General features: G+C 59.5%; 105 protein-coding genes, 1 tRNA gene and 2 pseudogenes (1 of these 108 only partly in view). 60 read left to right on the top strand and 48 right to left on the bottom strand.

Annotated elements, in window-relative coordinates:
- Positions 1–410 (top strand): annotated as a pseudogene (locus tag AC5FXY_RS05905) (PLP-dependent cysteine synthase family protein); its annotated part reaches 568 nt to the left of the window's first position; the annotation flags it as partial.
- A gap of 73 nt (positions 411–483) precedes the next feature.
- Positions 484–891 carry a response regulator gene (locus AC5FXY_RS05900; protein WP_493555717.1) on the top strand — a complete coding sequence of 136 codons (408 nt, stop codon included), beginning with the start codon at positions 484–486 and terminating at the stop codon, positions 889–891.
- Positions 892–992: 101 nt separating this feature from the next.
- Here AC5FXY_RS05900 and ade read toward each other — a convergent pair whose 3' ends face one another.
- Positions 993–2,663: an adenine deaminase gene (gene ade / locus AC5FXY_RS05895; RefSeq protein WP_493555716.1), complete on the bottom strand. Its 1,671-nt coding sequence runs from the start codon at positions 2,661–2,663 to the stop codon at positions 993–995.
- Between the two features lie 83 nt (positions 2,664–2,746).
- Between ade and AC5FXY_RS05890 the strand changes: the two genes are divergently transcribed.
- The 9 genes from AC5FXY_RS05890 to AC5FXY_RS05850 all read left to right on the top strand — a co-directional run bounded on the left by AC5FXY_RS05890 (position 2,747) and on the right by AC5FXY_RS05850 (position 8,642).
- Entirely contained in the window at positions 2,747–2,908 is a 162-nt protein-coding gene (locus AC5FXY_RS05890) for a hypothetical protein (RefSeq protein WP_493555715.1), read from the top strand.
- A 55-nt stretch (positions 2,909–2,963) separates the two neighbouring features.
- Positions 2,964–3,644 carry a hypothetical protein gene (locus AC5FXY_RS05885; protein WP_493555714.1) on the top strand — a complete coding sequence of 227 codons (681 nt, stop codon included), beginning with the start codon at positions 2,964–2,966 and terminating at the stop codon, positions 3,642–3,644.
- Between the two features lie 89 nt (positions 3,645–3,733).
- On the top strand, positions 3,734–4,312 hold the full coding sequence (locus tag AC5FXY_RS05880) for a hypothetical protein (RefSeq protein WP_493555713.1): 579 nt from the start codon (positions 3,734–3,736) through the stop codon (positions 4,310–4,312).
- Positions 4,313–4,328: 16 nt separating this feature from the next.
- Complete coding sequence (locus AC5FXY_RS05875; protein WP_493555712.1) at positions 4,329–4,718, top strand: hypothetical protein; 390 nt, start codon at positions 4,329–4,331, stop codon at positions 4,716–4,718.
- Positions 4,719–4,891: 173 nt separating this feature from the next.
- A complete protein-coding gene (locus AC5FXY_RS05870) occupies positions 4,892–5,311 on the top strand; it encodes a hypothetical protein (RefSeq protein WP_493555711.1) in 420 nt (139 codons plus the stop codon).
- Positions 5,312–6,016: a (d)CMP kinase gene (cmk, locus tag AC5FXY_RS05865; protein ID WP_493555710.1), complete on the top strand. Its 705-nt coding sequence runs from the start codon at positions 5,312–5,314 to the stop codon at positions 6,014–6,016.
- A 111-nt stretch (positions 6,017–6,127) separates the two neighbouring features.
- Positions 6,128–7,012 (top strand): 4-hydroxy-3-methylbut-2-enyl diphosphate reductase, encoded by an 885-nt coding sequence (locus AC5FXY_RS05860; RefSeq protein WP_493555709.1) that lies wholly within the window; start codon positions 6,128–6,130, stop codon positions 7,010–7,012.
- Positions 7,013–7,096: 84 nt separating this feature from the next.
- The gene (locus AC5FXY_RS05855) at positions 7,097–7,633 is read left to right on the top strand and encodes a DUF502 domain-containing protein (RefSeq protein ID WP_493555708.1); all 537 of its coding nucleotides are present in this window, start codon (positions 7,097–7,099) and stop codon (positions 7,631–7,633) included.
- A 196-nt stretch (positions 7,634–7,829) separates the two neighbouring features.
- Positions 7,830–8,642, top strand: coding sequence for an alpha/beta fold hydrolase (locus tag AC5FXY_RS05850; RefSeq protein ID WP_493555707.1), 813 nt, complete (start codon positions 7,830–7,832; stop codon positions 8,640–8,642).
- A gap of 12 nt (positions 8,643–8,654) precedes the next feature.
- Here AC5FXY_RS05850 and AC5FXY_RS05845 read toward each other — a convergent pair whose 3' ends face one another.
- Positions 8,655–9,209 (bottom strand): O-acetyl-ADP-ribose deacetylase, encoded by a 555-nt coding sequence (locus tag AC5FXY_RS05845; RefSeq protein WP_493555706.1) that lies wholly within the window; start codon positions 9,207–9,209, stop codon positions 8,655–8,657.
- Between the two features lie 164 nt (positions 9,210–9,373).
- On the opposite strand from AC5FXY_RS05845, the gene AC5FXY_RS05840 reads away from it, so the two are divergent.
- The 9 genes from AC5FXY_RS05840 to AC5FXY_RS05800 all read left to right on the top strand — a co-directional run bounded on the left by AC5FXY_RS05840 (position 9,374) and on the right by AC5FXY_RS05800 (position 18,404).
- Positions 9,374–9,667 carry a 2TM domain-containing protein gene (locus AC5FXY_RS05840; protein ID WP_493555705.1) on the top strand — a complete coding sequence of 98 codons (294 nt, stop codon included), beginning with the start codon at positions 9,374–9,376 and terminating at the stop codon, positions 9,665–9,667.
- Positions 9,668–9,729: 62 nt separating this feature from the next.
- Positions 9,730–10,827 (top strand): PQQ-dependent sugar dehydrogenase, encoded by a 1,098-nt coding sequence (locus tag AC5FXY_RS05835; RefSeq protein WP_493555704.1) that lies wholly within the window; start codon positions 9,730–9,732, stop codon positions 10,825–10,827.
- Between the two features lie 192 nt (positions 10,828–11,019).
- Complete coding sequence (locus AC5FXY_RS05830; RefSeq protein WP_493555703.1) at positions 11,020–11,499, top strand: ATP-dependent zinc protease family protein; 480 nt, start codon at positions 11,020–11,022, stop codon at positions 11,497–11,499.
- A 51-nt stretch (positions 11,500–11,550) separates the two neighbouring features.
- Positions 11,551–12,513 (top strand): 30S ribosomal protein S6--L-glutamate ligase, encoded by a 963-nt coding sequence (gene rimK, locus AC5FXY_RS05825; RefSeq protein ID WP_493555702.1) that lies wholly within the window; start codon positions 11,551–11,553, stop codon positions 12,511–12,513.
- Between the two features lie 216 nt (positions 12,514–12,729).
- The gene (locus tag AC5FXY_RS05820; RefSeq protein WP_493555701.1) at positions 12,730–13,713 is read left to right on the top strand and encodes a succinylglutamate desuccinylase/aspartoacylase family protein; all 984 of its coding nucleotides are present in this window, start codon (positions 12,730–12,732) and stop codon (positions 13,711–13,713) included.
- Positions 13,714–13,856: 143 nt separating this feature from the next.
- A complete protein-coding gene (locus tag AC5FXY_RS05815) occupies positions 13,857–14,534 on the top strand; it encodes an OmpH/Skp family outer membrane protein (protein WP_493555700.1) in 678 nt (225 codons plus the stop codon).
- Between the two features lie 207 nt (positions 14,535–14,741).
- Positions 14,742–17,141 (top strand): TonB-dependent receptor, encoded by a 2,400-nt coding sequence (locus AC5FXY_RS05810; RefSeq protein ID WP_493555699.1) that lies wholly within the window; start codon positions 14,742–14,744, stop codon positions 17,139–17,141.
- A 12-nt stretch (positions 17,142–17,153) separates the two neighbouring features.
- On the top strand, positions 17,154–18,101 hold the full coding sequence (locus AC5FXY_RS05805; RefSeq protein WP_493555698.1) for a DUF4249 domain-containing protein: 948 nt from the start codon (positions 17,154–17,156) through the stop codon (positions 18,099–18,101).
- 81 nt (positions 18,102–18,182) lie between these two features.
- A complete protein-coding gene (locus AC5FXY_RS05800) occupies positions 18,183–18,404 on the top strand; it encodes a hypothetical protein (protein WP_493555697.1) in 222 nt (73 codons plus the stop codon).
- Positions 18,405–18,497: 93 nt separating this feature from the next.
- On the opposite strand, the gene AC5FXY_RS05795 is transcribed toward AC5FXY_RS05800, so the two are convergent.
- From AC5FXY_RS05795 to AC5FXY_RS05780, 4 genes are all read right to left on the bottom strand, one after another.
- Positions 18,498–19,109: a hypothetical protein gene (locus AC5FXY_RS05795; RefSeq protein ID WP_493555696.1), complete on the bottom strand. Its 612-nt coding sequence runs from the start codon at positions 19,107–19,109 to the stop codon at positions 18,498–18,500.
- Positions 19,110–19,185: 76 nt separating this feature from the next.
- Positions 19,186–19,875: an NAD-dependent epimerase/dehydratase family protein gene (locus AC5FXY_RS05790; RefSeq protein WP_493555695.1), complete on the bottom strand. Its 690-nt coding sequence runs from the start codon at positions 19,873–19,875 to the stop codon at positions 19,186–19,188.
- Between the two features lie 100 nt (positions 19,876–19,975).
- Positions 19,976–20,809: a CvfB family protein gene (locus AC5FXY_RS05785; RefSeq protein WP_493555694.1), complete on the bottom strand. Its 834-nt coding sequence runs from the start codon at positions 20,807–20,809 to the stop codon at positions 19,976–19,978.
- A gap of 209 nt (positions 20,810–21,018) precedes the next feature.
- The gene (locus AC5FXY_RS05780) at positions 21,019–22,908 is read right to left on the bottom strand and encodes a hypothetical protein (RefSeq protein ID WP_493555693.1); all 1,890 of its coding nucleotides are present in this window, start codon (positions 22,906–22,908) and stop codon (positions 21,019–21,021) included.
- Between the two features lie 194 nt (positions 22,909–23,102).
- Between AC5FXY_RS05780 and AC5FXY_RS05775 the strand changes: the two genes are divergently transcribed.
- From AC5FXY_RS05775 to rfbD, 5 genes are all read left to right on the top strand, one after another.
- The gene (locus AC5FXY_RS05775) at positions 23,103–24,428 is read left to right on the top strand and encodes a putative DNA modification/repair radical SAM protein (RefSeq protein ID WP_493555692.1); all 1,326 of its coding nucleotides are present in this window, start codon (positions 23,103–23,105) and stop codon (positions 24,426–24,428) included.
- Positions 24,429–24,458: 30 nt separating this feature from the next.
- Positions 24,459–24,626, top strand: coding sequence for a hypothetical protein (locus tag AC5FXY_RS05770; RefSeq protein ID WP_493555691.1), 168 nt, complete (start codon positions 24,459–24,461; stop codon positions 24,624–24,626).
- Positions 24,627–24,724: 98 nt separating this feature from the next.
- Positions 24,725–25,600 (top strand): alpha/beta fold hydrolase, encoded by an 876-nt coding sequence (locus tag AC5FXY_RS05765; RefSeq protein ID WP_493555690.1) that lies wholly within the window; start codon positions 24,725–24,727, stop codon positions 25,598–25,600.
- Between the two features lie 43 nt (positions 25,601–25,643).
- A complete protein-coding gene (locus AC5FXY_RS05760) occupies positions 25,644–26,552 on the top strand; it encodes a TIGR03915 family putative DNA repair protein (protein ID WP_493555689.1) in 909 nt (302 codons plus the stop codon).
- Between the two features lie 74 nt (positions 26,553–26,626).
- A complete protein-coding gene (gene rfbD / locus AC5FXY_RS05755; RefSeq protein ID WP_493555688.1) occupies positions 26,627–27,487 on the top strand; it encodes a dTDP-4-dehydrorhamnose reductase in 861 nt (286 codons plus the stop codon).
- Positions 27,488–27,615: 128 nt separating this feature from the next.
- Here rfbD and AC5FXY_RS05750 read toward each other — a convergent pair whose 3' ends face one another.
- Positions 27,616–28,047, bottom strand: a complete 432-nt coding sequence (locus AC5FXY_RS05750; protein WP_493555687.1) for a DUF1573 domain-containing protein — start codon at positions 28,045–28,047, stop codon at positions 27,616–27,618.
- A gap of 198 nt (positions 28,048–28,245) precedes the next feature.
- Between AC5FXY_RS05750 and AC5FXY_RS05745 the strand changes: the two genes are divergently transcribed.
- From AC5FXY_RS05745 to AC5FXY_RS05725, 5 genes are all read left to right on the top strand, one after another.
- Positions 28,246–29,532 carry a sensor histidine kinase gene (locus AC5FXY_RS05745; protein WP_493555686.1) on the top strand — a complete coding sequence of 429 codons (1,287 nt, stop codon included), beginning with the start codon at positions 28,246–28,248 and terminating at the stop codon, positions 29,530–29,532.
- Positions 29,508–30,224 (top strand): response regulator transcription factor, encoded by a 717-nt coding sequence (locus tag AC5FXY_RS05740; RefSeq protein ID WP_493555685.1) that lies wholly within the window; start codon positions 29,508–29,510, stop codon positions 30,222–30,224. Before AC5FXY_RS05745 ends, AC5FXY_RS05740 begins: the two co-directional genes overlap by 25 nt.
- Positions 30,225–30,337: 113 nt before the next feature.
- Positions 30,338–33,322: a glycosyltransferase family 117 protein gene (locus tag AC5FXY_RS05735; RefSeq protein ID WP_493555684.1), complete on the top strand. Its 2,985-nt coding sequence runs from the start codon at positions 30,338–30,340 to the stop codon at positions 33,320–33,322.
- 68 nt (positions 33,323–33,390) lie between these two features.
- The gene (locus AC5FXY_RS05730) at positions 33,391–33,915 is read left to right on the top strand and encodes a GreA/GreB family elongation factor (RefSeq protein ID WP_493555683.1); all 525 of its coding nucleotides are present in this window, start codon (positions 33,391–33,393) and stop codon (positions 33,913–33,915) included.
- Between the two features lie 93 nt (positions 33,916–34,008).
- Positions 34,009–34,935 (top strand): bestrophin family protein, encoded by a 927-nt coding sequence (locus AC5FXY_RS05725; RefSeq protein ID WP_493555682.1) that lies wholly within the window; start codon positions 34,009–34,011, stop codon positions 34,933–34,935.
- A 33-nt stretch (positions 34,936–34,968) separates the two neighbouring features.
- Here AC5FXY_RS05725 and AC5FXY_RS05720 read toward each other — a convergent pair whose 3' ends face one another.
- Positions 34,969–35,559 carry a DUF416 family protein gene (locus AC5FXY_RS05720; protein ID WP_493555681.1) on the bottom strand — a complete coding sequence of 197 codons (591 nt, stop codon included), beginning with the start codon at positions 35,557–35,559 and terminating at the stop codon, positions 34,969–34,971.
- A gap of 9 nt (positions 35,560–35,568) precedes the next feature.
- Positions 35,569–35,946 carry a helix-turn-helix domain-containing protein gene (locus tag AC5FXY_RS05715; protein WP_493555890.1) on the bottom strand — a complete coding sequence of 126 codons (378 nt, stop codon included), beginning with the start codon at positions 35,944–35,946 and terminating at the stop codon, positions 35,569–35,571.
- Positions 35,947–36,118: 172 nt separating this feature from the next.
- On the opposite strand from AC5FXY_RS05715, the pseudogene AC5FXY_RS05710 reads away from it, so the two are divergent.
- Both AC5FXY_RS05710 and AC5FXY_RS05705 read left to right on the top strand, forming a co-directional pair.
- Positions 36,119–36,256, top strand: a pseudogene (locus AC5FXY_RS05710) (aldehyde dehydrogenase family protein); the annotation flags it as partial.
- 173 nt (positions 36,257–36,429) lie between these two features.
- Positions 36,430–36,834: a DUF779 domain-containing protein gene (locus AC5FXY_RS05705; RefSeq protein WP_493555680.1), complete on the top strand. Its 405-nt coding sequence runs from the start codon at positions 36,430–36,432 to the stop codon at positions 36,832–36,834.
- An 18-nt stretch (positions 36,835–36,852) separates the two neighbouring features.
- On the opposite strand, the gene AC5FXY_RS05700 is transcribed toward AC5FXY_RS05705, so the two are convergent.
- The 3 genes from AC5FXY_RS05700 to AC5FXY_RS05690 all read right to left on the bottom strand — a co-directional run bounded on the left by AC5FXY_RS05700 (position 36,853) and on the right by AC5FXY_RS05690 (position 38,560).
- Positions 36,853–37,305 carry a hypothetical protein gene (locus tag AC5FXY_RS05700; RefSeq protein ID WP_493555679.1) on the bottom strand — a complete coding sequence of 151 codons (453 nt, stop codon included), beginning with the start codon at positions 37,303–37,305 and terminating at the stop codon, positions 36,853–36,855.
- A gap of 126 nt (positions 37,306–37,431) precedes the next feature.
- Positions 37,432–37,899: a YybH family protein gene (locus AC5FXY_RS05695; protein ID WP_493555678.1), complete on the bottom strand. Its 468-nt coding sequence runs from the start codon at positions 37,897–37,899 to the stop codon at positions 37,432–37,434.
- Positions 37,900–37,990: 91 nt separating this feature from the next.
- The gene (locus tag AC5FXY_RS05690) at positions 37,991–38,560 is read right to left on the bottom strand and encodes a glycine zipper domain-containing protein (protein ID WP_493555677.1); all 570 of its coding nucleotides are present in this window, start codon (positions 38,558–38,560) and stop codon (positions 37,991–37,993) included.
- Between the two features lie 800 nt (positions 38,561–39,360).
- On the opposite strand from AC5FXY_RS05690, the gene AC5FXY_RS05685 reads away from it, so the two are divergent.
- From AC5FXY_RS05685 to AC5FXY_RS05675, 3 genes are all read left to right on the top strand, one after another.
- Positions 39,361–40,260: a manganese catalase family protein gene (locus AC5FXY_RS05685; protein WP_493555676.1), complete on the top strand. Its 900-nt coding sequence runs from the start codon at positions 39,361–39,363 to the stop codon at positions 40,258–40,260.
- Positions 40,261–40,505: 245 nt separating this feature from the next.
- Positions 40,506–41,624 (top strand): AI-2E family transporter, encoded by a 1,119-nt coding sequence (locus tag AC5FXY_RS05680; RefSeq protein WP_493555675.1) that lies wholly within the window; start codon positions 40,506–40,508, stop codon positions 41,622–41,624.
- A 133-nt stretch (positions 41,625–41,757) separates the two neighbouring features.
- On the top strand, positions 41,758–42,201 hold the full coding sequence (locus AC5FXY_RS05675; protein ID WP_493555674.1) for a hypothetical protein: 444 nt from the start codon (positions 41,758–41,760) through the stop codon (positions 42,199–42,201).
- Between the two features lie 14 nt (positions 42,202–42,215).
- Here AC5FXY_RS05675 and pbpC read toward each other — a convergent pair whose 3' ends face one another.
- The 4 genes from pbpC to AC5FXY_RS05655 all read right to left on the bottom strand — a co-directional run bounded on the left by pbpC (position 42,216) and on the right by AC5FXY_RS05655 (position 52,155).
- Entirely contained in the window at positions 42,216–44,573 is a 2,358-nt protein-coding gene (pbpC, locus tag AC5FXY_RS05670; protein ID WP_493555673.1) for a penicillin-binding protein 1C, read from the bottom strand.
- A 51-nt stretch (positions 44,574–44,624) separates the two neighbouring features.
- Positions 44,625–45,503 (bottom strand): hypothetical protein, encoded by an 879-nt coding sequence (locus AC5FXY_RS05665; protein ID WP_493555672.1) that lies wholly within the window; start codon positions 45,501–45,503, stop codon positions 44,625–44,627.
- Between the two features lie 148 nt (positions 45,504–45,651).
- A complete protein-coding gene (locus AC5FXY_RS05660; protein WP_493555671.1) occupies positions 45,652–46,443 on the bottom strand; it encodes a protease inhibitor I42 family protein in 792 nt (263 codons plus the stop codon).
- 135 nt (positions 46,444–46,578) lie between these two features.
- Positions 46,579–52,155: an alpha-2-macroglobulin family protein gene (locus AC5FXY_RS05655; protein WP_493555670.1), complete on the bottom strand. Its 5,577-nt coding sequence runs from the start codon at positions 52,153–52,155 to the stop codon at positions 46,579–46,581.
- A 242-nt stretch (positions 52,156–52,397) separates the two neighbouring features.
- Here AC5FXY_RS05655 and AC5FXY_RS05650 point away from each other — a divergent pair, with 242 nt between their 5' ends.
- Positions 52,398–52,844: a hypothetical protein gene (locus tag AC5FXY_RS05650; RefSeq protein WP_493555669.1), complete on the top strand. Its 447-nt coding sequence runs from the start codon at positions 52,398–52,400 to the stop codon at positions 52,842–52,844.
- 504 nt (positions 52,845–53,348) lie between these two features.
- Here AC5FXY_RS05650 and AC5FXY_RS05645 read toward each other — a convergent pair.
- Positions 53,349–54,530 carry a T9SS type A sorting domain-containing protein gene (locus AC5FXY_RS05645; RefSeq protein ID WP_493555668.1) on the bottom strand — a complete coding sequence of 394 codons (1,182 nt, stop codon included), beginning with the start codon at positions 54,528–54,530 and terminating at the stop codon, positions 53,349–53,351.
- Positions 54,531–54,664: 134 nt separating this feature from the next.
- Between AC5FXY_RS05645 and AC5FXY_RS05640 the strand changes: the two genes are divergently transcribed.
- Entirely contained in the window at positions 54,665–55,279 is a 615-nt protein-coding gene (locus AC5FXY_RS05640) for a hypothetical protein (protein WP_493555667.1), read from the top strand.
- 81 nt (positions 55,280–55,360) lie between these two features.
- Here AC5FXY_RS05640 and AC5FXY_RS05635 read toward each other — a convergent pair whose 3' ends face one another.
- The 3 genes from AC5FXY_RS05635 to AC5FXY_RS05625 form a co-directional block, all read right to left on the bottom strand.
- Positions 55,361–56,380, bottom strand: a complete 1,020-nt coding sequence (locus AC5FXY_RS05635) for a cytochrome d ubiquinol oxidase subunit II (RefSeq protein WP_493555666.1) — start codon at positions 56,378–56,380, stop codon at positions 55,361–55,363.
- Between the two features lie 147 nt (positions 56,381–56,527).
- Positions 56,528–57,862 (bottom strand): cytochrome ubiquinol oxidase subunit I, encoded by a 1,335-nt coding sequence (locus AC5FXY_RS05630; RefSeq protein ID WP_493555665.1) that lies wholly within the window; start codon positions 57,860–57,862, stop codon positions 56,528–56,530.
- A gap of 498 nt (positions 57,863–58,360) precedes the next feature.
- Positions 58,361–60,796, bottom strand: coding sequence for an outer membrane beta-barrel protein (locus AC5FXY_RS05625; protein ID WP_493555664.1), 2,436 nt, complete (start codon positions 60,794–60,796; stop codon positions 58,361–58,363).
- A gap of 525 nt (positions 60,797–61,321) precedes the next feature.
- Between AC5FXY_RS05625 and AC5FXY_RS05620 the strand changes: the two genes are divergently transcribed.
- The 6 genes from AC5FXY_RS05620 (at position 61,322) to AC5FXY_RS05595 (ending at position 67,314) form a co-directional block, all read left to right on the top strand.
- A complete protein-coding gene (locus AC5FXY_RS05620; protein WP_493555663.1) occupies positions 61,322–61,846 on the top strand; it encodes a tetratricopeptide repeat protein in 525 nt (174 codons plus the stop codon).
- Positions 61,847–62,039: 193 nt separating this feature from the next.
- Entirely contained in the window at positions 62,040–62,804 is a 765-nt protein-coding gene (locus AC5FXY_RS05615) for a hypothetical protein (RefSeq protein ID WP_493555662.1), read from the top strand.
- Positions 62,805–62,882: 78 nt separating this feature from the next.
- The gene (locus AC5FXY_RS05610) at positions 62,883–63,791 is read left to right on the top strand and encodes a LysR substrate-binding domain-containing protein (RefSeq protein ID WP_493555661.1); all 909 of its coding nucleotides are present in this window, start codon (positions 62,883–62,885) and stop codon (positions 63,789–63,791) included.
- Positions 63,792–63,877: 86 nt separating this feature from the next.
- Positions 63,878–65,071, top strand: coding sequence for a threonine synthase (locus AC5FXY_RS05605; protein WP_493555660.1), 1,194 nt, complete (start codon positions 63,878–63,880; stop codon positions 65,069–65,071).
- Between the two features lie 149 nt (positions 65,072–65,220).
- Positions 65,221–66,099, top strand: coding sequence for a M20/M25/M40 family metallo-hydrolase (locus AC5FXY_RS05600; RefSeq protein ID WP_493555659.1), 879 nt, complete (start codon positions 65,221–65,223; stop codon positions 66,097–66,099).
- A gap of 354 nt (positions 66,100–66,453) precedes the next feature.
- A complete protein-coding gene (locus tag AC5FXY_RS05595; RefSeq protein ID WP_493555658.1) occupies positions 66,454–67,314 on the top strand; it encodes a M28 family peptidase in 861 nt (286 codons plus the stop codon).
- Positions 67,315–67,316: 2 nt separating this feature from the next.
- On the opposite strand, the gene AC5FXY_RS05590 is transcribed toward AC5FXY_RS05595, so the two are convergent.
- The 9 genes from AC5FXY_RS05590 to AC5FXY_RS05550 all read right to left on the bottom strand — a co-directional run bounded on the left by AC5FXY_RS05590 (position 67,317) and on the right by AC5FXY_RS05550 (position 77,002).
- Positions 67,317–68,708, bottom strand: coding sequence for a M64 family metallopeptidase (locus tag AC5FXY_RS05590; RefSeq protein ID WP_493555657.1), 1,392 nt, complete (start codon positions 68,706–68,708; stop codon positions 67,317–67,319).
- Positions 68,705–69,115, bottom strand: a complete 411-nt coding sequence (locus tag AC5FXY_RS05585; RefSeq protein WP_493555656.1) for a hypothetical protein — start codon at positions 69,113–69,115, stop codon at positions 68,705–68,707. The genes AC5FXY_RS05590 and AC5FXY_RS05585 overlap by 4 nt, the downstream gene beginning before the upstream one ends.
- 354 nt (positions 69,116–69,469) lie before the next feature.
- Positions 69,470–70,525 carry an alkane 1-monooxygenase gene (locus AC5FXY_RS05580; RefSeq protein ID WP_493555655.1) on the bottom strand — a complete coding sequence of 352 codons (1,056 nt, stop codon included), beginning with the start codon at positions 70,523–70,525 and terminating at the stop codon, positions 69,470–69,472.
- Positions 70,526–70,607: 82 nt separating this feature from the next.
- The gene (locus tag AC5FXY_RS05575; RefSeq protein ID WP_493555654.1) at positions 70,608–71,813 is read right to left on the bottom strand and encodes a tetratricopeptide repeat protein; all 1,206 of its coding nucleotides are present in this window, start codon (positions 71,811–71,813) and stop codon (positions 70,608–70,610) included.
- Between the two features lie 38 nt (positions 71,814–71,851).
- Entirely contained in the window at positions 71,852–72,184 is a 333-nt protein-coding gene (locus AC5FXY_RS05570) for a hypothetical protein (protein ID WP_493555653.1), read from the bottom strand.
- A complete protein-coding gene (locus AC5FXY_RS05565; protein WP_493555652.1) occupies positions 72,184–73,125 on the bottom strand; it encodes a tetratricopeptide repeat protein in 942 nt (313 codons plus the stop codon). The genes AC5FXY_RS05570 and AC5FXY_RS05565 overlap by 1 nt, the downstream gene beginning before the upstream one ends.
- A 56-nt stretch (positions 73,126–73,181) precedes the next feature.
- Entirely contained in the window at positions 73,182–74,252 is a 1,071-nt protein-coding gene (locus AC5FXY_RS05560; RefSeq protein ID WP_493555651.1) for a tetratricopeptide repeat protein, read from the bottom strand.
- A gap of 68 nt (positions 74,253–74,320) precedes the next feature.
- Positions 74,321–75,622: a tetratricopeptide repeat protein gene (locus AC5FXY_RS05555; RefSeq protein ID WP_493555650.1), complete on the bottom strand. Its 1,302-nt coding sequence runs from the start codon at positions 75,620–75,622 to the stop codon at positions 74,321–74,323.
- Positions 75,623–75,625: 3 nt separating this feature from the next.
- Complete coding sequence (locus AC5FXY_RS05550) at positions 75,626–77,002, bottom strand: ATP-binding protein (RefSeq protein WP_493555649.1); 1,377 nt, start codon at positions 77,000–77,002, stop codon at positions 75,626–75,628.
- Positions 77,003–77,261: 259 nt separating this feature from the next.
- On the opposite strand from AC5FXY_RS05550, the gene AC5FXY_RS05545 reads away from it, so the two are divergent.
- Positions 77,262–78,641 (top strand): ammonium transporter, encoded by a 1,380-nt coding sequence (locus tag AC5FXY_RS05545; RefSeq protein ID WP_493555648.1) that lies wholly within the window; start codon positions 77,262–77,264, stop codon positions 78,639–78,641.
- 140 nt (positions 78,642–78,781) lie between these two features.
- On the opposite strand, the gene AC5FXY_RS05540 is transcribed toward AC5FXY_RS05545, so the two are convergent.
- The 6 genes from AC5FXY_RS05540 to AC5FXY_RS05515 form a co-directional block, all read right to left on the bottom strand.
- Positions 78,782–79,051: a DUF167 domain-containing protein gene (locus AC5FXY_RS05540; protein WP_493555647.1), complete on the bottom strand. Its 270-nt coding sequence runs from the start codon at positions 79,049–79,051 to the stop codon at positions 78,782–78,784.
- A gap of 7 nt (positions 79,052–79,058) precedes the next feature.
- A complete protein-coding gene (locus AC5FXY_RS05535) occupies positions 79,059–79,259 on the bottom strand; it encodes a hypothetical protein (RefSeq protein WP_493555646.1) in 201 nt (66 codons plus the stop codon).
- 128 nt (positions 79,260–79,387) lie between these two features.
- On the bottom strand, positions 79,388–80,125 hold the full coding sequence (locus tag AC5FXY_RS05530; RefSeq protein ID WP_493555645.1) for an endonuclease III domain-containing protein: 738 nt from the start codon (positions 80,123–80,125) through the stop codon (positions 79,388–79,390).
- 100 nt (positions 80,126–80,225) lie between these two features.
- Positions 80,226–81,122 (bottom strand): hypothetical protein, encoded by an 897-nt coding sequence (locus AC5FXY_RS05525; protein WP_493555644.1) that lies wholly within the window; start codon positions 81,120–81,122, stop codon positions 80,226–80,228.
- Positions 81,123–81,468: 346 nt separating this feature from the next.
- Complete coding sequence (locus AC5FXY_RS05520; protein WP_493555643.1) at positions 81,469–81,879, bottom strand: response regulator; 411 nt, start codon at positions 81,877–81,879, stop codon at positions 81,469–81,471.
- Positions 81,880–81,956: 77 nt separating this feature from the next.
- Complete coding sequence (locus AC5FXY_RS05515) at positions 81,957–83,480, bottom strand: sensor histidine kinase (RefSeq protein ID WP_493555642.1); 1,524 nt, start codon at positions 83,478–83,480, stop codon at positions 81,957–81,959.
- Positions 83,481–83,593: 113 nt separating this feature from the next.
- Here AC5FXY_RS05515 and AC5FXY_RS05510 point away from each other — a divergent pair, with 113 nt between their 5' ends.
- Entirely contained in the window at positions 83,594–84,400 is an 807-nt protein-coding gene (locus tag AC5FXY_RS05510; protein WP_493555641.1) for a TrmH family RNA methyltransferase, read from the top strand.
- A 265-nt stretch (positions 84,401–84,665) separates the two neighbouring features.
- On the opposite strand, the gene nagA is transcribed toward AC5FXY_RS05510, so the two are convergent.
- Entirely contained in the window at positions 84,666–85,793 is a 1,128-nt protein-coding gene (gene nagA / locus AC5FXY_RS05505; protein ID WP_493555640.1) for an N-acetylglucosamine-6-phosphate deacetylase, read from the bottom strand.
- A gap of 83 nt (positions 85,794–85,876) precedes the next feature.
- Between nagA and AC5FXY_RS05500 the strand changes: the two genes are divergently transcribed.
- On the top strand, positions 85,877–86,149 hold the full coding sequence (locus tag AC5FXY_RS05500; RefSeq protein WP_493555639.1) for an acylphosphatase: 273 nt from the start codon (positions 85,877–85,879) through the stop codon (positions 86,147–86,149).
- Between the two features lie 275 nt (positions 86,150–86,424).
- On the top strand, positions 86,425–88,107 hold the full coding sequence (locus tag AC5FXY_RS05495; protein WP_493555638.1) for a T9SS type A sorting domain-containing protein: 1,683 nt from the start codon (positions 86,425–86,427) through the stop codon (positions 88,105–88,107).
- A gap of 207 nt (positions 88,108–88,314) precedes the next feature.
- On the opposite strand, the gene typA is transcribed toward AC5FXY_RS05495, so the two are convergent.
- Positions 88,315–90,123 carry a translational GTPase TypA gene (typA, locus tag AC5FXY_RS05490; RefSeq protein WP_493555637.1) on the bottom strand — a complete coding sequence of 603 codons (1,809 nt, stop codon included), beginning with the start codon at positions 90,121–90,123 and terminating at the stop codon, positions 88,315–88,317.
- A gap of 184 nt (positions 90,124–90,307) precedes the next feature.
- On the opposite strand from typA, the gene msrB reads away from it, so the two are divergent.
- The 3 genes from msrB to AC5FXY_RS05475 all read left to right on the top strand — a co-directional run bounded on the left by msrB (position 90,308) and on the right by AC5FXY_RS05475 (position 92,272).
- Entirely contained in the window at positions 90,308–90,847 is a 540-nt protein-coding gene (gene msrB / locus AC5FXY_RS05485; RefSeq protein ID WP_493555636.1) for a peptide-methionine (R)-S-oxide reductase MsrB, read from the top strand.
- A 209-nt stretch (positions 90,848–91,056) separates the two neighbouring features.
- A complete protein-coding gene (locus AC5FXY_RS05480; protein ID WP_493555635.1) occupies positions 91,057–91,839 on the top strand; it encodes a DUF3050 domain-containing protein in 783 nt (260 codons plus the stop codon).
- Between the two features lie 82 nt (positions 91,840–91,921).
- Positions 91,922–92,272 carry a hypothetical protein gene (locus AC5FXY_RS05475; protein ID WP_493555634.1) on the top strand — a complete coding sequence of 117 codons (351 nt, stop codon included), beginning with the start codon at positions 91,922–91,924 and terminating at the stop codon, positions 92,270–92,272.
- Between the two features lie 60 nt (positions 92,273–92,332).
- Here the strand turns inward: AC5FXY_RS05475 and AC5FXY_RS05470 are convergent, their stop codons facing one another.
- Positions 92,333–93,082 (bottom strand): hypothetical protein, encoded by a 750-nt coding sequence (locus tag AC5FXY_RS05470; protein ID WP_493555633.1) that lies wholly within the window; start codon positions 93,080–93,082, stop codon positions 92,333–92,335.
- Between the two features lie 148 nt (positions 93,083–93,230).
- Here AC5FXY_RS05470 and metG point away from each other — a divergent pair, with 148 nt between their 5' ends.
- Positions 93,231–95,273 (top strand): methionine--tRNA ligase, encoded by a 2,043-nt coding sequence (gene metG, locus AC5FXY_RS05465; RefSeq protein WP_493555632.1) that lies wholly within the window; start codon positions 93,231–93,233, stop codon positions 95,271–95,273.
- 398 nt (positions 95,274–95,671) lie between these two features.
- Here the strand turns inward: metG and pth are convergent, their stop codons facing one another.
- From pth to AC5FXY_RS05445, 4 genes are all read right to left on the bottom strand, one after another.
- Positions 95,672–96,235 carry an aminoacyl-tRNA hydrolase gene (gene pth / locus AC5FXY_RS05460; RefSeq protein WP_493555631.1) on the bottom strand — a complete coding sequence of 188 codons (564 nt, stop codon included), beginning with the start codon at positions 96,233–96,235 and terminating at the stop codon, positions 95,672–95,674.
- Between the two features lie 86 nt (positions 96,236–96,321).
- The gene (locus tag AC5FXY_RS05455) at positions 96,322–96,894 is read right to left on the bottom strand and encodes a 50S ribosomal protein L25/general stress protein Ctc (protein WP_493555630.1); all 573 of its coding nucleotides are present in this window, start codon (positions 96,892–96,894) and stop codon (positions 96,322–96,324) included.
- Between the two features lie 242 nt (positions 96,895–97,136).
- Positions 97,137–98,066: a ribose-phosphate pyrophosphokinase gene (locus AC5FXY_RS05450; RefSeq protein ID WP_493555629.1), complete on the bottom strand. Its 930-nt coding sequence runs from the start codon at positions 98,064–98,066 to the stop codon at positions 97,137–97,139.
- A gap of 179 nt (positions 98,067–98,245) precedes the next feature.
- A tRNA-Gln gene (locus AC5FXY_RS05445) sits at positions 98,246–98,318 on the bottom strand.
- Positions 98,319–98,572: 254 nt separating this feature from the next.
- On the opposite strand from AC5FXY_RS05445, the gene atpD reads away from it, so the two are divergent.
- The 4 genes from atpD (at position 98,573) to AC5FXY_RS05425 (ending at position 103,030) form a co-directional block, all read left to right on the top strand.
- The gene (atpD, locus tag AC5FXY_RS05440; RefSeq protein ID WP_493555628.1) at positions 98,573–100,078 is read left to right on the top strand and encodes a F0F1 ATP synthase subunit beta; all 1,506 of its coding nucleotides are present in this window, start codon (positions 98,573–98,575) and stop codon (positions 100,076–100,078) included.
- Positions 100,079–100,192: 114 nt separating this feature from the next.
- Complete coding sequence (gene atpC / locus AC5FXY_RS05435) at positions 100,193–100,438, top strand: ATP synthase F1 subunit epsilon (protein ID WP_493555627.1); 246 nt, start codon at positions 100,193–100,195, stop codon at positions 100,436–100,438.
- Positions 100,439–100,682: 244 nt separating this feature from the next.
- Positions 100,683–101,759 (top strand): AI-2E family transporter, encoded by a 1,077-nt coding sequence (locus tag AC5FXY_RS05430; protein ID WP_493555626.1) that lies wholly within the window; start codon positions 100,683–100,685, stop codon positions 101,757–101,759.
- Positions 101,760–101,896: 137 nt separating this feature from the next.
- Positions 101,897–103,030, top strand: a complete 1,134-nt coding sequence (locus AC5FXY_RS05425; protein WP_493555625.1) for a trans-sulfuration enzyme family protein — start codon at positions 101,897–101,899, stop codon at positions 103,028–103,030.
- Positions 103,031–103,127: 97 nt separating this feature from the next.
- Here the strand turns inward: AC5FXY_RS05425 and AC5FXY_RS05420 are convergent, their stop codons facing one another.
- The 3 genes from AC5FXY_RS05420 to AC5FXY_RS05410 form a co-directional block, all read right to left on the bottom strand.
- Positions 103,128–104,276: a DegT/DnrJ/EryC1/StrS family aminotransferase gene (locus tag AC5FXY_RS05420; RefSeq protein ID WP_493555624.1), complete on the bottom strand. Its 1,149-nt coding sequence runs from the start codon at positions 104,274–104,276 to the stop codon at positions 103,128–103,130.
- A gap of 86 nt (positions 104,277–104,362) precedes the next feature.
- Positions 104,363–105,055 carry an acetyltransferase gene (locus tag AC5FXY_RS05415; RefSeq protein ID WP_493555623.1) on the bottom strand — a complete coding sequence of 231 codons (693 nt, stop codon included), beginning with the start codon at positions 105,053–105,055 and terminating at the stop codon, positions 104,363–104,365.
- On the bottom strand, positions 105,052–105,711 hold the full coding sequence (locus AC5FXY_RS05410; protein ID WP_493555622.1) for a sugar transferase: 660 nt from the start codon (positions 105,709–105,711) through the stop codon (positions 105,052–105,054). The genes AC5FXY_RS05415 and AC5FXY_RS05410 overlap by 4 nt, the downstream gene beginning before the upstream one ends.
- Before the next feature lie 99 nt (positions 105,712–105,810).
- Here AC5FXY_RS05410 and ispE point away from each other — a divergent pair, with 99 nt between their 5' ends.
- Both ispE and AC5FXY_RS05400 read left to right on the top strand, forming a co-directional pair.
- Positions 105,811–106,629: a 4-(cytidine 5'-diphospho)-2-C-methyl-D-erythritol kinase gene (ispE, locus tag AC5FXY_RS05405; RefSeq protein WP_493555621.1), complete on the top strand. Its 819-nt coding sequence runs from the start codon at positions 105,811–105,813 to the stop codon at positions 106,627–106,629.
- A 59-nt stretch (positions 106,630–106,688) separates the two neighbouring features.
- Positions 106,689–107,084: a hypothetical protein gene (locus AC5FXY_RS05400; protein ID WP_493555620.1), complete on the top strand. Its 396-nt coding sequence runs from the start codon at positions 106,689–106,691 to the stop codon at positions 107,082–107,084.
- A 3-nt stretch (positions 107,085–107,087) separates the two neighbouring features.
- Here the strand turns inward: AC5FXY_RS05400 and AC5FXY_RS05395 are convergent, their stop codons facing one another.
- From AC5FXY_RS05395 to tgt, 3 genes are all read right to left on the bottom strand, one after another.
- The gene (locus tag AC5FXY_RS05395; protein WP_493555619.1) at positions 107,088–108,005 is read right to left on the bottom strand and encodes a DMT family transporter; all 918 of its coding nucleotides are present in this window, start codon (positions 108,003–108,005) and stop codon (positions 107,088–107,090) included.
- 65 nt (positions 108,006–108,070) lie between these two features.
- Complete coding sequence (locus AC5FXY_RS05390; protein ID WP_493555618.1) at positions 108,071–109,150, bottom strand: LptF/LptG family permease; 1,080 nt, start codon at positions 109,148–109,150, stop codon at positions 108,071–108,073.
- A gap of 229 nt (positions 109,151–109,379) precedes the next feature.
- Complete coding sequence (tgt, locus tag AC5FXY_RS05385) at positions 109,380–110,510, bottom strand: tRNA guanosine(34) transglycosylase Tgt (RefSeq protein ID WP_493555617.1); 1,131 nt, start codon at positions 110,508–110,510, stop codon at positions 109,380–109,382.
- Positions 110,511–110,703: 193 nt separating this feature from the next.
- Between tgt and AC5FXY_RS05380 the strand changes: the two genes are divergently transcribed.
- The 3 genes from AC5FXY_RS05380 to rsmG all read left to right on the top strand — a co-directional run.
- A complete protein-coding gene (locus tag AC5FXY_RS05380; protein WP_493555616.1) occupies positions 110,704–111,843 on the top strand; it encodes a glycosyltransferase in 1,140 nt (379 codons plus the stop codon).
- Positions 111,834–112,457 carry an RNA polymerase sigma factor gene (locus tag AC5FXY_RS05375; RefSeq protein WP_493555615.1) on the top strand — a complete coding sequence of 208 codons (624 nt, stop codon included), beginning with the start codon at positions 111,834–111,836 and terminating at the stop codon, positions 112,455–112,457. Before AC5FXY_RS05380 ends, AC5FXY_RS05375 begins: the two co-directional genes overlap by 10 nt.
- A gap of 128 nt (positions 112,458–112,585) precedes the next feature.
- Positions 112,586–113,223 (top strand): 16S rRNA (guanine(527)-N(7))-methyltransferase RsmG (gene rsmG, locus AC5FXY_RS05370; RefSeq protein WP_493555614.1); only part of this gene is annotated, 638 nt, incomplete at its 3' end.

Raw genomic sequence — 113,223 nt, 5'->3', positions numbered from 1 at the left:
AGTACCTAAAGGAGCAGAATCCGAGCCTCGTGACGGTGGGCCTGGATACCTACGGCTCGGTATTCAAGAAATACAAGGAGACAGGCATCTTCGACGAAAACGAAATCTACCCGTACAAGACGGAAGGTATCGGCGAAGACATTTTGCCCAAAAATGTCGACTTCGACCTGATCGACCTCTTCATCAAGGTTGGCGATAAAGAAGCCGCCGTGATGACGCGCCGTCTGGCCAAAGAAGAAGGCTTGTTCGTGGGGTGGTCGTGCGGCTCTGCCGTGCACGGCGCCCTAGAGTATGCCAAGGAAAATCTGAAGGCCGACGACGTGATGGTCATCGTTCTGCCCGACCATGGCACGCGCTACCTAGGCAAAGTCTACAACGACGACTGGATGCGCGAGCAGGGTTGGCTCGATTAATTTTCAGTATCTTAGTATTCCGACTGCAAGGCGTGGCCGGTTATGTTCAACGATAAACCAGGTCCACGATATGTCACGTAAGCTTCAACACGTCGTCCTGATCGACGACAACGAAACTACCAGTTTTCTGAACAACCGCTTGCTGCAGCGGCTGGAGTTGGCTGAGAACATTACCTTGTTTACCAACGCTGAGCAGGCGTTCAATCAGCTTTGGGGTAATGATTCCGCTGCTGCGCCGGACCTGGTGTTCGTCGACTTGAAAATGCCCGGAATGGATGGCTTCGAATTTCTGACGAAGTACAGCCGCTTGGCGCCGGAAGTGCGCGAGAAAACCGTCATGACGGTGCTCACTACTTCCATGCACTCGGCTGATACCACCCGCGTGGCTCAGTACGAAGGCGTGGAATACCTAGCCAAGCCGCTCACCGAAGAGAAAATGCGCATGCTGCTGGATAAGCGGTTTGCCTTTGCGAATTAAGCCTCGCACAGCCCATAAAAAACCGCTGCGGCACGCCTGCGCAGCGGTTTTTTTATGGACTGTGCGCAATGCTCGGCAGTCTGGTGAGGTTGTGCCTTGGGTTACATTAGTACGGGCACGAACTCGAACTTCTCGCCATCAAACAAGCCTTTGTCACTGAGCTTGAGGGCCGGAATCACCAATAAGGCCATAAACGACAACGTCATAAACGGTGCCCGCAAAGGACTGCCAAGTTGCTTGGCGAGTTGGTCGATGGCCGTGTACGCATCGGCCACGGCGTAGCCTTCGCCATCGGACATAAGGCCTGCTACGGGCAGCGGTAGCAGCAATTCCTCGCCATCGGCACCTACGGCTGCTAGGCCTCCCTTTGCTTCGATTACCAGATTCACGGCACGGGCTATGGCCTCGTCCGAACAGCCCACGGCGGTGATGTTGTGCGAATCGTGCCCGACGCTGCTGGCCAAAGCACCACGCTGCAGCCCGAAGCCGCGGATAAACGCAACGGCGGGAGCTGCACCGGCTTCGTAGCGGTTGACCACGGTGAGTTTCAGCACGTCATTGGCTACGTCGGGCTGAAGAAAGCCGTTTTGAACGGGTATGCTGGCCGGATCGGCGCTGGTGATAAGCTGGCCGTCGTAGCAACGAATAGCACGCACCGAGGCGGCGGTGGCCGTGGCATCGGCAGCGGCTAGGGCGAAGTCCTGAGGTTGCACCGGGCGGGCGTGAAAGTTGTTGGGGGCGCCGTTTTGGCCGGGCGGAAGCAGGGCGCGACCTTGTTCGGCCACCAACTCACCGCGCAGGTAGGTTTGCTGCACCCGAAAGTCCTGCAGGTTATCGACCACGATAAAATCGGCGGCGTCGCCTTCGCGCAGTTGGCCCACGGGCAGTCGGTAGTGCTGCACGGGGTTCAGACAGGCGGCACGTAGTACTTTCCATACCTCAATGCCCCGGGCCACGGCCCGCCGCACGAGGTCGTCGATGTGGTTCAGTACCAATGAATCGGGGTGCTTGTCGTCGGAGCAGAACATGATGTGCGCCGAATGCTCATGCAGCAAGTCCACCAGTGCATCGAAGTTGCGGGCCGCCGAGCCTTCCCGGATCAGTATATGCATGCCACAGGCCAGCTTATCCAGCGCCTCTTCGGCGGTGAAGCACTCGTGGTCGGTGCTCATGCCGGCTGCAGCGTAGCGGCGGGCATCGTCGCCGCGCAGGCCGGGCGCGTGCCCGTCAACGGGCCGGTTGTACTGCCGCGCCAGCTGGATTTTGCGCAGCACATCTGGGTCACCGTGCAGCACGCCGGGCCAGTTCATCATCTCGGCCAAGTACCCAATTTCGGGCTTCTGAAACAACTGCTCAATATCCTCGGCGGTGATGGTGGCACCGGCCGTCTCGAAGATGGTGGCCGGCACGCAGGACGGCGCCCCGAAGCAGAAATGAAACGGCGACTGCCGGGCATTGTCGAGCATAAACTCCACGCCGGCCACACCCAGCACGTTGCCGATTTCGTGTGGATCGGACACCGTTGCTATGGTGCCGTGCACTACCGCCAAGCGAGCAAACTCCGCCGGCACCAGCAGCGAGCTTTCTACGTGTACGTGGGCGTCCACGAAGCCCGGCAGGGCGTAGGGCAGAGCTGCATCGGCAGGGGAGGCGGCGTTGTCGTAGTAGGCGATGCGGGCTATCTGACCAGCCGCCACATGCAGCGTGGCTGGGCGGGCCGTTTGGGCAAGGATATCGACGACGTTGGCGCGCAGGGAAAAATCAGCAGACATATCTCAGAAGAACGAAAACAGTATTGGGCGGCGTTGAAGCCAGCGGACAAAGAAGGTTATCTTTGTTTGAAATTCGATTATCGGTGAGAAAGACGCTAACCATGCTGCTGGCGGTGATAACCCTGGCGGCCACCTTGCCTGTTACTTCCGGCTGCGCCCGTCGCACGGCCCAGCAAAAGAAGACTGCCTCCTTTAAGCGCAAAGCCAAAGGCGGCAATACGCCCTGCCCCTGCGACAGCCATTAACCGAGCTGCCAAGGTTAGCTTATACTATTTGCAGTCTTACCCTTTCCGTTTATTTATGCCCCAACCTTTACTCCGCCGTTTCTTTTGCGCCGCCACGCTGGTAGCTGCTTTAGGAATGAGCACCGCCAGCCACGCGCAGATCGGCCTGATAATGGCAGCCACCCGCCTCGGCACGAGTGCCGTGATGCTTGCCACCGCTGACAATCAGTTTCAAATCAAAGGCCCCGGTAGCTATCAGCTGGCTGAGTCCGACTGGCAGCCCGGAAAGGTGCTGCTCTCCAACACTCTGCTGACAGTGGGCAGCGGCAAGGAGACGCAGGAACTGAGCTTGGAAAAGGTGCAGCAAGTGGTGGTGCGGACTGATACGTTTGTGGTGGTGCGTAATGTAAAGTTCCCAAATGCCAATGCGCTGACCGCTGCGCCCACGCTCGGCCGCCGTACGTGGCGACATGAGAAAGTGGAACTGCTGGAGTATCATGCAGCCGCTGGTGTGCTGCCGATGCTACGGTTCCCCGATGGCAAAGTGCTGGTGCTGCCCAATAAACCCAAGGATTACCGGGCGGCCATGCTGTTGCTCGTCGGCGACCATCCGAAGCTGGCTGAGCAGCTTCGGACCAACGTACTGGAGCCTTTGCATACGCGTTCTATCTTGCTGGCTTATCTCAAGTGGAAACCCACTGGGTTTGACACTACGGCCGCCTTTGCGCCTTCACAGCCACAAGAGGCTACTAAGTAAGTCCTAGTTACTTTATGAGAGTAGCTGTAATAAGTGGCGCAATGTTGCTACTTGGTTGTTGCCTTGAGGCGGCTGCTCAAGGACCAGGTATGATGACGCTCCCCGTCGTCAAAATGAAAAAACACAAACCAGGTACTTACCAAACGGCGGACGGAAATTGGCATAGCGGCCGCTTGTATTCTGAAGGCGGAGAACTGCTTAGTGTGCGGGAGGTGGGTACAAAAGGTAAAAAGCAATACCTGCCTGGTGAAGTGATTCGCTTCACAATCAGGCAAGATACTTTTGGTATTCCGCAAGGCTACTACGTGCACAATCACGGTCAGGTCACCAATGCCTTTAGTAAACAGCTGTACCGGACCACGAAGCACGTCTTGTACTTCTACCAAGGGCCAGAAGGCAGCCACGGTTTATTGCCGGAATTCAACCAGCACTCCGGAGAAGGTGAACGTTTCGTGATGGTACAGGCTGTAAACGGCTCTGCAGTGCGTGTACCTCAGGGGCGCGGCACCTTCACTGCGGCTATGTTACCCTTGTTCGGCGCCTGCCCCGCAGCAGCGGAAGGCATTCGCAAGGGCAAGCTTGGTCCTCAGCACATGCGCAAGCTGATGAACATGTACGCCGAATGGGCACGCGCAACCAACACTACCGTACCTGCGTCAACTCCATAAACAAACTACTGCGGCCATGTCCCACCACGAACTAGCCCACCTTCAGCAAGCTGCTGAGGCCGTCCGCCAGCAATTAAAGGCCAATGAGTTCGACGAAGCCGCTGTGCAGCGCCTCACCGAATTCATCGAAGAGCAGCGGCCGCTGCTCACCCGCGACAACATCCAAGGTGTGGTAATCGCACTGGGCGCCTTCTTCGGGCAGTGCCTCGTGCAGGGATACGAGGGCGAGTGGGCCTCGGCCCCCGATGGCACCACCGGCGTGGGCTTCCGCGGCGAACGGTTCTTTAACCCTTTCTTCCGGGTGATGCTGCAGCTCGACAACGGCTTGAAGGAATCCGTAGCCGAATTCTATGCTTCCATTCCGGCTCGATTAGCTGAACCGTCCAAACGCAAGGGCTGGATCTAGCGGAATTTCGCTTTGGTACTTTCTTTAAATCATCTTATTCGATTCTAATAATCGCCCCATCTGGGGCGTTTTTTTTGCCCATACGTTCGGCTAAATCACAAAAAACTTGTAACTACGTAATTACCCCTTCGGGGGGTTGGCTTTCTTTCCTTCTTTCTATTTCTCCTATTGCCATGGAAGAGTTGCGTTCAGCCGCCGAATCTGTGCGGCAACAACTCAATGTACCCGCTTTCGACGAAGCCGCCGTGCGGGTCTTGACTGACTTTATCGAACAACAGCGCACCGAAATCGGTGAGGCTGAAAAGCCCAACGTAGTCAATGCGTTAGGTTGCTTTTTGGGCGAGTGCATCATTCGCGCTTTTGGGGGGCAGTGGCAACACAATGCGGCCGGAGTTGTGGGCATCCAACTTGGAGCGCATACCTTTGTGCGGCCGTTCGAGCACGTGGACCGGCAACTGACGCATGGACTCACCGAATCGGTGGTCGGGTTTTACCAATCGGTACCCGAGCGCCTGTCGGCGCAGCCCGCTCGCCGGTTGACGTGGATTCCGCTCCCGCTCCCGACGACGGCCCGCCGACCGCTCACCATCTAGATGAAAAACATCGTCATAGCCATCGACGGCTACTCTTCCTGCGGCAAAAGCACCACGGCCAAAGCCGTTGCCGCCGAACTTGGCTATGCTTATATCGACACCGGGGCTATGTACCGCGGGGTCACGCTTTACCTCCTCGAGCACAACATCTCGTTCGAGGACTTGCCACGGGTGGAGGAAGCCCTCCACCAAATGCAGATTACCTTCAAGCGAAACCGCCGAACGGGACGCAACGAGTTGTGTCTCGACGGCGCGATTCGCGAGGATGACATTCGCCAGATGCGTATCTCCAACTCCGTGAGCGAGGTGTCGGTCATTCCGGCCGTACGCCACGCCATGGTGCGCCAGCAGCAGCGCATGGCGCGCAAGCGCGGCGTGGTGATGGATGGCCGCGACATTGGAACCACCGTGTTTCCGGATGCCGAGGTGAAGGTGTTTATGACGGCCGACGTGCACATTCGGGCCATGCGCCGCCAAACGGAGCTGGCTGCCAAAGGCGAAATGGTCAGCCTCGACGACATCGTGGTGAACCTGCAGAAACGCGACTACCTGGATTCTACCCGCGCCGAAAGCCCACTGCGCCGCGCCTCCGATGCTGTGCTGCTCGACACCTCGCACATCACCATTGATGAGCAGGTTGATTTCGTGCTGGAGCGCGTGTCATCGATACTGGTAGACGGACTGCGCGCCGCCGAGAACAACTAATTCCTGACAACCAGTCTGCTACTGCATCGTTGGAATGATTCGTGCTTGGATGCACGTTAGTCGGCAAGCCTGAGGCAGGCAAGCCGGCCCGGCTTTAAGAACCCGTCTGACATGAACGTCACTATCGATAAAAACTCAGGCTACTGCTTCGGCGTGGAATATGCCATTCAGATGGCAGAAGACGAGCTGGCGCAGTCGGAGGCGCTGTATTGCTTGGGCGACATCGTGCACAACCGCATGGAGGTGGAGCGCCTGCACCAGCAGGGCCTGCGCATCATCGACCGGGAGCAACTGCGCGAGCTGCACGACTGCAAGGTGCTCATCCGGGCTCACGGCGAGCCGCCCGAAACTTACCAGTTGGCCTTGCAGAACAACATCGAGCTGATCGACGCATCGTGCCCGGTGGTGCTGAAGCTGCAGAACCGCGTGAAGCATGCCTTCGACGTAACGCAGCGCCAGGATGGCCAAATCGTGCTCTACGGGCAGCCCGGCCACGCCGAGGTAACGGGCCTGAACGGCCAAACCGGCAACCGCGCCATCGTGGTGATGACCGAGCAGGACCTCGACCAGATCGATTTCCGACGGCCCGTCACGCTGTTCAGCCAGACCACCAAGAGTACGGCCGGCTTTTACCATATGAAGCAGCTCATCGAGGAGCGTATCGCGGCCGCTGGCGGCGAACTGACTGCTTTCGATGCCAACGACTCCATCTGCCGGCAGGTGTCCAACCGCGAGCCGCAACTGCGCAAGTTTGCGGTGGAGCACGACGTAGTGGTCTTTGTGAGCGGCCGCAAGAGTTCCAATGGCAAAGCCTTGTTTCAGGTCGTGAATCAGACCAACCCGCGCAGCTACTTCGTGGAAAACGAGCAAGAATTGCAGGAAGAATGGTTTGAAGGCACTGCCTCAGTAGGCATTTGCGGGGCTACCAGCACGCCCATGTGGCTCATGCAGCGCGTGGCCGACCGCATTGCCGAAGTGGGAGAGGCCGTAGCTTAACGCGTGCCATTGGTACATCGCCGTACTAGGGCTTTTCGGTAGTTTGCGCCTGGCTTTGGCTGGGCGCTTTCTTTTTTCGCCGTGATGAAAAAAATAATTGGCTACTTCTTACGCGGGCTGCTCATTCTGGCGCCCGTTACGCTTACCATCTACATCCTGCTGGCCATCTTCCACTGGCTAGATGACGTGTTCAACGTGGGCTACCCGGGGCTAGGCCTCGGGATGGTGCTGGTGCTGCTGACCGTCGTCGGATATGTAGGGTCGCAGGTCCGTCCGTTTATTGTGCTGGGCGAGCGGATTCTGAATCGGCTGCCGGTCATCAGCATTCTGTATTCCAGTATCAAGGATGTATTTGACGCGCTGCTTGGCGAAGAAGCCAAATTCAACCACCCCGTGCTGGTGAAGGTGTTTAAAGGCAGCGAGGCCTACAAGCTGGGCTTCGTGACGCAGGAAACCATGGAAGCCATCAGCCGCGCCGACCTCACAGCCGTGTACTTCCCCGACTCTTACAACTTCTCGGGCGAGCTGCTGCTCGTGCCCCGCGAAAACGTAATTCACCTCGACCTGCCCAGTTCGCAGGTAATGAAGTTCGTGGTATCGGGCGGCGTAGCGAAGCTGTAGTTGACTAGGTGACAAGTAACAAGGGCAGGTTTAGCTGTCAGCAAGAGGAACGCAAGGAATGGGGTGTTGGGGTCTTATGGAACCTTACCAGATTCCTCGCGTCGCTCTTGATGACAACCCGTTGCAACTACAAGCTTACTAGATCAGTAACAACCTGTCACCTGTCACCTGTCACCTGTCACCTGTCACCTAAGTCATGTTTGTTGAATCGGGCCGTACCAAGCTGCATTACCAGGTATATGGCCGCGGGCCGTTGCCGGTGCTGGCCTTTCACGGCTACGGTCAGAGTGAAAACCACTGGCGTAACGTGGCTGCTTTGCTGGGTGAGCGAATCACGGTGTACTCCTTCGACCTTTTTTACCACGGCCGCAGCCGGTTGGGAAAGGCCGACGCGCCGCTACCCAAGCGGCGCTTGACGGAACTGTTGACGCAGTTTTTAAGTGAGCAGCAAATCGACCGATTCGGCCTGTTGGCCTTCAGCATGGGGGCAAAATTTGCCTTGACGCTGGCCGAAGCTTTGCCAGAACGCGTCTTACACCTCTGGCTGATTGCGCCGGACGGCATCAAGACGCAATTCTGGTACTCTTTGGCTACCTATCCGCCCTGGATGCGCGGCGTACTGGGCCGGGCCGTGCTGCGCCCCCAGCGCCTACTGAACCTGCTCGATACCCTGAAGCAGCGCCAACTGGTAAATGCTAACCTCGTCGGCTTTGCCAAATGGCAGCTCGAAAGCCGCGAAAAGCGCCTGCGTGTGTACCGCAGCTGGACGGGCTTTCGTCACTTGGTATTTGACACGCGCCGGCTGGCACAGCTGCTGAACCGGCGCCCGACGCCCATTACTTTTTTCCTGGGTAAGTACGACCGCGTGATTCCGCACGCCGGGCTGCGTGAATTCATCGGCTTGCTCACCAACGCGCACACCGTGCTGCTGGAAGCAGGCCATGCCGGGCTTATTTATGACGTGGCAGGCTACCTCAGGCGGCATCCGGAGGAGCTGCGTTGGGAGTAAAACGCGCCGCGGCTACTTGGCCTGCGCGTGTAGCTCCCGTTCGTACAGCTGCAGGTTCTCGGCGTCTAACACGACGAATACTACCGTTTCGGGCAAGTCGTGCGTGGCCAGGAATTCCCGCACCGTCTGTACCGCAATGCGGGCCGCTTCGGCCTTGGGGTAACCGTAAATGCCGGTGCTGATGCCTGGGAAGGCAACGCTGCGCAAGCCGTGCTGCGCCGCCAGTTGCAGCGAATTCTGATAGCAGCTGGCTAGTAACTGCGGCTCCTCCTGGCCACCACCCTGCCACACCGGCCCCACCGTGTGTATCACGTGGCGGGCTGGTAGCTTGCCGCCGCTGGTCATCACGGCCCGGCCGGTGGCCAGACTACCCTGCCGGGCCCGAATAGAGCGGCACTCGTCCAGAATTTGGGCACCGCCGGCGCGATGAATGGCGCCATCAACCCCTCCACCGCCCAGCAGCGAAGAATTCGCCGCGTTGACGATGGCCACGGTGTCGATGCGGGTGATGTCGCCCTGAGTGAGCTGGATGCGGCCGAAGGTCTGAGGTGAAGCGGGAGCGGTCATGGTAGTGGGGCAAATACAGGGGTAAGATCAGATGTGCTGCTAACGGTTCGTAAGTCTTATTAGACGGTTCAGCCCCAAAGGTTGCCACTTCAGTGTATTCGTTGATGCATATAGTAAGGCAAATCAATAGGTTCGAATCATTAATTCACTTAACCGTCATTGTAATGGAAACCTCAGCCCGCGACCCGCAACTCTGGCGCATGGCCAAAGCCCGTGTCCGTTTCAAGTCCCACGCAGTGACGTACCTATGCGTGAATGCGCTGCTGTGGGGCATCTGGTTTGTGACGGGTCAGTATGCTGACCGAAACTTTTTCCCGTGGCCCATTTGGCCAACGCTTTTTTGGGGCATCGGCTTGGCTTTTCAGGGGCTTAATACCTATGGAATCATAGGCCCCGCCAATTGGTCGGAGCGCGAATACGAACGGCTGCAGCGGCAGCGCGAGGCTGGCCGCATCTAGCCCACAAGGCGGCGCGCAACCTTTGCCCCCCCGACGGGGTTGGGGGAGGTATGATCCGCCGATTGCTTCCCCTGCTCTTGCTGGTGCCCCTGACGGGGGCCCGCCCCACCACGCCGGCTCCCGGCGACTTGTCTCAAATCAAGCTGCCTGCGGGCTTTCGTATCAGCTATTTCGCTCAGAATGTAGCCGGTGCCCGTTCCTTGGCTCTCGGCTCCGATGGAACCGTGTACGTGGGTACCCGCGGCACCAAAGTATATGCGCTGCCCGACCGCAACAAGGATGGCCGCGCCGATGAGCTGGTGACGGTGGCTTCGGACCTCAACGAGCCCAACGGCGTAGCCGTGCGCAATGGTGCGCTGTACGTGGCCGAAATCAGCCGCATTCTGCGCTACGACAACATCGCCGCCCGGCTCAAACAAAGCCCCAAGCCGGTGGTAGTATATGACCAGCTGCCAACGAAGGAACACCACGGCTGGAAGTACATCAACTTCGGGCCCGATGGCAAGCTGTACATCCCGGTGGGCGCGCCCTGCAACGTGTGCCTGCCTGAGTCACCTATCTTCGCCACTATCAACCGCATGAATCCTGATGGCACCGATCTGGAGACGGTGGCCTACGGCGTGCGCAACAGCGTCGGCTTCGACTGGAGCCCTGTGGACAAAGCCCTGTGGTTTACCGACAACGGACGCGACATGCTGGGCGACGACAAACCCGCCTGCGAGCTAAACCGCCTGCCCACGCCCGGCCTGCACTTTGGCTTCCCGTACGTGCACCAAGGCGACCTGCTGGACCCGCAGTTCGGTAAGGGCAAGTCGGCCAGCACCTACACGCCCCCGGCGCAAAAGCTGGGGCCGCACGTGGCGCCGCTGGGCATGAAGTTTTATACCGGCACCATGTTTCCGGCGCAGTACCGCAACCAAGTGTTCATTCCCGAGCACGGGTCGTGGAATCGTTCTTCCAAAATCGGTTACCGCATTACGCTGGTGAAGGTGGATGCCAGCGGCAAGAAGGCCACTGGCTACGAAACCTTCGCTTCGGGCTGGCTGCAGAATGGACGTTCGTGGGGGCGCCCCGTGGCCTTGCTCGTGTTGCCCGACGGTTCGTTGCTGGTGTCGGATGACCAGAACGATTGCGTGTACCGGATTACGTACGCCGGGTAACGGCTGCACTCTAGCTCATAGACGAGCACCCGCTTAAGGCCTGCGCAGTAGCGCGGGCCTTTTTGTTGTGGGAGCGATAAAAGCTTAATTGGGCAGCGCTTAAAAACGCAATAAGGAGCTCAGGAAGCCCCTTTTGAAAAAAAACCGCGCCGGCTGCCAGTCGACTGCGCGCGCCGCCCGTATTTTGCTGCTGTGAAACAAAGCCACCCCCGACGACCCCCGAAACGCATCGTAGGCCGCCGCGAGCTGGTCGACTTTCCGCAGTTTCAACTGCGGGGAGTAGAAGCCAAGGTGGATACCGGCGCGTATACCGGCGCCATCCATTGTTCCAACATCCGCGTGGAAACCCTGCCGGATGGGCGGCCCTTGTTGCGCGTGCTGCTGCTCGACGATGCGCACCCGGCCTTTCACGGTAAGCCGCTGCAGTTTGAAGAGTTTTCCTTGCGCGACATCCGTTCCTCGAACGGCGAAGTGCAGGAACGCTACGTCATCCGGGCCATCATCCGGTTGTTTGGGGAAGACTTCGAAACCGAATTTTCCCTTTCCGACCGTTCCGACATGAAGTACCCGGTACTGATTGGGCGGGTGCTGCTGCAGCAGGCGCGCCTGGTAGTGGATGTGGCCCGGCGCAACCTGTCGTACAAGGCTCAACACCGCACGATTCCGGACTAAATCCGGTGTCGGCATCCCTGTTTTTTCCTCCCCAGCTATATCCTCGCCCTTATGAAACTGGCGATTCTCTCGCGTGAGTCCAAACTATATTCCACGAAGCGACTGGTAGAAGCGGCCCAGCTTCGCGGCCACGAAGTGGAGGTAATAGACCATTTGCAATGCAACCTGGTACTGGAAAAAGGTGCTCCAAGCATCATTTACGAAGGTCGCCGCTTGGAAGGCTTCGACGCCATCATCCCGCGCATCGGGGCTTCGGTCACGTTCTACGGCACGGCTGTAGTGCGACAATTTGAGATGATGAAAGTGCGCACAGCCGTCGAAAGCCAGGCCATCGTTCGTTCGCGCGACAAGCTGCGTTCCATGCAGATCCTGGCCCGGGCTGGTGTGGGCATGCCCAAAACGGCCTTCACCAACTTCTCGGAGGAAGTGCTGGAAATGATTCAGCAGGTGGGCGGCGCGCCGGTTATTATCAAGCTGCTGGAAGGCACGCAAGGGCTGGGCGTGGTGCTGGCCGAAACCGAAAAAGCAGCACAGTCGGTTATCGAGGCCTTTCACAACCTCAAAGCCCGCATCATCGTGCAGGAGTTCATTGCCGAAAGCAAAGGCGCTGATCTGCGGGCTTTCATCGTCAATGGGGAAGTGGTAGGGGCCATGAAGCGGCAGGGCAAGGAGGGCGAATTTCGCTCCAACCTGCACCGCGGTGGTACCGGCAAGCTGGTGAAGCTCAGCCGCGCCGAAAAAGCCGCAGCGCTGCTGGCCGCCAAAGCCCTGGGCCTAGGTATTGCGGGCGTGGACATGCTGCAAAGCAAGCGCGGCCCGCTGGTGCTGGAGGTAAACTCCTCACCGGGCCTTGAGGGCATCGAAAAAGCCACCGGGCTGGACATTGCCGGTAAAATCATCGATTACACCGAGGAGCTGAGCAAGAAGAAGAAGGGCGTCAAGAAGAAGGAGAGCAGCCAAACCACGTCACGGGTATCGTTGCCCGACAGCCAGTCGGACGAACCCCGAGTGTAGTGCGCTCCAGCCTCGGAGCACCTTGTGGCTAGCTTAGAACCAAGCCTGCACTTTGCTCGGGAGCCCGGCTTTAGCCTGCTCGTAAGAAATGGGAATTTGTCGCTCCCACTCCGCTGAGCGTGGAGTCAGGAATTATTGGGAAATTAAGCTCGGCAACCGGCGTTGCTGCTGCTTGCAGCGTAACTACTGCCCAGTCTTCACCCTTGTTTTGCGCTATTGAACACCCCTGCTGCTTCCACCGCTAAGAATCCTGAGTTTCTCCTCAACGGCCAGCTCATCGCGCCTGGCGAAGAAGCCGTTACGCGCCTTGTCATTTCGCGGCTGCCCTCTGGCACCGTCATTGATATTCCGGTGCACGTGTTCCGCTCCACAGAGCCCGGCCCCACGGTGCTACTGATGGCCGGTATGCACGGCGACGAGGTAAACGGCATCGAAACCATCCGGCGCATGATTCGGCGGGGGCAACTGCAGCCTCTCAAGGGCAGCATCATTGCCATTCCCATTCTGAATATCTATGGCTTCCTGAACTTCTCGCGGGAAGTGCCCGATGGCAAGGATGTCAACCGCTCCTTTCCCGGTTCCCCACGCGGTTCGTTGGCCAGCCGCGTAGCGCACCGCTTCATGCGCGAGATCATGCCGCTGGTCGACTACGGCATCGATTACCACACCGGTGGGGCAGCCCGTTCCAACCACCCGCAAGTGCGCTGCGTGCTGGGCGAAGACGCCGAAACCGACGCGTTGGCGGCCGCTTTTGCCGCGCCCTTCAGCTTGCACGCCGATCTGCGGCCCGGCTCCTTACGTGAAGCGGCCATGCGCCAAGGGCGGCGCATCATCGTGTACGAAACCGGCGAATCGCTGCGCCTCGATGAAAACGGTATTGAGGTAGCCACGGCCGGCACCTTTCGCTTCCTGCAGCACCTTGGCATGCTGGCCGACGCCCCCGTGCCCACGCAGGCCACCGTGGTGTGCCGCCGCCACACGTGGTTTCGGGCCAAGTTTGCCGGGCTGTTTCGTACTAGCATGAGCACCGGGCAGTACATCGAGAAAGGCCAGGAATATGGCATCATCGCCGACCCCTACGGCGAAATGGCCGTGCGGCTGTTTACGCCGGTAAGCGGCTACATTATCGGCCTGAATCATATGCCCGTGGTAAACCAGGGCGACGCGCTGCTGCACATTGGCGTGCCGGAGGTGTCGTAGAGGTGTAATGCCTCGGGTGGCGCCGCTGGGAAACGGCCAAGCCAGCACCCATCAGCAGGTGCTTGGCACCAAAAGCCCCCGATTCTGCTTTTCTTTGTCGGGGCCCGGCGCTGCGCCGGGGCCGTTACTCGCTTTTCTGTCGCATGAAAAACACTTTGCAACTAGCGCTGAACGCTATCCTGCTGATAGCCGTCGGCGTGTTGTTTTACCTCCACTTCGCTTCCAAGCCTGCCGCCTCGGCAGCCCCTGCGGCCGCTACCTCGGCGCCGGTTAAGCAAACCGCCGTGGTAACGGTGGATTCGGGCGCGACAGCCCCCGCCACGGCTGCAGCCGTAGCCCCCGTCGTAGAGGACAACCTGCGCAAGGTGGCCTACGTGGAATCCAACAAGCTGATGGATGGGTACAAAGGCCTGCAGGATGCCCGCAAGGCTTTTGAGCGCAAAGTAGCCGGCTGGGAAAAGCAGCACGAGCAAAACGTGCGTGGCCTGCAAGCCGCCGCTCAGGCGTTTGAGAAAACGGCCGCTGGCCTGACTGATGAACAGCGCGCCGCCACCGTGCAGCGCCTGCAGCAGCAGGAGCAGCAGGTGGCCGCCAAGCAGCAGCAATTACAGCAGCAGGCTCAGCAAGAGGAAGCCAAGATGACGGAGCAGGTGCTCACCCGCGTCAACAAGCTGTTGGAGGCTTACGGCAAGGAACACGACTACGACCTGATACTGGTAGCCGGGGGCGGCAGCATCGCCTACGCCCGTCCAGGCCTCGATATCACGCAGGAGATTTTGGGCCGCCTGAACCGCGAATACGCGGCCAAGCAGAAGAAATAATTCGACTGCTGATGCGTTGTAACCCCGCCCGCCACCCGGTAGGCGGGGTTTATTTTTTCGTGCCGTTGCAACGATTGGCCTTTCCGCAGGCTCCCTTCGCGTGGGGGTGCCTGCGTACCCGTCTTGCACCACTCATATTCGTGCTATTGAAGTCCTTGACCGGACCCCAATAGCTTTGCGTGCCGATTCTCCTTCTTGGTTATTTATATGCAAACACTTCTACGTGTCGGTGCTGTTACGGCACTGCTCGGGGGACTTAGCGCAAGCGTCGCGCTGGCCCAACAAGCTACCGGCCGCGTAACCTTCAGCGGCTACGTGCGCGACGCCAGCACGGGCGAAAACCTCATCGGGGTGGCGGTAGTGCACCCGGCGTCTAGCCAGGGCACTGCCACCAACACCTATGGCTTCTTCTCGCTCACGCTGCCCGCCTCGGCCGATACCACGCGTCTGCTGGCCTCGTACCTGGGCTATCAGCGGCAGGTACTCACGGTGAAGATGGACAAAAGCCAGTCGTTGGACATTCGGCTGAAGCCGGCTACCAGCGAACTGGAGTCGGTGGAAATTGTGGGTACGCGGCAGGAGCAGATTGCGCAGAGCACGCGCATGGGCACCGTCAACATTCCGCTAAACCAGATCAAGGCCGTGCCGGCTTTGTTTGGGGAACGAGACGTGCTGAAGGTGCTGCAGCTGCTGCCCGGGGTGCAAAGCGGGGGCGAGGGCCAGAATGGCTTGTATGTGCGCGGCGGCTCGCCCGATCAGAACCTGATTCTGCTCGACGGCACGCCCGTGTACAACGCCTCGCACTTGTTCGGCTTCTTCTCCGTGTTCAATGCCGATGCGCTGAACAACGTGGAGCTGGTAAAAGGTGGCTTCCCGGCCCGCTACGGCGGCCGCCTTTCGTCGGTGCTTGATATTTCGATGAAAGAGGGCAATATGCAGGAGTTTCACGGCGAAGGCGGCATCGGGCTGATTGCCTCCCGCGTGACCCTAGAAGGCCCCATCAAGAAGGATACGGCATCGTTTATCGTCTCAGCGCGCCGCACTTACATTGATCTGCTGGCGCGACCTTTCATCATGGCGGCGGCCGATGGTGGCATAGCCGGTTATTTCTTCCACGACATCAATGCCAAGGTAAACTGGAAGCTCAGCCGCCGCGACCGGCTGTACCTGAGCGCCTACACCGGCCGCGACAAGTTTTACGCCCGCTACAAGGAAACCTTTGGGGGTGATGAGTATTCCAAGGTGAATACCGGCCTGGCTTGGGGCAACCTCACGGCCGCGCTGCGCTGGAACCACGTGATTAACGACCGGCTGTTTGCCAACACGCACTTTACCTTCAGCCGCTACCAGTTTGACATAGGCATCGAGGATGAGCAGCGACGCAACGACAACGGGCAGATGCGCACCGATAAGTACTCGCTGCAGTACCTGTCCAACATCCGCGACTGGAGCCTGAAATCGGATTTCGATTACGTGCCCGGGCCCAACCACTACATCCGTTTCGGCGGGCAGTACGTGTGGCACCAGTTCCGGCCCGGCGCCGCGCAGGCCAAGTCTTCGGACCCGAACTCCAACCCTACGTTCAAAATCGGTTCGCGCACGCATGCCCAGGAAGTGGGCCTGTATGTAGAGGACGACTATAAAGTGACCGAGCGGCTGAAGCTGAACGCGGGCTTGCGGCTCAATGGCTTCTTGGTGCGCGAAAAGCTGTTTCCATCTGTGGAGCCACGGGTGTCGGGCCGCTTCCTGCTCACCGATGAGTGGGCGCTGAAAGGTTCCTACGCCCGCACCACGCAGTACATTCACCTATTGGCCAATAGCGGCATCGGCCTGCCTACCGACCTGTGGGTGCCCGCTACGCCCAAGATTAAGCCCCAACGAGCCCAGCAGTTTAGTGCGGGTGTAGCCCGCAACCTGCGGTACCACGAGGAAGACTATGAGCTGAGTTTTGAAGCCTACTACAAGCCCATGCAGCGCCTCATTGAGTACCGCGAAGGCGCTAATTTCCTGGGTACTACCGACAACAACTGGGAAGACAAAGTGACCAGCGGCAACGGCTGGGCCTACGGTGCGGAAGTGTTTCTGCAGAAGAAGTCGGGCCGTACCACGGGCTGGCTGGGCTACACCCTGTCGTGGAGCAAGCGCCGTTTTGCCGAGCTGAACCAAGGCGAGATTTACCCCTTCAAGTACGACCGCCGGCACGACATGTCGCTGGTGCTCATCCACCAGTTTACGCCTACACTGCGCCTTTCGGGCACTTGGGTGTACGGCACCGGCAACGCCATTACCTTGTCGCGCGGCACGTACACGCTCGGCCCCGACTACGGCACTTTCGACGACTATGGCCCGCGCAACTCCTACCGCATGCGCGCCTACCACCGCATGGATGTGGACCTGAGCCATACCAAGAAAAAGCGTTGGGGCGAAATCGTGAACAGCTTCTCGATCTACAACGCTTACAACCGCCGCAATCCTTACTTCATGTACTTCGACCCCGGCTATACCTACACCAACGTCAACGGCACCACGGTAGTTGAGCAACCTACTTACAAGCAAATCAGCCTGTTTCCGTTGCTGCCTTCTTTCAGCAAAAGCTTCCGTTTCTAACCCGTTATCAGGATGAAAAAGCTCGCTCTAACCTGCCTGCCGCTGCTGCCCCTGCTACTGACGGGCTGCGAAACCATTGTTGAAGTACCCGAGCCGGAGCACACGCCCCGCGTGGCCGTGGTGCTGGCCCTCGACAACCTGGCTCCCGCCGATTCCATACGGCGGCTGGACTTTCCGGGCCGCCGCCCGTTTGTCAGCGTTAGCCAGCGCCTGTACACGCTCAACCGCCCCGAAGGCCGGGCCGATGCCACCGTGGAAGTGCGCGACGGCGCCGGTAACGTGGTGGAGCGCTACCGGCACGTCTCTTTTTACAACGGGGACCGGGGCCGCTACCGGCCGACGCTTGACTACCGCTTTCAGCCTGGCCAAGAATACGCCTTGCAAGTGTCGGTGCCGGGTGTGGAGCCCGCCGAAAGCCGCCTGACCCTGCCCACCGCCGTGCCCGTGGAAGCCACCATGACGCGACTAGCCAGCCAGAACGGCCAGGAGCGGGTACGCCTCACGGTGTCGTTTGACGAGCCGGGCGGCAGCACCGACTATTACGTAGCCTCGGCCCGGCTGCTCGATGCGCAGGGCGACCCAATTATGCCGCTTTATGTGGAGGACGAAGGCGACGGCACCGTGAACGTATCGCGCTACCGGCTGTCGAACCCCGGCTCCAGCTGGGACTCGTACCCCTTTCCCGATACCAACGCCAACGGGCAGCGCCTCAGCTTCTCCAACGTGGTAACGTACTACGGCGGCTCCTCAGGGCCGTGGGGCGGGGGCCAGCCGGCCTTCATCGAAGTCACGCTGTCGCACCTCACCCGCGACCTGTACCTCTTTATGAACAGCCAGCGGCAGTATTTCGATAACGACGGCAACCCCTTCTCCGAGCCCATACCGCTTTACTCCAATGTGAAGCCGGGCTTTGGCATCTTTGGTGGTTCAGCGGATGCTTCTTTCCGTATTCGCTTATAGATCAATGCGGTATCGGTTAAGCCTGGCGGGCGCACAGCCGTCTATGCAAGTAGACCAATTGCGCTGACAGGCGTTGCCGATATGAAATTCATTCCCAAACTCCTGCTCACTGGCTTGGTAGTGGTGATGCTGAGCGTGCTCAGCAGCTGCATGGCGCCAGCCCGTACCGTGGTGGTGGGCCCGGCGCCCCCGCCAGTCATTGTGCACTCGCGCCCGACGGTGATTCATGCCCGCCTGTATTACCGTCCGCGCTACTACCATACCTACAGCACTACCGCCAAGTACCGCGACGGGGTTGTGTAATCGTAGTGCGTTAAGCGCCGCCAACCCAAAAGAGAAAGCCCCGGCATCGTTACGATGCCGGGGCTTTCTCTTTTGGGTTGGTGCAGTACTAAGTTAGAACGCGAAGCGGATGCTCAGGGCTGCGTCGTTGTAGAAGCCGGTGCCGTTCCAGTTGTAGATGTCGAAGTAAGGCTTGTAATCGACACCCACCACCAGCGGCAGGTCTGGGATTTTATATTCGATGCCTACGATCAGGTCGCCGCCCACAGCGGGACGCAGCTCGTTGTCGTAGTAGTACTCGCGGACATAGTAGTCGCGACCTTTCTTGCGGTAGCGGTAAGCTACATCGTAGTAGTAACGGCCGCGGTAGGCGCCGGCGTGCAAGCCGCCGCCAAAGTACCACTGCAGGTTTTTGGCTTCAGGAATGATCTGCCAGTGCTTTTCAAACAACAGGGTGAAGCGGGCACCCCGGGCCAGGTACTCGGTGGTCACCAGACCTTCCACGGCCACGTTTTTGCCGCTGCTCATGAAGTGCTTGATGGTGAGGCCCGAAGCATAATTGCCGCCGCGTAGGCCGATGGCTGTTTGGTAGCCCGACCCGGCATTGCCACCCGTGCTGCTCTTGCCCGATGATTTGCTGCTGGTCGTCTTCTTCTGCTGAGCCGACAATTGGCTTATTGGAAGAAACAGTACTAGCAGAAGTAATGCTAGAAAAGATTTGCTCATGAAATGTTACAAAAATTGCGGATGAAACCTTGATTTGCGACTTTCTAAGGCACAAACATAAGGGTTGCGGTGCAATTTATGCCGTCGGTGAGACGCCTGCCGCAATTTCATCGGAAAGGTAAACCCGCACGCCGCCGCCCTCTTGGTAGGCCGCATTGAGCATGGCTTGGGCCACGGCTTGAGCGGGAATGCCGCGGTAGCGGCGCAAAGGACCAAGCAGCAGCGGATGCAGAAAGCGCAGCAGCGTGGCCCCGATTTGTTCGCCCAAGCGCTTCTCGGAACGGGCGCCGAGCAGCAAGGAAGGACGGAAAATGTGAATGGCCCGGAATGGCGTCTGACGCACGGCCGTTTCCATGTCTCCTTTCACGCGGTTATAGTAAAAAGCCGAAGCCGGATCGGCGCCCATAGCCGATACCACCATGTACTGCGCCGCAAAGTTGGAGGCTGTTACGGCCGCCAGCTTCACCGCGTAGAGGTAGTCAACCTTGTAAAAAGCCTCTTTGGAGCCGGCCTGCTGCATGGTGGTGCCCAGGCAGCAGAACACATCATCGGCAATAAGCGAGAGGCGGTAATCCTCCAGCCGATCAAATTCCACGACCCGCTGATCGAGGCGCGGGTGCACCAGCGGCAGCGGCCGGCGCGCCACGGCTATGACCTTGGAATAACGACCACTATTGAGAAGCAACGGCAGCAGGTAGCTGCCCACGAGGCCAGAAGCGCCCGCAATGAGGGCAACTTTTTGGGGGGCCGACGAAGTGGGGTCCATGTCGAACAGGAAGGAGGAGGGCTGGAGAAGGTTCGGCGCTTTACCAACGGGCCCCGGGGCTGAAGGTTGCTTGAGCCCCGGGGCCGTTCGCTAGCTGAGGTTACTCCTCGTCGTCGATGAGGCGGGTGTGGTCGGGCTGGAGCTGCACCCGGCCATTGCGGTAAAGGTTGCCGAGAGCCTTTTTAAACACCTTTTTGCTCATGCCCAGGCGCCGGTATATTTCCTCCGGGTCGCTGTGGTCGGTGAGGGGGAGGGTGCCGCCCGCCTTGCGCAGGGCCAGCACCAGCGTGTCGGCGGCGGCCAGGGCTTCGTCGTAGCCCTGCCGCTGCAGGCTCACGTCTACTTTGCCATCGGGCCGTACCTGGCGCACGTAGCCGGGCCGCACCTCGCCAATGCTCATGGGGCGGAATACTTCGTTGCGAAACAGCATGCCTTGGTAGCGGCCATCCACAAGGGCTGCGTAGCCCAGGTCGCTTTCGCCGGCTATCAGCAGCTGCACTTCCTGACCCGGCTCCAACTGCGGCTCTCGGTCGGTAAACTTTTCCCACTTGGCCGTGGCCACGAGGCGGTCGGAGGTTTCATCCAGGTAGATGTATACCAGCGCCTTGTCGCCAGTGCGCAGGCGTTTGGGCTGGTTGCGCAAGGGCACCAATAAGTCCTTGGGCAGACCCCAATCAAGGAATGCGCCTAGGCCCGTAACATCTTTCACGGTGAGGGCGGCAAACTCGCCCACTTTGGCCAGCGGCTGCTCGGTGGTGGCTACGAGGCGGTCTTCAGAGTCGCGGTACACGAACACGCGCAGCACGTCGCCCACGTGAGTGCCGGCGGGCACGTAGCGGTCAGGGAGCAGAATGTCGCCGTCGTCGGACATGAGGTACACGCCGAATTCGACAAAGCGGGCTACTTCGAGTTCGTTGTAATCACCGAGGTTCATATGGAGAGGGGCAAAGAGCAATGAAAAATGAGCCTGAATAAAGCTCATTGCAGGCTTACGCGGGAGTGCAAAGGTGGGGTTTTGCCAGCGGATGCTACTTGGGCAAAAAGTGGGGGTGTAGGGCACTGCTCAACCAACCCCGGCAACCGAACAGGTTATGAGTGATCTACAATCTGTTAGGACTTTGCTGCTACGCACCATGGCACCGGTTACTGAAAGTAGTCGTAGCGCACAATGCTTGGCTGGCCGAAGCTGAAGTCGCTGAAGGTGTAGTAATTGCGGGTGGTCTGGAAGATGCGGGAATCGGCTGAAGTGCCGATGCCGCGCGGGTAGAAGCCAAAAAGCAATTGGATGGTATTCACGGCCAGGTACTCATTGCGGAAGCGCAAGCCCATGCCAAAGCCCGTGTAAGGCTTATCCCGGAATGGCGACGCATGCCCGTCGGTGCTCAGCCAGGCCGCATCGACGAAAGCAATGCCTGCCAGGCGAAAGCCCAGAAAGGAAATGGGGGTAAACACGTTGGTTTCGTAATTAATCACAAAGCGGCTGCTGCCGCGCAGCGCCTCCTCACCCCGGAAGCCGCGCAGACCACGTTCCTCGTTGATACTCAGCGGCCGGTCGCCGGGAAGGCGGTTGATGCCGATAAGCGAGCGGTTCCAAAAGAAGTGTCGCCACTGCCAGTTGCCGGTGTGGTAGAGGCGCGTAAAGGCCAGCAGCTCACCGGTGAAGGCGCCTTGCTCCCAACGGCCGCGGCGCAGGAAACGGCCGTATTCACCGCTTACATACAGGTAGCCGCGGTTGACGTTGAAGCTTGCTAGGCCCACCCGCGCCGCGGTATAAGGGCGGTTGCCGAGCTCGTTAAAATCGTAGCCGGTGGTAAGCGTCAGGAGCGTGCCGGTGGGTACGTCCTCGGTGCGCCCGAAGCCGAACAGGTAACGGTCTTTGTAGTAGCGCCGCACGCTGTAGCCCACGCTGGCCAGCCCGATGATGCTGTTGCCGTATCGCTCGCTCGGCTTGCGGGTGTAAGTGGTGCGGATGGAGCGCGCCGCCACAATAATGCGGGCCGGATTCTCGTAGCCCAGGTCGTAGGATCGGGGCTGAAAGGCGCGGCCTAGCCACGCATCGGCGACGTGAAAGTGCAGCGGTGCAAACGAAGGCGCCTCGCCGGGCGGGGTGGGGTTGCGCTGAATGCCTTGCCGGTAGCGCGCCGCGCCCACGGCGTAGGCGTAGCGGGTGTTTACGGCCACAAAGCCGCGCGAAAGCGACGCCGCCATTTCCTCACTCTGGTACTGATTCAGGTAGCGCGCCTGACCCACGAGGTAGTTGCGAAGCGGAATGGCGTAGCTGCCTTGGTACGACCAGCCCTGCGGGTCGGGGCGGCCATACACGAAGCGGTTGCGGAAGTCATGGCCGCGGGCCAGAAAGTTTTTGTCGCGCAAGGATAGGACGCCTGCGCCCACGTCACGGATCTGCAGGCCGGCATTGATGCTGAACACGTCCTTCGTGATGACCTTGATATCGACGCTGTCGCGGGTAGAAGTACGCTCATTCACCACCACGCGGGCATCGAGAATGAAGGTGGTCTGGCGCAGCAGGCGTTCGGTTTCGGCCATGGCCTGGGGTTGCAGCTCCTCGCCCGGCCGAAACAAGAGCAGCTTGCGAATCTTGCGCCGCGCCGTGACGATGTGCAGGGCGTTGCCGCTTTTCTCCAGGATGTTGCGCGGCACGCGGGTGGTGTCGTTGATGCTGTAGCCGAACGCATCGAGGGCCTGCACCTCCACCCGGCGCACGATTTTGTAGTTGTGGCGGTCGTACTGGCGGTCGAGCAGCGTGGCGTCGAGGCCGGTTTGTTCTTCGCTACGGTCAGTGAATTTGAAAACCGCCGAAGCGGCCTTGCCCAAAATGGTTTTGCGCCGGGTATAGGCTTTCAGCCCCCCGATGAAACGCTGCTCGTCAAAGCGGCGGCGCAGCGAATCCACCGTTTGCTGGTGCTGGCGCCGAAGCGAATCGGCTAGCTGGCCCGCGCGCGGCTGCTGGGCTACGGCCGTGGTAGGCACGCAGCAGAGCAGGAGCAGCGCAAACAGCAGAACCCAAGGCAAACGAAGCAGGCAAGAAGGCACGGGGCGGCGGGCAGAGCCCATATAACAGAGCTAGCTGCCGAAGATACGAAACCCCAGGCTGGCTGTTGAAGCAGGGAACTATTCCTAAAAAAATTAGTCGGCCTAAAATGCGGAACAATGTTGCGTAATCGGCAGTTTTTCTATTTGTTTACACCTCGAAGCGCAGCCTTTAGATGAACGAGCGAATCATAGAAAAGCTAAGTATTTTGGCAGATGCCGCGAAGTATGATGCCTCGTGCTCCAGCAGTGGCGGCAAGCGCAAAAATGAGAACCGCGGCCTCGGCAATGCCGAGGGCATGGGCATTTGCCACAGCTACACTGAGGATGGCCGTTGCGTGTCGCTGCTCAAGATTCTGCTCACCAACCACTGCATTTTCGATTGCGCTTATTGCGTGTCGCGCAAAAGCAACGACGTGAAGCGCGCCGCCTTTACGGTGGAGGAAGTTGTGGACCTGACCATGAACTTCTACCGCCGCAACTACATCGAGGGCCTGTTCTTGAGTAGCGGTATCTTCTCGTCGCCCGATTACACGATGGAGCGGCTGGTGCGCATTTGCAAAAAGCTGCGCACCGAGCAGAAGTTCAACGGCTACATCCACCTCAAAACTATTCCGGGTGCCTCGGAAGAGCTGATTCAGGAAGCCGGTCTCTATGCCGACCGCCTCAGCGTGAACATTGAGTTGCCTTCGGAGCTGAGCCTCAAGAACCTCGCACCCGAGAAAAACTACGAGGAGATTCTGACGCCGATGAGTCAGATTCAGACCAAGGTGGCCGAGAACCGCGAAGAGCGGGAGCTGTTTCGTAAGGTGCCGCAGTTTGCGCCTGCCGGCCAGACTACCCAGCTCGTGGTGGGTGCCTCGCCCGAAACCGACCACCAGATCATCAAACTCGCCGACGGCCTTTACAAAGGCTACGGCCTGAAGCGCGTGTACTACTCCGGCTACGTGCCTGTGAGTGGCGACGACCGTCTGCCGCAGGTGGTGCAGCCCCCGCTGATGCGCGAGCACCGCCTGTACCAGTCCGATTGGCTGATGCGCTTCTACGGCTTCGATGCCGATGAAATCCTGGACCCGGCGCACCCGCACCTCGACCTCGAAATCGACCCGAAGCTGGCCTGGGCCCTGCGTCACCGCCACGTATTCCCAGTTGACGTGAACACTGCGGATTACGAGCTGATACTGCGCGTGCCCGGCGTGGGTATGAAATCGGCCAAGCGCATTGTGGCGGCCCGCCGCTTTGCGCCGCTTACTCTGGACCACCTGCACAAGTTTGGCGTGGTGCTACGCCGGGCGCGCTACTTCATCACCTGCCGCGGCATGGCTTTGGAAAAGCGCGACTACGATGAGCAGACGGTACGCCGCAAAATCCTGTACGGCGACGGCCAGACGCGTTCGGCGCTGGTGAAGCGCCAGCTCGACCTCTTCGCGCCCGAGCCCACCATTATCACAGCGCCCGATCTGGTGTCGCCCCAACTCGACCTTTTTCGCCAAGCCGGCTAATCCCATCCGTCCCTCTCTCTCGACACCATTATGACTATCTCGCACCGCGACCAGCCCCCGGCCGATGATTCCAAGAAAGTAGCGCGCATGGCGTGCTGCTGCAAGCTTTCCGACCTGCTGCCTTTGGTACGTCAGCGCCTGCAGGCAAGCCGTGAGCAGCTGGCCCAACAGGCGGCTGAGCAGCAGCGCGCCGCTTAAACGGGGCTGGCAACGGTTCGTTTATCGGTGCCGACCTGCTTCGTTGATGCCTTGTAGCCCGATAAATCCTCAGCGGCCGTCGCGCCCGTATACGGACGATGACGTACGACTTGGAACACCACTACGTGCCTACTAATGGCGTGCAGCTGCATGTGGTGCAAAGCGGCCCCGTTGATGGTCCGTTGGTGCTGCTACTGCACGGCTTCCCTGAATTCTGGTACGGTTGGCACCGGCAGATACCGGCGCTGGCCGCTGCTGGCTACCGCGTGTGGGTGCCCGATCAGCGCGGTTATAATCTGTCGGACAAGCCGCCCTACGTAGCGCATTACGCTTTGCCCAAGCTGGCTGCCGACATACTGGGGCTGATAGCGGCCACCGGGCGCGACAAGGCCATTATTGTGGGGCATGACTGGGGTGCAGTAGTGGCATGGCACCTGGCCATGCATCATGCCGAGCATGTGGAGCGTGTGGCCATCCTGAATGTGCCGCACCCAGCGGTGTTTGGCCGCACTTTGCGCCGAAGCCCGCGGCAGTTACGCAAAAGCTGGTACGTGTTCTTTTTCCAGCTGCCGTGGCTGCCCGAGAAGCTGACACGCCTCGGCAACTGGTGGGTAGGCCGCCAAACCCTGGTCAAGAGCAGCCGGCGCGGCACCTTCACGCCCGATGATTTGCGCGAGTACCAAGCCGCCTGGTCGAAGCCCGGTGCCATGCAAAGCATGATCAACTGGTACCGCGCGGCTGTGCGCTACGGCCAGAGCACCTTCGCCAGCAGTCGGGTATCGGTGCCGCTGCGCATTCTGTGGGGCAAGCGGGATGCGTTTTTGCAAGCCAGCATGGCGCAGGAAAGTCTGAATTATTGCGACAACGGCCAACTCACGTACTTCGATAAGGCTACGCACTGGCTGCAGCACGAGGAGCCCGAACGCGTAAATGAGCTGCTGCTGGCCTTTTTCGCCGAACCGGCCTTGAGATAGTGCCGAGCGGGCACCGAAGCCACCTTTCATTCTTCTACTTCACATGAAAAAGTCTGCCTCGCTTCAGCGCCAACCAGCTCTTGGGCTAAGCTGGGCCGGTACGCTGCCGCCCAGCTTCGATGGTACGGCTCGCTTCACCTACGACGCCTCGTTCGACGGGCTGCTGTGCGTGCTGCTGGCCTGCTGGGAAAGCCGCCGCTGGCCCGAGGCTATTCAACCGGAGGATGCGGCGCAGGGCGGGCTGTTCAGCGAAACGCGCTTTGTGGAGACAGACGAAGCCCGCGCCCGCCGCGTGTGGGAGGGGCTGCTGAAGTACATGCCTGCCGAGGCGCGTACCAGTCTGTACAAGACCTTCCTGTCGGAGCGAACCGACCGGGAGCTGACCATCTTTCGCTACGTGCAACTGGCCATCGAAGCCGGCGGGCAGGATATCAGCGAAAACTACGGCAACGACACGGTGCGCGCCGTGGCCGACGTGGTAAAGCAACTCTTTCGGGAAAAGCACCGCATGGAAGCATTTGTACGCTTTGAGAAAACGCACGACGGCCTGTTTCACGCTACGATCGAGCCTGATTACGACGTGCTACCGCTCATTGCCGAGCACTTCACCAAGCGCTACGCCGATCAGCGCTGGCTGATTTTCGACCGTCGCCGTCGTTACGGACTCTACTACGACCTGCAGCGCACCGACGTGGTAAGCTTCGACGCGGAGGCTAGTGCCGGTAGCAGCACTTCAGCCGTATCCGCCGCCGTGCTCGACGAGCGGGAGCCGCTGTTTCAAACGCTTTGGCAGGCGTATTTCGACCACGTAAACATTCCGGAGCGGAAAAACGTGAAGCTGCACCGGCGCCACATGCCCAAGCGATACTGGAAGTATCTGACGGAAAAGCAACCCCGCGAACGGCAGTTCCGGCCCATTGATAACAAGAACAATACGGGCGAGCAGGCGTAAGGCCGTGGGCCGGCAGCAGGCGGGCTAGCTTAACTTTTTGCATTTTCGCGGCCTAATCGTCGATTCTTCTTCGCATGAGCGTATTGATATTTGGGGCCGCTGGCCAGTTGGGACAATGTCTGGCGCACGTAGCCGCTGAGCGTAACTTTTCGGGGCTGGTGCTGCTGCCCGAGCACGAAGCCAACATTCTCGACGAAGCCAAGCTCCGGGCTACTTTCGAGCAGTACCGGCCGCAGTACTGCATCAACTGTGCCGCCTACACGGCCGTGGACAAAGCCGAGGATGAACTGGAGCTGGCCCGCCGCGTAAACCGCGACGGTGTGGAAAACCTGGCGCGGCTCTGCGGTGAGTTTGGCACCACGCTGCTGCACATCTCCACCGATTTTGTGTTTGCGGGCACCGGTAATCAGCCCTTGCAAGAAACGGATGAGGTGGCTCCCATTAACGCTTACGGCCTTACGAAGCTGGAAGGCGAGCAGGTGATTCCGCCGCACACCGACAAGTATTTCATCCTACGCACCAGTTGGCTGTATTCCGAATACGCCGGCAACTTCACCAAAACCATGCTGCGCCTGGGTCGCGAGCGGGACGAGTTGCGCGTCATTTGGGACCAGCTAGGTACGCCCACGTACGCCATCGACTTGGCCGGGGTGCTGCTGCACATCATCGAGACGGGCAACACGCAGTACGGGCTTTACCACTACAGCAACGAGGGCGTCACCTCCTGGTACGATTTTGCCGCCGCCATCTTCGAGCTGGGCAGCCTGCCCACGCGGGTAGTGCCCATTCGCACCGCCGAATACCCCACCAAGGCCACGCGTCCGGCTTATTCGGTAATGGACAAGAGCAAAGCCAAAACGCAGCTGGGCGTGGCCATTCCGCACTGGCGGGTGAGCCTGCAGGAGTGCCTGCGCCGGCTTGCCACGCAGGCATAAGGGGAGTTCGGCTTGCGGCCAAGGTGTTGCCTCTGATCAGCCGTAGGCTGACGTGCTCCCAATACCAAGCCGCCTCAGTGCCGGGTTTATTCCCGATGCTGAGGCGGCTTTTATGATGCGGCGTCGGCTTATTGCGCCGTCGCTACCACGACGTTGCCTTGCAGCTTTAGCACCTGCGGCTCGGATCCGGCTGAGGTCGTGACGGTAACGGTTTTGTGAAAGGCGCCGGGGTTAGCCGCATTATAAGTGGCGGTGATTTGGGCGGTTTTGCCGGGCATGATGGGCTCCTTGGTGTAGTCGGTGGCGGTGCAGCCGCACGAGCCCTGAACTTGCGTAATCACTAGCGGAGTACTGCCGGTGTTGCGGAATTCGAAGGTAGTCGTCACGGGTACAGCCTGCTTGATGTCGCCAAAGTTGTGCTCGGTTTTGGACCACTTCAGTGTAGCACGTTTGGTGACTGAGGAGGGCGCGGGAGTAGGCGAGGCGTGCAGGGCCAGATCTTGGGCAAAAGAAGTGCTGGCGAGCAGCAGCGCAGCGGCAAAGAACAGACGCGTTTTCATGGGTAGCGAAGTTTTGGAAGTCAGAAATCAGTGATTTAGGCGTTTTGCCGATACCTCCATGGCTGGCCCGGCGAACGAAACAAAAGTATCGGGGCCCTGCTGCCGACTTTGTTAACGAGACGTGAATACTTGTTAATGAAATGTTAACGGCCGATCGGGGCCATGCTGCGGCCAGGCCTGGCGTGCTAGCTTAGGGGCATGAAATCGTCGGCTATTCGCTGGGTAGTGGTGCTGGGCGTGGTGTCCATTGTAGGCATCATTGCCATGCAGATGTATTGGGTGCAGAAAGCCTTTGCGCTCGAAGAGCGGCGCTTCGACCAGAAGCTGCACCTGGCTCTGCGCAACGTAGCTGCGCACCTCGCCACGTACAACCGCGTTGCGCTGCCTGACCACAGCCCTGTGCGCCAACTGTCGTCGAACTACTACGTGGTAAACGTCAACGACGTCATCGACGCCAACGTGCTCGAGTTTTACCTGGCGAAGGAATTCGCGGCCTTGAATCTGCGGGCCGATTACGAGTACGCCATTTACGACTGCGCCAGCGACGAAATGGTGTACGGTAACTACGTGGCCGCCTCAGCCCGGCCCGTGGCGCAGCGCCCCCAAACCTCGCTGCCGAAGTGGAATCAGTACACGTACTACTTTGGCTTGTACCTGCCCGACCGGGCCGCGTACCTCGCGGGCAAGCTCGATGCGTGGATAGTCAGCTCGGTAGTGCTGCTGGTGGTGGTCGTGTTCTTTGCTTACGCCTTATTCGTGATTCTACGTCAGAAGCAGCTGTCGGAAATCCAGCGCGACTTCATCAACAACATGACGCACGAGTTCAAAACGCCCATCGCCACCATCGGCATTGCGGCAGAAGTGCTGGCTGCGCCCGACATCGTGCGGCAGCCGCAACGCCTGCTCAGCTACGCCGACATCATCCGCGACGAAAACCAGCGCCTAAGCAAGCAAGTGGACAAGGTGCTGCAAATGGCGCGCAGCGAGCGGGAGGAGTTTCGGCTGCACCGCGAAACGGTGGATTTGCACGCCTTGATCGAGCAGGTCGTGCGCAATTTTGACCTACCTGGTAAGAACCCGCAGGGCTGCATTCAGACAAACTTAGCCGCCACGGAGCCTCATGTGCAGGCTGACGCCACGCACCTGGCCAACATCCTGTTTAATCTGCTCGACAACGCTGTGAAGTACGCCGGTACCAACGCCCCGCAGGTAGTCCTGAGCACGCGCGACGCCGGCCGCAAGCTGCAGCTTACCGTCGCCGACAACGGCATGGGTATGGTGGCGGCCGACTGCAAGCGGGTGTTTCAGAAGTTTTACCGGGTGCCCCGGGCCGATGCCGACGCCGTACCTGGCTTCGGGCTGGGCCTGTATTACGTGCGCAACGTGGCCACTGCCCACGGCTGGCCGCTGCGCCTGCACAGCGTGCCGGGCCACGGCAGCACCTTCACCCTTGAGTTTCCGTGGTTGACCTCCGTGCCCGCATGAACCCGACTCCGCCCCGCATCCTTTACGCCGAGGACGACGTGAACCTGAGCTTTGTCACCCGCGACAACCTGGAGCTGCGCGGCTACCACATCACGCACTGCCCCGATGGCCCCACGGCCCTGGCCGCTTTCGGCGAGCAGCCCTTCGACCTGTGCATTCTCGATGTGATGCTGCCCCGCCTCGACGGCTTTGCGCTGGCGCGGCAGATCCGGGCCCGCAATGCTCAAGTGCCCATATTGTTTCTGAGCGCCAAGTCGCTCAAAGAGGACCGCATTCAAGGCCTGCAAACCGGCGCCGACGACTACATCACCAAACCTTTCAGCATGGAGGAGCTGGTGCTGCGCATCCAAGTGTTTCTGAAGCGGAGCAGCGTAGGAAGCAGCGCCCCGGCACGTGCCATTCTGGCCCTCGGGCGCTACACTTTCAGCCCCGAAAACCTTACGCTCAACTGCCCCGAGGAGTGCATCGGCCTTACCCAAAAGGAAGCACAGCTGCTGGCTCTTTTCGGGCGCAATGCCGGCCAAGTGCTGCGCCGCGAAGACATTCTGCAAACCCTGTGGGGCGACGATGATTACTTCATGGGCCGTAGCCTGGATGTATTCGTGTCGCGGCTGCGCAAGTACCTGCGCCACGATGCCAGCCTGCGCATCAAGGCCGTGCACCGCGTCGGGTTTGTGCTGCAGGTGGGGTAAAGCCGATTGGCACCGGAGCTCGGCCGTAGAATCATTTGTTGATGCGCAGACAACTGCTACCCCGTTTCCCGCATCTGAGCCGTTCAGACGCTTCATTCTCACCTGAACGGCTTATGCGCTTTACCTACCATCGGCTCAATAACCTCGTGGGCGGCCTCGTTTTTGCCGCGGCCTTCATCACGTATTGGCTCACGCTTGAGCCCACGGTCAGTTTTTGGGACGTAGGCGAATTCATTGCCAGCGCCCATAAGCTGCAGGTGCCACACCCGCCCGGTGCGCCGCTGTTCTTGCTGCTGGGGCGGCTGGCCTCGTTGTTGAGCTTTGGGTACGCACCGGCCGTGCCGCTGCTCGTCAATGGCTTGTCGGCGCTGAGCAGCGCGCTTACGGTGCTGCTGCTGTTCTGGAGCATTACCATGCTGGCCCGCAATCTGGTGCTGCCCGGCGCGGAAAGGGGAGAGGCTACCACGGCCGAGCAAACGGCGCTCATCCTGGGCAGCGGCGCGGTAGGAGCCTTGGCCTTCGCGTTTTCCGATTCGTTTTGGTTTAATGCCGTGGAGGCCGAAGTATACGCCATGTCGTCGCTGGGCACGGCGGTGGTGGTGTGGCTAATGCTGAAGTGGGAGGCCCGCGCCGATGAGGCTGATGCCGATAAGTGGCTGGTGTTGATTGCTTACATCATCGGGCTGAGCATCGGGGTGCACTTGCTCAACCTGCTGGCCATTCCGGCCCTGGGCCTGATTTACTACTTCCGCCGTACGGTCCAGCCCACTTGGCGCGGCGGCGTGCTTACCCTGGGCACAAGCTTCGCGCTGGTGCTGACGATTCTGGTGGGCGTGATTCCCGGCTTGCCGTCGTTGGCAAGCAGCGTAGAAGTGATGTTCGTCAATGCGTTTGGCCTGCCATTCAACTCCGGCGTCAGCTTCTTCCTGCTGATGCTGGTCGCGCTGATTGGTTTTGGCTTCCGCTACGCCGTACGCACCGGCAGCCGCGTGCTGCACACTTCGCTGATGAGTCTGGTATTCGTGCTGATCGGGTATTCCTGCTACCTCATCGTCCCGATTCGCTCCGGTTTCAACCCGCTCATCGACGAAAACAACCCCGAGGATGTACTTTCCTTTGTGAGCTACCTGAAGCGCGAGCAGTACGGCGACCGGCCCTTGCTCTACGGGCCGCAGTTCAACGCCCAGCCCATCGCGCAGCAGGAAGGCGCCCCGCGCTACGAGCGGAAAGATGGCCGCTACGTGGTGGCGGAGCGCCGGCTGCAGACCGAGTACGCCGCCGAAGACAAAACCCTGCTGCCGCGCCTCTACAGCACTTTGCCCGGCCACTTGCACGAGTATCAGAAGTGGGTGGAGGTGCAGCCCGATCAGCGCCCCACTATGGCTCAGAACCTCTCGTTCATGCTGCGCTACCAGCTAGGGCACATGTATTGGCGGTACTTCCTCTGGAACTTCGTGGGGCGCGAGTCCGATATGCAGCACGCCGGGGTGCTCTGGCCGACCAATGCCAGCAAAAACGGCTTGCCCGAGCACCTGGCCGACAACCGTGCCCGCAACAACTACTTCGCCTTGCCGCTGCTGCTGGGCCTGGCCGGCTTGCTGCTGCACGCGCGCCGCGACGGGCGGGGCGCCCTCGTGGTAGGAATGCTGTTTGTGTTGACGGGCGTGGGCGTGGTGCTGTACCTCAACCAGCCGCCCACCGAGCCGCGCGAGCGGGATTATGCCTTCGCCGGCTCGTTCTATGCCTTCGCCATCTGGATCGGGCTGGGCGTGCTGGCCTGTGCCGAAGCGCTGCGGAGCCTGCTGCGCCCGGCGCGGCTGCGCGTGGCGCTGGCTACGGGGCTTAGCCTCACGGTGCCTGCCCTTATGGCTGCCGAAGGCTGGAACGACCACAACCGCTCCGACCGCTACATGGCGCTGGACTGGGCCAAAAACATGCTCAATAGCGTCGCGCCGAACGCGCTGCTCATCACCTACGCCGACAACGACACCTTCCCGCTCTGGTACGCCCAGCAGGTAGAAGGCATCCGCCCCGACGTGCGCGTGGCCGTGCTCAGCTACCTGAACACCGACTGGTACATCGACCAGCTAAAGCAGCCCATGGGCGCCTCGGCTCCGCTGCCGATGACTTTGCAGCGTCAGGATTACACCCAAGGCACCAACGATTACCTGCCGCTGGTGCCCAACCCGGCCGTGGCGGCCGTGAACCTGAAGGAGTTTACGCAGCTGGTGCGCCAGAATTCGCCGCTGCTGCGGGTACAAACGCAAAGCGGTCGGCCGCTATTGGCGGTGCCCTCGCGCACGTTTTTCCTGGATGTGGATACGGCCATGGTACGGCAAGCTGACCTGGTGCAGAGGGCGCGGCGTGGGCAGGTAGTGCCACGCATGACGTGGCAGGCGGCCCAAGGCGGGGTGATGGAGAAGAAGGAGCTGGCTATTTTGGATGTGCTGGCCGCCAACAACTGGCAGCGGCCCGTCTACATGTCGACGAGTATGCCGCCGCAGGAGTATCTGGGCCTGGAAAACTACTTCCAGCTTGAAGGCCTGGCTTACCGCATTCTGCCTGCGGCCAATCCGGAAGCCAAAGTCACACCGCAGGAAATCGGCTACGTAAGCCGCGAACTGCTCTACGACTCGCTGATGCGCAAATTCGTCTACCGCAACCTCGACAACCAGCGCGTGTACTACGACGAGCAACAACGCCGCTTGGTAGGGCAGTACCGCGAACAGTTCGTGCGCTTGGCCCAGGCTTACCTCCGCGACGGCGACCAAGCAAAAGCCAAACAGGTAATCGACCGATGCCTGCGCGTGATGCCCGACGACTCATTGCCCTATGACTACTTCACCGCCGATCTGGTAGCGCCGCTGGTGCAGGTAGGCGACGCGCCGCGCGCCCACCGCATCATGGACCTGCTTACCAACCGTGCCCAGCAAAGCCTCGCCTACTACAGTACTCACAATCCCATTCTGTTCGACCGCGAAGTGCAGCTGCAACTCGTCACGCTCAGCCGCCTCTACCAAGCCGCCGCCGATACCAGCGACCAACCACGCGCCGCCCGCATTGCCGGGCTGCTGGAGCAGTACATGCCGCGTTCCTGATTGCAGGGCACGCCAGTACGGGGCTGCAATAATGAATCCCGCCTGCCGTGCCCTGCGTTTAGCAGCCCATGAGCCGAGGTTTTGTAAAAGAAGACGACTCCCAGCAGCCGCCCATCATTCCGCCGCGGGCTGCCTTGCCGCCCAATACGCCCAACTACGTGACGCCCCAAGGCCTGGAGCAGCTGCGCGAGGAGCTCACGGCCCTGGAGGCTGAGCGCAGCCAGGCCGAGGCCAACCGCGAGAACGACACCGACCGCACGCGCCAGCTCAGCCTGATTAACGGCAAAATGAGTGCTTTGAACACCCGCATTGCCAGCGCCAAAGTTGTTGATCCGCGCCAGCAGCCGGCCGGGGAAGTGCGCTTTGGGGCTACCGTCACGTTGCACACCCGCAGTGGCGGCAAGCCGGGCACGGAGCGGCGCTTTGCCATCGTGGGGGTGGATGAGGCTTCGGTGGCTGAGGGCAAGGTAGCTTTTGTGGCGCCCATTGCGCGGGCGGTGCAGGGCGCCCGACTGGGTCAGCTGGTCACGCTGCACCTCGGCGGCAAGGAAGAAGTGGTGGAAGTAACCAGCATCAGCTACGAAGGCCAGTAAACCAAGCGGCTGCCGGCCAGGGCTGCGGTACTTGGTCTGGACTTGTAGATTTGCGGAGCGTGCAATTGCACGCGCTATTGAATCCGCCAGCGCATGATTGTTTACAAAGCCTCCGATTGGTGGGAAGCGTTTCGCCACCTGCACACTTCGCCCATTATCAAGCGCCTGCTCAAACGGGTGCTGCTGCTGGGTGTGTATGGTGCCGTGGTAGCGGTGGTGGAGCTGGAGTTTATCAGGCTCGAATTCACCGTTGATCGGGAGTATTTTTCGCTGCTGGGCATTCTGCTGAGCTTGTTGCTGGCCTTCCGCACCAACACTGCCTACGACCGATTCTACGAAGGCCGCCGGCTATGGGGCCAGCTCGTGAACAACTGCCGCAACCTGGCCGTGCTGCTCCACGCCCGCCTGCCCGCCGACGACCACGAAAACCGCTTCCACCTCGCCAAGCTGCTGTCGAACTTTCCCATTGCCCTCGACGGCCACCTGCGTGGCGCTGTGCGCTTCGAAAATTTAGAGGACCTGGAACGCGGGCAGATGGAGCTGCTGCGGCAGTCGGGCCACGTGCCGTCGTTGCTTTCGGCCATGCTGCAGGAGCACTACGAACGGCTGCTGCGCCAGGAACTGATTCTGCCGGTACACCTGCTGGCTATTCAGCGCCACCACGAAACCTTGCTGGACGTAACCGGTGCCTGCGAGCGAATCCAGAAAACTCCGATTCCGTTTTCTTACAGCTTCTTTATCAAGGGCTTTATTTCGGTGTTTCTCTTCGCTATGCCCTTGGTACTACTCGATACCTACGGCTATTTCATGATACCCATTACCATGTTTGGCGCCTATGCGCTGCTAGGCGTGGAAATGATCGGCGACGAAATCGAGGACCCTTTCGGAATGGATAGCAACGACTTACCCTTGACGCAGCTCTCGAACCGGATCCGCGTGAACGTGCACGAAATCCTGGGCGTAGAGCTCCATCAGCAGAAGAAAGACTTGGCCGACGCGCTTTACAGCGTAGTCTATTAGGGGCGCGAAACGAATTCCCGCGCTGCAAGCCGTCTATTTTAAGCGCTCCACATCAATAATGCCCCCCGAGCCATTCAATCGGCGGAGTTGGTGGATGCTGGCGCTGTCAAACTCGTGAATACTGAGCAAGGCTTCCAATATGCGATGCTGCCGGGCCTTTTCGGCTTGCATCAAGGGGTGGGAGTCTATAACTGCGTTCAAGTCCCATCTATTCGGGTCGAGGTCTAATGATACCTGCACGAATAAATCTATACTGTCGGTAGCAGCCGTTATGCAGTGGATAATTTTTGCTTCGTCTTTGTCAATAAGAAACATTAAAGCTTGTTCAAGAGCTGAGCATGCATCGAGTGCGTAAGCCGCTAAGTCGCCTTCAAACTCATCCAAGTCAGGCATGATAGACTCTAATTCTTCGAGTGTGTCCGCTGACTCTTCGGCTAGAAAATCACCTAGTCCTGAACTGTAGAGTATCTCAAGACCACGTTCGTACACGGCTGGCTGGCCCCAATTTTTGGCTTCGTGAAAAGCTTTGTATTGAGGTAGTAGCCTTTCACATACTAGCCCGGTGAATACTGCCTTCTGCTTATCAGATAGGCTATAAATGAGGGTTGCGATGTCGTCTTGCATAACGCAAAGCTACCCCAACGCCCACTTCTTCTTGTACAGCCCCGGCGTGAGGCCTTCGTACTTGCGAAACAGCTTCTGGAAGTACGCCGGGTTGTTGAAGCCGGCGCGGTAGCACACCTCGGTCACGGTGCTGAGCGGATGGCGCAGCAGGCGCTTGGCTTCCTTGAGGCGTTCCTCAATGATGTATTCCACCGGCGTCAGGCCAAACTCGCGCTTGAAGAGGCGAAAGAACGTGGCCTTGCTCATGCAGGCCATTTCACTCAGCTTTTCCACCGACAGCGGCTCGGCCAGATTGCGCCGGATATACTGCACCACGTGTGCGAAGCGGTGCGTAGTAAGGTGTTGCTGATAATGGTCGAAGATGAGCTTGCGGGCCTGCGTCTGCATCAGGCGCACCAGTAGCTCTTGCAGCGTGAAGTCGGCCAGCACATCCTTGGCCGCTGTGGTTTCCTGCGACACTCGAATGATGCGCTCCAGCGTGCTCGTCAGCTCGGGCGTGTTGTGCAGGTGGGCGTGGTCGTGGGCATCGAGCTGCCAGGGCGTATGCGCCTCGGTGCGCGGCCGCGTGTGGGTCAACTGCTACCACCACTACCCGGCCCACGCACCATTCGGCGGCTACTACAAGTCGGGCTTCGGACGCGAGAATCACAAGATGATGCTCAACCACTACCGCCAGAACAAGAACATGCTTATGAGCAGCCTGACTCAGAATGTCAGCCGGGTAGAACGTCATGCTGTAGGCAGATGGAGCAACTCGCCGGGTAGTAATTGGCCGTTAGGAGCCGGTTCAGCCCCGACTCAGCACGCGAGTTGCTCCGAACTGCGCAGCATGACGTTTTGCTTTTGGTACCACTTTATTTTTTGCTTTCCATGTCTGCTCCTACTCCCCGTGTCCTGCTGACGCCCGCCGCTGAGGCCACCATCGATTTGCTGCGCGACCAGCACGGCCCGCTGATGTTTCACCAGAGCGGCGGCGGCTGCGACGGTTCCTCACCCACGTGCTTTACAGACGGCGAATTCCGCGTCGGGACCAACGACGTATGGTTGGGCCGCATCCACGGCTGCAATTTCTTTATGAGCGCCGCGCAGTTTGAATACTGGAAGCACACCCAGCTCACCGTGGACGTGACCAAAGGCCGCGGGGCCAGCTTCTCACTGGAAGTTCCGCTCGGCGTGCGGTTCCTGATCCGCTCGCGGCTATTTACCAAGGAAGAGGCGCAGAATATGGCCCCGATTCACGCAGGTGACGAAGTTCCAAACGAACCTTCTGCTTAGACACTGGCCATCAAAGCACTACCACTCCGTTTCCCTGATGGTGACGCTATCAGAGGGGAAGCTAGTGCCGATCGGCGTGTTAGCATCAATGGTTACACTTTTGCGGGGCTTTCCATCGACAAGGATTTCGGCCTTCAGTACAGCACTAGGCGGAATGGTTTGACCGGGTAGTACACGTCTCAGGCCGATTACGGCAGTGTAAGTGCGGCTGCGCGAAACGGTAACTGCTGGTGAAATCTGGTCCATGCTCGCAGATGGAATCGGACTAGCAAAAATGAGCGCGGCATCGGAGCGCCTGACGTTGGTAATGACTTCTACATAAGCACCCGTATTGCCTAGTCCCGTGCCGCTATAGCGCACGCTTACTTGGTGCGTGTCTGCCGGCGTTGGAGAATCAGTTTTGCATGCTGTAACCGCCAGCACACCAGATAGAAGCAAAACGCTAACTTTTTTCGCGAGGGAGAATACCATAGTAACAATAACAATAGGCGGACGGAAGCACGGCTTCCTCAACTTGGTGGTGCAAACAAACCTACAAGAAAAACGCCCCGTCAGCCAAAACTGACGGGGCGTTTCTGTGAAGCGTTTAGAGGGCCGCTATTTTGCCTTTACCGGCAGGCCTTCCAGCTGGGCGTAGCTCAGCTTCCACAGCCCTTTGGGGTTTTTCTTCCAGATCAGGACGAAGTTGCCTTCGCCTTCGCCCTCGGGCTGGCCGGGGCCAGCGGGCAGTACGTCTACTTCGAATGTGCCACCTTCGTAGGCAATGTTGTCGCTGGCGCCGGAGCTGACCACGCGCAGGCGCAAATCCTCGATGGTGCCGAGGGTTTCGCGCACCCAACGGTTCGATACTTCCGAGCGGCCCTGGAAGTGGGCTTCGCCCTGGATGTAGTGCACGTCATCGGCAAACATGGTGTCGAGCTGAATGGCGTTGCGGCTATTCCAAGCCGAGATAAACTGCTGATTAAGCGTCTGCACGTTGACGGCGGCGGTGTCTTTGTTTTCAGTCTTGGTGCAAGACGAAACGAACGCGGCCACAACGAGCAGCATCCACAGGGAGGGTTTCATAAAACCAGGGTTTTGGTGGGGTTGGGGTTAAAGTATTTCGCCGACTCCGGCACGGGGCTGGAGTCGGCGAAATAAAGGTAGGGGCGCAAACTTACCAGCTCTTGCGGCGGTATTCGGAATTCGGGTAAGCGGTGTTGCGCTGACCGTACGAATCGTTAGGCAAGTAAGCCGAAGCCATGCCACCGGTCATAGTAGTGCCAGTCATGTTATACATCATGGTAGGCTGGGCACCGAAGCCGTTGGCCACCACGGGTACTTGGGGCTGCTGCACCTGGGCCAAGGCAGCTTTCTGCTCGGCAGCCTCGGCGCGGCGGGCGAGGGCATTGCGCTCGGCACGGGCAGCGGAAGCTTTGCGTTCGGCGGCGTTGGCACGCCGTACGGCAGCTACGCGGTTGGCCTCAGCGGCCTCAGCCTTGCGCTTGTTCTGCACGTTGCGGCCGATCATATAACCGGTACCGGCACCCGCGGCAGCACCCACGGCGCCACCCACTACGCGGTTGCGCTTGTGAATGATAGCACCGGCGGCGGCGCCACCCAAGCCACCGATTACGGCGCCTTTGGCTTGTGGGCTGATGGGTTTTCTTTCCTGGGCCTGAACGTCGCTAGCGAAGAGCGAGCTTACCATCAGGGCTGGAATCATGATATAGCTGAGCGTTTTCATGGCTTTGTTGAAGTTAGTGGATTGGTAATCAGTGGTATGTAAGCTTTTGCAAGCACCGTGCCATAACGACAAAACTCTGTTTGAGGTTTGGGAGCGGGTGAGTAAGCAGAAGACGAAAGTCTTGGTGCCAACCAACCTGCAATCCGGTCCTGACCGATGTCAATGACCGTCGTTCTTGCAAGGGTATTTCCGAAAACCGTGCCAATCTCACTTGAGCCTACCCGCAAGCAGGGGCTCTCTGATGAAGACCACAGTTCAGCGTATATAAACGGGGTTTTAAGAACTAAGGCTCTAATTCAGATGCCCAGGGTGTGGGTATAGTTTGAGTTGATTTGCCTGCTCGGATGAGGTAGGGCTAGTTAATTGCTTGCTGCGCTTAGAGCAAAGAACTGAGGCAGCTTCTTGAAGAAGAACTCTCGGACATCAGCCCGCAGATGTCTTGCTAGCTAGGACTTCCTACGGTTCGTCAAGCTCGACGTAGCGCACTGGTTTTGCTGTTCGAGTATCAGGTTAATGTCCTCGATCTTTTTCAATTAACAGGGAAGTCTGCTCTACCCACGTCCTGAAACTTGCCTTAGGTTGTGCGCAGCCGGAAGGGGAAAAGAGATAGAAAGGCCTATTTCAATTAAGGTTATCCGTGTAAACACTTATATTTAAGTATTAATACGTAATAAAATGGGTTAATGTACGGGGTAAAAGCCGTAGTTCTGCAGCAGTCTTTAGCTGAAAAGCAAGCGTATAGAGATGCTAATTCCCCAGCTCAATCTTTAGCCTACCATAACCAAAACCCTTTTCACATCATGTTCTACCACGATAAAGAACTCCAGTACAAAGTACGGGTTGACAAGCCCAATCCGGTGTTTGCGCGCATGCTGCAACAAGCCATTGGCGGCATCGAAGGCGAAATCCGAGTGTGCCTGCAGTATATGTTTCAGGCCTGGGGTTCGCGCGGTCCGCAGAAGTACCGCGACATGCTGCTCGAAACCGGCACGGAGGAAATGGCCCACATCGAGATGCTGGCTACGGCTGTGGCACTGAACCTAGAAGGTGCTCCGATGGGGCTGAAGGACGAAATGGCCAAGGATAAAGCCATTGGAGCCGTCATGGGTGGCATGGATGTGCGCCATGTGCTGTCGTCGGGCCTGGCGGCAATGGCCGTAGATGCCAACGGCGTCCCTTTCAACGGTTCGTGGGTAGTGGGCAGCGGCAACCTCGCCGCTGATATGCATGCCAACGTGATGGCCGAAAGCACTGGCCGCGTGCTGGCTACTCGCCTCTGGGAAGCCACCGACGACGCAGGCATGAAAGACATGCTGGCCTTCCTCATTGCCCGCGACACCATGCACCAGAACCAGTGGCTGGCCGTGCTGGAAGAAATCGGCGGTCTGCAAGGTGTTCACCCCATCCCGAACAGCTTCCCGCAGAGCGAGGAAAACAAGGATTTCAACTACGCCTTCGTAAGCACCTACATTGGCAACGATACCTTGGAAGGTGGCCGCTGGACGAAGGGCCCGTCGCTGGACGGTAAAGGCGAGTTTAGCGTGGTGAAAGCTCAGCCCTTAGGCGGTATTCCACAACTGGCCCCGCCCGATCCGCGCGGCCATGCCCAAACCGAGCAGATGACCGCTGTTGACGGCATCATAGGCACCGTAACCGACAAGATCAAAGGCAAACTGAGCGGCAGCGGCTCGGGCGGCTAAGCCGCATCGGCTCCCGCAGCCTGACACCTGCTTCCGGCCCCCGAACGCACTGCCAATGCGGTGCATTCGGGGGCCGGTTTTTGTTTGTGCTGCACGCCGCCTGGCTCCGAGAAGAGGGCGAGGCAAGGCGTTGTAAACCAACCTTTAGGCAAAACGACTAGTATGATCAATGTGGCGCCTGCTTCCGGCAGCGGCGTTTAGTCTTTCTCGCCGGTAATAATGCGCGTTGCTTAACTGCTCCAATTATGGATGGTACACCCCAACGCCTTTCTCGCCCACGTTCCACCGGGCCGCCACCCGCTGCCGAGCCTTTCGAACCCCAGGAGCAGTCCTCCGGCTTCGTTTCCCGTGTGCTTATTGTGGTGGGGATTGTGGTATTTGCGGGGCTGTTGCTGGCTTTTCTGTGGGCCAGCAAGTCCGTTCTGCTGCTGGGCTTCGGAGTGGTGCTGATGGCTGTGTTGTTACGGGCCGTGGCGCGGCTGCTACGCAAGGCTGTTCCAAAGCTGCCAATGAAGGGCGCAGTAGGGCTTGCTACCGTGCTCTTGCTGGGGGCGCTGACCGGCGTAATCGTGCTGGCTGCCCCGCGGATATCCGATCAGGCCGATGCCCTGACGGCCGAAATCCCCGCTTCTATCGACAAGATCAAGCAGCAGCTCGACAATACACAGTGGGGCCGTTACATACTCAAGAACATGGACGATGAGCTGCCAGCGCCTTCGCTGCAGCGCGTGACGGGCGTGCTCGGCGGCATAGCCGGCGTGCTCACCAATACGGTAGTTATCTTGGTCGGGGGACTGTTCCTGGCGCTCAACCCCACTCTGTATGTATCGGGTTTTGCGCGGCTGTTCCCGGTGAAGCGGCGGGCCCGTACCCGGGCCATCGTCAGCAGTGTAGCCGATAAGCTGGAAGGCTGGCTACTGGGCCAGTTCATTGCCATGCTGGCGGTAGGCGTGCTTACTTGGCTGGGCCTGATGCTGCTGGGCATGCGACTGGCGCTGGTGCTGGCCATCATTGCCTTTATTTTCGACTTTGTGCCCTTTATCGGTCCCTTGGTAGCGGCAGTGCCGGCCTTGCTGCTGGCAGTGCTGGAGGGCCCTCAGATGGTGCTCTATGTAGGGCTGGTGTATTTGGCAATACAGCAGGTTGAGAGTTACGTGGTGGTTCCATTGGTACAGCAGCGGACGGTGGCCGTACCGCCGGTGTTGCTTCTGCTAGGGGCCTTGCTCGGCGGGGTATTGTTCGGCTTGCCGGGCACCATCATTGCCATGCCCGCGCTGGTGGTGGTCATCACGCTGGTGCAGGAAATTTACATCAAAGACACGCTGGGCGACGAGCTAGGCACGGAATCCGATAAAGCAGATTGAGGCTTGGGGAAAGAAAATTCCAGCTCAGGCTAGCAATATGCGAGCCTGGGCCTGCGCTGCATTACCAACGCCCCAGCTGAAGATGCGTACTTTGTAAGTATCTGCCCGCCTACGTTGTTTCTCCACCTGATCCATGTTGCTGCCTTCGCCCTTTGCTCTCGTCGAAATGTCCTACCGCCCCGACCTGCATATCGTGGTCTTGCGCTGGATGGGGCCTAGCTCCGACGATGAAATACGCCAGGTATACCGGTTTTTGCAGCAAGCAGCCCCCAACCATTGCCGGTTCTGGCTGCTGGATGGGCGGCGTCGGCACAGCTCCAGCCGAGTGGTAACAGATTGGATTTTTGGTGAATTTCTACCGCAGGCCGCGCAGCACATGGGTGGCCGCATCCACCTCAGCTACCTGGTAGCGCCCGACAGCCTGCCCGGTGCCACCGATTTTTTGAGCAGCCAGCCAACAGTTGTTGATCATACATTGCCCTATCGTCTGCACTACGCTATTCAGGAAGGCGATGCTACCGATTGGCTATTGCAGGCCCAACGAGCCGAACAGAATAGCCCATCTGCTGTAAGCTAGGGGAATTATCCCCCTTACAAGCGCTCCACCAGCACCCGCACATCGGTGTTGCGGCCGTGGTCGTCGGCGCAGGAAATCTTTAGCGGACCGATGCCTGGGCGAATGAAAACAGCTTCGGCCGGACTAGCAGCCCGCACAAACTGGTCGTTGGCGTACCAATACACCTGGCGTACGTCGTTGGCGGCGGCGCAGCGCAATTGTAACTGCTGCGAGTCGTGGGCATCGAGCACGTACTCGGCATTGGGCGTGGGCGAGAGGATGCGTGGTGCCTGATCGAGCGTGGCATCGGCGGCGCGTACGAGGGTGCAGGCGGAATTATGCGGCGGCCGCACGGCATGGGGCAGGCCCTGGGCAGCTTTGAACGCCAGAACTTCGGGCGTGAAGTTGGGGTAGAGCACGCGGCGGTAGCCCGCGGCGGGTAAGCAGGCGCGGCAATAGCTCCGGTCGCCTTCCGCCGATACAAACACTTCCTGCTGATGCTCGCAGCGGCGCACATCCGATACGCCGGGCAGAAAATAATCCATAACCTGATCGGGGCAATGCTCACTCGGTACCTTGCCGCTTACCGAGCATACCAAGCGAAAATCCAGCCCGGCAGGCGGTGCAAACCACTCGCCGCCGTCGTTGTAGCTCAGCGCATTGAACAGGTCAAATAGTAGGGGCGTAGCTACGTCGGTGCCGGTGAGGGCGGGGGCGCCTTGGCCCGAGAAATTGCCAACCCACACCCCAATGGTGTAGTGGCGGTTGTAGCCGATGCTCCAGGCGTCGCGGCGGCCGTAGCTAGTGCCGGTTTTCCAGGCAATGCGCGGCAGGCGCAGGGAGTTTTCGTAGCCCACCGGCAAATCAGGCCGCACGAGTTGCGACAGGATGTCGGTGACGAGGTACGCCGCAGCGGGTGATACCAGCGGCTCTGGTTTCACCGGCGGGCTTTGCTGGGTCCAGCGCAGCGGTGCGTAGTGGCCCCCATCGGCCAGCGCGGCGTACAAACCCACCAGCTCTTCCAACGACGCACCGCAGCCGCCCAGAATAGTGCTTAGCCCTAATTGCGGCGCCTGCCGGGCCACCGTGCGGAACCCGGCGCGACGCAGCTGTTGCGTAAAAGCATCGGTGCCAAGTTGCTGCAGCACGTGCACGGCCGGGATGTTGAGCGAGTATGCCAAGGCCCGCTCCAGCGTCACCTCGCCGTTGCAGCGCTTGTCGAAGTTTTCGGGCCGAAAGCCGGCGAAGTTGGTGGGCACGTCGGGCAGCACGCGCTTGGGCGTGATAAGGCCCCGGTCGATGGCTACGGCGTACAGAAACGGTTTCAGCGTACTACCCGGCGAGCGGACGGCCCGAATGCCATCGACCTGGCCCTGGTGCAGCACATCCCGAAAATCAGCGGAACCTACGTAGGCCTCCACGGCGCGGGTGCGGTTGTCGACCACCAGCACGGCAGCCTGTGTGATGCCCAGCGGCGCAAGGCGGCGCACGTAGTGGCGCGTGAGGTCTTCGGCCTTGGCCTGCTTGGCGCGCACCAAAGTCGATCTTACCGTGGCCGTTGGTTTCGCATTGGGAAGGCGCACGGCGCGCTGCTGCTCCACCAGCCGGCGGGCAAAATGCGGCGCCAGATGCGGTGCTGCGCGGCGTTGGGCCAGCAAGGGCTCCGCAAGCGCGTTGTCGACGTCGGCTTGTGCAAACACGCCCTCCGCCGAGAGGCGCCGCAGCCACTTGTTGCGGGCCGCGAGCAAGGCGCCGTTGTGGCGGCCGGGCGCGAGGCCCGTCGGGTTGTTGGGCACAATGGTGAGCGTAACCGTCTGGGCCAGGGAGAGATAGTGCGGTGGCTGCCCGTAGTACAGCAGCGCAGCTGATTTTACGCCCTCCACGTTGGAGCCGTAAGGCACCAGGTTCAGGTACAGCTGCAGAATTTCATCCTTGGAGTAATGTGCTTCCAGCTGCAGGGCCCGCAGCATTTCCAGCAGCTTGTTGCCCACAGTGCGCTCCTTCGGCTCCAGCAGCCGAGCCACTTGCATGGTGATGGTGCTGGCCCCGGTCCGGCGGCCGTTGCCGGTAGCATTGCGGGCACCAGCTTGGAGCAGGGCCACGGGGTTGATGCCCGGATGGTAGTAGAACCATCGGTCTTCTTTGGCGACGATGGCCTTGCGGAGCGTGGGGGTGATGTCGCGCAGCTCGGTGGCCATGCGCCACTTCTGGTCGGGCGAAAGGTAGGCGTGCAGCACCGAGCCATCGGCCGCCAGCACCAGCGGCGAATAGGGCCGGGGCGAGGGAAGTGGGAATGCCCAGTTCAGCCCTGCTGCCATAAGTAACGCGAACAGCAACCCCAGCAGCGGCCACCGCAGGCGGCGCAACAAGGGGTACGGCGGGCGGCGGAACATAAGCGTCAGGGGCAAATCAGCAGTTGCCGTGAAGGTAACACCAGCTCAGTACTATACCTCAAAAACCGGCAGGCGCCAGCGGCGGCCGGTGAGCTTGCGCCAAGTGCGACGCCAGCCCTTGAGGTTGCGGTATTCCAGCTCGGAATGGTGCAGCGCGGGCAGGTTCAGCGCATCGAGGCGACGCAGCAGGTCGGGGTGGCTGCTGCCTTGGTGCTTCCCAAACAGCTCGACCAGCGTGGGCCTTACACCTTTGAGGTTCCAGTAGTGCAGCACGTAGGGCGCGGCTTCCTGCACCGGGCCGGCCATGGTGAGGCGCACGCTGAATGCTAGCTGCTCCATCAGGTGCTTGCGGTACACTGCGTAAAACTGCTCGGCCAGCTCGCGCACCTCGCGCAGCAGCGGCAGTTCCCGGCTGCTCAGCCCAATGGCGCCCGAGTTCAGCATCACCGTTTCGGGCGTAATCTGAACTGGCGTGCCGCCGAATCGGTAAGGATGACCGGTGAGGTTGCGGTATACTTTGCGGTTGAGGTTGTCGCCGTAGCCGAGGCGGCCTTCGGTGGCGTGCAGGAAACGCTGCCCCTGCGCTATCTGCGCAAACAGCGGTGCGGGGTTTAGCTGCCAGATGGTATCGGTGTCGATGAGCAGCAGATTACCGGGGTAATGCACAGCTGCGTGTTCCAGCACCCCGATTTTCACCATGTACACCATATCAGCCTTGCCGCGCCAGGCTTTCCACTCTTCGGGCGTTACGGCAGGGTAGTGCACATCGGGCCGCGGGCCGAGTACCTGTTGGAAGGCCGCGGCATCATCGGTATAGATGAGTACCTGTGCCGGTGGCTCCGGAGCTACACGGAAGTAGGAAAGCACGCTGTACAACGCTTCGCAGCGCAGCGCGGCAGGGCCTTGGGCTAGGTAAATCAGGTAATTCATCGGAAGGCAAAGATAGGCGCTGCACCCCGGCAGTGCCGCCGTCATTTGCCCGTCGAAATTATTGTTACCCCGCACAGGCGCCACACAAAGAGGAGGGTGGCGTCCGGCTGATTATGCCGGGCTTTTTACAACCAAAGACTGGAGTGAATCACCTGCTACCCGTTACCGCGGGTACTTCCACATCGAGCACGAAGTCCCGAGCCGGCGGGGCCTCGTTGTCGGTGCCGCTGCGGTACAAAAAGCGGATGGTGGTACGGCCGGGGTTCAGCGCTTGGTAGTTAAACGTTACTTCTTCCGGACTGCCGGGCTTGGGCTTTTTGCGGCGCTGCTTGGCCGGCTGCTCCTGCTGCGTTACTAGTTGCACCACGTTATCGGCAATGGGCATGGCTTCCCAGCGGTACGCCGAGCCGGTGGTGGTGCCGAGGCGGATTTGCAGCTGGTCGCCCTTGTTTACCGTCACGCGGCCGTGGTTGTCATACTCGGTGATGTTGACATTTTTGGCCACGCCGGGCTGGTCGATGGTCAGGTAGACGTGGAAGTAGCCGCCGAGCGGTGAGTAGCCCGTGCCCGGTAGCGCCGAAATCAGGGTCAGGTCGAGTCCGCCGGTACCTATCGCCTGAAATTGTAGCTCGTGGGTGGCTGGGGCGCCGGGCACGCCGCTGCTCACGCCCGGCAGAGCTACGCTTCTGACCAGCGTGAGCTGGCCGGGATAGTTCTGTACCATGCGCCATCCGTAGCGGGCACTAGTGGTAGGCAAGCGTACGATCAGCCGGTCGCCCACGGTCAGCTGTACCTGCCGACCGTTGTCGTTGGCATTGAGCCGGACCGGCCCTCCCTGGTCCTCATTGTTTTGGGCATATGTGCCCGCGGGCAGATTCAGCAGCAGAAATAGCGCCAGCAACAAGCGGTTGACCGGAGCGAATTCGAAATGAGCCTTCATAGCAATAGCCTTTGCCGGGTGGTGTTCGTTGTACGACCCTGCCCGACAAAGGCTATTGTTGAGGCTTGAGCGCTAAGCAAGCCGCGCTACGGGAATCCCGACCGTGCGCCAGCGCCGAGGCGCCAAGAAGCGCCCTTATCGCACCCGCACCACGCCCGCGCCGCTGTACGAGTGGTACTCCGCGTTGTACATAGCATCGGCACTTACCGGGCCGAGCTTGAATGTGCCCTTCGACACGGCCCGCGCCAAATAGTAGAACGACTTGGGTTGCGTGGTGGCGGTGGTGAACAGGTTGATGCGGTCGTCGCGCACGTCCAGGTAATCGGGCGTGGCGGCGTCGGTGGCCCAGGTCAGCTCACGTACGGCGCCGATGCGCGGGTTCTCGATTTCGAGGCCGGCGGGCAGCAGGTCGGTAATGGCCACGTTGGGCACCTCGCTGGCGTACTGGCCCGACTGCAGCGTGATTTTCACCACCACCAGGTCGTTCTGCCGGAACTCGGCGCGGCCGACGGGCTTACCGGTGCGGTCAAGGAACTGGCGGCGCACCTGCAGGTACTGATCTTCCTCGGGCACGCGGCCGGTGGGCGAAATGCCTTCCAGCGTCCAGTAGTAGTATAGCGCGCCGGTGCCCTGGGTGCGCAGGCTCAGGCGGCGGTTGGCCACGTTGCTGATGGCGAGGTCCTGCGGGCCTTTGTACTGGCCGAGCACTGCCCCGCTGGCATCGGCCAGGGTAGCCGTGGCGGTGCTGTTCTTGTTCTGGCGGGCCACTTTGCCCAGGGCCAGCAGGGAGAAGGCGCGCTCCTGGGTGTTGAGCCAGTTGGCCGATTTCACCTGCCGCGAGAGCTGCCGGGCCATCTGGGCCACCAGCGGATTTTCGGGGTCGGCTTCGATGAGGGTATTCAGCGCCAGGGCCAGGTCGCGCACGGGCGAGTAGAACGAGCCGTCGAAAGCGCGGCTGGCGGCGGGCTGATTGAACGTGCGCGGCAGCAGGTCGCGGAAGCCCTTGGTCTGGCCCGATAGGGCGCTGGTGCTGGCCAGCACGAAACGGGAGTCTTGGGCCAGCAGGCGCTGGTTGGCGCGGTAGTAGTTCAGGGCTACCGGATCGGGCATACCGGCCAGAGCCAGCACGTAGAGCGAGTAGGCAATTTCCTTTTTGGCAATGATCTGCTCGCGGGCCACGCCGCCGGCGTCGAAGTAGCGGTAAGGCTCGGTTTCGCGCTTCTTGATGCGGTACTGCAGGTAGCGCAGCGTTTTGTCCAGAATGCCCTGGTTCACGGCGAAACCGGCGCGCTTGGCTTCGAGCAGGAAGTGAGCGGCGTAGGCCGTGGTCCACCAGTTATCGTAGTCGCCGCCGGGCCAGTAGCTCAAGGAGCCGTTGTAGAGCTGCTGGCTTTCAATTTTCCGGATGGCCTCCTGCACGTGGTAATTGGGGTTGAAGCGCTGCGTCTTCTTACTCTGCCCGAGCGTGGCCGCGAGGTCAGGGTAGTAGAGCTGCGGGAAGGCGGCCGATACGGTTTGCTCCAGGCAGCCGTAGGGGTACTGCAGCAGATAGCGCAGGTCTTTGCTGAATTCCGTCATCGGCGAGCGGCTCAGCACCAGCTGGCTGCGCTGGGCCGTCGGTAGGAAATCGGTGCGCAAGTCCAGCGGCTGCGTTTGGCCGCCCTGCACCACGCCTGAGCCGGTCCGCATCTGCAGCGGGGAGGCGGGGCGGACGGGGAGTTCAATTTTCTCAGTTATTACATAGGTCGCCTTGCCGACATCCTTATCTGTCAGCATTGCTGAAATATTAGGATTGCTACGTTTATAGGCATGAATTTCAATCTCAACAAAACCTGACCCGATAGATGATGCAGTGTATCGATATGTTACACGAGTCTCTTTGTTTGGTTTTAATAGAACGTCACGGACCTTATGGACTGGGCCTAATGGAGAAATGGCGTCAGGTACTTGCTTTACTAACCCATCGGAAGGAAATAGCCGGACGTCCATCGTATATCCAGTCGTATTCGTCAGCGTCACCGGCACGTCAATCGTATCCCCCGGGCTCATAAACCGCGGCAGCGCCGTGCTGATAACCACCGGATCGGCCACGCGCATGGTGTGCTCGGCCGAACCGAACGCGTCGCCCTTGTAAGCCACAGCCATCAGGCGCAGGGCCCCGCTGAACTGCGGTACGCGCACCCGCACCTGCACCCGGCCGTTGGCATCGGCGCGCTTCACGCCGCTCCAGCGGGCCACCAGCTGCACGCGCCGCGAGGGCACGGGCGTGGTGCGGCGCGCGAGGTCGTAGCCGTCGCCGCCGGAGGAGGAGGTGCCCAGCTCGGGCAGCAGGAAGGGGTACACGTCGTGGGCCGATACTTCCAGGGCGCGCTTCTGGTAGAAGTAGCCGAAGGGGTCGGGCGTGCGGTAGTTCTTCATCTGTAGAATGCCCTCGTCCACAATGGCCAGCGTCACGGCCGCGCCGGGCTTGGTTTGCACCTCCACGGTTTGCCAGGTTTGGGAGCGGCTCTGGGTCGGGGCCTTCACCGTCACGGGCAGGCGCGAATCGGGCTTCTCCACCGTCAGCGGCACGAAGCCGCGGGCCACGGTGAGCGGAATCTTGGAATCAGCCGAGATGGGCCGGATGGCGGTGGCTGTCACGTACACGTTGGGCAGGTGGCCGGCGCGGATGGGCACCGTCACCCGGGCCGATTTCTCGTCGGTATCCACGTAAAAATGCTCCAGCACGCGGTTGCGCTCCACCGTCACCAGCACGCGGCCGGGGAAGGGCGTCTTGAGTAGCAGCGTGGCTTTGTCGCCAGGCTGGTACTTGTCCTTATCGGCCTCGATCTGCACCTGGCCTTCGTTGCTTACCTCGAAGGCGTTGGTCTGCGTGTCGCCGTAGCCGTAGGCGTAGAAGCGGCTGGCCACGTAGGTGGCGGCGCCGGGCCGGGCCACGCGCACCTCGTACTCGCCGGAGTATACCGGCGTATAGTTCACCAGGGCTTCGGGTCCGGCCTGAATGGGTACGTTCAGCACCGTTTGCTCCCGGCGCTGCGAGTTGTAGGTATAGCGGCCGCCCTGGCGCTCCAGCACCGTTTCCCAGAGCATGCGCACGATGCGCACCTGGCCCTGCGCCTGGGTGGGCTTGCCCTGCGGCGTGAGGGCCACGATGCGCAGCGGCACGGCCTGCCGGGTGCTCACCAGCTCGGGCAGCTGCCGGATGCCGAACATTACAGCCTGCGTCGGCACCTCGAAGGTAGCGAGGCGGTTGACGGGGCGGCCGGTTTCATCGAACACCGTGGCGAAGGCCGTGCCTTCCAGCGTGCCCAGGTCTTGGTAAGCGGGCACCTGGTACTCGGCCACGGCGCGGCCCTGGGCGTCGGTGCGGGTTTCGCGCACGGCTTTCTCAAACCGTTCGTTCAGGGCGTTTTCGTTGTCGGTTTCGCCGTAGGAGCCGCGCCGCTCCACGCCGCTGCGGATGCTGAAATCATACTCCGCGTATTCCTTCGGGGCGAAGGGCTTTTGCTTGAGCGAAAACTCCACTTCCACCTTGCGGTCGGTGGCGGGCGGGCCGAACAGATTCTGGGCCAGCACGGCGGCGCGCACCGTCTGGCCAGGCTGCACCCGCTGGGGTGTGGCCGTCACGGTCACTTTCAAACGGTCGGGAACGAACTCCTCCACGCTGATTTTGCGCGAGGTCAGCAGCACGTCGTTGCCGGTGAGTACTTCCAGCGTGTACAGGCCCGTCATTACCGAGGGCGGCACGATGAACTGCGCCTCAAACGAGCCGTCTTCCTTCGACAGCGTGCGGCGGTAGCTGGCGTATTCCTTGCCCGAGGGCAGCAGCAGGCGGATTTTCATCGGCACCGCGCCGGGCACGCGCCAGTCGTCGGTGCGCACCACGGTGTTGGTCCGGATGGTGTCGCCGGGCCGGTACAGGTCCCGGTCGCCGTACAGGAAGGCCTGCAGGTGCGTGGGGTTCGATTGCAGCCCGCCCACGTCGTAGCGCGAGGTTTCCACGCGGGCGCGCTCCAACTGCAGGAAGGTGAAGTCGGAGCCGTGCTGCACCATCACCATGTCCAGGCGGAAGCGGCTATTAGCCACGCTGTCGCCGCGGCCAAGCAGGGCCACGCCGCTGGCGTTGGTGCTGCCCGTAAACATTCCTTGGTTGTTGTGGCTGATGAAGCGCACCGCGGCGCCGCCCACCGGCTTGGCCGTGCGCAGCGAATTCACGAATACCATGGCCCCGCCGTCGGCGTGGCGCTTTACCACCACGCCCAGATCCGACACGGCCACCAGCTTCGACACCTGCAGCCACTGCCGCTCGGTGTCCTGCACCTTCACCACGTACAGGCCCTTCAGGTTGTTGCCGAACTCCAGCTCATCGAGCGAGAGGTGCAGCAGGCGCAGCCCCCCGGCCTTGGGCAGGCCCTTGGTGGTGTAGGTGCGCTCCGTGAGCAGGTTGCCGAAGTCTTCGGTATTGTAGTAGTTGTAGCTGCGGTCGACGTACTCGCCCTCTTCATAGTTGCTTTCTTCGCCGCCTTCCTCGCCACCGCCTTCTTCGTTGCCGTAGCCGTACTGTTGGCCCGAGCGCAGCAGCTCGCGGATGTTGTTGGCGTACACCTTGTAGATGCTCACCTTCACCTTCTCCACCTCGTTGATGCGCAGGCCCAAGTTGCGCAGGCCCTGCGCGCCGAGGTACATGGCCTTTTCGCCGTGGGCAAAGCTGATGCTGGGCCGCTCGTCGCCGAAGGAAACCGTCTGGCTGAACGGCTCGGCCAGCTGCCCACCCAGTGCCCCGTAGGCTCCCTGGCCCAGGCTCACGGTGTAGGTCTTGCCCACCTCAAAGCCCCCGCGCAGCACAAAGCCACTTTCCAGCGCCTCCACCGCAAACGGCACCACCGGCGACACCCGCACCACGGCCTGGGCCTGCTCGGCTGTCATGGGTTGGTCGGTGAGCACCGTCACCACCGGCTCGCCGTTGAGCAGGGAACCGGTCAGCTCGCGCACCTGCAGCTGCTGCGGATCGGGCACCGGTGCCTCGGCCGTGAGCTGCGTGCCCGTGCCTTTGCCGCCGCCTACGGGCTTGAGGCCAGGTTCCACGTGGAGCTGAACAGTTCGGCCCGGCCCGATGGGCTGCGTGGGCCGGATGCCCACCACGCGGTCGGGCTCGGCGGATACTACTTCAAAAGGCACCTGCTGTCCGTTTACCGTCAGGCGCAGGCGCGGGCGCAGGTCGGCGGGGCGCACGGCGTAGTTGAATACCGCGTTCAGGCGCACCGTCGGTTCGCTGCTCTGCTGCGAGGCCGTCCAGAACACCTGCGGCTCGCTCATGCGCAAGTACGGCGTGTGAAACTCCGTGCGGCTGAGCTTGGGCGCGTTTTTCTGTTTGCCACTGGGCAGCGCCTGCGGCCGCAACTCTGCCTTGAAGGCCGTGCTCGGCCGAAACGGCTCGGCCGGTGAAAACACCAGTTCCCGCTCCGAAGTCCACTTGAACTTGCCCCGCACCGCCGGCTCAAAGCGCACGTACTGCGCCGTGTCCCAGCGGTTCAACTGCGCCTCCGTAGCCACCGCCTCATCGAAGTTGAACACCAGGTTTTCGTACGGATCGATTTCCTCGCCGTCGGCGGCGCTGGCGGCGGTTTGGTCGTCGACGCCGGGCTTGGAGCAGGCGCACAGCAAAGCCAGCAGCACCAGCAGCGGCAGGCGGAGCAGTCGGGGGGCGGTCATGAAGGATAGAGGGTAGGGTGGCGGCGGGGCGAAAGGTATAGAAAAACGGGAAGGGTAGGATGGCTAGCTTACGTAGTTGCTGAATGGGGTTAATAGTACCTGCTGTTCTGAGGCAACGACTTAGCTGCTGATGTTCAGAATTCCCGTCAAGACTTTTGTAACAATGATACCGTTTGCTGAACGGGAGTGATAGTTTAGTGCCTTATCGGTAACTAATCATACTCCTGGCTTAATTCGAGGTCATGAAAAGTCACGTCCGCATCTGCATTTGCTTCCTGTTAGTGGCTTTTAATTCCTCGTGTCGCATGTTTGGTGCTGGGACGCACGTGTACTGCGAAACGGTTGGCGTGCCTTTTCCTAGCAATAAGGTAATTGAACGGCTCATTGAGCTTAAGTCGAGCGGCCGCTTTTCTGATGCCGATTCATCTGCGGACGGCTTGCACGGTGAACAATGGGTAATGCATAATTTCAATTTCGTCGACCCTACGCGCCAGTTTTTATTGAGAATTGAAGTGCCTCTGAATACACGAACCGCTACCGAGATTCACCTAGCTGGAATGCAAGGCCTTGCAGAAAATTCCGAATGGATTGGGTTTGCAGACGTCCCAGCAGAGCGGAAAAGTGAGGTTTACCAATGGTTCGACCATGTTATTCGGCCGGCCTTGGAGAAGGAAGCACTGCCTAAATAGGGTAGATAGTGTAGAAGGGATTCAGCTTCCCCGCTCTAAAGCGGGCTGAGCGCAGCGTGGCTTGCGGACAGTTTTCGCGTGATGTACCCCTGTTGCCTCCCAGTGGTAAGCTCGGCGCCGGGCTTGGAGCAGGCGCACAGCAAAGCCAGCAGCACCAGCAGCGGCAGGCGGAGCAGTCGGGGGAGGTAGGGGTTTGCGGCGGGGCGAAAGGTATAGAAAAAGCCAAACCCTTTTGGCTTGGTAGCCTGGAGTATGTTAATCACTCAACGTAGCTGTTAACCTACTTCGCGTAGTCTTCCAACATCTACGTTCGGCTACATTATCATGCCCTTGAATAACTCCCTGGTCCTTGAGCAACTTTATAAAGAAAGTGTCCTGCAGGGAGCGGATTGAAAACCAGCGTGGGCGGCTTCGATTCGCTCCCTGTAGGACACTTTCTTTATCTTCCGATTATGAAACGCTAAGTATAGCTAGCGGGCTTGTTGAATCATGCCCGTATAGAGTCTAAAGCATTACTTTGGTAATACTGCACAGACTGTTAGCGCATTGAACCTCAATCAGGTAGCTGCCGGCCTGTAGGCCCTTAAGCACCGGGCAAGGCTGTCCGGTAACAGCTGCCATAGATGCCACCTTCCGACCGGCAAGGTCATAAACCGTGAGCTGAACAGGCTGCCGACTGCCGTTGTCCAAGGCGATGGTTAGCTGCCCATCGGTGGACGGATTGGGATACACCGTTACGCGGGCTCCTTGGCTGGCGAGACCTTGGCGAGTATTCAATACGACGAGGCTCGGCTCGGTAGAATAGCTTGCGGACCTTATGGTGCTGTAGGCCTGCGTGTCGTATGTGAAGGATACCAGCGGCTGTGACGAACCCAGACGGAAAAACGAATCGGAGTAGCGAGTAGTAACGCGGCCTTGCTGCAGGCCTAGGGCGGCAAGCAGGGCTGGCGAGGCCGGCACGTTGTTGACGTACACGCTGTCGACCTCTTTAGCGTAACGGCGGCACATCAGCGCGGGAATAGGCGAGGTGACGTTTGAGTTTCGGCCCACGGGCATGACTATCGTGCCCCAAGCTGCCACCGAATCGGCGTGCTGCATGCGGCTGACGAAGCGTATCGGAGCTTGGGTTAGATTTAGGGACGCTACCGTAATACTGCCGTTCCACACCCTGCGGTAGCTCGCCCTGTTCACCGTACCTGCTGTCATCGGCAGTGCCGTTTCATATACGCCAGTGTATACCGTGTGCTGTGCTGGGACGATGAGTGAGTCATTCAGACCACCCGTAGTTTGCCGTAGGCTTAGGCGTTGGCGAGGCAGCGCGACCCCCAAATGTTGCACGCCATTAGAAGTAAGTGCCAGGTAACGCACGGCGTTGAGCTGCGCCGACGAGTTCTCGTGGATGAAGTGCGTGCTGGCAATAGTGGCCGATGAGAAGGCCGAATTAGCGGGCGGCACTATGTATGGGTTGTAGACTACAGGTGGGGTGCTGCCAACGCGTAGCAAACGATAATCCCAAGTTTGGTTCCCGCCCGGCGTAGGAGCATCAATACCAGCCAAGTTGCCTAGCTGTATGTGCCACGTGGTACTCGACGTAGCCGGAAAATCAGCGTGAGAGATAATGGGGGCTTGGGCCCAGGCAGAACTGACAGCAAGCAACGCGGCCGCTGACACTAAAGCTTGTTTCATTAGAGAAGGGAATAATTGACGAGTTCATGGACCCATGCACTTCGTCAAATGTTGCCCCTATCACATGTATATGTGAGTAGTCTGTCTTCGCAAGCTAAACTAGGTGGGTAATGGCCGCAGTGCTACCTTGACACATGCTATTATCCCTGCTGCTGGATTTTAGCGCTGGTGATGCTCGTGCCTTAGGCGGCCTCGTGTGGAAAGCGGCCTTTGTGCTGTGGCTTCCTCAGTTGCTGATGTTGTTCCATATCCTAAGCACCCGACGGCATAGGCCGAAGCCGCTATCAACCGAACTTCTGCTCGTGCTGCTACCATTGGGACTGGGTATTGCAGCATTGGTGGGGTCAACAGTAGGTGTCGCAGCCCTGCTATTGCTGATTTATGCCGATGTGCACTGGAACTGGTGGCTCTTTACCGTGCTGTTGCCCACAGTTGTAGGCCTCATGGGCGTGGCAGTGACGCACCAGACTACCCCAGAGGAAGCTGCTGCCAAGGCCGTCCCACGCAAGCCATTGTTACAGTCGCTGCGGTTCTATGCAATCTTGACCCTCGTCGGCGGCGGGTTATGTTATGGTTGGGAGCTTATTGGTCCGAAACCAGTTGAGCAAATGCCTCATTGGACCCCACCAAGCCCTGCCGAGCAGGCACGTCGGGATTCCATCCGTTGGCGCCGCAACGAAGCGGAGGCTAAGGTGCATTTTGACTCGCTGGAGCGTACTGTGCGTCGCTCCCAAGAAGTGTCGTGGTGAGGATACTTGGGCCGTACTCTTGGTGCAATCATGAGTTACGCTGCGCCAAATTTGCGTCAATATTAGACGACCCAATTTGGCTCAATGTGCCCGCGCCGGCCGTGCCTCCTTCTGAAAGCTGTAATACAAGTAAAACAACGCCGGCAGGATAAACACGCTGCCCAGCAGCAGCGCCCAGCCCAGCGCTGTGATAGTGCGCGCCGGCGCTATGGCCTCCGTCAGTGACAGCGCCTCGCCGTTCTGGAACACCACAAAATTGGGGAAGTGCGCGTAGCCGATGGCCAGCAGAATCATGGTGCCCTGAAAGCCGGCCAAGATGCGCAGCAGGGTGGCCGAGCCCAGCGGTAGTAGCCACCAGAGCGCCAGTAGTGACGCAGTTGCCAGCGCAATGGCTGATACGCCTACCGCATTGCCAAAAATCCACTGTAGTAGCGGAATGCCCTCCAACTGCGCCGCCCCGAACACCAGCCCGCCGCACACGAAAGCAGCCACCGTCATGCGGCGCGTCTTGCGGATGAAGCGTTGTTTATCGGCCTCGTTGGTAGCCTCGCCAATGCTGTATACCGAGGCCAGGTAGCCGCACAGCGCCACCGTGAACAGGCCCACGGCCGCTCCAAACCAGTGCAGCCAGCTCCACACGTAGGCCGAGAGAAAATCCGTGGCCTGCGGATTGATATAGCCGGCAATGAGGCTGGCGGCCGTTAGGCCCAGGAAGAAGGGCGTAATGGCGCTTGAATACACAAATACGCGTCCGTACCAGGGCTGCATGTTGTCGCGCACGGCGTCGTAGTGGCGGAACACGAAGGCAGAGCCCCGGGCGATGATGCCCATGAGCATAATGAGCAGCGGCAGGTGCAGGTACGTGGACATGGTGCTGTAAATGCGCGGAAAGCCCACGAACAGAATCACCACCGCAATGATTAGCCACATGTGATTGGCTTCCCAAATTGGCCCGATGGCGTGGTACATGGTCTGGCGCATGATGCGCCGGTCTTTGCCGGTGGTAAACAGCTCCACGATGCCGGCCCCGAAGTCAGCCCCGCCCAGCAGCAGGTACAGCAAAATGGCCAGGCAGAGAAAGGTTATTACGACGTAGTCCATGGCGGATGGGGAGGTCGAAGCTTTGTTAGCTGATTGTTGACTGTAGCGCGGACTCTGCAAGTCCGCGTCCACAGATAGCATTATCCAATCGTTAAACCTGCTGATGAGGAAGGTTACTATCTGTGGACGCGGACTACAAAGTCCGCGCTACGCGGTGGCCATTTCGGCCTCGGCGGGGCGGTCGTACAGCTCCGGCACCATCTTGATCTGGCGGTACAGCAAGAACACCACGATGAGGCTCAGGAACAGGTACACCGCCGAGAACAGGTAAAAGGAGTAAGCAATGCCGGGCATGGGCGTCACGGCGTCGGCGGTGCGCATCACGCCGTGGATAATCCACGGCTGGCGGCCTACCTCGGTCACCGTCCAGCCGGCTTCTACGGCGATGAACCCGGCCGGCGTGGCGGCCACAAACAAGCTCAGCAGCCAGCGGCTTTGCAGCCATGCTTTCTTGCGCCACAGGGCCAGAAAGTACAGCCCCGCAATCAGCATCATAAACATACCCAGGCCTACCATCAGCTGAAACGCCAGGTGCGGTATCAGCACGGGCGGTTGCTCGTCGGCGGGAATGCGGTCCAGCCCGGTGACTTCCTGCTCGAAGTTGCCGTGGGCCAGGAAGCTGAGCATACCCGGAATCTTGATGGCGTAATCTACTTTCTTGCTCTGCTCATCGGGAATGCCGCCGATAATCAGCGCGGCGCGCTTTTCGGTGTGGAAGTGCGCCTCCATAGCAGCCAGCTTAGCCGGCTGGCGCTTGGCTACGTCTTTGGCCGAGAAGTCGCCGCTGAGGGGCTGCAGCACCGCCGCCACCGCCCCGAACATAGCCGCAATGGTGAAGGCCCGGGCGTGGAAGGCTACGTTCTTCTGCTTCAGCAGCATGAGCGCGTGCACGCCGGCCACGGCAAAACCGGTGGCGCAGAAGGCCGCAATGGTCATGTGCAGGGCCTGCGAAAGCCACGCGTCGTTGAACATGGCCTTGATGGGGTCGATGTTCAGGTACTGCCCGTTCACGTAGTCGAAGCCGGCGGGGCTATTCATCCAGGCGTTGGCAGCCACCACCAAGATGCCCGAGGCCAGGCCACTCAGCCCCACCACCACGCCCGTGAACCAGTGAAACCACGGATTGAACCGGTCCCAGCCGTACAGGAAAAAGCCGAGCGCAATGGCTTCGATGAAAAATGCGGTGCCCTCCAGCGAGAAAGGCATGCCGAAGATCGGCCCGGCGTGCTCCATAAACTTCGGCCAGAGCAGGCCCAGTTCAAAGGACAGCATGGTGCCCGACACGGCCCCGACAGCGAAGAAAATAGCCACGCCCTTGCTCCAGGCTTTGGTGAGGTTGCGGTAGGTGACGTCGCGGGTGCGGAGCCAGCGGTAGTGCGCCACAGCCATGAAAAAGGGCATCACCATCCCGATGCAGGAATAGATGATGTGGAACCCGAGCGACAAAGCCATTTGCGACCGGGCAGCGAGGAAATCGTTCATAGAACAACGGTGGAGCCTGTGGTGAGCCCGACGATGCCTAATGGACGACTGATAGCCTCGTCAGGGGAGGGCCGGGCGGCGCGACTCGCCGCGGAGGCCAAGGAAGAAATTGGCTCCTTATGTGTACCGAAATAACACGTTTTCGGCCCGGTTGATGCCCTCAAAGGCAAGTATTATTTCTGGGTAAAAGCGCCGGGAAAGCGAAGGATTGAGGTTCAGCTATATGTCGCGCGGCGCAGCACTAAGCTCAGGTCCGGACATAAAACCTAAAAGTAGGGGGAGACTATTTAGAGGCCTAAGTTTTAGTCATGCTGAGCTTGTTGAAGCATCTCTACCGCTTCGTTGGGATTAGTATCAGGCGAAGCGGTAGAGATGCTTCGACAAGCTCAGCATGACGGGCCGCAGGGGCTTTGGGTAAATTTTAAATAGGCTGCGAAGCAGGTAGAACCCAGCGGGTGACAATTCTTGGCTGCCACTACCGATGCGGTGGGCTTTAGGCTACCCGGCCCGGTTTACTTCCTCCAGGCTGTTGTTGCGGCGCTTGGTGTCCACTTTGGCGCCCCGGCTGAAGTTGTAGCGCAGGGTCATGCCTACACTGCGGAAGCGGAAGTACTGGTTGAAGTCGTTTACGTTGCCGCCGATGTTGGTGCTGAACCGGTAGCGGTAGCCTTTGAAGATGTCGTTGACGTTGACGCCCACGTCCAGCTTGTCGTTCAGGAAGCTGCGCTTAAACGCCACGCCCACCCAGTGCATGGGTTCAATCTGATACAGGCCCGAGGCCGTGGGGCCCAGGTACCGCGCCTCGATTTCCATGCGCACCTTGCGGGGTAGGAGCAGTGTGTGGTTGCTTTGCAGCATGTAGTACAGCCGCTCGTTGGTCAGGAAGCCGTTGGGCGTTTCGCCGCTGAACTTCCGGTACGATACCACCACGGTATTTTGGCTGTCCCACCACTTAGTCAGCTTGTACGGCGCTATGCCCGTGAGGCCGATGATGTGGCCGCGGTCCAGGTTGCCGGTGGTATAGATGGTGGTGGCTTCCTGCACATTTAGAATGGGCAGCTCAGAAATGACGTCGGTCTGGTGGTCGTAGTTGAAGGCGAGGCTATATACTTTTTTAAAGGTGTGAGCCACACGAAAAGCGTGCGTGTATTGCGGCCGCAGGTAAGGGTTGCCGCCCTCGAAGGTGTAAGGGTCCCGGTAGAAGATAAAGGGGTTCAGGCTGCCGTAATTGGGGCGTGTGAGGCGGCGACTGTAGCTGTAGTTGATGCCGTAGTCAGGGGTTACCTCTTGCTGCACAAACAGGGTAGGGAACAGGTTCAGGTACTGCCGGCGTGTGACTTCGCCGGTGGTATACGACTCGCCCACCGAGCGGGTGTTTTCTAGGCGCAGGCCGGCTTGCACTTGCAGGCGCTCATTGGCCTTGGCGCTCCAGCTTACATATGCCGCCTGAATGTTTTCGCGGTAGTTGAAGTGATTGGTGCGCAGCGGATCCAGCACCAAGCCCGTGTTGTTGAAGAAAAACCGCGAGTCGTTATCGGCCGTCACGCGACTCACCTTTGCGCCCGCTTCCAGCTTGTGGCCGCCGCGCATGGGTCGGGTAAAGTCGGCCTTGGCTGCGTAGATGCCCAAATTGGTGAGGGTACTGGTATACTCGAAGTTCTGCCGGGTTTGATTGGTGCCGAGGTCGGTGAAATAGTTGAAAAAGTCGCTGTTGCCACGGTCCCGAATGTCTACGTAGTCGAAGTCGGCGGTGAGCAGGGTGCCGGCCGTGTCGAGCTTGCCGTTGTAGTGCAGGTTGCCGGTGCGGTTGGTGTAAGTGCGGCGGGCGAAGTTATCGGCGTCGATAAACTGCGTGGGTGCTTCCACGGCTGGCCCGATGAAGGTTTCGGTTAGAAATTCGTTTTCGCTGGTGCGATAGGTGTAGCCGGCCACAAAGCCCACGCTGTGGTTTTTGGTCAGGTTGTAGTCGGCCCCGAGGCGCACCACTGGCGGCGCCACGGACGTGAAATTGCCCACGGCATTCTGATTGAAGTAGGTGGTTTCCTGCTCGCCGCGAAAGATGCGCGTGAACGTCGCGTTGCGCCCGCCCACGCGGCGCGAGGCATCCAGGTTGATGAAGCCGTTCCACTTCTCCTGCTTGGTGTTCAGGCTGGCGCCGTAGGTGTGGCCGAACTGCCGGAAAAAGTTGTAGTTACCGCTGGCGTACACGCTGCCATTCAGGCCGCGTTGGGTGTTCTGCTTCAGGTTGAGGTTCAGAATGCCCGCGGTGCCTTCGGCGTCGTACTTGGCCGGCGGATTGGTAATGATTTCGATGTTCTTGAGGTTGGCGGCGGGCATGCCTTCCAGCATGCTGCGTAGCTCGCGGGCCGATAGGTACGTCAGCTTGCCGTCGAGCATTACCGTCACCCCGCTTTTGCCGTTGAGCTGGATGTTGCCCTCCTGATCCACAAACACGCCCGGCGCTTTGGCCAGCACATCAAAAGCGGTGTTGTTGGTAGCCATGGCCGTGCCCGCCACCGATACCACCATGCGGTCGGCTTCCTGCACGATGGTGGGCCGCATTCCCACCACATTCACTTCCGCTAGCTGCTTGGCATCGGGGCGCAGCACCAGGGTGCCAAAGTCGTGGCCGGGCGAAGTCGCGCTGAGCTCGAAGGCCGGCGTTTCCTGCGTGACAAAGCCCAGCGAGCTAAGGCGCAGCCTGTACGAGCCGGCCACCGGCGCCTGGATGCGGAACTGGCCCTTGTCGTCGGCCACTGCACCGGTGACGATGGTAGTGGTGCCCGCCCGTACCACCCCCACGGTGGCAAACCCGACGGCCGTACCTTTTTCGTCCCGAATGGTTCCGGTAAGTAGCGGGCCATCCTGCGCCCAACCTGTGCGGGCCAGCAGCGACAGGCAGCAAAACAGGAGCAAAGCGAAAAGATTTTTCATACGGACGCAGGTAGAAAGGAGGAAGGTATCGGTGGACCAGAGCAGCAGAGCGGGAAGCGCACCGCGGCGCTTGAAAGGCAAGCGGGGAGGCGTAACTGGGCCCGGAAACCTGCGTTTTAGCCAGAGGTTACACCAATAGAAAAATAAATCTGACGCTGGCCGTATGCCCGCAGCCTCGCGGGGCTGCGCCCCGTTCATGCTTAGGCCAAAGCCAAGCTGGCATGAGACGCGACGTGCGCATGCACCTGGGTGTGGCCGGTACCCAAGCGCAGGGAAGTGAATCAGGATACTGACCCACCGCGCCGAAAAAGAGTAGCTGCGGCCGATCAAGTATTGCACTGCTTCGGAAGACTTGCCAGTCGAAAGGATGCAGCCCGATAAAGCTCGGGCTGCGGCGTAGCTGCGTTTGGCACTTGAGGATGGGGTGGCATGCTAAGCGCCGATGCACTATTTTGCCAGGCGCGCCGCCGCGCTCAGGATAAGCCGGCGCTGTGCATCGCCTCCACGCACCACAACCAAACCCTCATGCGTATTCTTTCTTTTCGGCAGTGGCTGCCGATCTGCGGAGCCGGGCTGCTGCTAGCAGCCTGCCAGCAACAAGCTCCCGCCGAATCGGCCGCTGCCCCAGCGGCCTCGGGCCTTGTGGCCGACGCAACTTATCAGGAAGCCCGGGCCTTGTTTGACATGCAGCATTTCGACGATGCCTTGCCCAAGCTATACAGCCTCGTCAGTACTTACCCTGCCGAGCCAGAATTGCATTATAAAATAGGGGTGGCTGAGGCGCAGGAAAGGCAGTATGAAAAGTCCAGCGTGAGCTTCCGCAAGGCGCTGCAGCACGGCTACGACAAGCCGACGGTGCTACGCAACATCGGCATCAATTACATCTGGACGCAACAGCTCGATTCGGCCAAGCACTACCTGCGTGCTGCCCGCACACTGGCGCCCAAGGATGGCAAAACGCTCAAGGCTTTTACCATCTTGAACGAAGAAGAAAAAAAGCAGTGGGCCCAAAAGCTTGATGGGGCCAAAGCAACGCCTGTCAAGCTTTAATTCGCTACGCAAACGACCAAACCCAAGGCCGCCAGCAGTGCTTTGCGCAGCTGGCGGCCTTGGGTTTGGTAGCAAGGGTTTCGGGACATAAACCGGCAGATCAGCCCTTGATTGTTAGGGCGATAAATGCTTGGTAAAATATCAACCAGCGCGTGCAGCACTGCGTTTGTAACGGAGTCTTTACGTCATGAATATGGCCTACTCTCTACTTCGCATTGCAGCCCTACTGCTGTTGCTGGGGCTACCCTTGGCCGCGGCAGCGCAGCAGTCGTTGGCGCAGGAGTTTAGGTTCAGTACTGTGGTGCTGCATACCGGCGACACCTTGCGTGGTCCCTGCACCCTGTACCTCGACCGCGACCTGCTGCTCATAACCATGCCCGATCAAACTGTGCGCACGGTGCCGGCCGTGGCGGTGCGCACATTTGCCGTCCGGGGGGAGATTATCCGAAACCATACCAGTGACCGGTCGGTCCGGATGCAGCCCGTTTCGGCGCACGACCGGGCCCGCAGCCGCTGGTACGGCATGCAGCGGGCGCGCCAATTCCTGATTTACCCCTGGAATCGCGATAAGGAGTATATAAACCCCAATGCACCGGCGTTTTTCGAGCGCCTCAATGGCGGCCCCGTCATCTTGCTGCGTCGGCAGTTTTTGGTGCGGCGGATAGCGCGCTGGACCGAGCCAAACTTGATGAGTTCTTGGCACGGAACGTACATTCCCCGCACCCTGACCCAGGAGTACATCGAGCCCCGGGATTTGTATTACCTAGCCACCCCCGAAGGCAACATTGTCTCGCTGCGCCGGCCGAAGCGCGACTTGCTGGCGTATTTCCCAAACGAGGCCGAGCAGTTGGAAAAACTGGCGAAAGAGCAAGGCTATAGCTTCGCCGATGGCTACCACCTGGCCCGGATAGTAGATTTTGCCAATGCTTTGCGACAGGCACAGGTATCGGTACGGTAGCGGCTTGTTAAGGCCTATGCGGCCTGGGCCGCTGGGCGGGGCTGCGTAACAAGCCCCGTCGCGCAGTACCTTTCCCGCATGCTTTCCCATTCGCACGAAGTATTTCTGGAGGTAGCGCGCCGGCTCAGCTTCACCAAAGCCAGTCAAGGTTTATTCATCAGCCAATCGGCGGTGAGCAAGCAGGTAAAGGCCCTGGAAGAATATTACCGCACCGGGCTGTTTGAGCGCCTGGGCAATGCCATTACCCTCACGCCGGCCGGGCAGCTGCTCTACCGCAAACTGCTGGCAGCGCAGCAGCTTCAGACCGAGCTGCACCAGGAGATGACCGGGCTCAGCTCCGATTTCTCGCCCGAGATTCGCATGGTCATCGGGGCCAGCACCACCATTTCGCTGTATGTGCTGCCACCGGTGCTGTCGGCGTACCTGGGCCACCACCCGCACACCCAGCTGACGCTCAAGAACCGCAACAGCGAAAACATCCTCAAAGCCCTGCTCGACCACGAAATCGACCTCGGCGTCATCGAGGGCATTCACCGCGTCAGCAACGTCACCTACACGCCGCTGCTCACCGACGACGTGGTGGCCGTATGTTCGGCTAACAACCCGCTGCGCTACCGTCAGTTGGAGCTCCGCGACTTATACGACTTACCGCTGGCCTTGCGCGAGCCCGGCTCCGGCACTTTGGCCGTGCTGGAGCAGGCCTTGCTCGCGCAGCGCATTCGGCTGGCTGATCTGCGGGTGAAAGTGCGCCTGGGCGGCACCGAAGCCCTTAAGAATTTCGTGCGCGTAGATGCTAGCGTGCTAGCGTTCTTGCCCAGACAGGCTGTGGTAAAAGAGCTGTCAAGCGGGGAGCTGGTGGAAGTAAGCGTGCGTGACTTGCACCTGAAACGGCACTTTGAGTTCGTGCAGCGCCGGGGTACCGAAAACAACTCTCCATTCAAAGAATTTATGCATTTCGCCTTGCGCTATTATTCCAAGGAGGAATAGGGTATGCCAAAATACCATTTGCTCGGGGCATAACCTAAGGCCTACTTGCTGCCGTTTTCCTTTCAGTTTCACATAACTGGTAAGCCATGGTAGCAGTAGCCGAATCCATCAGTCGCATCAGCAAGCTTACTTGCTCGCAGTGCCATGCCCCATACTCTGCCTTCGAGCCGCACACCGTGTCTGCGTGTTGTGCAGCGCCGCTACTGGCGCAGTATCAACTGAAAAGTTCGCTACGAAAAGACCGGCTAGCTGGCCGCCCTGCCACTATGTGGCGCTACCGTGAGGTGCTGCCCCTGCTCGATGATCAGAATATAGTAAGCCTGGGTGAAGGTTTTACCCCGATGCTCACTTTGCAGCGCTTGGCCGCACGTCACGGCCTGGCTTCGCTCATGCTGAAAGACGAGGGTCAAAATCCAACCGGCTCCTTCAAGGCTCGTGGGCTGAGCATGGCCATTTCCAAGGCCAAAGAGCTTGGGGCCGAAGGCTGCATCATTCCCACCGCCGGTAACGCTGGCGTGGCCATGGCTGCCTACTGCGCCAAGGCCGGTCTGCCCGCCACCGTGGTGATGCCAAGCCATACGCCTGCCGCCTTCAAGGAAGAATGCTACTGGTACGGTGCCGACGTGCAACTGGTAGATGGCCTCATCAACGACTGTGCCGCCCGTGTGCGGGAGCTGAACGCCGCCGGCCACCTGCTCGACGTATCCACGTTGAAAGAGCCGTACCGCCTGGAGGGTAAAAAGACCATGGGTTACGAAATAGCTGAGCAGTTGCAGTGGCAGCTGCCCGAAGTTATTCTGTATCCTGCCGGTGGCGGCACTGGTCTTATTGGCATCTGGAAAGCCTTCCGCGAGATGCAGGAGCTGGGTTGGCTGGCGCCCGATGTCAAGCTGCCCCGCATGATAGCCGTGCAGGCTGCCAATTGCTGCCCGCTTATTGAAACCTTGGCTGGCCGACAGCCCAACGCCCGCGAATACAACGGCCGGCCGACCATTGCCAACGGCCTGGCCGTGCCGCGCCCCTTGGGCGAAGCCCTGATGCTGCAGACGCTGGAAGAGTCGCGCGGCATGGCCGTGAGCATCACCGATGAGGAAATGGTGGAAGGCATGCGCGAGCTGGGTCGCCTGGAAGGCCTGTTCGTAGCACCCGAAGGCGCTGCTGTGTGGCAGGCCACGCGCAAGCTGGTAGCGGCGGGATGGATAAAGCCTGAGGAACGCATCCTGCTATTGAACACCGGCTCCGGCCAGAAGTACCTCGACAACGTAATTGGGCAGCACTAAACTGTGAGGCCGTGGCCGACTGGCCTCCGGTTCGGAGAAATAAGCGGCGGTGGGGGCTGATGTGCAGCGCCACTTGAGAATATGGCTAGATTTACCTGCCACTGGCCGAAGAGCCGGGGGCTGGATTTCTAGCCTATTCCCTTATTACAATGCGTGCTGACCAACAAAGACTATACGCCGACGTCGAATTCCTGACTTCTTTGCACCCGGCCCGCACCTACCGCAACCTGGCCTCGCTCAACCGCGCTGCTGATTACATCAAAGCTGAATTTGCCAAGCTCGATTGCCGCGTGCAGGAGCAGCGCTTCGAGGCTGATGGCCGCGAATACCGCAATATCATTGCCTGCTTTGGCCCCAGTGAGGGAGAGCGGGTAATCGTAGGGGCGCACTACGACGTGTGCGGTGAGCAGCCCGGTGCCGACGACAACGCCTCGGCCGTGGCTGGCCTGCTCGAAACCGCCCGCCTGCTGCACGAGTATGCGGCACGGCTTACCAAGCCTGTGGAACTGGTGGGATACCCCAATGAGGAGCCTCCGTTTTTCGGCACGCCCGATATGGGCAGCGCAGTGCACGCTCAGGCATTGCACGAAGCGGAGGTGCCCGTCCAAGCCATGATTTGCTACGAAATGATTGGCTACTTCAGTGACAAGCCCGGCTCGCAGCAGTTTCCCGATAAGCAGTTGGCCGCTCAATACCCTAGTGTCGGGAATTTCATCATCGTGCAGGGGCGCACCGGTGAAGAGGCCCTGACGCAGCGCGTACAGCAGCTCATGCAGGCCGAAGCCCAGATCGATGTGCAGCGCATCAACTTGCCCGATTTCCTGCCTATTGCGGGCTTGTCGGACCACCGCAACTACTGGCTGCACGGCTTTCCGGCCGTGATGATAAACGACACTTCCATGCTGCGCAATCCGCATTACCACAAAGCCAGCGACACCATTGACACGCTCGATTTCCGACGTATGGCCGAGGTGGTCAACGGCGTCGTGAATGCGGTAGTGACCATGGCAACTGATCATAGCATTTGATTTACTGACCGGCGCCTAGATTTGGCACACGCTATAAAAGCCGCTGGGCGGTACCCGATAAGCCACAAACGTGTTTCTGAGTATCACTGCGGCTGCGTGTGGGCACCAGCCTGACAGGAGGTTGCCACTCAGCCTTGGTTCGGGGAAAACCTGCTACCAGGCCAGGGAATTGACGTAGTACTGCTATGCAACTGTAGGGTAACTGTTGTCCGCTTGGCTCTTATGCGTATTCGTCGCCCGTCGCTCGGGTTAATACTGATTTTGTTGGCTGCGGCCCTGCTTTCTGCGGTGCTGATTGCCCAACGCCGGCGTGCGTTGCCGTATAGTAATGCAAGCCAATCAACCTCCCAATCCATGGGCGCCAAAAAAAAGCGACTATACGCCGACGTCAAGTTTCTGACCTCCCTGCAGCCAGCACGTACCTACCGTAACCTTACCTCTCTTAATCAGGCTGCCGATTACATCAAGACCGAGTTTGAAAAGCTCGGCCTGCCGGTGGAAGAGCAGGTATTCAAAGCCGATGGCCGGCAGTACCGCAACATAATTGCTTCCTTCGGCCCGCCCGATGCCGAGCGCATCATCGTGGGGGCGCACTACGACGTGTGCGGCGAGCAGCCCGGTGCCGACGACAACGCCTCGGCCGTGGCCGGCCTGCTCGAAACCGCCCGCCTGCTCCACGAGCAGCAGCCCGAGCTGCGCCGCCGCATCGACTTGGTAGCTTATCCTAACGAGGAGCCTCCTTATTTTGCCTCTCAGTACATGGGTAGCGCCGTGCATGCCAAGTCCCTGCACGACGCCGGGGTGGCGGTGCGCGCCATGATTTGCTACGAAATGATTGGGTACTTCAGCGACGAGCCCGGCTCGCAGCGCTTCCCCAATGAAGCGCTGGCCAAGCTGTACCCCAACACCGGCAATTTTATCACCGTGGTGGGCCGCGACGGACAGGAGGCTTTTACCGAACGTGTGCAACAGCTCATGCAGGCCCGCGCCGAGGTCGACGTGCAGCGTATCAACATGTCGCCCCAAATGGGGCTGGTCGGCCTTTCCGACCAGCGCAACTATTGGCCCTACGGCTGGGATGCCGTGATGATCAACGACACCGCCTTCCTGCGCAACCCCAACTACCACGAAACCGGCGACACCATTGACACGCTGGATTTTCGGCGCATGGCCGAGGTGGTCAACGGAGTCGTGAATGCTATTCTAAACCTGTAGCACTACTCTTTCACCAACTGCCGCGTAATGCGGTTGCCGTTGATGTCGAGCACCAGCAAGTAAGCTCCCGGCCGACGCATGTGCAGCTCGGTGGGCGTGAGGCGGTAGTCGTACTGACCGGCCGCCTGCCGGCCCTGCGTGATGGTTTTGAGCTTGCGGCCCTCGGCGGTGTACACGGCCAGTGTCACCGGCACCGGGCTGCTGAGCGTGTACGAAAGGTTCAGGGCTTCGCCAATTGGGTTGGGGTAGGTGGCCAGCTTGTACTCATAAGCGGCCGTGGCTACGCGGGTGCCCGTTACGGTATTTTGCAGATCCCATTCCAGCGCATACACGTGCTGGGCGGTGTGCTGGGCACTGCGTGTGAGGCCGATGGTGTCGGTTATTTCCACGGAGAAGCGTTGCTGGCCGGGCGGCAGTGCTGCCAAGTTTACATTTACCTGATCCACGCCGCGGGCAAAGACTGCGCCGTTGCGTCGCCACACTGTGCGCAGCGTATTGGGCAGGGGCCGCAGCAAGGTCACGGATAAAGCTAGTGACTGGGGTGGATTGGTAATGGTGCCCGTAGCCGGCGAAAAGGCTTGTACCGGCCGCGCCAGCGCGTGAATGCGCTCCACCAGCGTTTCGGTACAAACGCTGCAGAATGGCTGGCCTATTGTCTGCATTTTGCAGTTGTTGTGCGGCTTAAACCAAGTCGGGTTGCCTTGGTGCGGATACATGCCCACGCCGGCGTGGCCCAGCCAATTGGCCCAGCGTACCAGAGCGGGATTTGCTTGGGCGGTCATATTGGCCCGTTCGCGGGCGTACTGCGGTCCGGCCCAGTACTCGTCGGCCAGCTGCGCAAAGGAGTGACCGATTTCGTGAATGCTGATTTCACTCGCGGCAGTATGGGTAGAGGACGTGGCAAGTACTCCGCCGGAACCACCGTAATAGGGCGAGTTTACCACCACGAATGCTTGGTCGTACAACGGGAAATTATCGGCAAGAACATTGGCAACCGCGTTCTGATTGGCAGGTACCAACAAGCGGTGAATACCACCCACATCGAAGCGGCTGCCGAAGTAATTAGATACATTGCCCGTAAGCTGGTTGCCGCAGTCGCTTAGGCCGCCCGCGTGGCTAGCCCCCGATTGGGTCGAAGGGACCCGCAGCGCAAACACGTTGAAGTACGGCCGGTACTCTCGAAACGGTGTCTGGATAAACATATCGTTGACGATGCGCTGCACGTCCAGTCGGAACTGGCCCAGCTCAGACGCTTGGTAACCGTCGCTCAGAAACACCAGGTTGATGCGGCGCGCTGGCGGCCCCGTAAATGCTATGGTATCGATGGGGAATACCTGGGCATACCCGGCCGTGGTAAGGAACAGGGCAAAAAACAGCGTAACAAGTTGTTTCATAGTTTGGCCGGTAAGGGGAAATCAGCGGAGGTATGCGTGGTGCCGCGGCGCACATCGGTTACTCGAAAGGCAGTGGTCTGGCCCAGCAGTGCTACCCGTACAAAGAACTCAGCTTCGGGTAAGCTGGCCGTTTTGTGGGCAAGCTGCTGGCTGGAAGTGGTGTATTCCAACTCCCGCATCAGCGGATGATCGAGCGTGACGCTGCTGAGCACGCGGCCGGTATCGTCAAGCTGCGCCACTGCTACATAGGTGGCTCCGGAAGCTGCCTCGGCTGCCGGGGCCTTTAAGCTGCCCGGCACCACCTTCACTTGCAGTAGCCGAATGGTGGTGCTATCGTTGCGGGCACTCATCCGAAAAGAGACGAACGCCAACCGATCGGGCACAACAATACTCTGGGAAGTAGCCACGGCGGAGCCAGGTGGCAGGGGCGAATAGGAGTAAGGCGTCCGCTGACAAGCTATGGACCAGCCCGCTACGCAGATCAGTATAAAGCGTGTGCGATAATGCATAACAAGAGGTGGGCTAAAACAGACCGCTGCCCGACGACCGGAAGTTAAACATAAACTTACCGCCAGGGATGGCCCATTGAACGGAAGCAACGCAAGGCTCCCGTCAGAGTGATTGACCGGCTTCTGTGCCGCCAGCGCCGCCAACGGACCAAAAAGCAATCAACTATCCTTTACCTATGCCCCGTCGGGTGTGAAGGTCAGCTTAGCTGGTCGTGCAACTCGGCTGAGACGACTGTCTTGTAGATGCCTGCTTCAGCCAGTGCGTAGCTGCTGCACGCGCTGGTCCATAAGCTGGTGCCAGAGCGGGGGCACGAGGGCCAGTAGCAACATGGCCGGATAGCCGGCTGGCATTTGGGGGCTTTCGGGTTGGAAGCGCAGTGCCTGATAGGGGCGGGAGGCGAGGTAGTGGTGGTCGGAGTGGCGGGTGAGTTCGTAGAGCAGGATGCGCCCTAACGGCCGCTCGGCGTTCCAGGAATGGTGCGGCTGCACCCGCTCGTACACGCCGGGGCGCACTTCGCGGCGCAGCAGGCCGTAGTGCTCCACGTAATTCACCGTCTCCAGTAGCGCGCCACCCAGAAAGGCTGCTGCTACGAAAGCCGCTGCTGCCCGCCCACCCAGCAGCAGGCCCACGGCCAGCACCGCCGCGGCCTGCAGTAGCTGGAAGCGCAGCATTTGATTGTGCCACGGGTGCCAGATTGAAAGCCCTTGTTTGCGCAGCCGCTCAGCCTCTAGGTGCCACGCCGAGCGCCAGCCGCCGACCATGGAGCGCAGCATAAAGGAGTACAGGCTTTCGCCGTAGCGGGCAGTGGCCGGGTCGTGCGGCGTGGCCACGTGGCGGTGGTGGCCCCGGTTGTGCTCCACGAAGAAATGCAGGTACAGGCTGGTTAGCAGCAAGGCCTGCGCCAGCCCTTGCTCCATGCGGCTAGCACGGTGACCCAGCTCGTGTGCTACGTTGATGCCCAGCACTCCGCAGCAGATGCCCTGGCTGACAATCAGCCCCAGGGTTTCTGCCGTGGTCAGGGGTTGGCTGTCGATGGTGAACAGGAACCAGCTGAGGAGGCCGTATTGCAGCGGCACGTTCAGGTACAGCAGCCCGTCGAACAGCCAATCGTACGCTAGCTGGCTGCTGGCCGGCTCGTGTGGCGCTGGCTGGGGCTTGGGTAAGATCAGTTCTTCCAGCGCGGGTATCAGCCCAAACACAAGGAGCGTCGTCAGCCATACCCAGGGGCCGCGCCAGCCTAAACCCAGGGCAGCGCATACGGGCACTGAATACGCCAGCAGGTAGCGGAGGTCGCGCAGGGGAATCATGGGCGGTATCTTAAAATAGTGTTTAAAAGATACTCAACTCGGAGCTGCTGCGCAACCACCCGGCAAACTCAGTGCGGCTTGGCTACGATTGCAGCGCAAACACCCACACATAAATGAGGGAGCCGAAGAGAAACAGCATGAAAAAAGTGTGGTGCCAGCCACTGCCCGCTACCTGCAACGCTACGGCTATGAGGCCTAGCCCCGCAAGCGCCAGGCCAACCACCTGAGACCGGCGCCGCAAGTGCGGCAGCACTTGCCGGTACGTGCCCACCAGCGGAAACAACAGCCCAAGCAGCACCACGCCCAGTAGCTCCAATGCAGGTTCATTAGGCACCAGCCAGTGATGCAGGGCCAGCGCGCCCACGCCGGTTAGCAGCAGGGCCGAGAAAGCGTTAGAATGCTGCGTATCGGCGGCACTCAGGGCCATGCGTCCGTCGCGGCTGAGGCGCAGCAGCGTGTTGAATACCGGCTCAGCAAACCAGCTCATTCCTACAAATGCCAAGTACACCGGGAGCAGCGCCGGTACAAACCGCGAAAGCAGGAACATGCCGAAAAACAGGCCCATGCGGACCCCGTTGCTCAGCGTTTGGGTCCAGATTACAAACCGGTAGAAGCCGTTGTAGAGCCAAAAGCGAGCTTTCAGCGACGCGACCAAGCCTTCGCGGGCGTAGTCGGAAGTGGGGTTCAGGCGCAGGGCTTCGCGGAAGTGCTGGGCGGCCTGTTTAGCGTGGCCGCGCTCCAGGGCCACCCAGCCCAGGTCGGCGTGGGTGCCGGTATCGGTGGGGCCGTAGCGCAAGGCCTCGTCGAAGTCAGCCGCGGCCTCGTCACGGCGGCCGAGGCTGGCGAGGCAGCGCGCCCGCAGGCTCAGGCAGTCCACGTGGGTAGGGTCGCAGGTCAGGCCGGTTTCGGCGGCGTGCAATGCTGCTTGCAGCTGATGCCGTTGGAAGCGCAGCTGGCCCAGCACGTGGTAATAGTCGGCATCGTCGGGGTCGAGGCTGAGCGCTTGCTCAATGGCCCTTAGGGCTTGATCGTGCTCGTGCTGCTGCAGATAAGCCAAGCTGAGCACGTAGAACGCAAAATCATACTGCGGCTCCAGGTGGACGGCGGTTTGGGCAGCTTCCTGCGCCTCGGCCGGGCGCTGCTGCTCCAGCAGCGCCAGTGCCAGCAGGCCGTGGGTATAGGCATGGTACGGGTCGTCGTGCAGCAGGCGGCGGGCTTCCTGTTCAGCCAAATCAGGCCGCTTTTGCTGAAGCAGGATAGACACGCGCTGGGTAGAGGTGGCGGGCATAATAGGAGGGCAGTAACAAGCGTTTGGGCGAGAAAAAGTTAGTCAAGCCAGTCGTCGGCGCAGGAAATTAGCACTAGGTAGAGCAGGAGCAGAAAGCCAAAGACAACTTTCCAGGTGGATGAGTGGCTAATGGCTGCACAATAAGTAGCGTACGTGCCCAGACCGGTTAGCCCGAAGGTACCCCACCGCGCCGCCCGCCGGGCCCCACCGGGCGGCAGCACCCGCAAGCTGCCAAGAGGAACTACGAGGCCCAGCAGCATCAACGGCAGCGCCGTGAAGCCGTTGGTGGGTAGCCCCAGCGCGCCCGTCAGAACCAAAGCTGCGATGCTGACGCCGAGCAGAAGGTTGCTAAAGACAAGTTCAACCGGCATTAGCAACAGGCGGGCCCGTGGGTCGAGGCGCACAGCAAGGTGAGCAGCCAGAGGCGCGCCAGGGGAAACAGCAAGCCGGTGCCAATCAGAATAGCTACCGCCGCTCCTATGCTCTCTAGAGCGTCGTAATCGGAAGAAAGGTAAACCAGCCAGCCCGTGGTGGCCCAAAGGCAGTAGACCATTAGGCTGCTCAGTATGCGCCACAAACCGCGCCTATGCGCGAGCGGAACCAGGTGTCGCGCAATACGCTGGCCTAGCCAAGTGGCGGCTTGGTACAGCCAAAAACGGCCTAAATGAGCTTTGCGAAGTCCTTCCTGGGCTAGGGATGAATTCGGATCAAGCCGTAATGTTTCCTCCAGGTGGTGGCGAGCCAGCCGATAGTTTCCGGCTTCAAGGTAGTTCAGGCCCAGATTGATATGAGTCAGTTCGCTGTTGGGGGCGGCACTGAGGGCCGCTTGCTCCGCCGCGGCCACCTCCTTTGCAGCATGGCCGGCCCAGCGCATAACCCGTAGGCGCAGGTTGCGGCAATCTGCATCGGTCGGGTTCAGGGCCAAGCCGGCCTCGGCGGCCGCCAGGGCAGCTTGCCAGCGGGCTTCGGCGAAATAAGTCCAGCCCAGGGCAGAGTGATAGGCCGGCTCAAATGGAATGAGCGCCAGCGCCTCTTGCAAGGCCTCCCGCGCCGCTTGGGGCTGCTGCCGGGCCAGGAGGCTCATGCCCAAGCAGTAATGAGCCTGGGACTGTTGCGGATTCAGAGCCAAGGCCGCTAGGGCCAACGTTTCGGCTTCGGCGGGCCGTTGCTGCTGTAAAGCCAGCGCCAGCAGCGTATGCATATCCGCATTGTCGGGGTCGGCCTGCAACAGGCGCCGGGCTTCCCGCTCGGCCAGGTCGGGGCGCTGTTGTGCCAACAGAATGGACACGCGCTCGGTGAAGGTGGCGGGCATAGACAGTTGAGGGAAGAAACCTAAAGTAACAGGCTGACTTGACAAGCTTCGACGGCTCAGGGGCGCAATTGCTGGCGTTCCTCATTAAGCGCGTAGAAAAGCGGGCTAAGCCCAGCTACCAGCCCGGGCCCAAGCCAGCTAAGTGACCACCCGAAGTGCAGGCACACCCAGACGGCCAGGCCAAGCAGGCCCAGTAAAACGGCCGAAAATGCCAGACCGAAGCCCCAAACACGCCGCCGCTCCCGTACCGCTGCCGCATCGAGTTGGCGCAGCCGGCGTACCGTGCCACTTAGCCGCCAGCGCAAGTAGTCGATGCCTAACCACGGCAGCAGTAATGGCGACAACAAGCCCAGCGGAATGCATTCGAGCAGCAGCAACCCAAAGGCCCAGACTTGACCCCGCTGCAAACGGCTGTTGAGTTGGTTGTAATGAGCATCGAAGGCGCGGTACAGGCGCAGACTGAGGTAGCGGTTTTGGTACGCCCGCGAAAGCTGCTGGCGGGCTACTTGGTCCGTCGGGTTCAGGCGCACGGCCTCTACCAAGTGCCGCTCGGCCTCGGTGGGCTGATGAAAATGCAGTGCAGCATGGCCCACGGCCAGCTGCGCACTGGCATTAGTTGGATCCAGGCTGAGCCAATGGCTAGCCGCTTTGCCGGCTTCATCGAAGCGTTGCAGTCGCCGTAGGCAGGCCACACGGTAGCGCAGCGCGCTGCGGTTGGCCGGATCAATGGCCAGGGCTGCGTCGGTAGCACTCAGTCCCGCGGCGTAATTGCCTTCATCGTGGTGCAAGTGCGCTTTCAGGGCCAGATTGATGGCCGAATGCGGGTTCAGCCGCAACGCCTCGGCCAAGCTGGTAGCTGCTTCGGCAAATCGGCCTTGGTGCAGCAGCGCCAAAGCGCGAGTGTAGTAAGCATGGGAGTACTCCGGCGATAGTCGCATAGCCTCCTCAGCGGCCCCAATGGCTTCATCGTAGCGCTGCTGCTGACACAGGGCTAGCCCCAGGAAGTTATGAAGCCGGGCATCTTGGGGCGCAACCTGTAAGCCTTGCCGCACGGCGCGCTCCACCATCTCGGGACGACCGGCCCTCAGCAAGGACACCAAGCGCGAAAGGTCAAGGGAGGTGGGCATAGTCAGCATAGATGCTAATGATCTGCTGAAGTTGGGCGGTAGGAAAGACAGGGAAAGGTTGCCCGGTTTTATGGAGCAGCTGGGTCGTTCCGGTGATAATCATAAAAGGGCAGGAAAGCCCATATCGAGGCCGAAAAGTATAATAACCAGGCTTTGGAATGCCCCGGGGAAAATTGAAGTCGGGCTAGAGCAATAAGGCTGACGACAGCAATGAGGGCTATTACTATTAATGACCTGAATTTGTAAGAGGGCTTTATCTGCCGATGCCCAAGCCACAGTATCCCGGACCCAACGCCGATTAAAGGCAGGGCGGCAACAACCGTTGGGGGAATAGTGAAAACACCTGCCGTAAGACCAGCGGCTGCCAAACCGCCGACAAATAGATCTGAATTACGGACGTGAGTGGCGGTAAGCAGGTGCCTTATTCTAGGATCGAAGCGCGCCACGATGGTGGTAAGCATCTGAACCAGCCAAAACAGCAGTGGTACCGCCACGCCACCCACCAGTAATGGCGCTATGCCAGCGTCAGCTATACCGAAAGCATTCAGAATTAATTGAAAAAGAATAGCAGCAACCGGCAAAAGGATGGTAAGGCCGATAACTGCCACCAATACCCTCGCTTCCTCAGGGCCTAGTCCTTTCGACAATGATTGCAAAGGCCAGCGAAGCAACCTTGCCGCGGCCCAAGCAGCTCGATACCACACAAAACGGCTGAGCTTAGCACGGAGCAAATCCTTCCGAATGGCTTCCGATGTAGGTTCTAACCGCAGGGCTTCGGCTAGATGAACGGTAGCCCGGGCGTAGTCGGCCTGCTCAAACAGGAGCACCCCGGCTTGGTGATGTGCGTCGGCACTGGCCGGAGCTGCGCAAAGCATACGCAGCAGCGCCTGCTGGCCCAGCGTCTTCGGCTCTAAGCGCATCAGCACTGAGGCTTGCAGCGCCATACAAGCCGCATCGTTCGGCTGCCTTGCCAATCCTTCGGATGCGCATACCAAAGCTCGTTCCCACTCTTGCCGCATGGCATAAGCCCAACCCAAGGCCGTGAAGTACGATGATTGTGAAGGGTTTAGAACCAGGGCCTCTTCAAGGTATGCCTGCGCCGCATGTAGTTGATTACGATCGAGCTGAATGATGCCGAGCAAGTAGTGCGCATGAGCCGCCTGAGGATTAAGGGCAACGGCCCGCAGTGCCGCTTGCTCAGCGCGCTTGCTAAGCTGCTGACGGAGCAGGCAGGTAGCTAAAGCTGTATGTAAAGCTGAATTTTCCGGCTCACTAGCCAGTAACAGTTCAACTTCCTCGGTTGCTTGGGAAGCGCGGTTCCTCTCCAGCAAAAAGTACACGCGCTCCAGGGAAAGCAAGGTCAGCGGCATGGCCTAGGGCTTTCGGATACCCATATAGGTCAGGATATCATCATACGTGCCGCCTTCATTGGAATACAGCGCGTAGTTCTTGGCCGTTGCAAACCATTCCTTGGTGCTCGGTCGCACCTGCTTGGCGGCGGCCGTGAGGTCGGACTGCTGCACGGGCAGTGGGCGGCCCTGGCGCATGGATTCACGCAGGCGCGTTTCCACGGCGGTGTCCACCACGGCTTTCAGATCGGCGCCCGAGAAGCCGGTGGTCTGGGCCGCTACGGCCGAGAGGTTCAGGTTGTCCATTACGGGCTTGCCTTGCAGCATCACCTGCAGAATGGCCAGGCGGGCCGGCTCATCGGGCGGAGTTACCAGCACGATGCGGTCGAAGCGGCCGGGGCGGCGGAAGGCCGGGTCGAGGTGCCAAGGGGCGTTGGTAGCGGCCAGAATGAGCACGCCGTCGTTGGAGCTGCGGGCGCCGTCTAGCTCTTCCAAAAACTGATTGATGAGCGTACGGCCAGCGCTCTGGCGTAGGTCGTGGCGGTTGGCAGCCAAAGCATCCACTTCGTCGAAAAACAGCACGCAGGGCGCCTGCAACCGGGCCAGCTCAAATAACTCGTGCAGCTTCTTTTCGCTCTGGCCCATCCACATGTCCAGAATGTCGCTGATGCCCACGTGGATAAAGGAGGCCTGCACCTCGCCGGCCGTGGCGCGGGCTAAGTGCGTCTTGCCGCAGCCGGGTGGGCCATAAAGCAGCAAGCCGCCGCCGGCGGCTTTACCATAGGCTTTGTACAGGTCGGCGTACTGCAGCGGGTGAATAATTTTGAGGCGGATTTCCTCTTTCACTGCTTCCATACCCCCAACTTCGGCAAAAGTGATTTTAGGCTTTTCGAGGCCCGCAAACAGGGCACGCTCATCAAAGCCAGCTGGCGTCACCTGCCCCAAAACCTCCAGCGGCTCACCGCCCCCAGCTGCCACGCCGGCCGGACGCAGGCCCAATTGTGTGTCCAACTCGGTGTCGCGCAGGGAAGGGTCCAGCGCCAGGGCTTGCGCATAGGCCTCGCGGCCTTCGGCGACATTGCTGCTGACGCGGGTGAGCAGGCGCGCGTGCAGCAGGTGAGCAGCGGCCAGCTCAGGTGCATTGCTCAGCAACTCTTCTATCACCACCAATGCCGCCGAGTTTTTGCCCAGCGCCGCGTAGGTTTCGGCTAGGCCCAGCTGCAGCTCCGCATCGTCGGGAGCGAGGCGCAGGCCGGTGCGGTAATGCTCTTCAGCTTCGGTCAGGCGGTTGGCCTGACGGAGCACCGCCGCCACGTGCCGGCGTAGCGGCAAGTTGTCGGGCGAAAAGGACAAGGCATCAAGCAGGGGCTGCAGATCGGGCCGATTGATCGGGGCAGACATGGCACTAAGCATTAGTGTAGTCCGCAAATTACTCGTTTTCGGGGCAGCCTCGGCAGGGGCAAGGCAGCATTTCGATCGTTTTACAATCGGAAGCGAGAAAATTGTAGTTGTTGAGAATGGCCTATGATTTGGAAGGGGTATACAGTTTAAAGATTATAATAAATGGAGTTATAGGGGTAAATTCTATGGGGTATAGATGGGAATGAAGATATAATTTTAAATTAGCCCCTGAAAAACATAGGCAAGACTATTCGGTAATATGCTCACATCTTCCCCCCGACTATCCGTAGCCCGAGTGGCACTGGGTGGTTTGCTGCTCAGCGTACTGGTGGCGGCATTCACCCCGGCCGAGCACCCAGCGGCAGCGCCCGGTAGTCTTAATGCAGCTGACATAGCGTGGATGCTCACAGCCACCGCTATGGTACTCATCATGACGCCGGGCCTGTCGTTTTTTTACGGCGGGATGGTGCGGCCCAAAAACGTCATCAGCACCATGCTGCAAAGCTTCGTGGCGCTGGGCGTCATCTCCCTGGTGTTCTATTTCGTGGGCTTTTCGCTGGCATATGGCGAGTCGTGGCACGGCATCATCGGCTCGCCGCTCACGTTTGCGCTGCTGCGCGGCGTGGGCACGGCCCCGCATCCGGAGTTGTCGCCTACCATTCCGTTCATTCTATACTTCGCGTTCCAGCTGAAGTTTGCCATCATCACACCCGCCCTGATTACCGGGTCTTTTGCTGAGCGCGTGCGCTTCAAGGGCTACCTGGCCTTCATGGTGCTGTTTTGCTTGTTTATCTACTGCCCGCTGGCCCATTGGACCTGGCACCCCGAAGGCTTCCTGCGCCGCTGGGGCGTGCTGGATTTCGCGGGCGGCACGGTGGTGCACATTTCGGCGGGTATTGCTGCTCTGGCCGGCGCTCTGGTGCTGGGGCCGCGCACGGCGCATCAGCGCAAAACGTCTTTCTCGACGCCGAATGTGCCTTATGTAATGCTCGGCACCGGCCTGCTGTGGTTTGGCTGGTTTGGCTTCAATGCCGGTTCGGCCCTCGGAGCCAATGAGCTAGCCGCTACGGCTTTCGTCAATACCAACCTCGCTTCAGCGGCGGCGCTGTTTGCGTGGCTGCTGGTGGAAGTGGTGCGCGGCGGTAAGCCCACGGCCGTAGGGGCCTGCATCGGGGCCGTGGTGGGTCTGGTGGCCATTACGCCTGCTGCTGGTTACGTCAGTTACGGCCAAAGCCTGCTGTTTGGGGTGGTAGCCGCGCTGATCAGCCACGCGGCCGTGCACTGGCAGAACTCGCGCACTTCCATCGACGATACCCTGGATGTATTTCCTTGCCACGGCTTGGGCGGTATCGTGGGCATGCTGCTCACGGGCATTTTTGCCGATAAAGTGGGGCTGATTCATGGTACGGCCACGGTATTTGGCTACCACGTACTGGGGCTGCTGATTGTGGTGGGCTACTCGTTCGGCGGGGCCTGGCTGCTGCTTAAGCTTACCGACCGTTTCTTTGCCCTGCGCGTGAAGCCCGCCGAGGAAGACCTCGGCCTCGATCTAAGCCAACACGAAGAGTCCACCTACCACGTCGACGAAGAATTCGAGCGCACCTACCGGCGCGAGCTGCTGCCGCTCGAGAAGGTGTAAAAGCTTTGTGCGTCCGCCAGCCGGTCCCGGAGACTGGCTGATCACCCGCGGCGCACTAAATGGGGGAGAGGCACGTGAGGAGAAAAGCCGCCAGCGGGGAAACTGGCGGCTTTTCGTTTTTATGCCAATGGGAAACAGGCTTATTCAGCCTGTCCGGTTAAGGCCTTGCGCAGCTCGGCATCGGTGAAGCCTGGTACGTCTACTTTCTTAAAAGGGGCCGTGTGTCCACTGATCAGCGACAGGCTGGTGCGGGGTACTTTTAGTGCCTCGGCCAGGTAACGTAGCAGGCAATCGTTGGCCTTGCCGTCTTGTGCTGGGGCATTCAGCCGGATGGTAACGGAGCCGTCGGCAGCTAGCTGAATGGCGTTTTGACGGGCGTTGGGTTTGGCTTTGAGGTGCAGCGTGGCCATGCCGGAGTTAGGCGGGGGCGTTGTAGGCGTCGTAGATGTTCCAAATCCACACAATCAGCGGCACAACAACCGTCCACCACAGCAGAAAGCCCACCACACCGCTCAGAATCCAGATGAAGATGGCTTTCAGGATTTGCCCTTTGATCAGCTGGCCCAAGCCAGGAATAAAGGCCGACAGAATCGCCGGCACACCGTACGTTGGTTTCATGGTTGGGGAAGGTGATTGGATGATGGATAATGGGTGACAAGTAACAAGTAATACGTGATATATAAAGCCATGGCATAGCCCAGGGCCACGTGCCGCCGGGTGGCATGCGTGCTCCAATTTCCCCCTATCTACGGCTTCGCGCCGCGCAGCTGCTGGCCCGTGGGGCAGACGTCGAGCATGACACAGCGGCCGCAGGCCGGGCTGCGAAAGTAGCAGCACTTCTGGCCGTGAAACATCAGCGCTTCGTGGTGGTCGTACACTTGCTGGGCATCCCAGCCGGGCGGGAGTAGTGCTTCCAGTAAGGCGTGAGAGGCCTCGGTGCCCACTTTCGGCCCGATTAGCCCCAGCCGCTGCGCCACGCGGTGGTGGTGGCTGTCGACGGGCATAGCGGGCAGGCGCAGCGTGCTGAACAGCAGGGTAGCCGCACTCGTTTTCGGTCCGACGCCCGGCAGGCTTTCCAACCACGCGCGCGCTGCGGGCACGGGTTGCTCGGCCAGAAATTCCAGCTCTAGCTTTCCTTGTAGGCGCTCCGTCAGCTCGCGCAGAATGGCCTGAATGCGCGGCGCTTTCTGCTCAGGCCAGGTGCACGGGCTAATCGCAGCTTCTACCTCGTCGGTGGGCGCATCCCGCACCTCTTCCCAAGTAGGAAAACGGGCCGTGAGCTGTTGGTACGCCCGGTGCGAATCCTGATTGCGCGTGCGGTGCGAGAGCACGGCGCTAATCAGCTCGCTCATGGGTGCTTTCACGCTGAAAAAGCGGAAGGGCGCCCCGTACTCGGCGCACAGCCGCTCGTGCGCCAGCAACGCCAAGGCCTGGCGGTGGGCGAAAGTGGCGTCGTCGGCGGAAGTCGGTTGGGTAGTGGGCACAGCTTGGGCAAACGTGCCAGCGGACCTTACGGTTGAGGCCGACAAAAAGAAAGCCGGCACCCGTGAGGGCGCCGGCTGACAAAAGAGGAATCGGGGGCGTTTAGCGGGCCGCCGCGCCGCCGTAGTTGTACAGCTGTACGGCCTGCTTTAACTTCTTGGTTTGGGAGCCGCTCACGAAGGTGGGCACCAGCAGCACCGGCACCGAGATGAACAGCAGCGGCGAAATGCGCTGGGCACTGCCGTTGAAGGTGCTTAGCAAGCCGGCCGCCAGCATACCGCCGCCCACTACGTAGCCGGCCGTGCTGATGCGCCGCAGCCGCGCCACGTCGCGTAGCATTTCGGCGCTGCCGGCGTTATCCGACAAGGCCACGCTTAGGTTGCGGAAATTCATGTCCTGAATCGGGCCACCGTCTTTGCTGAAGTACTCGGTCTTCACCGTGCGGTAGCCGCCGTAAGGGTAGCCGCCACCCCACGGACCGCCGAAACCACCGTAGCCGTAGCGTCCGAAGCCGTAAGGCGACATGCCCCACGGACCTCCAAAGGCGCCCGGCGCGTACTGCTGCGAGGTGATAGAATAGGTGCTGATGCGGCCCTGCTTTTCGCGGCGCAGGGTAGCCTCCCGGCGCGAGCCCGGCAAATTAGTGCGGATGTAGTGGCCGGTCTCGTCCTGGAAAAACTTAATCTGGTCGAGGTCGAAGCGCTGCTGGCCATTTACGAGCAGGTAGGAGCGGCCCACCACCGGCTGGCGCATTTCCACGTCATCGACGGCGTAAACGGCACCCGATTTCAGGCCGATGCGGTAACGGGACTCGCGCACTGGCGCTGCCGCCTGGGTGGGAGCTGGTTGAGCAGGCGCCGTTTGGGCCGGAGCCGGCGCTTGCGTGGAGTCGGGAACGGTAGGCGGCGTGCTCAGCTGGCGCGGTGCGTCCTGTGCTACGGCCGCTGCCGCAGAAGCGCTGGCGAGGCCAACGGTAAGCAACAACGAACGAAGGTTCATAACAGGTGGGGCGTGAACGATACGGGGAAGTATGCGTGAAGAAACGCTCAGAACGGCGGTCAGGTACACCTGCTACCCACCGTTTGGGCGAAAAGGTAAGGCACGGGACCCAATTGCCGCAAAAAACCGGCCAGTACCCGCACTATCTCAACGGAAAGGGCGGGGCAAGTTGTTCCGCAGGCGGCTCGCCTTTTCCCCTTAACGCAGGACCAGCGCCTAAGGTGCTGCTAGGAGCAGCCAGTAACAGGAATTATCGTCAGGGCATAAAAAAACATCCGCCAACGGGAAAGGCCCGTTGGCGGATGATAAAACGAAAGCAAGGGTAGCGGCGCAAGCCGAATGCCGCTTACTTGAGCAGGGTTTCGAGCAGGCTCATGCTGTCCACCAGGTCGCGGGTGCTTTCAAAGTCTAGTGGCTTGATGATGTAGCCCCGCACGCTGAGTTCCTGCGCCTGCAGGCGGTCGATATCCATTTCCGAGGTGGTGGTCACAAACACCGGAATGTAGGCCAGCTCGGAATGGGTTTTCAGTTCAGCCAAAAACTCATGCCCGTTCATTTTGGGCATGTTCAAATCGAGCAGGATTACCTCCGGTAACGGACGAATCGGTTCTACCCCATTGCGGCCCAGGAGCATGTCCAGCGCCTCCAGCCCGTTGAACGCAGTGTAGAGCTTGTGCGGAACATTGAACTTCTCAAATGATTTCTGCACGGTCATCGTGTCAAAGAAATCATCTTCTACCAACAAAACGGAGCGCATCAATATAAGAGTGGTGTAGGTGCAAAGGTAGGTAACTCAAGGCTTGCCCAAAGGCAAAACTCAACTGAATTGCCGTTTTACTCAACTAGGGTAGGAGTGTTTTCGGTTACCAGCTTCGGCCAGGTAAAGACAAAGGCTGCTCCCTGTCCCGCGGCCGAATCCACGTGAATGCTGCCACGCTGCTCGTCAATGATCTTTTTGACGATGCTCAGGCCAATACCGGTGCTTTCGGCCGTGTTACGGTCGCGCAAGGTCTGAAACATCAGGAAAATCTTTTCGTGGTATTCCGGCGCGATGCCGGGGCCGTTGTCTTGCACGCGGAACTCGTATTCCTTTTTCAGCTCGCGGTAGCTGATGATGATTTCGCCCTGTTCGCGGTGGTTGTATTTCACGGCATTGCTGAGCAGGTTGGTGAACACCTGCTGCAGGCTCAGGCGGTTGGTAGTCAGCGTAGGAAGCGCGTCGGTGATGTGCAGGGCGAAGGTGGGAGGCACCACCAGGTCGGCCACTTCCTGCACAAGGCGGTTGAGGTCTACTTCCTCCAGCTTCTGCAGCGTGCGGCCCACGCGGGCATAGGCCAGCAGCCCGTTGATGAGGTCCTCTAGGCGCGAGAGTCGGCCTTTCATCATCCCAAAGTACTCCCGCATCTTGTCCGACAGCTCGTGACCCATTTCCTCTTCGATCCATTTCACCACGGTGCTCACGCCGCGCAGCGGGGCCTTCAGGTCGTGCGAGGCCACGTAGGCAAACTGGTCCAGTTCGCGGTTGCGCTTCTCCAGGGCCGTAAAGGTGTCGTCCAGCGTCTGGGTCATGCGGTTCAGCGAGTTGGCCAAGTTGCCAAGGCTGTCGCGCTCCTTGTCTTTGATCTTGACCTTGTAATCGCCGCGCACCACCTGCTCGGCCAGGCGCTCAATAATGCCGATGCGCTGCGCCATGTTTTCGTACGTGCGCGCCAGCTCACTTTGGAGTCGTTCGTTAGCGGTAATCTCGATGCCAACTCGCCAAAAAAGCCAGAGCGCAATAAGCACGGCTACCGCCGCCGAGACCAGCAAAATCACGGGCGTGATGTTTTGATACGTGCTTTGCTCCGCGCTGCGTTCGGCCAATATTTCCATTTCTCGCGTCCGGCCGCGCCTGAGCAGGCGCTCAATGGCGCGCATGGTCTGGCGGTCAGTATCGAGCGTGGTCTGGATGGCAGATCGGGAAAGCGCGGCGCGGGGGCGCGTCAGGTCCGCAAACAGGCGCCTCTCGGCATTGATCATCGTTTCGAGCGTATCCCAGCGCAACTGCTGCTTGGGATTGTCGCGCGTCATCTGATCCAGCCTATCAAAATCCCCCTGCAAGTACAACACGGCTGATTGGTAAGCCTCTAGGTATACTGTATCAGTGGTGAGTAGATAGCCCCGCACGCCCGTACGCGCGTCCTTCAGGTGCAGCTCGAGGTCTTTCATCTGTTGAATAACCTGGTAAGAGTGCTCCACTGCTTCGGTGCGGGTGCGCAGCTGCCGGATGCTGAGGAAGGAAGCCAGCGCCGTGAGCAGCAGTACCGCCGCTGCCACGCCGAAGCCGATGTAGAGTTTGGTTTTGGTATGTAATGCCATTGCTGATGACCGTCTGCCGACGGGCTCACAAGATACGCAGCTTGGGCGGGTGAGCGGAAAAAGCGGTTGCGCTTCCTGCTCGGTGTATCTTCGCGCTTCTTACCCGTTTGGCCATGCCCGACCCGATCAGCAGTCCACAAAATCCCCGCATCAAAGCCTTGCTGCGCCTGCAGCAGAAATCCTCTGAGCGCCGCCAGCAGGGCCTTACCATAATCGAAGGCCTGCGGGAGCTCACCATTGCGCGGGCCGCGGGCGTGGAAGTGCCCACCGTGTACGTGTGCCCGGAGCTGCTGCCCGCTGCTCAGCAGCGCGAGCTGCGCCAGGCCCTGGCCGACGATGCGGAGTGGTTTGAGGTATCCAAAGCAGTTTTCGAAAAAGTAGCCTACCGCGAGGGCTCCGACGGCGTGCTGGCCCTGGCCCGTCCGCCGCAGCGCCGCCTGAGTGAGTTGGAGCTGCCCGTCAACCCCTTGCTGTTGGTGCTGGAAGCTGTGGAAAAGCCTGGTAACCTGGGCGCCGTGCTGCGTACTGCAGACGCGGCCCAGGCCGATGCCGTCATAGTTTGCGACCCGCGTACCGACCTGTACAACCCCAACGCCATCCGGGCCAGCATCGGCTGCGTGTTTACCGTGCCCGTGGTAGCTACCTCCCGCGAAGAACTGCTCGGCTGGTGCCGCCAGAACGGTATTAAGACTTACGCTGCCGCCCTCACGCCCGAGGCAAAGCCGTACACCGCTTTCGACTTCCGTGGCCCTACCGCGCTGCTGATGGGCACCGAAGCCGATGGTCTCACGCCCGAGCTCATCGCCGCCTGCGACCATACCATTATTATTCCCATGCGCGGCTACATCGATTCGCTTAATGTGAGCACGGCCACGGCGGTGCTCACCTTCGAGGCCGTGCGGCAGCGCGAAACTTCCTAGCCATTAGCCCTGCGGCTTGCTGCGCCAGAGCCGCCAGCCGGCAGCCAACAGCAAGAGCAGGCCCGTGGCCATGGTGCCCAGCACCGCCAAGGTACCGTCGTCAAAGCAACGATTTATAAGCATGCACTGCAACATCGTGCGGCCGTCGGGCCAGCGAATTTGTTGGCAAACTGCTTAGGTAAAATACGGTAAAACGACGCAGGCACGTGAGCAGGATCGGTTAGGCTTGGGCATGCTGTGCCGCTCAACGTGCGGGGCTGGTAAGCTACCTTGGTTTGGTCCAGCACAGTTTCCCGCCGCGTACCGTGCCATGCGTCTGCCAATTCTCATCAAACAGGCATAGAGAAGCCGCATAATTCGGCGCAATCAGCCCAAACTCACGGTCCAGTCCCAGCACCCGTGCCGGATACAGAGTAGCCATGCGCAGCGCCTCAGCCAGCGGCAGGCCCACGTGCTGCACGCAGTTTTGTACGGCCTGCAGCATGGTAAGAGCCGAGCCGGCAAGGATGCCTTGCCGGTCCACAAACCGGTCGCCGGCGCGGCGAAACTGGTAAGCGCCTTCGGGGCTTTCCTCCACGGCATCAGTAATGAGAAACAGCCGCTCACCCATAATTTTGTGGCTGATGCGCACCGCCGCAAAGTGGCAGTGGATACCATCGGCAATGATGCTGGCGTAAGCGGTACTGGAATCGTACACGGCGCCTACCACGCCCGGCTCGCGGCTATTCAGCGGGGACATAGCATTAAACAAATGCGTGGCCGCCGCAAACCCTGACTTAAAAGCCGAACTGGCCTGGGCGTAGGTAGCATTGGTATGCCCCGCCGACAGCACTACGCCTGTTTCCCTCAGCAATCCTACGGCCTCAGGTGTAGCCATTTCAGGCGCCATGGTGAGCATGCGCAGCTCGCCGGAGCGTATCCAATTGTGCAGCTCGTCGGTGGTGGGTTTGGTAATGAATTCAGCCTGATGGGCACCCTTCTTTTCGGGGTTGATGTAAGGTCCTTCAAGGTGGACGCCGAGCAAGCCGCTCACCGGCTGGTTTTGTCGAAAAGCCGCCGCCGCTTCCAGCGCACGTTGCATCATGGCGGGCGAGTTGGTGGGCATCGTGGGCAGGAAGTGCGTGGTGCCTTGCAGCCAGAATACCTCCTGCATGCGGGCCAGCACCTCCGGGGTAGGATGGGTGGAAAATAGGACACCGCCCCCGCCATATACCTGCAGGTCGATCAGGCCGGGGGCTACACTCAAGCCTTGCAGATGGTGCTGGGGCACATCGGCTGGCAGGTCCACCGTGGGCAGCACCGCTTCAATGCGGTGGCCGTCGATAAGGATGGCATGGTCGAGAAGTTCGGCCGTGCCAGTGAACAGTCGGCCATGGGTAAGAGCGTAGCGCATTGCTGATGCGGATAGAAGCAAGCTAAAACAGGCCCAAAGTTCAGGACTTACGTACGTTTCGGAAGCTGAATCCCTTTCTATTTATGGTTGAGCACCGCACTTATCGTATTCATGGCTGTGTACAAGGTGTTTTCTTTCGGCAGACCGCCAAGCAAGAAGCGCAGAAACTGGGGCTCAACGGCTACGCCCGCAACAATGAGGATGGCACGGTGACCATCGAAGCCGAAGGCTCCGCGGAAGCTTTGGAGCAGCTTGAGCAATGGTGCCGACAAGGGCCGCCGCTAGGCCGGGTAGATAGGGTAGAGACTGCTGCAGGCCCGGCAAAGGGCTACGTTAGCTTCGAGGTACGCCGCTAACTGAACCTGTTGATTTGGGCTAGGGGAGCAGGTTCAAGCACCGGTTTCGCAAGGATGGAGCTCGACTGCAGCATGCTCGAGCGTAGCCGCGGGTAGTTATTATTGTTAAATTATTAATAATAATTATTGATATGTTTTTATAGATTAGGCGCTCAATTAGATTTCTGTGTCCTGATACAAAGCCTAGGAGTAGCCCTGGCTTCGTGTAGCGCATTTCTAAAGCGCTCAATGACTGGCTGATGTGTGAATAATAGTTAACTTCTTTTCATCCGGAAATGAACGTACGCTTATTCCTTTTCCTGCTTGTAGCCGTATGTGCTGCACTGCCTGGCTTTGGCCAAAACTACACTTGGCGTTGGGCCGAGCAACAGCCCTTCACTGTCAAATCAGTGGCCACCGACGCGGCGGGTGATGCTTACGTAACCGGGCAGTTCACCGGCACCATCACCGTCGGCCGCACCTCCCTCACCAGCCGCAGCAACGGCACCGACGTGCTCATCGCCAAGTTCACGGAGCAGGGGCGGGTGGTCTGGGTTACCAGCATTGGGCCCGATCCGTCGGCCCTGCCGCAACGCTATCAGAGCTTTGCCGCCGCCCACGACATCAGCGTCAATCCCATCACGGGTGAGGCGTACGTGGCGGCCGGGTTTGTGGGTACCATCACCCAGAATACTGGGGGCGGACCCCTTACGAGCTATGGCGTAGCCAGCCAGAGTGAAGTAACCAACTTCCCAAGCATTCTGGTAATAAAATGCTCGGCACGTGGCCAAGTGGCATGGACCCAGCGGGTGGGAAGTGTATTACGCCCAACCATTGGCCATGGCATTGCTACGGACCTGCTCGGCAATTGCTACCTGACCGGCGAAGCCAATGATCTGATGAGGTTCGGCGACGGCTACTCTTTCTTCCCGGGCAGCCGACAAATGTTTGTGTTTTCGCTCAACAAAGGCGGTGCTACCCGTTGGGCAATGAGCGGCCCCACCCCGGTGGGGGCAAGGGGGCTTGATATTGGCGTCGATGCGCACTACGGGTGCTACGTGGTTGGAGAATTTCTCGGGCCTATGCGGTGGGGTAGTACTAGGCTTACTGGCGTTGGAATTGCTTTCAATGCTTTTGTGGCCAAGTTGGACCAACGTACCGGGGCACCCGGCTGGGCCAAACAGAACGGCGGCAGCGGGGATGTAAAAGCCCAATCCATTGCCGTGGATGCCCTCGGCAACAGCTATGTAGGTGGAGTAGCCACAAGCACCTCGGGCATCAACTTCGACTTCTCCTATATCCCCACGCCCAACTCGCCCGAAGGCTTCGTGGCTCGCTTTGAGGCCGACGGCACCACGCGCTGGCTGCGGGCGCTCGGGCGAGTAGACGGTAATCAAGGCGTGCAGGTGGCCAACCTGTCGCCGCTGCCGGTACTGCAGCAGGCACTGGTAGCCTTTACCGAGCCCCGGCGCTTTGGCTCCGCGCTCGTGTTGCGCAGCTACGAGTCCGACGGCACCTTCGCCTGGCAGACCTCGGTGGCCAGCGTAGGCACCACTGCGGGCCAGTCGGCGGGTCAGGCACTGGCCGTAGGCATGGGCCCGGGACCAATACCGATCTACCTGGCCGGCGAGTTCAACGGCGCTGTGCAGTTTGGCACCATCCCCCTGGCGGCTGCCAGCAGCACCAGCTTCCTAGCCGGCTTGACGTACCGCTTCCCCCGGCGCAGCTTCGACTGGAGCATGTTGCGGATGTATCCCAACCCCACGAGCGACCTACTAGTATTGGAACTGCCGGCTTCGGGCGGTGCGCAGGTGGCTTTGTATAACTCCTTCGGCCGGGCTGTGCGGGAACTGAACGTGCCACAGAGTAACGGCGACACCCGCCTGAACATCAACGTCCGCGGCCTGCCTGCCGGGCTGTACACCCTGCGGGTAACCAGCGAAGGAGAGTCAGATAGCCGACAGGTTCAGATTCGCTGACGGCTAGCGAAAGTTGTTTGCGCCGAGAGGTGTCATCCTGACGAAGGAAGGCCTACCGTGTCGGGGCAAGTGTGTGCTGCCGTGGTAAGGCTTCGGCAGGATGAGGACAACGGGCGTGAAGCCGTACATCCTTAAAACTTATAAAGCATCCCAACAAAAAAGGCGCGACCGAAGTCGCGCCTTTTTTGTTTCCAATTAATTGAGTGCTTAGTCGGCTTTCTTAGCAAAGCGCAGACGCTCGTTTTCGTCGAGCAGAATCTTGCGCATGCGGATCGACTTCGGCGTTACCTCCAGGTACTCATCCTTCTGGATGTATTCCATGGCGTCTTCCAGTGAGAACTGACGCTTCGGTACAATCTTGACGTTTTCATCCGAGCCCGAAGCACGCATGTTCGTCAGCTTCTTGCCTTTCTGGATGTTAATGGTCAAGTCGTTCGGGCGGGTGTGCTCACCGATAACCTGGCCAGCATACACCTCTTCACCTGGATCCACGAAGAATTCACCGCGGTCCTGCATCTTGTCGATGGTGTAAGCCGTGCCAGCACCGGTTTCCATCGAAATCAGCGAACCGCTGATACGACCGGGGATGGTGCCTTTGTAGGGCTCGTAGCTCTGGAAGCGGTGGTTCATGATGGCCTCACCAGCGGTGGCCGTCAGCACGTTGTTACGCAGGCCGATCAGGCCACGCGACGGAATATTAAACTCCAAGTGCTGCAGGTCGCCCTTCGGCTCCATGATGGTCAGCTCGCCCTTGCGCATCGTCACCAGCTCGATAACCTTGCCGGCAGTTTCTTCCGGTACGTCTACCACCAAGTGTTCGATGGGCTCCAGACGGTTGCCGTTGTCGTCCTCTTTGTAGAGTACCTGCGGCTGGCCTACCTGCAGTTCGTAGCCTTCGCGGCGCATCGTTTCGATGAGTACCGACAAGTGAAGGATACCGCGGCCATACACCAGGAAGGTGTCTTCGCGGTCGGTTTCCTGCACGCGCAGGGCCAGGTTCTTCTCGGTTTCCTTGTACAGACGGTCACGCAGGTGACGCGAGGTCACGAACTTGCCTTCCTTACCGAAGAACGGCGAGTTGTTGATCGTGAACAGCATGTTCATCGTCGGCTCGTCGATGCTGATGCGAGTCAGCGCCTCCGGGTTTTCGGCATCGGCGATGGTGTCACCGATGTCAAAGCCTTCGATGCCAGTCACAGCGCAGATTTCACCGGCCGAAACCGACGAGACCTTGGCTTTGCCCAGGCCTTCGAACACCTGCAGTTCTTTGATCTTTACTTTCTTGATGGAGCCGTCGGCCTTCATCAGGCTCATGTTCGAGCCTTCGGTGAGGGTACCGCGCTGTACACGTCCGATAGCAATCCGGCCCACGAAAGCCGAGTAGTCGAGCGAGGTAACCTGCATCTGCGGGGTGCCCTCGTAGAAGGGTGCCGGCGGGATGGATTCGATAACGGCGTCGAGCAGCGGGGTGATGTCCTCGGTCTTCTGTTTCCAGTCGCGCGACATCCAGCCCTGCTTTGAAGAACCGTACAGCGTTACGAAGTCCAGCTGGTCTTCGGTAGCGCCGAGGTTGAACATCAGGTCGAACACCTGCTCGTGCACCTCGTCGGGGCGGCAGTTTTCCTTGTCGACTTTGTTGACCACCACGATGGGCTTCAAGCCCAGGTCGATGGCCTTACCCAGTACGAAACGAGTCTGGGGCATGGCACCTTCAAAGGCGTCAACGAGCAGCAGTACGCCGTCGGCCATCTTCAGTACGCGCTCCACCTCGCCGCCGAAGTCGGCGTGACCAGGGGTGTCGATGATATTGATTTTAACGTCTTTGTAACGAACCGATACGTTTTTCGAAACGATGGTAATGCCACGTTCGCGCTCCAGGTCGTTGTTGTCCAGGATCAGGTCGTCGAAGTGCTGGTGTTCACCGAATAGCTTCGAGGCGTGGATGATCTTGTCCACGAGCGTTGTTTTGCCGTGGTCAACGTGGGCGATAATGGCGATGTTGCGGATGTTCTGCATGAGAGCTGTTTTGCGGGTGCAAAGGTAAGGAATGTTAGCCGCAAATGCTTGTTAACCTTATTGTTTCAAAGCAAACCGTACTGTGGCTTAGCTCCGTAGGTGTGCTGAACAATTGCTGGGGTATCAGCGTTCGGCTAGTAACCCGAAAATATTTGGCCCTTTTTTCTTTTTCAAACACCCGCAAATGCGCCTTACCGTTCTGCTCCTGAGCTTGCTTTCTTTGACCACGCTGCCGGCTTGTTCGCAGCAGCAATCCAACGCTGCTCCCGCCCAAACGGCTGCCGCAGCGCAGTATCCTGCAGCTCAGCCCCGCACCAATAAACCCGATGAATTTCCGGTGCGCAAAACCGAGGCCCAGTGGAAGCAGCAACTCACACCCGAGCAGTACACGGTGCTCCGTCAGCAAGGCACCGAGCGCCCGTTCGTGAACAAGTACGCCGACAATCACGCCAAAGGCACGTACTTCTGCGCGGCCTGCCGCAACGAGCTTTTTCACTCCGACAAAAAGTTTGAATCGGGCACCGGCTGGCCCAGCTTCTGGGCGCCGGCCACGGCCGCTTCGGTAAAAGTGCAGCGCGACACCAGCTACGGTATGAACCGTGACGAAATCGTGTGCGCCAAGTGCGGCGGCCACCTTGGCCACGTGTTCGACGACGGCCCCAAGCCCACCGGCCAGCGCTACTGCATGAACTCGGCCGCCATGACATTCGAGAAAGCCAAGTAATGGCTTCACCGGCAGTCGTTGCCAAGCGAGTAATTCTTCCTCACGCAGCAGCGCGCCACAACTAGCACCGCCCGCAATCCACCGTCAGTACGACGTGGTTTCGGGCGGTGCTGTTCTGATCTGTTATCGGTCACTACTGGTTCTATCATGAAGCCAACACAATTTTGCGGCTTCATTGGTTGTTCCGCCGCTTACCCGCCGCTTTTTATATGTCTCAAGACCCCATTACCACCCTGCAGCAAACCCTGGCGCACGCCCGCCAGCGCCTCGTGGCGCACAACGTGTACCAGTCGCTGCACTCGCTCGATGACCTGCGCGTGTTCATGCAGCACCACGTGTTTGCTGTGTGGGACTTTATGTCGCTACTGAAAGCACTGCAACGCGAGTTGACTTGCACCACCGTGCCGTGGGTGCCCAAAGGCAACCCCAGCACGCGCCGCCTCATCAACGAAATCGTGCTGGAAGAAGAAACCGACGTCGACCCCGAAGGGCGACCCACCAGCCACTTTGAGCTGTACCTGCGCGCCATGCGGGAGTGCGGCGCCGATACCGCGCCCATGGAGCGCCTGCTCCGTGCACTGGCTACCGGCGCCAGCATCGACGGCGCATTGGCCGCCGCCGAGGCGCCCGAAGCCGTTCGCACTTTCGTGCGCCAGACCTTTGAGGTCATAGACTCTGGCCAGCCGCACGCCGTGGCTGCGGCCTTCACCTTCGGCCGTGAGGATGTAATTCCCGACATGTTCCGTCACCTCGTGCACGATCTGCGCCAGCGGTTTCCTGGCCAACTCGATACTTTCACTTACTACCTCGACCGTCACATCGAGCTCGATGAGGAAGCCCACGCGCCGCTCGCCCAGCAAATGGTGCGTGAGCTATGCGCCCATGATGAGCAGCGCTGGCAGGAGGCTGCTGCCGTGGCTGAGCGTTGCATGGCTGCTCGGGTAGGCTTATGGGATGGTATCCGCGAAGCTCTGGCTGTCCCGGTGGCCTAGCGCCGGTCGTGCGAAAACATCGGCTTAATAGTTACGTTCAGCAGAAAGGGGAGGGGCACTCACGCCGCTCCTTTTTTCGTTTATGAACTCGCCCCGCCGTTTGTTTTTATACCTGGTCGCGTTGCCCTTGCTTTGGCTAGCGGCCTGCACCTCTTCCGACAGCGCCCTCGAAGCTGACCGGGCCCCCACCGTAATCCGCACCGATGCCGACCGCCAAGCGGCTTACAACCGCGGCCTCGGTACCGGCAACGCAGTGCCGGATGCCACACCCCGGCGTATTCCGCAGGTGCGGGAGCAGGCTGCTGCCAGTGGCGCTCGGCAGCGCATCGAAACCGTCAACACGAATGCACCCAACAATACCTCACCGGAAGAACGCATGCGCCGCATTCAGGGCAACCCCACCATCGCCCAAGACACACTGGCCCGCCCCTAAATGCAAACCGCCGCTGACATAGCATAGTCAGCGGCGGTTTTTCAGTTACCAGGCTTGCTCTTAAGCACCGGCTGTTGTCTGAGTGCTTTCAGCGGAGTCAGCTGGTGCATCGGTGTTAGCTGCCGGCTTGGCCGCTGTGCGGCTCCGGGAACGGGCCGTGCCGTTTGCGCCGGTGCTGGCGCCGCTACGGCTCCGGGAGGGACGCGGTTTGGCTGGGGCCGCTGCGGACTGCGGAACAGCTACGGGGGCTGGCGCTTCTGTAGCGTCTTCATCACTTTCCTCAGCCGTTACATCGGCCACGGAAGTGCTGCCTTCGGCACCGTCGCCGGAAAGACTGTCTAACGTCTGCTGCAGCAAGGTTTCGCTTTCGTCGTCGAAGCGGCGAGAAGCTTCTTCTACCACTTCGCGCAGTTTGTCTTTGGTTTCCTTCCGGATGCGCGCCGACAGCTCTTCCAAGCGGCGGTCTAGTTCTTGCTGAACCTGTTTGGCGGCGGCTTTCAACGCTTTCTTGTTGCCCGCCTTACGCTTTTTCTGGTTGCCTTCGGGCAAATCGATGCTGGTGTGGCCGGCGTCGTTTTGCTGTTGTTTGCGTTCAACTTTGGCAGCTTTACGCTCGGCCTTGCTTACCCCGTCTTTGTCTTTTTTCTTCTTGCCTTTCTTTTGATCTTTTTCAGCAACGGGCTGTTCTTCAGGAGCAGTGTCGGCCGGAGAAGTTGCGGCTTTGGCCATAGCAGTAGCGGTTGAGGAGTGGAGTAGCAAGCGAATTACTTCGCCAAGGAAGTTAATCGGACGCAGATTGTCTTTGCTCATGGTACAAAAAGTGGCCGGGGGCTGGCCTTTGCGTGTTCTTGATACGGCAAAGGATGAGGTGGCGTCTGCACTTTTCCGCGTTTCTTTGCGCGTTTCTTTCGTACGAAACCTACCTGCCGGCCCGTGTGCCGGCTGTATCTTCTGATCCATGACCCAGCCCCAACGTTATACCGTAACGGCCGCGCTGCCCTACGCCAACGGCCCGGTACACATCGGCCATTTGGCCGGCGTGTACATTCCCGCCGACATCTATTCCCGCTACCTGCGCGCCCAAGGCCGCGACGTTAAATTTGTGTGCGGCTCCGATGAGCACGGCGTGCCCATCACCATCCGGGCCCAGAAAGAAGGCGTGACGCCGCAGCAGGTGGTGGATAAATACCACGCCATCATCCGCGACTCGTTCAAGGATTTCGGCATTTCCTTCGACATCTACGCCCGCACTTCCAACGATACGCACCGCCAGACGGCCTCCGACTTCTTCCGCAAGATGTACGAGGCTGGGCAGTTCACCGAGCAGGTGTCGCAGCAGTACTACGACGAGCAGGCCGACCAATTCCTGGCCGACCGCTACATCGTGGGTACCTGCCCCACCTGCGCCAACGAAAACGCCTACGGCGACCAGTGCGAGCGGTGCGGCTCCTCACTGAGCCCAACAGAGCTGATCAACCCGCGCTCCATGCTCTCCGGCAACCAGCCCGTGTTGCGCGAAACCAAGCACTGGTACTTGCCGCTCGATCAGTACGAAGGCTGGTTGCGCGAGTGGATCATCGAAGGCCACAAGCAGGACTGGAAGACCAACGTGTACGGCCAGTGCAAGTCGTGGATCGATCAGGGCCTGCAGCCGCGCGCCGTAACCCGCGACTTGGACTGGGGCGTGCCGGTGCCCGTGGACGGGGCCGACGGCAAAGTGCTCTACGTGTGGTTCGACGCGCCAATTGGTTACATCTCGGCCACCAAAGACCTGCTGCCCGGCGACGCCTGGAAACCCTACTGGCAGGACCCCAGCACGAAGCTGGTGCACTTTATCGGCAAGGACAACATCGTGTTTCACTGCATCATCTTCCCGGCGATGCTCAAGGCCCACGGCGACTTCATCCTGCCCGATAACGTGCCCGCCAACGAGTTCCTGAACCTGGAAGGCGACAAGATTTCGACCTCCCGCAACTGGGCTGTGTGGCTGCACGAGTACCTGCAGGACTTCCCCGGCAAAGCCGATGTGCTGCGTTACGTGCTCTGCGCCAACGCTCCCGAAAACAAGGACAACGACTTCACCTGGAAAGACTTCCAGGCGCGCAACAACAACGAGCTGGTCGCCAACCTGGGCAACTTCGTGAACCGCGCTGTAGTGCTCACGCATAAGTTCTTCGGCGGCGACGTGCCTACCCGCGGCCCGCTCACTGACCAAGACCGCGAAGTATTTACCCAACTGGCCGAATTTCCACAGCGCGTCGGCGACCTGATCGAGCAGTACCGCTTCCGCGACGCGCTCAACGAGCTGATGAACTTAACCCGCCTCGGCAATAAATACCTCGCCGATACGGAGCCATGGAAGCTCATCAAAACCGACCAGGAGCGTACCGGTACCGTGTTACACGTGGCTCTGCAGCTGGCTGCCAGCCTTGTCACGCTCATGGAGCCTTTCCTGCCCAGCGCCGCCGAGAAGCTGGGCGGCATGCTGCGCATTGAGCGCCGCGCTTGGTCGCAAGCCGGTCACGCCGACCTGCTGCCCGCTGGCCACCACCTCGGCGACGCCGCACTCCTATTCGAGAAAATCGAGGACGCGACCGTGGAAGCCCAGGTGCAAAAGCTGCTCGACACGAAAGTGGCGAATCAGCTGGCTAACACGCCCGTCACGCCGGCCAAGGACAACGTATCGTTCGAAGAGTTCGGCCGCATGGACCTGCGTATCGGTACCATTCTCACAGCCGAGAAAGTAGCCAAGACCAAGAAGCTGCTGAAGTTGACCGTGGATACCGGCCTCGACAAACGCACCATCGTGAGCGGCATCGCCGAGCACTTCGCGCCCGAAAACCTCATCGGCCAGCAAGTGCTGGTGCTGCTAAACCTCGCCCCACGCGAAATCAAAGGCATCGAAAGTCAGGGCATGCTGTTGATGGCCGAAAACGCCGACGGCTCGTTGAGCCTGATGCAGCCCGGGCAACCGGTGCGGCCCGGTAGTTTTGTGGCCTAAGCTAAGGATCAATGAAAAAGCCCTGCTGCTAGCTACAGCAGGGCTTTTTCATTTTCAGTATGTATGAGAATGAAAAGCTAGTAATCAAATAGGGGTGATTATCTGGCTAATAGTTCTTATTAGGGCGGCCAATCTATCTAAGTCAAGAGAGGTGAACGGTACTTCGCCAGCAACTACTCTTTTCAGTTGAACTGTATCATCAAACAGTGAGCCTATCACTGATTGAGGTTGGTCCAAGTTTTCCCATTCATCTGTTGAAATAAGCGAGTAGTAGTCTGTCCCTATGTCAAAGCAATTAACATTGCTGCTTTCTAGGTACCGTACAGTCGCCTCAAATAAAGCTTTTAGCTCATCAACTGTGACCTGCATAAGTTAGTATTTCCACGAAGTAAAGCTTTCTACTTAGTGTTGAACAAGTTCATTGTCCGATCCAGCCCCAACGTGCCGAAGGCCAGCACTGCCTCCGCCGCTTTCTCCACGCGCAGCGGCAACTCAATTTGCTCGTCGGCCGAGAACGGATTCAGCACGTAATCCACCTGTCGGCCTTTGGGAAAGTTGGCGTCTACCCCGAAGCGTAGGCGCGCGTACTCGTCGCTGCCCAGTGTCTCTTGGATGTGCTTGAGGCCATTGTGCCCGCCGGCCGAGCCTTTGCCTTTCAGGCGAATCTTGCCGAAGGGCAGGGCCAGGTCGTCGGTTACCACCAGCATCTGCTCCTTTTCCAGCTTGAGCGAAGTGAGGTAGTGCGCGGCGGCTTTGCCGCTCAGGTTCATGTAGGTAGTGGGCTTCACCAGCACGTAGGTTTTGCCCTTGTGCTTGATTTCGGTAACGAAGGCATGGCGGCCGATTTCAAACCTGGCCTCGTGCTTTTGAGCCAGGTAATCCAGCACCATAAAGCCGATATTATGGCGCGTATCGGCGTATTCCGGGCCTATGTTGCCCAGCCCCAGGATCAGGTATTTCATAAAAACTTACTGCGAGGATGCAAACGTAAAAAATCCTGCCCCGCCGCAAGGCGAAGCAGGATTTTCTATTTCGACAGCGCGAAGGGTTACTTCTCGGCTTGCAGCTGGCCTTTCAGCGCACGCGGGATGGTTACCGTAGCGATGGGGGCCAGGGGGTTGGTCAGGATGGTGTAGTTTTCCGGCTCCACCTTGTTCACCTTGATCGACTTGCCCAGGGCCAGGTCCGAAATGTCCACCTTCACGTAGTCGGGCAGGTTTTCGGGCAGAGCCTTCACTTTCAGCTTGCGCAGCTTCGACACGAGCTTGCCACCGGCCAATACGCCCGGCGAAACGCCTACGAACTGAATCGGCACATCCATCTTCACTTCTTTGCCCTCCTGCAATTGCAGGAAGTCAACGTGCAGCAGCATTTCGTTTACGGGGTGGAACTGCGAGTCCTGCACGATGGCGCGGTAAGTGTCGCCTTCGATGTTCAGATCAACGATGTGCACCTCTGGGGTGTACAGCAGCTCGCGGAACAGAATGGCGGGCACGTGGAAGTGTACCTGCGTCTCGCCGCCATACATCACGCACGGTACGTACGATTCGCTGCGCAGACGCTTCGCCTCTTTCTTGCCGAGATTCGCTCTTTTAAACCCTACAATCTCCAGGCTTTTCATAATACTGGTGTTTGAAAAATGTCGGTCTTAGTAAAGACCTTAAAATGAAACTGTTCCGCCCGGCTACTGCAGCCGAAGGGGCCGCAAAGGTACGCGGTTAAATTGGGATTGAAAAGTGCGAAGCGACTATATGTGTATATAAGGCGCAGTACGGGGTTAGAAGCAGTCATCCTGAGCATAACTCAGGATGACTGCTTCTAAGGCTAGGCCAAGTCGCGCTCCGGCCCGTGCTGATGCCTCGTTTAGATGAAGAGCGAGCTGATGGACTCGTGCGACACCACGTTGTGAATGGCCCGCGCGAACAGGTCCGACACAGAAATTACTTTGATTTTGTGATTTTCCTGGCGCAGCGGAATCGTATCGGTCGTAATCAGCTCCTCTAGCGACGATGCGCGGATGCGGTCGTGCGCCGGGCCGCTGAGCACAGCGTGCGTTACCACGGCACGCACGGAGGCTGCGCCACGCTCCAGCAGTAGGTCAGCCGCTTTGCAGATGGTGCCGGCCGTATCCACGATATCATCGACCAAGACCACGTTCATGCCCGTAACGTCGCCAATCACTTGCATGGAGGCAATTTCATTGGCGCGCAGACGCATCTTGTCGCACACCACGATTTCGGCACCGAACTTCTTAGCGAAGGCACGGGTGCGCACCACGCCGCCCACGTCGGGCGAAGCGAAGATGATGTTGTCGAGGTTGAGCGAGCGGATGTAGGGCGCCGTGATGGTGGAGCCATCCAGATGATCTACCGGAATATCAAAGAAACCCTGAATCTGGCCGGCGTGCAGGTCGCAGGTCATAAGGCGGTCGGTACCCACGCTCTGCACAAATTCGGCCACTACTTTGGCCCCAATGCTCACGCGCGGCTTGTCTTTGCGGTCTTGGCGGGCGTAGCCGAAGTAGGGCATCACCACGGTCACGTGCTTGGCGGAGGCGCGCTTGGCGGCGTCTACCATCAGCATCAGCTCCATCAGGTTGTCGGCGGGCGGGAAGGTGCTCTGAATAAGAAACACCTCGCAACCGCGTACGCTCTCGTTGAAGCTAGGGCCGATTTCGCTGTCGGCGAAACGCTGAATGGTAAGGTCGCCGAGCTCGGTACCATAAGCGGCGGCAATTTTTTCGGCCACGTCGCGTGAAGTGGTGCCGGAGAAGATTTTGACCTGCGGAGTCATATGGGTGTGGAAACGGGGTGAGCGAATCTAAACACCGGTAAGGGCAGGTCGGTTGCAAGGCAGCTAGCTAATCAGCGCGAAGTGTACTGACTGCGAGCTACCAAGTGCTCAATCCTGCCAGTACCGAAAACGCAAAAGGCGCCGGCTCCACTCCGAGGAGGGGGCCAGCGCCTTTCTTGTTGTCCGACCAGGGCTCGAACCTGGACTTTCTTGAATCAAAATCAAGCGTGTTGCCAGTTACACCATCGGACAATTTCCCTTGCGGTAACCAGTGGTTGTGCCGTTTGGGTTTGCAAATGTACCGCTGTTTTGGCTGCCTCCAAATTTTCCTCGAAAAAAATTTTTCAGGCAAAGGCGTTTTTGATGCCGTGGAGGGCCTTTTTCTGGTGATTTTCAGGCAGAAAAGTTTCAATACTTTTTCGCTGCCAAGCCGGTTTGCCCATGCGGCGAATGGTCTGTACTTTTGCGGCCTGAAACTGCTCTCATTCTCCCTATAAAGAACTGCAATGGCGAATACCGGCAAAATCACCCAGGTTATCGGCCCCGTCGTCGACGTGAGCTTCGCGGGTGAAGGCTCCAAGCTTCCCAACATCCTCGACGCTCTAGAAGTCGTGAAAGAAAACGGCCAGCGCGTCGTTCTGGAGTGCCAGCAACACCTGGGCGAGGACCGCGTGCGGACCATTGCCATGGACTCGACCGACGGCCTGACCCGCGGCGCCGAGGTACGTGACCTGGGCACCCCGATTCAGATGCCGACCGGCGACGCTGTACTTGGCCGCCTGTTCAACGTGGTAGGCGAGGCCATCGACGGCCTGCCCCAGCCTTCGGCCACCGGCTCGTTGCCCATCCACCGCTCTGCTCCGCGCTTCGAAGACCTGTCCACTAGCACCGAGGTGCTGTACACGGGTATCAAAGTTATCGACCTGATTGAGCCCTACGCTAAGGGTGGTAAGATCGGTCTGTTTGGTGGTGCCGGTGTAGGCAAAACCGTATTGATCCAGGAACTCATCAACAACATCGCCAAGGCTTACTCGGGTCTGTCGGTATTTGCTGGTGTGGGCGAGCGTACCCGCGAGGGCAACGACTTGCTGCGTGAAATGATCGAAGCCGGCATCGTACAGTACGGCGAGGAATTCATGCACGGCATGGAAAAAGGCGAGTGGAACCTGAAGGACGTGGACGTAGCTGGCATGACCAACTCGAAGGCCACCTTCGTGTTCGGCCAGATGAACGAGCCTCCCGGAGCCCGTGCCCGCGTAGCCCTGTCGGGTCTGACGGTAGCGGAGAACTTCCGCGACGGCGACGGCACCGGCACCGGTCGCGACATCCTGTTCTTCGTTGACAACATCTTCCGCTTTACCCAGGCTGGTTCGGAAGTATCGGCTCTGCTGGGCCGTATGCCTTCGGCCGTAGGTTACCAGCCCACGCTGGCTACCGAAATGGGTACCATGCAGGAGCGCATCACCTCTACGAAGCGTGGCTCGATTACCTCGGTACAGGCGGTATATGTACCGGCTGACGACTTGACTGACCCGGCCCCAGCTACCACCTTCGCTCACTTGGACGCCACCACGGTACTGTCGCGTAAAATCGCCGAGCTGGGTATCTACCCGGCCGTTGACCCGCTCGACTCGACCTCGCGTATCCTCGATCCTTCCATCATCGGCGAGGAGCACTACAACACGGCTCAGCGCGTGAAGGAGATTCTGCAGCGCTACAAAGAACTGCAGGACATCATCGCCATCCTGGGTATGGACGAACTCTCGGAAGAGGACAAACTGGTAGTGTCGCGCGCCCGCCGCGTGCAGCGCTTCCTGTCGCAGCCCTTCCACGTGGCTGAGCAGTTTACTGGCCTGAAAGGGGTACTGGTAGACATCAAGGACACCATCAAAGGCTTCAACGCCATCATCGACGGTCAGTACGACCACCTGCCCGAAGCAGCGTTTAACCTCGTGGGCACCATCGAGGATGCCGTAGCGAAAGGCGAGCGTCTGATGGCTGAGGCGCGCTAATTTTCCTAATGGGCGAATGTGATTGAATGTGCTGATGTGCTAATAGAGGTAATCCTCCGTGGCACGTCAGCACATTAGCACACCAGCACATTTCCACATTAGCACATTAATCACATGCGTTTAGAAATCATCACGCCGGACCGGAAAGTGTTTGAGGGCGAAGTTACCTCGGCCGTATTTCCGGGTATTGACGGTCAGTTTGAAGTACTCAACAACCACGCGCCGATGATCAGCGCCCTGCGCTCCGGTGAACTGCGCATCACTAGCGCTGCGGGACGCGAGTCGTTCAACGTGAGCGGCGGCGTGGTGGAAGTACTGCGCAACAACGTAACGGTACTGGCTGAGTCGGTACTGGCGTAAGTAGCTTGAATTCGCAAAAGCCCCGTGGCCTAGTTTGGCCACGGGGCTTTTGTGTTTTAGAGCCAACAGTGAAATGAACATCCTAGGTGGGGGACACGCGACTGTGAACCAAGATCCGGCAGGCTCCTGAAGGGGACCAACGATTTGCGCGTCCCAGAATGGAGGAACGACGAGCTTTTTCTGATTAGGACTGCATAAATAGGCGGCGCTGTTGTATAGTTGCGGCCCTTATACTGCCTTCGCCATGTTGCTGCCACCCGATCCGTACGCCGCCATTGAGAATATCTATACGCCTCGCCAGCGGCACATATTGCTGATTGCTTCGCTTGCTGGCCTAGCCGGGCTAATGCTGATGGGGCTGGCGAAGTATCTAACGGCGTTTTTGGCAGCCGGTATTCTGTTCGTGGTGTTTCGGCCTTGGTGGGTGGCGTTGGTACATCACCGCCGGTGGAACCGGCGGCTGGTTACCATCGGCCTGCTGCTGCTCACGGTGGTAGTCCTGGTCATTCCTTTTTATGCCCTGAGTTCTTTGCTTATCGACCGGCTGGTTGCCTTTGCCAAGCGCCCGGAACATATTCTGGACGTGCTGCACAGGCTAGAGCAGGCAACCGGAATTACGATAACCTCGCAGCAGAATGTGCGGCAACTCTTGCAGCAAGGCGCAGGGCAGGTGAGCCGCTGGCTTCCTACCCTGGCCAGCAGTGCCCTCAACTTCCTCGTGGTGGTGGGGCTAATGCTCTTCACTATGTACTATCTATTTATGCAGGAGACGTATTTCCTACTTGGCCTGCGCCGCTACTTGCCGTTTCGCAGCGAAACGATGATGGAGCTAGGAGAATCGTTGAAAAACAACGTCAACGCTAATGTGCTGGGTCAGGCGCTGGTTGCCTTCGTGCAAGGCGTACTAACGGGACTCACGTTGTGGCTGTTCGCCGTACCGGACCCGTTGTTTTGGGGAGTGGTGGCTTTTTTCATGGCTTTCCTACCGGTGCTGGGCACACCCCTGGTGTGGGGGCCAGCCGCCCTGTATCAGTTTTCGCAGGGTGCAAACGGACAAGCCATCGGTATTCTGTTGGTAGGCGTTATCGTCATCGTCAACGTCGACAACGTCTTGCGCATCATGCTGGCTAAGCGCATGGGTGATATTCACCCGCTGGTGACGCTGGTAGGCTTGGTGCTGGGAGTCGAAATCTTTGGCATCATCGGGCTGGTGGTCGGTCCGCTGCTGGTGTCGTATTTTATGGTGCTGATGGAAGTGTTTCGGCGCGAAAACCGTACAGCCCAGCTACCAATCAGCCAACCTCCGCCAGCGGCACGGTAGGAGAGGGGCTAGGAGTGGGCGGCAAGTGAATTTGAGTAGGGATAAATGGCTAGGTCTGCCACGAGAATCCGCGCGAAAACGCCGCGCTGACCGTAGCTTGCAGAACCGAACGACCTCACCCGCCCGACCATTCCCCAATGCCAACTCTCACGCCCAAGATTACCCCTATCTACCAGACCTCGGTCTTTAAATTTCAGGACCTCAACGAACTGGATCAATACTTCGAGGACCCGGCCAGCCGCTACCTATACTCGCGCAACGGCAACCCTAATTCCGATGAGCTAGCCGAGGCAGTAAACCAGCTGGAAGGCGGGGCCGGGGCCGTGGCTACGGGGTCGGGAATGGCCGCCATTTTCGCCGCTGTGCTGGTCTATTGCCAAGCCGGCGACCATGTGCTGTGCGCCGCCGATATCTACGGCGGATCGGCAGCCCTGCTCAATGCCGAGCTGAGCCGCATGGGCGTCTCGGTCACTTATGTGCCTTTCGAACGCCTGTATGAGCTCGACGCGTTTGTGCAACCCACCACTCGCCTGCTACTGGCCGAAACTATCAGCAACCCTTTGTTGCGCGTAGCCGACCTGCGGCGGCTGGCCGTTGAATGCCACCGCCACAATCTAAAGCTGGTAGTAGATAATACCTTCGCTTCGCCGGTAATTACCAAACCATTGGCGCTGGGGGCTGATATCACCGTACACAGCGTCACGAAATACATATCAGGCCACAGCGACGTGACAGCCGGCGTGGCCGTAGCCGCCGACTCCGAAGCAGCGGCGCGGCTAAAGCAGATCGGCGTATTCTACGGGCTTACGCTGAGCCCCATGGAAAGCTGGCTGGCTGTGCGCGGGCTCAAAACGCTGCGCCTGCGCATGCGTGAGCACAGCCACAACGCGCTGGCCATTGCCGAAATGTTGCAGCAGCACCCAGCCGTGCGGGAAGTGTACTACCCTGGCCTGCCGGAGCACGAGCAGCACACGCTGGCGGCGGAACAAGGCCATGGCTTATTCGGCGGAATGCTGTCGTTGAAGCTAGCCGACGATGCCGATGTAGTGAGCAGCTTCATGCGCGGTATCCGTCGGTTTCCCTTCGCACCTTCCTTAGCCGGCGTCGATTCTTCACTTTCATACCCTTTAGGCACCTCGCACCGGGCCCTCAGTCCCGAGCAACAGCAAGCATTGGGGATTACTACTGGTTTAGTCCGCTTGTCTGTGGGTATTGAGCCAGTGGAGGAATTGCTGGAGGACTTAAAACAGGCGCTGGACGGGTTGAGCTAGCGTAGAAATTATATACTTGGCAGCTGAGCTTTTGTGCCAGCCACTTTTGTTTTGTGCCACTGAATGAACTTTATGGACTAAATCAGGACCCGATTAGTTAATCTGTTGGGAGTATTTCCCGTAAGCCATTTACCACACGCCGTACGTCAGCATCAGTCATGGCAGAGCCGGAGGGAAGGCAAAGGCCGCGGTCGAACAGCGCAGCACAAACGTCGCCGCCGTAGGTGGCGCAGCCCGCGAAGAGCGGCTGCAGATGTAGTGGCTTCCAGAGAGGCCGCGCCTCTATGTTGTGGCTTTCCAAGTGCAGCCGTACTTGTTCGGGTGTGAGGTCGGTATGCTCCGGCCGCAGTAGGATGGTGGTGAGCCAACGGTTAGCGCGGGTGTTGGGCAGTTCAGCGGGCCCTACCTGCACGCCCGGCAAAGGCTTCAGCAACTCGCAGTACTGCGCGTAAATCTCACGCCGGCGCTTTACGCGGTCCTCAATCAGCTCCATCTGCCCCCGGCCGATACCGGCCAGCAGGTTGCTTAGGCGGTAATTGTAGCCAAGCGAAGAGTGCTGATAATGTGGGGCTGCATCCCGGGCCTGAGTCGCGAGAAAGCGGGCTTGCTGGGCCCACGCCGCCTCGTTGGTGACCAGGGCTCCGCCGCCGCTGGTAGTCAAAATTTTATTACCGTTGAACGAGAATACTCCAACGGCCCCAAACGTACCCAAGGGCTGCTGCTGGTAGCGCGAGCCAAGGGCCTCGGCGGCATCCTCCAGCACCGGCACCTCAAACTCAGCCGCCAAAGCTAATAATTCTTGCAAGCGGGCAGGCATACCGTACAGGTGCACCAAGATGATGGCCTTGGGCTTGCGGCCGCGGCGTTGGCGGTCTTCTAGGGCCTCGCGCAGTCGCTGCGGGCACATGTTCCAGGTATCGGCTTCGCTGTCGATGAAGACCGGCTCAGCCCCGACGTAGCGCACCGGGTTGGCCGTAGCGACGAAGGTGAAAGAAGGCACCAACACTTCATCTCCGGCTCCGACGCCGAGCAGAATCAGACCCAAGTGAATAGCGGCCGTGCCCGACGACAACGCCACGCAGTGCTGCGCGCCGGTGTACTGGCAGATGTCGCGCTCGAAGCCGTCCAGATTGGGGCCTACCGGCGCCACCCAGTTGTCTTCGATGGCTTTGTGCAGGTAGTTAAGCTCGTGGCGGCCGAGGTGAGGCGGCGAAAGATAAAGCCTGTCGTATTCGTCGCTTCGCATTGGTAAGGATGATTTGCGGATGCCTGGTGCCGAAAGTGTAGCTGGCTTGGTTGAAGAAACCAAGCCTGACGCCTGTGGCGGCGGTACTAATGTTTTTTGATGGCCTGGGCTGGTACGCCCACGGCCGTGCAGTTCGCCGGCAAGTCGCGCACTACCACGGCGCCAGCCCCTACTATGCAGCCAGTGCCTATGCGCACTTGGTTGATAACGGTGGCATTGGTACCGAGGTACACACTCTTTTCAAGGTGGGCTTCGCCGCCTACGTTGGCGTGGGGCATCAGCGAGCAGAAGTCCTCCAGCACGGCGTCGTGGCCGATAGTGCAGCCCAGGTTCAGCAGAACGTGCCGGCCCAGCTGAATGTCGCAGGTAAAAATGCAGCCCTGGCAGATGATGCTTCCGGTACCAAACTGCACATTCTGGTAGCCGCGCACCACCACGGAAGGATGAACCAGGGTGGCGAAATGAATGTGCGGCGAGGAGAGCCGCGCTACCACATCGGCGCGGTGCTGGCTGCTGCCGATGGCCACGGCAGCGTACACCGACTCCTGCTGGGCGTTCAGCTCGGCCACGGTACCCAGCCACGGCAAGTCGTGGATGCGCTCGGTAGCAGGGCGCTGATCGTCGTAGAAGCCGAGCACGTTCCAGCGTAGTTCTACTTCGTTGAGTTGGCGCACCAGCATCAGGACCTCGCGGCCAAAGCCACCGGCGCCCACAATGACGAGCGGCCGCACGCCGGTAAAGTCAGGATCTTCGTAATCGGAGAAAAACAATTGGGTCATGCAGGTGTGTCAGTGGATCGGGAAACGGAGCCGCGAAACGCTTCGGCCGTGGCCTGACCGGGCGCTGCAATGCCTTGGGTGCGCAGCACGCGGGCAGCCGTCAGAAACAGGATACGTAAATCGAGCCCCAGTGTGAGGTGGTCGACGTACCAAACATCGAAGGTGAATTTCTGCTCCCAGCTGATGGCGTTGCGGCCGTTTACCTGTGCCCACCCCGTAATGCCGGGCCGCACCTCGTGGCGACGGGCTTGTTCTGGCGAATATAGAGGCAAGTACTCCGGCAGTAACGGCCGCGGGCCCACCAGGCTGATGTCGCCGCGCAGTACGTTCCACAGCTGCGGCAACTCGTCGATGGACGAAGCGCGCAGCAGCCGGCCCAGGCGGGTAAGTCGCACGGCGTCGGGCAGCAGCTGGCCGTGCGCGTCGCGGGCGTCGGTCATGGTCTGCAGCTTGTAGAGCGTGAAAAGTTGCCCATGGAGGCCAGGCCGGCGGTGCCGGAACAACACCGCGCCGCCACCCGGTTGCAGCTTCAGCAGCAGTGCCGCCCCGGCCAGCAGCGGCGCGGCCAACACCAGCAGCGGCGCAGCCAGCAGCACATCGAGCAGGCGCTTGCCCCAGGCGCGGTACCAAGTGGAAGGAGCGGCGGGCTCAGGCATGGGCAAAAAAGCGGGCGGAGTAAGCAGGACGCAAGTTACGTCCTGCCGCCTATACCCACAGTCGTGCACTTGTGGCGGCTGCTTCGTTGCTTTGCGCTTATGCTCGTCTTCCCCAACGCCAAGCTTAACCTCGGTCTGCACATCACCAAGCGCCGCCCCGACGGCTTTCATACCCTCGAAACCGTGATGGTGCCGCTGCCTTGGTGCGATGCGCTGGAAGTATTGCCTGCAGCCGAAACCAAGCTGACGCTTTCCGGCCGTCCCATCCCCGGCGACCCCAGCACCAATCTGTGCCTGCGCGCTTACGAGCTACTACGGGCCGATTTTCCGGAAGTGCCGCCGGTACATCTGCATTTGCACAAGATAGTACCCATCGGGGCCGGCTTGGGCGGTGGCTCCGGCGACGCAGCCTTTGCCTTGACAGCCCTGCGCACCGTGCTGGAACTCCCTCTGACGGATGATCAGCTGGAAGCCTATGCCCGCCGCCTGGGCTCCGACTGTGCCTTTTTCGTCCGCAATCAGCCCGCCCTAGCCACCGGTCGCGGCGATGAACTGACTCCATTACCGCTGCCGCAACTCCAAGGCGCGGCCTGCAAGGTCATCTATCCCAGCCTGCACATCAGCACTGCTGATGCCTACGCCGGCGTGCGGCCCAAAGCGCCGGCGCACGACCTACGTGCGGCTTTGAGTGAGCCGATCGAAACGTGGCGCGAAACGGTAGTAAATGATTTTGAAGCGTCGCTGGCACCGAAATATCCGCTGCTCAACGAGCTGAAGCAGCAGCTGTACGCGGCCGGCGCAGCGTACGCGAGCTTGTCGGGTTCCGGCTCGGCAGTATTTGGGCTGTGGCTGGGGCAGGTGGCGCCGCCAAAACTGGATCTGCCCGCGGAGTTTTTGGTATGGGACGGACACCTATGACGGGGCAACACCTTTATAAGTTGATGTGGTTACCAGATGCCCACACTGGAATTTGGTGCATGAAATCGGAGCAGGAGCTAGATGTGAAACATCCGATTTATAAGCATTTCGAAGCACATCACCTGGATATCAACCAATGGTTGGCGGCTTATGCCGAGTACTATCGGCAATGGTTAGATGAAGATGAGCGTGCCATCTACCAATGGAAGCATCCGATAAACCAAGCGCCCATTACGGCAATACAGCATTTTAATGCAACGTCAAATCAAGCTCGGTTACATTACTGTATAGACTTCGACCGCTCTCAAAAGGAATCGGTATACTATCAGTGGGTGCGCAGTCCTTTGTCTGGCGAAAAGCTGCTAAACCTTGGCCAGGACTATCCCGCAAAAAACCGACTGGTGGCCGTTAATGATGCTTTGATAATGCCTGATCAGGAAGATGGGTTAGCCTAACCGTTACTGCTCCACCAACGACACCGCCTCATCCGGCCGAAGCTTGCGGCGGCGCTGCACCCATTGATCAATGATGGGGTGCACCAGCACGCTAACTAAGATAATAAGCGTGCCGACGTAAAAGCCGCGCGACATTTTCTCCTCGTTGCCGAAGATGAGCACCGCCAGAATGATGCCGTACACCGGCTCCAGATTGATGGTCAAATTCACGGCGAAGGCCGTAAGCCGCTTCATCAGCTCCACCGACTCGGAGAAGGCGTAAATGGTGCAGGCGCCCGACAAGATGGCCAGCCATACCCAGTCCATAAAGCTGGGGTCGAGCTGAGGTAGCTCGCCGCCAAAAGCTGGACGCACAATGAGGAACACCATAATGCTGAGGCAGGCCCCGGCCATTTCGTAGAACGTAAGGCGCAGCGGCGGGTGGTGGCGTACCAGCTTTACATTGAACACGCTGAACAAAGCGCTCAGGCCCGCCGACAGCACGGCCACGCCCAGCCCCATAAGCTGATCGAATTCGGCCTGAGACACGAGGTACAAGCCCACCATGGCCACGAGTCCCAGCAAAATTTCATACGGCTGGAAGCGCTTGCGCAGCAGCAACGGCTCCAGGATGGACGTCCACAGCGCTAAGGTGGCCATACCCGCTAAGCACACACTCACCGAAGAAAGCCGGGCCGCCAGGAAGAAAGTAATCCAGTGCAAGGCCACCAGCACGCCCACACCTAGCAGTTGCAAGGCCTGCCGCGTCGGCACGCGCCACGGTTGCTGGCGTGCAGCCATCAGCCCCATCAGGCCCACAGTTGCAATGAGCGTGCGGTAAAACACTAGCTCCGTGGGCGGCAGCGAAATCAACTTGCCCAAAATGGCCGTGAAGCCCCACAGAAATACTAGGAAGTGGAGGCGGAGGTAGTCTTTCAGCATGAGGTGAACTGGTGAAGCCGTAAACTCGTGAGTTGAGAGTCAGAATGACACTCACTTGTTCATGGCTAGCGCGGTATGAATCGGTACAGAACCAGCCCGATGCAGCTAAACACGATATTGGGCGTCCAGGCAGCCATCAGCGGCGTCATATTGCCTACCAGCGCGAGGTTGCGGCTCAGAATTACGAACCCGATGTACACAAAGGCCAGTACGAAGCCCAAAGCAATCTGCCCGCCCACGCCGGCGCGCGACTTGCGCGCACTCATAATCACCCCGATGATGGTGAGGATGGTAATAGCAAAGGGGTAGGCAAAGCGCTCCGACCGCTCGATGAGGTAGGTTTCGGTGTCATCGGCGCCGCGGTTTATTTTCTCCTGAATGAAGTTGTTCAGCTCAGGCAATGTGAGTGTTTCGGCCAGCTTAAAGGTACTGGCGAAGTCCTTGGGGTAAAGGTTCAGCGTGGTGTCGCGGGCGGGAAAGTTTTTGAGCGTTTCCCGGTCGCCATTAATGGTACGCACCAGCTGCGGCGTCATGCGCCAGGCACCTTTGGTCGAATCCCAGGTGATGGCCTCGGCCTGCAGGCGCCGCTTGAGCACAGTGCCATCGATGGTTTCGATGGCGAAGCGGTAGCCCACGTTGCTCACGTTGTCGTAGCTCTCCAGGTAAGCATAGTCCTTCGGCCCGATTTTGATGTGCACGTTGCGTCCCTGAAAGCGGTATGGATTCTTCACGTACTTCCGCTCGAAGGCCACGCGCGGCTTGTTGGCCAGCGGAATAACCCAGCCAATCAGTCCGAACGTAGCCAGCCCAATCAGGCCGCTACCCATCACGTAGGGCAATAGCAGCCGCCGGAAACTCACCCCTGAGGCCAGAATGGCCACAATTTCGGTACGAGCCGCCAGGCGTGCTGTCACCAGCACCGTGGCAATAAACACGGTGATGGGCGACAGCAGGTTGGCGTAGTAGGGAAACAGGTTCAGGTAATACTCCCCAATGATTTTACCCGCCGACAGGTTGTGCTTGATGAAGTCGTCGTTCTTCTCCGTGAAGTCAATCACGCAGATAACCATCACCAGCACCACCACCGTGAAAAAGAAGGTGGTCAGCAGCTTGTAGAGGATGTATTTGTCGAGGAGCCGAAGCATTTTCTAGTTCTGTTCTGTCTTTTCCCGCCCGTTATTTTTCCGTCTGTCATCCTGACGAAGGAAGGACCTTATCACCGAAGAACGGGTCGTCTGTCATCCATCATCTAACGTACCTAAGGAAAGACTTTGTCAGCCGAAACTGCAGGCGTTAAATGGTTGCTATCCGACGTGATAAGGTCCTTCCTTCGTCAGGATGACAAAACCGGCGAGCAATCAACGCTGCGTGCACCTACAAGCGCACCATCACCTGCTTTACCATCTTCTCCTTCCACTCCCGGAACGTGCCGGCCAAAATCTGCTCCCGGGCGTTGCGCACCAGCCAGAGGTAGAAGGTCAGGTTATGCACCGAAGCCGCCATGCCCGCGAGGTATTCGCTGGCGTGGAAGAGGTGGCGCAGGTACGATTTCGAGTAGAACGTGCTGGCGTAACCTCCTAGTTCTTCGTCGATGGGGGAGAAGTCCTGCTCCCACTTCTTGTTCTTGATGTTGATAATGCCCTGGGTGGTGAAGAGCATGCCGTTGCGGGCATTGCGGGTGGGCAGTACGCAGTCAAACATATCCACGCCCAACGCTATGTTCTCCAGAATATTGGCCGGCGTGCCCACGCCCATCAGGTAGCGCGGCTTGTCGGCGGGCAAAATGTCACAGCAGAGCTCGGTCATTTCGTACATGAGCTCGGCGGGCTCGCCCACGCTCAGCCCGCCGATGGCATTTCCGGCGCGGCCCTGCTCCGCAATAAAGTGCGCCGACTGCGTGCGCAGGTCACGGAAAGTGCTGCCCTGCACAATGGGGAAAAGCTGCTGCTTGTAGCCGTAGAGCGGCTCTGTCTCGTCGATGCGTTGGATGCAGCGCTTCAGCCAGCGGTGCGTCATGTCCATCGACTTGCGGGCGTAGTCGTACTCGCAGGGCCACGGCGTGCACTCGTCGAAAGCCATGATGATGTCGGCCCCGATGACGCGCTGGATGTCCATCACGCCTTCGGGCGTAAAGAGGTGGTGCGAGCCGTCGATGTGCGAGCGGAACTTGACGCCCTCTTCCTTGATTTTACGCGTCTCGGAGAGCGAATACACCTGGTAACCGCCCGAATCGGTGAGAATAGGTCGGTCCCAGCCGTTGAACTTATGCAGGCCGCCGGCTTTCTGCAGCGTATCCAGGCCAGGGCGCAGGTAGAGGTGGTAAGTATTGCCGAGGATGATCTGGGCCTGCACGTCGTCTTTTACCTCGCGCTGGTGCACGGCTTTTACCGAGCCGGCCGTGCCCACCGGCATAAAAATGGGCGTCTGAATGGTGCCGTGGTCGGTGGTAAGCACACCGGCGCGGGCTTTGGACTGCGGATCGTGGGCGACTAAGTCGAAGGTCATTAACAAGCAGAAGCTAGAAGTGAGGAGCTAGAAGCCAAAAGGGGAGAGGCGGCTTGGGCCGGCTACCGGTCCGTGCGCTGCTGGCTCCTCACTTTTAGCTTCTAGCTCCTGATTGCAAAGGTAACCCCTGCGCGCCGTTCGTGCCTCCCGGCGGAATGGCTACTTTTGCGCGCCCCATCAATTTACCCTTGCTTTGCCCTTTCATCTCTCGCCCGTTTCCTGGCTGCTCCTGTTTAGCGTATTGGTGCAGCTTGGCTACGCGGTGTATTACTTCTGGCCTTTCGGACTGAAGCGCGTACCCGAAGACGTGGAACCCGCTCCTTCACACGAGGCTGCCCACCCAGTTTCTGTTATCGTGGCGGCGCACAACGGAGTGGAGCAGCTCCGCCAACTCTTGCCGGTGCTGCTAAACCAGGAATATGCAGCGTTTGAGGTAGTGCTCATCGACGACCGGTCCTCCGACGACACCATTCTTTACGCCCAGCAACTCACACAGTATTATCCCAATGTCCGCCTAGTCACCGTCGGCAGCACGCCCGAAGGCCTAGCACCCAAGAAGTACGCCCTTACGCTCGGCATCAAGGTAGCGCGCTACCCGTACCTGCTTTTCACCGATGCCGACTGCGTGCCCGCCTCGTACCAGTGGCTGCGCCACATGGCCCGCGGTTTCGACACTGGCGCCGACCTCGTACTCGGCTACGGTCCTTACACCGAGGCGCCCGGCCTGCTCAACAAGTTGGTGCGCTTCGAGACTCTGCTCACGGGCCTACAATACCTGAGCTTTGCCGAACGCGGCCAGCCGTACATGGGCGTGGGTCGCAACCTGGCCTACACCAAGGAGACCTTTTTCGCGACCAAAGGCTTCGCCTCGCACATACGCCGCCTCAGCGGCGACGACGACCTGCTGGTGCAAGATGCCGTGCAACGCGGCCGTCGGGCCACTGTCATTACCGCAGCTGCGGCCCACACGCTGAGCCTCGCGCCCGAAACCTGGGGCCAGTGGTGGCACCAGAAGCGGCGGCACCTGTCGGCGGGCAATAGTTACCGCCCGGGCGACCGACTTCGGATTGGAACCTTTATCTTAGCTAACGGCTTATTTTATCTCGCAACTCTGGCGGCACTAGTAGTGCCTGATCCTGAATGGGTAGCGTTAGCGGGGGCATGGGTGGTCCGAACCTCAACAGCCCTGGTTACGTACGCGCAGGCCAGCCGCCGCCTCCACGACCGGCAACCGTTGTGGTTGCTGCCGGCTCTGGACGCGGGGTATTTTTTTGCCTACTTTCTCCTGACAGCCTCGTTAGTGCTCTACCGCAACCCCTCCCGATGGAAGTAAATAATCAGGACCTCCAGAAGCAGTTCTCGGCCAAAGCCAAGCACGACTTCAAGCTTATTCGTTCCGCCGTAGAAAGCGGCGACGAAAAGGCGTATGCCGAACTGATGCAGATCTACAAGAAACCCGTGTATCACGTGGTGCTGAAGATGGTGCGCAACCCCGACGACGCCGAAGACCTCACCATTGAGGCTTTCGCCAAGGCGTTTCGCAACCTGCATAAGTTCAACCCGGAGTACGCCTTCAGTACTTGGCTGTTCCGCATCGCCACCAACAACTGCATTGACTTTATTCGCAAGAATAAGATCAAGACGATGTCCATCGATTCGGCCATCAAGATTGACAACGGCGACGAAATCACCATCGATTTCCGCGACAACAATCTGAACCCGGCGGAGTCGGCCATCAAAAACCAGAAAATCGAAATCATGCAGCACGTGGTGTCGCGGCTGCCCGATAAGTACCAGCGCCTCGTCACGCTGCGCTACTTCGATGAGCTGAGCTACGAGGAAATTGCGCAGGAGCTGAAAGCCCCGCTCGGCACGGTAAAAGCCCAACTGCACCGCGCCCGCGAATTGCTCTATGACATGGTGAAGAACAAGAAGGAAATCATCTAGACCTTCTGCTTCAGTCTTTCTTGAACGACGCCCCGCCACTTCGGCGGGGCGTCGTGGTATGTGGCAGTTGCAAACGCGGGCGGAATCCGCGCTGCTTCGTTAAGTAGCTGCCTTACCTTTGCTGTACGATGGACATTCTCTTCCGCTACTTCCCCGACCTCACGCCGCGCCAGCGGGAGCAATTTCAGCAGCTCGAACACGAATTCCGCGGCTGGAACGAACGCGTCAACCTGATTGCCCGCACCGACGTCGACAACCTAGCCGAGCGGCACTTGCTGCACTCTGCCGCCATTGCCAAGGTGATAGACTTTCCGGCCGGCAGTGCCGTGCTGGATGTAGGCACTGGTGGTGGCCTGCCGGGCTTGCCACTGGCCATCTTGTTTCCGGAAGTCGAGTTTCACCTTATTGATAGCATCGGCAAAAAGATTAAGGCCGTGCAGGACATGGCCCACACGCTGAAGCTGCACAACGTAACCGCCGAGCAGATCCGCGCCGAGCAGGTGCGCCAGAAGTTCGACTTTGTGGTGAGCCGGGCCGTAACGCGACTGGCCAACTTTCATCCGTGGATAGCTCAGCGCTATACCAATACCGCTTCGGCCAGCGAATCGCATGGCTTGTACTACCTAAAGGGCGGCGACCTGACCGAGGAGCTTGAAGAGTCCGGCTTGGTCGCTACGGTAACCAACCTCAGCGACTTTTTCAGCGAAGAGTTTTTCGAAACAAAGAAGGTCGTGTTTGTGCCAGCCAACAAAGCCCTTGCTCGTGG

This window comes from Hymenobacter sp. FMD4 (assembly GCF_058932745.1).
The sequence above is the reverse complement of the archived record's forward strand: the minus strand, read 5'-3'. Positions and strand labels throughout refer to the sequence as shown.

Bases quoted from the DNA above. Each gene is read 5' to 3' on its own strand.
- AC5FXY_RS05570 (WP_493555653.1), bottom strand. From the start codon at position 72,184: ATGCCGGTTGAACTTGTCTTTAGCAACCTTCTGCTCGGCGTCAGCATC.
- cmk (WP_493555710.1), top strand. From the start codon at position 5,312: ATGAAAAACATCGTCATAGCCATCGACGGCTACTCTTCCTGCGGCAAA.
- rfbD (WP_493555688.1), top strand. From the start codon at position 26,627: ATGAGCGTATTGATATTTGGGGCCGCTGGCCAGTTGGGACAATGTCTG.
- AC5FXY_RS05480 (WP_493555635.1), top strand. From the start codon at position 91,057: ATGTCTCAAGACCCCATTACCACCCTGCAGCAAACCCTGGCGCACGCC.
- AC5FXY_RS05870 (WP_493555711.1), top strand. From the start codon at position 4,892: ATGGAAGAGTTGCGTTCAGCCGCCGAATCTGTGCGGCAACAACTCAAT.
- AC5FXY_RS05390 (WP_493555618.1), bottom strand. From the start codon at position 109,150: ATGCTTCGGCTCCTCGACAAATACATCCTCTACAAGCTGCTGACCACC.
- AC5FXY_RS05640 (WP_493555667.1), top strand. From the start codon at position 54,665: ATGCTATTATCCCTGCTGCTGGATTTTAGCGCTGGTGATGCTCGTGCC.
- AC5FXY_RS05730 (WP_493555683.1), top strand. From the start codon at position 33,391: ATGAGCCGAGGTTTTGTAAAAGAAGACGACTCCCAGCAGCCGCCCATC.
- AC5FXY_RS05700 (WP_493555679.1), bottom strand. From the start codon at position 37,305: ATGGTATTCTCCCTCGCGAAAAAAGTTAGCGTTTTGCTTCTATCTGGT.
- AC5FXY_RS05660 (WP_493555671.1), bottom strand. From the start codon at position 46,443: ATGAAGGCTCATTTCGAATTCGCTCCGGTCAACCGCTTGTTGCTGGCG.
- AC5FXY_RS05395 (WP_493555619.1), bottom strand. From the start codon at position 108,005: ATGCTGAAAGACTACCTCCGCCTCCACTTCCTAGTATTTCTGTGGGGC.
- AC5FXY_RS05430 (WP_493555626.1), top strand. From the start codon at position 100,683: ATGTTGCTGCCACCCGATCCGTACGCCGCCATTGAGAATATCTATACG.
- AC5FXY_RS05545 (WP_493555648.1), top strand. From the start codon at position 77,262: ATGCTCACATCTTCCCCCCGACTATCCGTAGCCCGAGTGGCACTGGGT.
- atpD (WP_493555628.1), top strand. From the start codon at position 98,573: ATGGCGAATACCGGCAAAATCACCCAGGTTATCGGCCCCGTCGTCGAC.
- AC5FXY_RS05655 (WP_493555670.1), bottom strand. From the start codon at position 52,155: ATGACCGCCCCCCGACTGCTCCGCCTGCCGCTGCTGGTGCTGCTGGCT.
- AC5FXY_RS05375 (WP_493555615.1), top strand. From the start codon at position 111,834: ATGGAAGTAAATAATCAGGACCTCCAGAAGCAGTTCTCGGCCAAAGCC.
- AC5FXY_RS05860 (WP_493555709.1), top strand. From the start codon at position 6,128: ATGAACGTCACTATCGATAAAAACTCAGGCTACTGCTTCGGCGTGGAA.
- msrB (WP_493555636.1), top strand. From the start codon at position 90,308: ATGCGCCTTACCGTTCTGCTCCTGAGCTTGCTTTCTTTGACCACGCTG.
- AC5FXY_RS05625 (WP_493555664.1), bottom strand. From the start codon at position 60,796: ATGAAAAATCTTTTCGCTTTGCTCCTGTTTTGCTGCCTGTCGCTGCTG.
- AC5FXY_RS05540 (WP_493555647.1), bottom strand. From the start codon at position 79,051: ATGGCCACGCTGCACCTCAAAGCCAAACCCAACGCCCGTCAAAACGCC.
- pth (WP_493555631.1), bottom strand. From the start codon at position 96,235: ATGAAATACCTGATCCTGGGGCTGGGCAACATAGGCCCGGAATACGCC.
- AC5FXY_RS05885 (WP_493555714.1), top strand. From the start codon at position 2,964: ATGCCCCAACCTTTACTCCGCCGTTTCTTTTGCGCCGCCACGCTGGTA.
- AC5FXY_RS05880 (WP_493555713.1), top strand. From the start codon at position 3,734: ATGATGACGCTCCCCGTCGTCAAAATGAAAAAACACAAACCAGGTACT.
- AC5FXY_RS05520 (WP_493555643.1), bottom strand. From the start codon at position 81,879: ATGCGCTCCGTTTTGTTGGTAGAAGATGATTTCTTTGACACGATGACC.
- AC5FXY_RS05595 (WP_493555658.1), top strand. From the start codon at position 66,454: ATGGGCGCCAAAAAAAAGCGACTATACGCCGACGTCAAGTTTCTGACC.
- AC5FXY_RS05665 (WP_493555672.1), bottom strand. From the start codon at position 45,503: ATGAATTACCTGATTTACCTAGCCCAAGGCCCTGCCGCGCTGCGCTGC.
- rimK (WP_493555702.1), top strand. From the start codon at position 11,551: ATGAAACTGGCGATTCTCTCGCGTGAGTCCAAACTATATTCCACGAAG.
- AC5FXY_RS05645 (WP_493555668.1), bottom strand. From the start codon at position 54,530: ATGAAACAAGCTTTAGTGTCAGCGGCCGCGTTGCTTGCTGTCAGTTCT.
- AC5FXY_RS05455 (WP_493555630.1), bottom strand. From the start codon at position 96,894: ATGAAAAGCCTGGAGATTGTAGGGTTTAAAAGAGCGAATCTCGGCAAG.
- ispE (WP_493555621.1), top strand. From the start codon at position 105,811: ATGCTCGTCTTCCCCAACGCCAAGCTTAACCTCGGTCTGCACATCACC.
- AC5FXY_RS05790 (WP_493555695.1), bottom strand. From the start codon at position 19,875: ATGGACCCCACTTCGTCGGCCCCCCAAAAAGTTGCCCTCATTGCGGGC.
- AC5FXY_RS05510 (WP_493555641.1), top strand. From the start codon at position 83,594: ATGCCCGACCCGATCAGCAGTCCACAAAATCCCCGCATCAAAGCCTTG.
- AC5FXY_RS05770 (WP_493555691.1), top strand. From the start codon at position 24,459: ATGACTATCTCGCACCGCGACCAGCCCCCGGCCGATGATTCCAAGAAA.
- tgt (WP_493555617.1), bottom strand. From the start codon at position 110,510: ATGACCTTCGACTTAGTCGCCCACGATCCGCAGTCCAAAGCCCGCGCC.
- AC5FXY_RS05900 (WP_493555717.1), top strand. From the start codon at position 484: ATGTCACGTAAGCTTCAACACGTCGTCCTGATCGACGACAACGAAACT.
- AC5FXY_RS05705 (WP_493555680.1), top strand. From the start codon at position 36,430: ATGTCTGCTCCTACTCCCCGTGTCCTGCTGACGCCCGCCGCTGAGGCC.
- AC5FXY_RS05765 (WP_493555690.1), top strand. From the start codon at position 24,725: ATGACGTACGACTTGGAACACCACTACGTGCCTACTAATGGCGTGCAG.
- AC5FXY_RS05675 (WP_493555674.1), top strand. From the start codon at position 41,758: ATGTTGCTGCCTTCGCCCTTTGCTCTCGTCGAAATGTCCTACCGCCCC.
- AC5FXY_RS05690 (WP_493555677.1), bottom strand. From the start codon at position 38,560: ATGAAAACGCTCAGCTATATCATGATTCCAGCCCTGATGGTAAGCTCG.
- AC5FXY_RS05420 (WP_493555624.1), bottom strand. From the start codon at position 104,276: ATGCGAAGCGACGAATACGACAGGCTTTATCTTTCGCCGCCTCACCTC.
- AC5FXY_RS05620 (WP_493555663.1), top strand. From the start codon at position 61,322: ATGCGTATTCTTTCTTTTCGGCAGTGGCTGCCGATCTGCGGAGCCGGG.
- AC5FXY_RS05535 (WP_493555646.1), bottom strand. From the start codon at position 79,259: ATGAAACCAACGTACGGTGTGCCGGCGATTCTGTCGGCCTTTATTCCT.
- AC5FXY_RS05650 (WP_493555669.1), top strand. From the start codon at position 52,398: ATGAAAAGTCACGTCCGCATCTGCATTTGCTTCCTGTTAGTGGCTTTT.
- AC5FXY_RS05565 (WP_493555652.1), bottom strand. From the start codon at position 73,125: ATGCCCGCCACCTTCACCGAGCGCGTGTCCATTCTGTTGGCACAACAG.
- typA (WP_493555637.1), bottom strand. From the start codon at position 90,123: ATGCAGAACATCCGCAACATCGCCATTATCGCCCACGTTGACCACGGC.
- AC5FXY_RS05605 (WP_493555660.1), top strand. From the start codon at position 63,878: ATGGTAGCAGTAGCCGAATCCATCAGTCGCATCAGCAAGCTTACTTGC.
- AC5FXY_RS05760 (WP_493555689.1), top strand. From the start codon at position 25,644: ATGAAAAAGTCTGCCTCGCTTCAGCGCCAACCAGCTCTTGGGCTAAGC.
- AC5FXY_RS05845 (WP_493555706.1), bottom strand. From the start codon at position 9,209: ATGACCGCTCCCGCTTCACCTCAGACCTTCGGCCGCATCCAGCTCACT.
- AC5FXY_RS05525 (WP_493555644.1), bottom strand. From the start codon at position 81,122: ATGAACCTTCGTTCGTTGTTGCTTACCGTTGGCCTCGCCAGCGCTTCT.
- AC5FXY_RS05500 (WP_493555639.1), top strand. From the start codon at position 85,877: ATGGTTGAGCACCGCACTTATCGTATTCATGGCTGTGTACAAGGTGTT.
- AC5FXY_RS05550 (WP_493555649.1), bottom strand. From the start codon at position 77,002: ATGTCTGCCCCGATCAATCGGCCCGATCTGCAGCCCCTGCTTGATGCC.
- AC5FXY_RS05695 (WP_493555678.1), bottom strand. From the start codon at position 37,899: ATGAAACCCTCCCTGTGGATGCTGCTCGTTGTGGCCGCGTTCGTTTCG.
- nagA (WP_493555640.1), bottom strand. From the start codon at position 85,793: ATGCGCTACGCTCTTACCCATGGCCGACTGTTCACTGGCACGGCCGAA.
- AC5FXY_RS05720 (WP_493555681.1), bottom strand. From the start codon at position 35,559: ATGCAAGACGACATCGCAACCCTCATTTATAGCCTATCTGATAAGCAG.
- ade (WP_493555716.1), bottom strand. From the start codon at position 2,663: ATGTCTGCTGATTTTTCCCTGCGCGCCAACGTCGTCGATATCCTTGCC.
- AC5FXY_RS05795 (WP_493555696.1), bottom strand. From the start codon at position 19,109: ATGAGCAAATCTTTTCTAGCATTACTTCTGCTAGTACTGTTTCTTCCA.
- AC5FXY_RS05470 (WP_493555633.1), bottom strand. From the start codon at position 93,082: ATGAGCAAAGACAATCTGCGTCCGATTAACTTCCTTGGCGAAGTAATT.
- AC5FXY_RS05635 (WP_493555666.1), bottom strand. From the start codon at position 56,380: ATGGACTACGTCGTAATAACCTTTCTCTGCCTGGCCATTTTGCTGTAC.
- AC5FXY_RS05875 (WP_493555712.1), top strand. From the start codon at position 4,329: ATGTCCCACCACGAACTAGCCCACCTTCAGCAAGCTGCTGAGGCCGTC.
- AC5FXY_RS05685 (WP_493555676.1), top strand. From the start codon at position 39,361: ATGTTCTACCACGATAAAGAACTCCAGTACAAAGTACGGGTTGACAAG.
- AC5FXY_RS05560 (WP_493555651.1), bottom strand. From the start codon at position 74,252: ATGCCCACCTCCCTTGACCTTTCGCGCTTGGTGTCCTTGCTGAGGGCC.
- AC5FXY_RS05855 (WP_493555708.1), top strand. From the start codon at position 7,097: ATGAAAAAAATAATTGGCTACTTCTTACGCGGGCTGCTCATTCTGGCG.
- AC5FXY_RS05475 (WP_493555634.1), top strand. From the start codon at position 91,922: ATGAACTCGCCCCGCCGTTTGTTTTTATACCTGGTCGCGTTGCCCTTG.
- AC5FXY_RS05840 (WP_493555705.1), top strand. From the start codon at position 9,374: ATGGAAACCTCAGCCCGCGACCCGCAACTCTGGCGCATGGCCAAAGCC.
- AC5FXY_RS05425 (WP_493555625.1), top strand. From the start codon at position 101,897: ATGCCAACTCTCACGCCCAAGATTACCCCTATCTACCAGACCTCGGTC.
- AC5FXY_RS05815 (WP_493555700.1), top strand. From the start codon at position 13,857: ATGAAAAACACTTTGCAACTAGCGCTGAACGCTATCCTGCTGATAGCC.
- AC5FXY_RS05680 (WP_493555675.1), top strand. From the start codon at position 40,506: ATGGATGGTACACCCCAACGCCTTTCTCGCCCACGTTCCACCGGGCCG.
- AC5FXY_RS05450 (WP_493555629.1), bottom strand. From the start codon at position 98,066: ATGACTCCGCAGGTCAAAATCTTCTCCGGCACCACTTCACGCGACGTG.
- AC5FXY_RS05580 (WP_493555655.1), bottom strand. From the start codon at position 70,525: ATGATTCCCCTGCGCGACCTCCGCTACCTGCTGGCGTATTCAGTGCCC.
- AC5FXY_RS05810 (WP_493555699.1), top strand. From the start codon at position 14,742: ATGCAAACACTTCTACGTGTCGGTGCTGTTACGGCACTGCTCGGGGGA.
- AC5FXY_RS05715 (WP_493555890.1), bottom strand. From the start codon at position 35,946: ATGCAGACGCAGGCCCGCAAGCTCATCTTCGACCATTATCAGCAACAC.
- AC5FXY_RS05725 (WP_493555682.1), top strand. From the start codon at position 34,009: ATGATTGTTTACAAAGCCTCCGATTGGTGGGAAGCGTTTCGCCACCTG.
- AC5FXY_RS05800 (WP_493555697.1), top strand. From the start codon at position 18,183: ATGAAATTCATTCCCAAACTCCTGCTCACTGGCTTGGTAGTGGTGATG.
- AC5FXY_RS05775 (WP_493555692.1), top strand. From the start codon at position 23,103: ATGAACGAGCGAATCATAGAAAAGCTAAGTATTTTGGCAGATGCCGCG.
- AC5FXY_RS05615 (WP_493555662.1), top strand. From the start codon at position 62,040: ATGGCCTACTCTCTACTTCGCATTGCAGCCCTACTGCTGTTGCTGGGG.
- AC5FXY_RS05555 (WP_493555650.1), bottom strand. From the start codon at position 75,622: ATGCCGCTGACCTTGCTTTCCCTGGAGCGCGTGTACTTTTTGCTGGAG.
- atpC (WP_493555627.1), top strand. From the start codon at position 100,193: ATGCGTTTAGAAATCATCACGCCGGACCGGAAAGTGTTTGAGGGCGAA.
- AC5FXY_RS05630 (WP_493555665.1), bottom strand. From the start codon at position 57,862: ATGAACGATTTCCTCGCTGCCCGGTCGCAAATGGCTTTGTCGCTCGGG.
- AC5FXY_RS05495 (WP_493555638.1), top strand. From the start codon at position 86,425: ATGAACGTACGCTTATTCCTTTTCCTGCTTGTAGCCGTATGTGCTGCA.
- AC5FXY_RS05850 (WP_493555707.1), top strand. From the start codon at position 7,830: ATGTTTGTTGAATCGGGCCGTACCAAGCTGCATTACCAGGTATATGGC.
- AC5FXY_RS05410 (WP_493555622.1), bottom strand. From the start codon at position 105,711: ATGCCTGAGCCCGCCGCTCCTTCCACTTGGTACCGCGCCTGGGGCAAG.
- pbpC (WP_493555673.1), bottom strand. From the start codon at position 44,573: ATGTTCCGCCGCCCGCCGTACCCCTTGTTGCGCCGCCTGCGGTGGCCG.
- AC5FXY_RS05400 (WP_493555620.1), top strand. From the start codon at position 106,689: ATGAAATCGGAGCAGGAGCTAGATGTGAAACATCCGATTTATAAGCAT.
- AC5FXY_RS05805 (WP_493555698.1), top strand. From the start codon at position 17,154: ATGAAAAAGCTCGCTCTAACCTGCCTGCCGCTGCTGCCCCTGCTACTG.
- AC5FXY_RS05750 (WP_493555687.1), bottom strand. From the start codon at position 28,047: ATGAAAACGCGTCTGTTCTTTGCCGCTGCGCTGCTGCTCGCCAGCACT.
- AC5FXY_RS05785 (WP_493555694.1), bottom strand. From the start codon at position 20,809: ATGAACCTCGGTGATTACAACGAACTCGAAGTAGCCCGCTTTGTCGAA.
- AC5FXY_RS05600 (WP_493555659.1), top strand. From the start codon at position 65,221: ATGCGTGCTGACCAACAAAGACTATACGCCGACGTCGAATTCCTGACT.
- AC5FXY_RS05590 (WP_493555657.1), bottom strand. From the start codon at position 68,708: ATGAAACAACTTGTTACGCTGTTTTTTGCCCTGTTCCTTACCACGGCC.
- metG (WP_493555632.1), top strand. From the start codon at position 93,231: ATGACCCAGCCCCAACGTTATACCGTAACGGCCGCGCTGCCCTACGCC.
- AC5FXY_RS05735 (WP_493555684.1), top strand. From the start codon at position 30,338: ATGCGCTTTACCTACCATCGGCTCAATAACCTCGTGGGCGGCCTCGTT.
- AC5FXY_RS05745 (WP_493555686.1), top strand. From the start codon at position 28,246: ATGAAATCGTCGGCTATTCGCTGGGTAGTGGTGCTGGGCGTGGTGTCC.
- AC5FXY_RS05575 (WP_493555654.1), bottom strand. From the start codon at position 71,813: ATGCCCGCCACCTCTACCCAGCGCGTGTCTATCCTGCTTCAGCAAAAG.
- AC5FXY_RS05415 (WP_493555623.1), bottom strand. From the start codon at position 105,055: ATGACCCAATTGTTTTTCTCCGATTACGAAGATCCTGACTTTACCGGC.
- AC5FXY_RS05515 (WP_493555642.1), bottom strand. From the start codon at position 83,480: ATGGCATTACATACCAAAACCAAACTCTACATCGGCTTCGGCGTGGCA.
- AC5FXY_RS05610 (WP_493555661.1), top strand. From the start codon at position 62,883: ATGCTTTCCCATTCGCACGAAGTATTTCTGGAGGTAGCGCGCCGGCTC.